Origin of the sequence: Pseudomonas sp. IT-196MI5, from assembly GCF_949767415.1 — a bacterium.
Classification (GTDB): Bacteria; Pseudomonadota; Gammaproteobacteria; order Pseudomonadales; family Pseudomonadaceae; genus Aquipseudomonas.
On the sequence record NZ_CATKPZ010000011.1, the window covers coordinates 513317 to 627137 of the forward strand.

108 protein-coding genes and 1 pseudogene (1 of these 109 only partly in view) are annotated in these 113821 nt (G+C 60.0%); 51 read left to right on the forward strand and 58 right to left on the reverse strand.

Translation table 11 applies throughout. The features are described from left to right. Window positions 1-522: 522 nt before the first annotated feature. Both ACM6IK_RS09865 and hmpA read right to left on the reverse strand, forming a co-directional pair. The gene (locus ACM6IK_RS09865; protein WP_414874152.1) at window positions 523-1032 is read right to left on the reverse strand and encodes a disulfide bond formation protein B; all 510 of its coding nucleotides are present in this window, start codon (window positions 1030-1032) and stop codon (window positions 523-525) included. Between the two features lie 296 nt (window positions 1033-1328). Continuing rightward, window positions 1329-2510, reverse strand: coding sequence for an NO-inducible flavohemoprotein (gene hmpA / locus ACM6IK_RS09870; protein WP_414874153.1), 1182 nt, complete (start codon window positions 2508-2510; stop codon window positions 1329-1331). Between the two features lie 156 nt (window positions 2511-2666). Between hmpA and norR the strand changes: the two genes are divergently transcribed. The 5 genes from norR (at window position 2667) to ACM6IK_RS09895 (ending at window position 7163) form a co-directional block, all read left to right on the forward strand. Continuing rightward, entirely contained in the window at window positions 2667-4217 is a 1551-nt protein-coding gene (norR, locus tag ACM6IK_RS09875) for a nitric oxide reductase transcriptional regulator NorR (protein ID WP_414874154.1), read from the forward strand. Window positions 4218-4427: 210 nt separating this feature from the next. Beyond that, a complete protein-coding gene (locus tag ACM6IK_RS09880; RefSeq protein WP_007970363.1) occupies window positions 4428-5330 on the forward strand; it encodes a chemotaxis protein CheV in 903 nt (300 codons plus the stop codon). A gap of 27 nt (window positions 5331-5357) precedes the next feature. Beyond that, window positions 5358-5816 carry a GNAT family N-acetyltransferase gene (locus ACM6IK_RS09885; protein ID WP_414874314.1) on the forward strand — a complete coding sequence of 153 codons (459 nt, stop codon included), beginning with the start codon at window positions 5358-5360 and terminating at the stop codon, window positions 5814-5816. A 187-nt stretch (window positions 5817-6003) separates the two neighbouring features. Then, window positions 6004-6330, forward strand: coding sequence for a hypothetical protein (locus ACM6IK_RS09890; RefSeq protein WP_414874155.1), 327 nt, complete (start codon window positions 6004-6006; stop codon window positions 6328-6330). Between the two features lie 83 nt (window positions 6331-6413). Further along, on the forward strand, window positions 6414-7163 hold the full coding sequence (locus ACM6IK_RS09895; protein WP_414874156.1) for a YkgJ family cysteine cluster protein: 750 nt from the start codon (window positions 6414-6416) through the stop codon (window positions 7161-7163). Between the two features lie 55 nt (window positions 7164-7218). Here the strand turns inward: ACM6IK_RS09895 and ACM6IK_RS09900 are convergent, their stop codons facing one another. Beyond that, complete coding sequence (locus ACM6IK_RS09900) at window positions 7219-8358, reverse strand: transporter substrate-binding domain-containing protein (protein WP_414874315.1); 1140 nt, start codon at window positions 8356-8358, stop codon at window positions 7219-7221. Between the two features lie 138 nt (window positions 8359-8496). Continuing rightward, window positions 8497-8754, reverse strand: coding sequence for a hypothetical protein (locus ACM6IK_RS09905; RefSeq protein ID WP_108218265.1), 258 nt, complete (start codon window positions 8752-8754; stop codon window positions 8497-8499). Between the two features lie 194 nt (window positions 8755-8948). On the opposite strand from ACM6IK_RS09905, the gene ACM6IK_RS09910 reads away from it, so the two are divergent. Both ACM6IK_RS09910 and ACM6IK_RS09915 read left to right on the forward strand, forming a co-directional pair. Continuing rightward, window positions 8949-9923 carry a 2-hydroxyacid dehydrogenase gene (locus ACM6IK_RS09910; protein ID WP_414874157.1) on the forward strand — a complete coding sequence of 325 codons (975 nt, stop codon included), beginning with the start codon at window positions 8949-8951 and terminating at the stop codon, window positions 9921-9923. A 181-nt stretch (window positions 9924-10104) separates the two neighbouring features. Further along, a complete protein-coding gene (locus ACM6IK_RS09915) occupies window positions 10105-10614 on the forward strand; it encodes a DUF2165 family protein (protein WP_414874158.1) in 510 nt (169 codons plus the stop codon). A gap of 20 nt (window positions 10615-10634) precedes the next feature. On the opposite strand, the gene ACM6IK_RS09920 is transcribed toward ACM6IK_RS09915, so the two are convergent. Further along, entirely contained in the window at window positions 10635-11537 is a 903-nt protein-coding gene (locus ACM6IK_RS09920; RefSeq protein ID WP_218429373.1) for a DMT family transporter, read from the reverse strand. A 151-nt stretch (window positions 11538-11688) separates the two neighbouring features. On the opposite strand from ACM6IK_RS09920, the gene ACM6IK_RS09925 reads away from it, so the two are divergent. Continuing rightward, complete coding sequence (locus tag ACM6IK_RS09925; protein WP_414874159.1) at window positions 11689-12564, forward strand: helix-turn-helix domain-containing protein; 876 nt, start codon at window positions 11689-11691, stop codon at window positions 12562-12564. Between the two features lie 151 nt (window positions 12565-12715). On the opposite strand, the gene ACM6IK_RS09930 is transcribed toward ACM6IK_RS09925, so the two are convergent. From ACM6IK_RS09930 to ACM6IK_RS09950, 5 genes are all read right to left on the reverse strand, one after another. After that, window positions 12716-15145, reverse strand: coding sequence for a TonB-dependent siderophore receptor (locus tag ACM6IK_RS09930; protein WP_414874160.1), 2430 nt, complete (start codon window positions 15143-15145; stop codon window positions 12716-12718). Window positions 15146-15383: 238 nt separating this feature from the next. After that, the gene (locus ACM6IK_RS09935; RefSeq protein ID WP_414874161.1) at window positions 15384-16373 is read right to left on the reverse strand and encodes a FecR family protein; all 990 of its coding nucleotides are present in this window, start codon (window positions 16371-16373) and stop codon (window positions 15384-15386) included. Continuing rightward, complete coding sequence (locus tag ACM6IK_RS09940; RefSeq protein WP_108218258.1) at window positions 16370-16942, reverse strand: RNA polymerase sigma factor; 573 nt, start codon at window positions 16940-16942, stop codon at window positions 16370-16372. Before ACM6IK_RS09940 ends, ACM6IK_RS09935 begins: the two co-directional genes overlap by 4 nt. 254 nt (window positions 16943-17196) lie before the next feature. After that, the gene (locus ACM6IK_RS09945; protein WP_223548981.1) at window positions 17197-17604 is read right to left on the reverse strand and encodes an HPF/RaiA family ribosome-associated protein; all 408 of its coding nucleotides are present in this window, start codon (window positions 17602-17604) and stop codon (window positions 17197-17199) included. 214 nt (window positions 17605-17818) lie between these two features. Further along, complete coding sequence (locus tag ACM6IK_RS09950) at window positions 17819-18766, reverse strand: LysR substrate-binding domain-containing protein (protein WP_108229093.1); 948 nt, start codon at window positions 18764-18766, stop codon at window positions 17819-17821. 135 nt (window positions 18767-18901) lie between these two features. Between ACM6IK_RS09950 and ACM6IK_RS09955 the strand changes: the two genes are divergently transcribed. Continuing rightward, complete coding sequence (locus ACM6IK_RS09955; RefSeq protein ID WP_414874162.1) at window positions 18902-20278, forward strand: L-serine ammonia-lyase; 1377 nt, start codon at window positions 18902-18904, stop codon at window positions 20276-20278. Window positions 20279-20587: 309 nt separating this feature from the next. Continuing rightward, entirely contained in the window at window positions 20588-20905 is a 318-nt protein-coding gene (locus tag ACM6IK_RS09960) for a DUF3509 domain-containing protein (RefSeq protein WP_414874163.1), read from the forward strand. On the opposite strand, the gene ACM6IK_RS09965 is transcribed toward ACM6IK_RS09960, so the two are convergent. Continuing rightward, complete coding sequence (locus ACM6IK_RS09965; protein ID WP_414874164.1) at window positions 20902-21402, reverse strand: phosphate-starvation-inducible protein PsiE; 501 nt, start codon at window positions 21400-21402, stop codon at window positions 20902-20904. The genes ACM6IK_RS09960 and ACM6IK_RS09965 overlap by 4 nt on opposite strands. 276 nt (window positions 21403-21678) lie before the next feature. Between ACM6IK_RS09965 and ACM6IK_RS09970 the strand changes: the two are divergent. Beyond that, window positions 21679-21918, forward strand: a pseudogene (locus ACM6IK_RS09970) (YebG family protein); the annotation flags it as partial. A 185-nt stretch (window positions 21919-22103) separates the two neighbouring features. Here the strand turns inward: ACM6IK_RS09970 and ACM6IK_RS09975 are convergent. Then, on the reverse strand, window positions 22104-23123 hold the full coding sequence (locus ACM6IK_RS09975; protein ID WP_414874165.1) for a Glu/Leu/Phe/Val dehydrogenase dimerization domain-containing protein: 1020 nt from the start codon (window positions 23121-23123) through the stop codon (window positions 22104-22106). Window positions 23124-23306: 183 nt separating this feature from the next. On the opposite strand from ACM6IK_RS09975, the gene ACM6IK_RS09980 reads away from it, so the two are divergent. Continuing rightward, window positions 23307-24110: a SirB1 family protein gene (locus ACM6IK_RS09980; RefSeq protein WP_414874166.1), complete on the forward strand. Its 804-nt coding sequence runs from the start codon at window positions 23307-23309 to the stop codon at window positions 24108-24110. 60 nt (window positions 24111-24170) lie between these two features. Here the strand turns inward: ACM6IK_RS09980 and maiA are convergent, their stop codons facing one another. The 3 genes from maiA to hmgA are packed head-to-tail and all read right to left on the reverse strand — an operon-like array spanning window position 24171 to window position 27431. Next, entirely contained in the window at window positions 24171-24806 is a 636-nt protein-coding gene (gene maiA, locus ACM6IK_RS09985; protein WP_414874167.1) for a maleylacetoacetate isomerase, read from the reverse strand. Window positions 24807-24818: 12 nt separating this feature from the next. Next, the gene (gene fahA, locus ACM6IK_RS09990; RefSeq protein ID WP_414874168.1) at window positions 24819-26123 is read right to left on the reverse strand and encodes a fumarylacetoacetase; all 1305 of its coding nucleotides are present in this window, start codon (window positions 26121-26123) and stop codon (window positions 24819-24821) included. A gap of 3 nt (window positions 26124-26126) precedes the next feature. After that, a complete protein-coding gene (gene hmgA, locus ACM6IK_RS09995; protein WP_414874169.1) occupies window positions 26127-27431 on the reverse strand; it encodes a homogentisate 1,2-dioxygenase in 1305 nt (434 codons plus the stop codon). A gap of 164 nt (window positions 27432-27595) precedes the next feature. On the opposite strand from hmgA, the gene ACM6IK_RS10000 reads away from it, so the two are divergent. Beyond that, window positions 27596-28396, forward strand: coding sequence for an IclR family transcriptional regulator (locus tag ACM6IK_RS10000; RefSeq protein ID WP_414874170.1), 801 nt, complete (start codon window positions 27596-27598; stop codon window positions 28394-28396). 15 nt (window positions 28397-28411) lie between these two features. Here ACM6IK_RS10000 and ACM6IK_RS10005 read toward each other — a convergent pair whose 3' ends face one another. The 3 genes from ACM6IK_RS10005 to ACM6IK_RS10015 form a co-directional block, all read right to left on the reverse strand. Next, on the reverse strand, window positions 28412-30955 hold the full coding sequence (locus tag ACM6IK_RS10005) for a LuxR C-terminal-related transcriptional regulator (protein WP_414874171.1): 2544 nt from the start codon (window positions 30953-30955) through the stop codon (window positions 28412-28414). Between the two features lie 141 nt (window positions 30956-31096). Further along, window positions 31097-32467, reverse strand: coding sequence for a DUF1329 domain-containing protein (locus tag ACM6IK_RS10010; RefSeq protein ID WP_414874172.1), 1371 nt, complete (start codon window positions 32465-32467; stop codon window positions 31097-31099). A 23-nt stretch (window positions 32468-32490) separates the two neighbouring features. Then, window positions 32491-34284, reverse strand: a complete 1794-nt coding sequence (locus tag ACM6IK_RS10015) for a DUF1302 domain-containing protein (protein ID WP_414874173.1) — start codon at window positions 34282-34284, stop codon at window positions 32491-32493. Between the two features lie 592 nt (window positions 34285-34876). Here ACM6IK_RS10015 and ACM6IK_RS10020 point away from each other — a divergent pair. Further along, window positions 34877-35647: an N-acetylmuramoyl-L-alanine amidase gene (locus ACM6IK_RS10020; RefSeq protein WP_414874174.1), complete on the forward strand. Its 771-nt coding sequence runs from the start codon at window positions 34877-34879 to the stop codon at window positions 35645-35647. A 73-nt stretch (window positions 35648-35720) separates the two neighbouring features. Here the strand turns inward: ACM6IK_RS10020 and ACM6IK_RS10025 are convergent, their stop codons facing one another. The 4 genes from ACM6IK_RS10025 to ACM6IK_RS10040 all read right to left on the reverse strand — a co-directional run bounded on the left by ACM6IK_RS10025 (window position 35721) and on the right by ACM6IK_RS10040 (window position 39193). Next, a complete protein-coding gene (locus ACM6IK_RS10025; protein ID WP_414874175.1) occupies window positions 35721-36632 on the reverse strand; it encodes an SDR family oxidoreductase in 912 nt (303 codons plus the stop codon). Between the two features lie 194 nt (window positions 36633-36826). Beyond that, the gene (locus tag ACM6IK_RS10030; RefSeq protein ID WP_414874176.1) at window positions 36827-37729 is read right to left on the reverse strand and encodes an alpha/beta fold hydrolase; all 903 of its coding nucleotides are present in this window, start codon (window positions 37727-37729) and stop codon (window positions 36827-36829) included. Then, window positions 37729-38511 (reverse strand): class II aldolase/adducin family protein, encoded by a 783-nt coding sequence (locus tag ACM6IK_RS10035; protein ID WP_414874177.1) that lies wholly within the window; start codon window positions 38509-38511, stop codon window positions 37729-37731. Before ACM6IK_RS10035 ends, ACM6IK_RS10030 begins: the two co-directional genes overlap by 1 nt. Before the next feature lie 226 nt (window positions 38512-38737). Further along, window positions 38738-39193, reverse strand: a complete 456-nt coding sequence (locus ACM6IK_RS10040; protein ID WP_414874178.1) for a flavodoxin — start codon at window positions 39191-39193, stop codon at window positions 38738-38740. Window positions 39194-39295: 102 nt separating this feature from the next. Between ACM6IK_RS10040 and ACM6IK_RS10045 the strand changes: the two genes are divergently transcribed. Beyond that, on the forward strand, window positions 39296-39772 hold the full coding sequence (locus ACM6IK_RS10045) for a PAS domain S-box protein (protein ID WP_414874179.1): 477 nt from the start codon (window positions 39296-39298) through the stop codon (window positions 39770-39772). Between the two features lie 54 nt (window positions 39773-39826). Continuing rightward, window positions 39827-40432, forward strand: coding sequence for a hypothetical protein (locus ACM6IK_RS10050; RefSeq protein ID WP_414874180.1), 606 nt, complete (start codon window positions 39827-39829; stop codon window positions 40430-40432). A 3-nt stretch (window positions 40433-40435) separates the two neighbouring features. Here ACM6IK_RS10050 and ACM6IK_RS10055 read toward each other — a convergent pair whose 3' ends face one another. Beyond that, complete coding sequence (locus ACM6IK_RS10055; protein WP_414874316.1) at window positions 40436-41395, reverse strand: MerR family transcriptional regulator; 960 nt, start codon at window positions 41393-41395, stop codon at window positions 40436-40438. A 212-nt stretch (window positions 41396-41607) separates the two neighbouring features. Between ACM6IK_RS10055 and ACM6IK_RS10060 the strand changes: the two genes are divergently transcribed. From ACM6IK_RS10060 to ACM6IK_RS10090, 7 genes are all read left to right on the forward strand, one after another. Then, on the forward strand, window positions 41608-42177 hold the full coding sequence (locus ACM6IK_RS10060; protein ID WP_414874181.1) for an antibiotic biosynthesis monooxygenase: 570 nt from the start codon (window positions 41608-41610) through the stop codon (window positions 42175-42177). A 171-nt stretch (window positions 42178-42348) separates the two neighbouring features. After that, entirely contained in the window at window positions 42349-43059 is a 711-nt protein-coding gene (folM, locus tag ACM6IK_RS10065; RefSeq protein ID WP_414874182.1) for a dihydromonapterin reductase, read from the forward strand. Window positions 43060-43079: 20 nt separating this feature from the next. Continuing rightward, window positions 43080-43640 (forward strand): GTP cyclohydrolase I FolE, encoded by a 561-nt coding sequence (folE, locus tag ACM6IK_RS10070; protein ID WP_223546463.1) that lies wholly within the window; start codon window positions 43080-43082, stop codon window positions 43638-43640. Between the two features lie 2 nt (window positions 43641-43642). Further along, window positions 43643-44014 carry a dihydroneopterin triphosphate 2'-epimerase gene (folX, locus tag ACM6IK_RS10075; protein WP_108218231.1) on the forward strand — a complete coding sequence of 124 codons (372 nt, stop codon included), beginning with the start codon at window positions 43643-43645 and terminating at the stop codon, window positions 44012-44014. A gap of 96 nt (window positions 44015-44110) precedes the next feature. Further along, the gene (locus ACM6IK_RS10080; protein ID WP_218429330.1) at window positions 44111-44407 is read left to right on the forward strand and encodes a DUF1244 domain-containing protein; all 297 of its coding nucleotides are present in this window, start codon (window positions 44111-44113) and stop codon (window positions 44405-44407) included. Then, window positions 44400-44738, forward strand: coding sequence for a HopJ type III effector protein (locus tag ACM6IK_RS10085; protein WP_414874183.1), 339 nt, complete (start codon window positions 44400-44402; stop codon window positions 44736-44738). The genes ACM6IK_RS10080 and ACM6IK_RS10085 overlap by 8 nt, the downstream gene beginning before the upstream one ends. A 110-nt stretch (window positions 44739-44848) precedes the next feature. After that, window positions 44849-46099, forward strand: coding sequence for an aspartate aminotransferase family protein (locus ACM6IK_RS10090; protein ID WP_414874184.1), 1251 nt, complete (start codon window positions 44849-44851; stop codon window positions 46097-46099). An 86-nt stretch (window positions 46100-46185) separates the two neighbouring features. Here the strand turns inward: ACM6IK_RS10090 and trxB are convergent, their stop codons facing one another. Continuing rightward, window positions 46186-47142, reverse strand: coding sequence for a thioredoxin-disulfide reductase (gene trxB, locus ACM6IK_RS10095; RefSeq protein ID WP_057716403.1), 957 nt, complete (start codon window positions 47140-47142; stop codon window positions 46186-46188). A 315-nt stretch (window positions 47143-47457) separates the two neighbouring features. On the opposite strand from trxB, the gene cysZ reads away from it, so the two are divergent. Together cysZ and ACM6IK_RS10105 are read left to right on the forward strand one after the other, a co-directional pair. Next, a complete protein-coding gene (gene cysZ, locus ACM6IK_RS10100; protein ID WP_414874185.1) occupies window positions 47458-48210 on the forward strand; it encodes a sulfate transporter CysZ in 753 nt (250 codons plus the stop codon). A gap of 57 nt (window positions 48211-48267) precedes the next feature. Next, complete coding sequence (locus ACM6IK_RS10105; RefSeq protein WP_414874186.1) at window positions 48268-49467, forward strand: glycosyltransferase family 4 protein; 1200 nt, start codon at window positions 48268-48270, stop codon at window positions 49465-49467. A 136-nt stretch (window positions 49468-49603) separates the two neighbouring features. On the opposite strand, the gene ACM6IK_RS10110 is transcribed toward ACM6IK_RS10105, so the two are convergent. From ACM6IK_RS10110 to ACM6IK_RS10120, 3 genes are all read right to left on the reverse strand, one after another. Continuing rightward, complete coding sequence (locus ACM6IK_RS10110) at window positions 49604-50707, reverse strand: NADH:flavin oxidoreductase (RefSeq protein WP_414874187.1); 1104 nt, start codon at window positions 50705-50707, stop codon at window positions 49604-49606. Window positions 50708-50936: 229 nt separating this feature from the next. Next, entirely contained in the window at window positions 50937-51419 is a 483-nt protein-coding gene (locus ACM6IK_RS10115) for a glutathione peroxidase (RefSeq protein ID WP_414874188.1), read from the reverse strand. Between the two features lie 122 nt (window positions 51420-51541). After that, the gene (locus ACM6IK_RS10120; protein WP_414874189.1) at window positions 51542-52027 is read right to left on the reverse strand and encodes an FKBP-type peptidyl-prolyl cis-trans isomerase; all 486 of its coding nucleotides are present in this window, start codon (window positions 52025-52027) and stop codon (window positions 51542-51544) included. On the opposite strand from ACM6IK_RS10120, the gene ACM6IK_RS10125 reads away from it, so the two are divergent. From ACM6IK_RS10125 to ACM6IK_RS10135, 3 genes are all read left to right on the forward strand, one after another. Next, entirely contained in the window at window positions 51996-52322 is a 327-nt protein-coding gene (locus ACM6IK_RS10125) for a DUF3565 domain-containing protein (RefSeq protein ID WP_414874190.1), read from the forward strand. The genes ACM6IK_RS10120 and ACM6IK_RS10125 overlap by 32 nt on opposite strands. Window positions 52323-52540: 218 nt before the next feature. Then, window positions 52541-54640, forward strand: coding sequence for a phosphate acetyltransferase (gene pta / locus ACM6IK_RS10130; RefSeq protein ID WP_414874191.1), 2100 nt, complete (start codon window positions 52541-52543; stop codon window positions 54638-54640). Then, window positions 54641-55546, forward strand: a complete 906-nt coding sequence (locus ACM6IK_RS10135) for an acyltransferase (protein WP_414874192.1) — start codon at window positions 54641-54643, stop codon at window positions 55544-55546. A 171-nt stretch (window positions 55547-55717) separates the two neighbouring features. Here ACM6IK_RS10135 and cysN read toward each other — a convergent pair whose 3' ends face one another. The 3 genes from cysN to ACM6IK_RS10150 form a co-directional block, all read right to left on the reverse strand. Continuing rightward, a complete protein-coding gene (gene cysN, locus ACM6IK_RS10140; protein WP_414874193.1) occupies window positions 55718-57616 on the reverse strand; it encodes a sulfate adenylyltransferase subunit CysN in 1899 nt (632 codons plus the stop codon). A gap of 9 nt (window positions 57617-57625) precedes the next feature. Continuing rightward, window positions 57626-58543: a sulfate adenylyltransferase subunit CysD gene (gene cysD / locus ACM6IK_RS10145; RefSeq protein WP_108218218.1), complete on the reverse strand. Its 918-nt coding sequence runs from the start codon at window positions 58541-58543 to the stop codon at window positions 57626-57628. 260 nt (window positions 58544-58803) lie between these two features. Continuing rightward, window positions 58804-59562: a Nif3-like dinuclear metal center hexameric protein gene (locus ACM6IK_RS10150; RefSeq protein ID WP_414874194.1), complete on the reverse strand. Its 759-nt coding sequence runs from the start codon at window positions 59560-59562 to the stop codon at window positions 58804-58806. Window positions 59563-59665: 103 nt separating this feature from the next. Here ACM6IK_RS10150 and algW point away from each other — a divergent pair, with 103 nt between their 5' ends. Then, a complete protein-coding gene (gene algW / locus ACM6IK_RS10155; RefSeq protein ID WP_414874195.1) occupies window positions 59666-60826 on the forward strand; it encodes a Do family serine endopeptidase AlgW in 1161 nt (386 codons plus the stop codon). A 116-nt stretch (window positions 60827-60942) separates the two neighbouring features. Here the strand turns inward: algW and hisC are convergent, their stop codons facing one another. The 10 genes from hisC to ACM6IK_RS10205 all read right to left on the reverse strand — a co-directional run bounded on the left by hisC (window position 60943) and on the right by ACM6IK_RS10205 (window position 68892). Beyond that, the gene (hisC, locus tag ACM6IK_RS10160) at window positions 60943-61995 is read right to left on the reverse strand and encodes a histidinol-phosphate transaminase (protein ID WP_414874196.1); all 1053 of its coding nucleotides are present in this window, start codon (window positions 61993-61995) and stop codon (window positions 60943-60945) included. Between the two features lie 2 nt (window positions 61996-61997). Continuing rightward, a complete protein-coding gene (gene hisD / locus ACM6IK_RS10165) occupies window positions 61998-63323 on the reverse strand; it encodes a histidinol dehydrogenase (protein ID WP_414874197.1) in 1326 nt (441 codons plus the stop codon). Window positions 63324-63448: 125 nt separating this feature from the next. Continuing rightward, window positions 63449-64084 carry an ATP phosphoribosyltransferase gene (gene hisG / locus ACM6IK_RS10170; protein ID WP_223546405.1) on the reverse strand — a complete coding sequence of 212 codons (636 nt, stop codon included), beginning with the start codon at window positions 64082-64084 and terminating at the stop codon, window positions 63449-63451. 125 nt (window positions 64085-64209) lie between these two features. Next, window positions 64210-65475, reverse strand: coding sequence for a UDP-N-acetylglucosamine 1-carboxyvinyltransferase (gene murA, locus ACM6IK_RS10175; RefSeq protein ID WP_218429300.1), 1266 nt, complete (start codon window positions 65473-65475; stop codon window positions 64210-64212). A gap of 22 nt (window positions 65476-65497) precedes the next feature. Then, complete coding sequence (locus ACM6IK_RS10180) at window positions 65498-65737, reverse strand: BolA family protein (RefSeq protein ID WP_414874198.1); 240 nt, start codon at window positions 65735-65737, stop codon at window positions 65498-65500. A gap of 114 nt (window positions 65738-65851) precedes the next feature. After that, window positions 65852-66157, reverse strand: coding sequence for an STAS domain-containing protein (locus ACM6IK_RS10185; RefSeq protein WP_414874199.1), 306 nt, complete (start codon window positions 66155-66157; stop codon window positions 65852-65854). Further along, a complete protein-coding gene (locus tag ACM6IK_RS10190; protein WP_414874200.1) occupies window positions 66154-66807 on the reverse strand; it encodes an MlaC/ttg2D family ABC transporter substrate-binding protein in 654 nt (217 codons plus the stop codon). The genes ACM6IK_RS10185 and ACM6IK_RS10190 overlap by 4 nt, the downstream gene beginning before the upstream one ends. 11 nt (window positions 66808-66818) lie before the next feature. Further along, window positions 66819-67286 (reverse strand): outer membrane lipid asymmetry maintenance protein MlaD, encoded by a 468-nt coding sequence (gene mlaD, locus ACM6IK_RS10195; protein WP_056728368.1) that lies wholly within the window; start codon window positions 67284-67286, stop codon window positions 66819-66821. Then, on the reverse strand, window positions 67286-68083 hold the full coding sequence (mlaE, locus tag ACM6IK_RS10200; RefSeq protein WP_223546373.1) for a lipid asymmetry maintenance ABC transporter permease subunit MlaE: 798 nt from the start codon (window positions 68081-68083) through the stop codon (window positions 67286-67288). Before mlaE ends, mlaD begins: the two co-directional genes overlap by 1 nt. Beyond that, complete coding sequence (locus ACM6IK_RS10205; RefSeq protein ID WP_108218207.1) at window positions 68083-68892, reverse strand: ATP-binding cassette domain-containing protein; 810 nt, start codon at window positions 68890-68892, stop codon at window positions 68083-68085. Before ACM6IK_RS10205 ends, mlaE begins: the two co-directional genes overlap by 1 nt. 276 nt (window positions 68893-69168) lie before the next feature. Between ACM6IK_RS10205 and ACM6IK_RS10210 the strand changes: the two genes are divergently transcribed. The 10 genes from ACM6IK_RS10210 to ACM6IK_RS10255 all read left to right on the forward strand — a co-directional run bounded on the left by ACM6IK_RS10210 (window position 69169) and on the right by ACM6IK_RS10255 (window position 76259). After that, the gene (locus tag ACM6IK_RS10210) at window positions 69169-70143 is read left to right on the forward strand and encodes a KpsF/GutQ family sugar-phosphate isomerase (protein ID WP_414874201.1); all 975 of its coding nucleotides are present in this window, start codon (window positions 69169-69171) and stop codon (window positions 70141-70143) included. Beyond that, a complete protein-coding gene (locus ACM6IK_RS10215; RefSeq protein ID WP_414874202.1) occupies window positions 70143-70667 on the forward strand; it encodes a KdsC family phosphatase in 525 nt (174 codons plus the stop codon). Before ACM6IK_RS10210 ends, ACM6IK_RS10215 begins: the two co-directional genes overlap by 1 nt. 7 nt (window positions 70668-70674) lie before the next feature. Further along, entirely contained in the window at window positions 70675-71247 is a 573-nt protein-coding gene (gene lptC / locus ACM6IK_RS10220; RefSeq protein ID WP_414874203.1) for an LPS export ABC transporter periplasmic protein LptC, read from the forward strand. Next, on the forward strand, window positions 71234-71782 hold the full coding sequence (gene lptA, locus ACM6IK_RS10225; protein ID WP_414874204.1) for a lipopolysaccharide transport periplasmic protein LptA: 549 nt from the start codon (window positions 71234-71236) through the stop codon (window positions 71780-71782). The genes lptC and lptA overlap by 14 nt, the downstream gene beginning before the upstream one ends. Continuing rightward, window positions 71782-72507, forward strand: a complete 726-nt coding sequence (gene lptB / locus ACM6IK_RS10230; RefSeq protein WP_008054366.1) for an LPS export ABC transporter ATP-binding protein — start codon at window positions 71782-71784, stop codon at window positions 72505-72507. Before lptA ends, lptB begins: the two co-directional genes overlap by 1 nt. A gap of 247 nt (window positions 72508-72754) precedes the next feature. Next, entirely contained in the window at window positions 72755-74248 is a 1494-nt protein-coding gene (locus ACM6IK_RS10235) for an RNA polymerase factor sigma-54 (RefSeq protein WP_414874205.1), read from the forward strand. A 74-nt stretch (window positions 74249-74322) separates the two neighbouring features. Further along, window positions 74323-74631 carry a ribosome hibernation-promoting factor, HPF/YfiA family gene (gene hpf / locus ACM6IK_RS10240; protein ID WP_007941242.1) on the forward strand — a complete coding sequence of 103 codons (309 nt, stop codon included), beginning with the start codon at window positions 74323-74325 and terminating at the stop codon, window positions 74629-74631. A gap of 12 nt (window positions 74632-74643) precedes the next feature. After that, window positions 74644-75108, forward strand: a complete 465-nt coding sequence (gene ptsN, locus ACM6IK_RS10245; RefSeq protein WP_414874206.1) for a PTS IIA-like nitrogen regulatory protein PtsN — start codon at window positions 74644-74646, stop codon at window positions 75106-75108. A gap of 2 nt (window positions 75109-75110) precedes the next feature. Then, window positions 75111-75968 carry an RNase adapter RapZ gene (gene rapZ / locus ACM6IK_RS10250; RefSeq protein ID WP_414874207.1) on the forward strand — a complete coding sequence of 286 codons (858 nt, stop codon included), beginning with the start codon at window positions 75111-75113 and terminating at the stop codon, window positions 75966-75968. Between the two features lie 15 nt (window positions 75969-75983). Further along, window positions 75984-76259 (forward strand): HPr family phosphocarrier protein, encoded by a 276-nt coding sequence (locus ACM6IK_RS10255; RefSeq protein WP_414874208.1) that lies wholly within the window; start codon window positions 75984-75986, stop codon window positions 76257-76259. A gap of 99 nt (window positions 76260-76358) precedes the next feature. On the opposite strand, the gene pmbA is transcribed toward ACM6IK_RS10255, so the two are convergent. Beyond that, window positions 76359-77705 (reverse strand): metalloprotease PmbA, encoded by a 1347-nt coding sequence (gene pmbA, locus ACM6IK_RS10260; RefSeq protein ID WP_150727438.1) that lies wholly within the window; start codon window positions 77703-77705, stop codon window positions 76359-76361. Between the two features lie 108 nt (window positions 77706-77813). Between pmbA and yjgA the strand changes: the two genes are divergently transcribed. Continuing rightward, window positions 77814-78338, forward strand: a complete 525-nt coding sequence (gene yjgA / locus ACM6IK_RS10265; protein WP_108218197.1) for a ribosome biogenesis factor YjgA — start codon at window positions 77814-77816, stop codon at window positions 78336-78338. 105 nt (window positions 78339-78443) lie between these two features. Here the strand turns inward: yjgA and tldD are convergent, their stop codons facing one another. From tldD to mreB, 8 genes are all read right to left on the reverse strand, one after another. Continuing rightward, a complete protein-coding gene (gene tldD / locus ACM6IK_RS10270) occupies window positions 78444-79886 on the reverse strand; it encodes a metalloprotease TldD (RefSeq protein ID WP_218429285.1) in 1443 nt (480 codons plus the stop codon). A gap of 12 nt (window positions 79887-79898) precedes the next feature. After that, window positions 79899-80753: a carbon-nitrogen hydrolase family protein gene (locus tag ACM6IK_RS10275; RefSeq protein WP_414874209.1), complete on the reverse strand. Its 855-nt coding sequence runs from the start codon at window positions 80751-80753 to the stop codon at window positions 79899-79901. Between the two features lie 70 nt (window positions 80754-80823). Further along, a complete protein-coding gene (locus ACM6IK_RS10280; protein ID WP_414874210.1) occupies window positions 80824-84627 on the reverse strand; it encodes a YhdP family protein in 3804 nt (1267 codons plus the stop codon). Between the two features lie 75 nt (window positions 84628-84702). Further along, window positions 84703-86160 carry a ribonuclease G gene (gene rng, locus ACM6IK_RS10285; protein WP_007970246.1) on the reverse strand — a complete coding sequence of 486 codons (1458 nt, stop codon included), beginning with the start codon at window positions 86158-86160 and terminating at the stop codon, window positions 84703-84705. A 57-nt stretch (window positions 86161-86217) separates the two neighbouring features. Continuing rightward, window positions 86218-86814: a Maf family protein gene (locus ACM6IK_RS10290; protein WP_218429279.1), complete on the reverse strand. Its 597-nt coding sequence runs from the start codon at window positions 86812-86814 to the stop codon at window positions 86218-86220. A gap of 32 nt (window positions 86815-86846) precedes the next feature. Beyond that, window positions 86847-87338 (reverse strand): rod shape-determining protein MreD, encoded by a 492-nt coding sequence (gene mreD, locus ACM6IK_RS10295; protein WP_007970244.1) that lies wholly within the window; start codon window positions 87336-87338, stop codon window positions 86847-86849. After that, the gene (gene mreC / locus ACM6IK_RS10300; protein WP_414874317.1) at window positions 87338-88411 is read right to left on the reverse strand and encodes a rod shape-determining protein MreC; all 1074 of its coding nucleotides are present in this window, start codon (window positions 88409-88411) and stop codon (window positions 87338-87340) included. Before mreC ends, mreD begins: the two co-directional genes overlap by 1 nt. Before the next feature lie 191 nt (window positions 88412-88602). Further along, the gene (mreB, locus tag ACM6IK_RS10305) at window positions 88603-89640 is read right to left on the reverse strand and encodes a rod shape-determining protein MreB (protein WP_002555108.1); all 1038 of its coding nucleotides are present in this window, start codon (window positions 89638-89640) and stop codon (window positions 88603-88605) included. A gap of 211 nt (window positions 89641-89851) precedes the next feature. On the opposite strand from mreB, the gene gatC reads away from it, so the two are divergent. The 7 genes from gatC (at window position 89852) to ACM6IK_RS10340 (ending at window position 96773) form a co-directional block, all read left to right on the forward strand. After that, complete coding sequence (gatC, locus tag ACM6IK_RS10310) at window positions 89852-90139, forward strand: Asp-tRNA(Asn)/Glu-tRNA(Gln) amidotransferase subunit GatC (RefSeq protein WP_007901429.1); 288 nt, start codon at window positions 89852-89854, stop codon at window positions 90137-90139. A gap of 16 nt (window positions 90140-90155) precedes the next feature. Next, window positions 90156-91607 (forward strand): Asp-tRNA(Asn)/Glu-tRNA(Gln) amidotransferase subunit GatA, encoded by a 1452-nt coding sequence (gatA, locus tag ACM6IK_RS10315; protein ID WP_414874211.1) that lies wholly within the window; start codon window positions 90156-90158, stop codon window positions 91605-91607. Window positions 91608-91617: 10 nt separating this feature from the next. Next, window positions 91618-93063 carry an Asp-tRNA(Asn)/Glu-tRNA(Gln) amidotransferase subunit GatB gene (gatB, locus tag ACM6IK_RS10320; RefSeq protein ID WP_414874212.1) on the forward strand — a complete coding sequence of 482 codons (1446 nt, stop codon included), beginning with the start codon at window positions 91618-91620 and terminating at the stop codon, window positions 93061-93063. A 150-nt stretch (window positions 93064-93213) separates the two neighbouring features. Beyond that, window positions 93214-93588 (forward strand): septal ring lytic transglycosylase RlpA family protein, encoded by a 375-nt coding sequence (locus ACM6IK_RS10325; RefSeq protein ID WP_218429275.1) that lies wholly within the window; start codon window positions 93214-93216, stop codon window positions 93586-93588. A 50-nt stretch (window positions 93589-93638) separates the two neighbouring features. Further along, window positions 93639-94700 carry a calcium/sodium antiporter gene (locus ACM6IK_RS10330; RefSeq protein WP_108218188.1) on the forward strand — a complete coding sequence of 354 codons (1062 nt, stop codon included), beginning with the start codon at window positions 93639-93641 and terminating at the stop codon, window positions 94698-94700. After that, the gene (locus ACM6IK_RS10335) at window positions 94697-95077 is read left to right on the forward strand and encodes a carboxymuconolactone decarboxylase family protein (protein ID WP_414874213.1); all 381 of its coding nucleotides are present in this window, start codon (window positions 94697-94699) and stop codon (window positions 95075-95077) included. The genes ACM6IK_RS10330 and ACM6IK_RS10335 overlap by 4 nt, the downstream gene beginning before the upstream one ends. A 214-nt stretch (window positions 95078-95291) precedes the next feature. Then, complete coding sequence (locus ACM6IK_RS10340; protein WP_414874214.1) at window positions 95292-96773, forward strand: PhoPQ-activated pathogenicity-related family protein; 1482 nt, start codon at window positions 95292-95294, stop codon at window positions 96771-96773. Here ACM6IK_RS10340 and ACM6IK_RS10345 read toward each other — a convergent pair. The 9 genes from ACM6IK_RS10345 to ACM6IK_RS10385 all read right to left on the reverse strand — a co-directional run bounded on the left by ACM6IK_RS10345 (window position 96770) and on the right by ACM6IK_RS10385 (window position 108427). Further along, window positions 96770-97711 (reverse strand): AEC family transporter, encoded by a 942-nt coding sequence (locus tag ACM6IK_RS10345; RefSeq protein ID WP_414874215.1) that lies wholly within the window; start codon window positions 97709-97711, stop codon window positions 96770-96772. The two genes, ACM6IK_RS10340 and ACM6IK_RS10345, sit on opposite strands and share 4 nt — an antisense overlap. A gap of 186 nt (window positions 97712-97897) precedes the next feature. Then, window positions 97898-99451: a galactarate dehydratase gene (gene garD / locus ACM6IK_RS10350; RefSeq protein ID WP_414874216.1), complete on the reverse strand. Its 1554-nt coding sequence runs from the start codon at window positions 99449-99451 to the stop codon at window positions 97898-97900. An 11-nt stretch (window positions 99452-99462) separates the two neighbouring features. Further along, a complete protein-coding gene (locus ACM6IK_RS10355) occupies window positions 99463-100833 on the reverse strand; it encodes an MFS transporter (protein ID WP_414874217.1) in 1371 nt (456 codons plus the stop codon). Window positions 100834-101000: 167 nt separating this feature from the next. Then, window positions 101001-102446 (reverse strand): aldehyde dehydrogenase family protein, encoded by a 1446-nt coding sequence (locus ACM6IK_RS10360; RefSeq protein WP_414874218.1) that lies wholly within the window; start codon window positions 102444-102446, stop codon window positions 101001-101003. Window positions 102447-102519: 73 nt separating this feature from the next. After that, window positions 102520-103431 (reverse strand): 5-dehydro-4-deoxyglucarate dehydratase, encoded by a 912-nt coding sequence (kdgD, locus tag ACM6IK_RS10365; RefSeq protein ID WP_414874219.1) that lies wholly within the window; start codon window positions 103429-103431, stop codon window positions 102520-102522. Between the two features lie 414 nt (window positions 103432-103845). Then, window positions 103846-104595, reverse strand: coding sequence for a FadR/GntR family transcriptional regulator (locus ACM6IK_RS10370; protein ID WP_414874220.1), 750 nt, complete (start codon window positions 104593-104595; stop codon window positions 103846-103848). 191 nt (window positions 104596-104786) lie between these two features. Then, complete coding sequence (locus ACM6IK_RS10375; protein ID WP_414874221.1) at window positions 104787-106514, reverse strand: ABC transporter ATP-binding protein/permease; 1728 nt, start codon at window positions 106512-106514, stop codon at window positions 104787-104789. A gap of 97 nt (window positions 106515-106611) precedes the next feature. Then, window positions 106612-107172, reverse strand: a complete 561-nt coding sequence (locus ACM6IK_RS10380) for a response regulator transcription factor (RefSeq protein ID WP_218429259.1) — start codon at window positions 107170-107172, stop codon at window positions 106612-106614. Beyond that, window positions 107165-108427: an ATP-binding protein gene (locus ACM6IK_RS10385; RefSeq protein ID WP_414874222.1), complete on the reverse strand. Its 1263-nt coding sequence runs from the start codon at window positions 108425-108427 to the stop codon at window positions 107165-107167. Before ACM6IK_RS10385 ends, ACM6IK_RS10380 begins: the two co-directional genes overlap by 8 nt. 327 nt (window positions 108428-108754) lie before the next feature. Between ACM6IK_RS10385 and ACM6IK_RS10390 the strand changes: the two genes are divergently transcribed. From ACM6IK_RS10390 to ACM6IK_RS10405, 4 genes are all read left to right on the forward strand, one after another. Continuing rightward, the gene (locus ACM6IK_RS10390; protein WP_414874223.1) at window positions 108755-109471 is read left to right on the forward strand and encodes an SIMPL domain-containing protein; all 717 of its coding nucleotides are present in this window, start codon (window positions 108755-108757) and stop codon (window positions 109469-109471) included. Window positions 109472-109946: 475 nt separating this feature from the next. Then, window positions 109947-111572 (forward strand): ABC transporter substrate-binding protein, encoded by a 1626-nt coding sequence (locus ACM6IK_RS10395; protein ID WP_414874224.1) that lies wholly within the window; start codon window positions 109947-109949, stop codon window positions 111570-111572. A gap of 303 nt (window positions 111573-111875) precedes the next feature. Further along, window positions 111876-113477, forward strand: a complete 1602-nt coding sequence (locus tag ACM6IK_RS10400) for an ABC transporter substrate-binding protein (protein ID WP_414874225.1) — start codon at window positions 111876-111878, stop codon at window positions 113475-113477. A gap of 172 nt (window positions 113478-113649) precedes the next feature. Further along, a protein-coding gene (locus tag ACM6IK_RS10405; protein WP_414874226.1) for an OprD family porin crosses the window boundary here: on the forward strand, window positions 113650-113821 show its 5' portion. It continues 1262 nt past the right edge of the window; the window shows 172 of its 1434 coding nt (coding positions 1-172); its start codon is at window positions 113650-113652; its stop codon lies beyond the right edge, outside the window.

A 113821-nucleotide genomic window follows, 5' to 3' on the forward strand; every position in this document is an offset into this window, starting at 1 on the left:
GGGCGATTGTAGATATGTAACGCCCTATAAACCATGTCTCATCCCGAAATAATTTTTATCCGAACCAGCAACAATCATTAACCGTTTTCGCAAAAGTAGCGCATCTTATCGAAATTGATTCTCAACAAAAACACCACAATAAGTAGGTCTTCCACCCACAGTTCAGACAGTATCGGCCCCCTCTTCACTGCCCTCTACCTTGCCCGAGGCCCGATATGACGGGGGCTCAGGCCGTTCGTCAGACCCTGTTAAAACTGCCTGCTTGCGTTCGGAATGGAAAAAACCGCAAGCCTGTAAAACAGCCCAATTTCATTACGTTTCCATGTACCAATCCGGCGTCCTCGAACGCCCTGCGACACCGACTCTGTGACAACATGTCGCACATGTGTCGCACCTTTGGCTGTCGCACATCAGGGTCTTTTTACCCGGCCTCTGAAATGCGCTCGGCAGGACAAAAAAAGCCCCGGCCCTCCTGCGAGGACCGGGGCTTTTTTGTCCGACAATGCGTGCCGACAGGTGACCTCAGCGCAGCGCTTTGCGGTTACGCGACGTTAGCAAAGGCACCAGCACCACGATCATCACGAAGGCGACCAGCGCCCACTGCGCCAGCGACAGACCAAGGATCGGCGGGTATGGCGTGGAGCAGAAACCGTCGACCTGGAACCCCAGCGGGAAGATCTTCGCCAGCGGCAAGTCGTCGACAATCGGTTGCAGCACATCGATGCCGCAGCTGACTGACGGATAGAACTGCGTGAAGACGTGATGCCCGGCGACGCCTGCACCGGCCAGCGCACAGATCACCACCAGGGTTTCGAACACCGTGATGCTGCGACGGCTGCGCATGGCCGCGCCGATGAAGGCAAAGATCGCGATCAGCAGCAATGCATAACGTTGCAGGATGCACAGCGGGCAAGGCGCCTCGCCCAGGACAATTTGCATGTACAGCGCGCCGCCGATCAACGCCAGGCAAATGATGCCCAACAACACCAGGTAGCGCCGTTCACGCCCCAACCGCATGGATTCATCGCTCATCGCGTTTCCCTTGAAGATTTCGAGTGCCCGCCAGTCTACACGCTGGCCCGGACCTTTGAGAGCCTGGAGCGTGACAGGGGGATTCGGGGGGAATAGACGATAAGGCGGTTAAGGAGGGATTAACTTTCTGGCTTTTTTTCAGTTCTGGACCGAGGTGAAGCCATCGCGGGCAAGCCACGCTCCCACAGGGATTTGTGTCGATCCAGATTGATGTGAACGACACAAAACCTGTGGGAGCGTGGCTTGCCCGCGATGAAGGCGACGCGGTGAGCCTGCTGCCCCACCGCGCCAACCCCTTACTCCAGCACCGCTGCCGGCCCGAAGAACTCATAACGGCTTTGCTTCTCCGGCACGCCAAGGGCCTTGAGGTGGCGCTTGACGGACGCCATGAAACCTTTCGGCCCCAGGAAGTAAGCATCCAGGTCACGCTGCTCCGGCAGCCACTCATGCAACTGCTGCTGGCTCAACAAGCCAACCGTGTGCGCCATCGGGCTCACGCCGTCATCCTCGGCGTAGCAGTAGAAGCGCTTGAGCTGCGGGTGACGTTCGGCCAAGCCATCGATCCAGTCGCGGAACGCATGGACGCTGCCGTTGCGCGCGCAGTGGATGAAATGCACCGGCCGCTGAGTCTCCAGCGCCGCTTCGAGCATCGCCAGGGTCGGGGTGATGCCGACGCCACCGCTGATCAGCACCAGTGGCTTGTCGCTGGCGGTAAGAACAAACTCGCCCGATGGCGGGAACAACTGGATGCTGGCGCCGACCTGCAACTGGTCGTGCAGGAAGTTGGAAGCGCGGCCACCGTCCTCGCGTTTGACGCTGATGCGGTACTGGCCATTGTTCGCCAGCGCCGACAGCGAGTAATTACGGCGGATCTCTTCGCCGTCGAGGATCAGTTTCATGCCGATGTACTGGCCGGGTTCCGCCACCAGGATCGGGCCTTTGTCCGCCGGCTCGAAGTAGAACGAGGTGATCTCGGCGCTCTCCTCGACCTTGCCCGCCACGATGAATTCCCGCGCCCCGCGCCAGCCGCCCGGAGCCTGTTCCTTCTGGTCATAGATGCTGGTTTCGGCACCGATCAGGATGTCCGCCAGTTGGCCATAAGCCGCGCCCCAGGCCGCGATCACTTCCGGGGTGGCGATCTCTTCGCCCAGCACTTCAGCGATGGCCCGCAGCAGGCAGCTGCCGACAATCGGATAGTGTTCCGGCAGGATCTGCAGGGCCACATGCTTGTTGATGATCTTGGCCACCAGGTCGCCCAACTGGTCGAGTTGGTCGATATGGCGCGCATACATCAATACGCCGTTGGCCAGGGCACGCGGCTGATCACCGCTGGTCTGGTGGGCCTGGTTGAACAGTGGGCGGACTTCCGAGTACTCGGAGAGCATCATGCGGTAGAAGTGGGTGATCAGCGCTTCACCACCGCTTTCGAGCAGTGGCACGGTGGATTTGACGATGGCACGATCTTGAACGCTCAGCATAAGGTGACTCCTGGTCTTCTTGGATTGCTAACGGATTACCCTATGTCTATCAGCTTCCGTGCCAACTATTTAGTCTTTATAAATCAATAAGTTAATAACTTAATAGTCATTTAGACCCTGCCTGACTTATAGTCATACCGACTACACGGAGTCACTATGACTGCAAAACCCCTGCTCACTGCCCTGCTGGCCCTGGTCTCCGACCTGTCCCGCGAACTGCCCGAGGGCGAGCGTTATCGTCGCCTGCTGGAAGCCATGCGCGCCCTGCTGCCATGCGACGCCGCCGCTCTGCTGCGTCTTGATGGTGAATGGCTGGTGCCGCTGGCCGTCGACGGCTTGAGTACCGATACCCTCGGTCGGCGCTTCAAGGTCAGCGAGCACCCGCGTTTCCAAGCGCTGCTCAGCGGCCCAGGCCCGACCCGTTTCGCTGCCGACAGCGACTTGCCTGACCCCTATGACGGCCTGGTCGATGGCCTGGATGATCATCTGGAAGTTCATGACTGCATGGGTTGCCCGTTATTCATCGACGAGCGCCCATGGGGTCTGCTGACCCTCGACGCCCTCGATCCGGAGCGCTTCGAGCCCATCGAGCTGGATGCCCTGCAAGCCTTCGCCAGCCTCGCGGCCGCCACGGTCAACGCCGCCGAGCGCATCGAGCGCTTGAACAACCGGGTCGAAGACGAGCATCAGCGCGCCGAGGTCTACCGCCAGGCCAGCGGCCAGCAGACTCGCGAGATGATCGGCCAGAGCAAAGCCCACAAGCGTCTGGTCGAAGAAATCAGTCTGGTGGGCGGCAGCGACCTGACCGTGTTGATCACCGGCGAAACCGGGGTCGGCAAGGAGTTGGTGGCCCAGGCCATCCATGCCGCCTCGCCCCGCGCCGACAAACCGATCATCAGCCTCAACTGCGCCGCGTTGCCCGACACATTGGTGGAAAGCGAGTTGTTCGGCCATGTCCGCGGCGCCTTCACCGGAGCGATGAACGACCGCCGCGGCAAGTTCGAACTGGCCAACGGCGGCACGCTGTTTCTCGATGAAGTCGGTGAGTTGTCGCTGACCGTGCAGGCCAAGTTGCTGCGCGTGTTGCAGAGCGGGCAACTGCAGCGACTGGGTTCGGACAAGGAGCATCAGGTCGACGTGCGCCTGATCGCGGCGACCAACCGCGACCTCGCCGAAGAAGTGCGCAGCGGCCGTTACCGCGCCGACTTCTACCATCGCCTCAGCGTATATCCGTTGCTGGTGCCGGCCCTGCGCGATCGTGGGCGCGATGTGCTGCTGCTCAGCGGTTACTTCCTGGAGCAGAACCGCTCGCGCATGGGCCTCAACAGCCTGCGCCTGAACAGCGACGCCCAGGCTGCGTTGCTGGCCTACGACTGGCCCGGCAACGTACGCGAGCTCGAACACTTGATCGGCCGCTGCGCCTTGAAAGCCCTGGGCAACTGCAAGGAGCGGCCGAAGATTCTCAGCCTGAGCGCCGCCGACCTGGACTTGCCCAACGCCAGCGTTGAAGCCGCTGCCGAACAACCGGCTGCCAGCGTCACGCAACTGGTGACCGGCGATTTGCGCGAAGCTACCGAGCGTTATCAGCGTCAATTGATCGGTGCCTGCCTGGAGCGGCACAACCACAACTGGGCAAGCGCGGCCCGTGAGCTGGGCCTGGATCGGGCGAACCTGGGGCGGATGGCCAAGCGGTTGGGGATGAAGTGATGACCCCATCGTCGGAACGCCGCCCGGAGCAAGCTCGCTCCCACAGGATGTGTGAACGACGACGATCTAATGTGGGAGCGAGCTTGCTCGCGATGGCGTCTTACTGTTCACCGCAATTGTTAAAGCCTGCCCCCGACAAGTCGATAACCCGGCATCGAAGTCATTGGCGATCCCGGGATTGCCCGTCACCTTTTTCCAGAGAAGGTTCCTATGTCCTCCACCAAAGCCCGCGCAGACTCACTTTCGCTTCTGCTGTTTACCTTGCGCAGCGGCAAGCTGATGGCGATCAACCTGCTCAAGGTCAGTGAAATCATTCCCTGCCCGCCGCTGACCCGGTTGCCGGAGTCGCACCCCCACGTCAAAGGCATCGCCACCCTGCGCGGTGCCTCACTATCGGTGATCGACCTCAGCCGTGCCATTGGCGAGCGCCCGCTGGAAGACCCGAACGGCGGCTGCCTGATCGTCACCGACGTCAGCCGCTCCAAGCAGGGCCTGCACGTGCAGGCCGTGAGCAAGATCGTCCATTGCCTGACCACCGACATCCGCCCGCCGCCCTTCGGCTCCGGTGGTTTGCGCGCCTACATCACCGGCGTGACATCGGTCGATGGCACCCTGGTTCAGGTGCTGGACATCGAAAAAGTCATCCACGGCATCGCCCCGGCCCAAATCGAAATGGCGCCGACCGAGCTGAGCATGGAAGACGCCGAACTGCTCGGCAACGCGCGCATCCTGGTGGTCGATGACAGCCAGGTCGCCTTGCAGCAATCGGTGCATACCCTGCGCAACCTCGGCCTGCAATGCCATACGGCCCGCAGCGCCAAGGAAGCCATCGACTGCCTGCTGGACCTGCAAGGCACCGCGCAGCAGATCAACCTGATCGTCTCGGACATCGAAATGTCGGAGATGGACGGCTACGCCTTCACCCGCACCCTGCGGGAAACTCCGGATTTCGCGCATCTTTATGTACTGCTGCACACCTCGCTGGACAGTGCGATGAACGCAGAGAAAGCTCGACTGGCGGGGGCGAACGCGGTGCTGACCAAGTTCTCTTCACCGGAATTGACCCAGTGCCTGATCACCGCGGCCAAGGCTGTCGCCGAACAGGGTTATTGAGTGTTGACCGAAGATTACTGCTGGCTGATGCGACGCGACCTCTCTGTCGTCGTACCGCCCCCCGCTTGGCCGGTCTGCCTGCAACTGAGCGAATACCGCCCCGAACTGGGCGCCGCCGTGCACCGGCTGATGGAGCTCGGTTATCTCGACGGCGGTGGGCGCGTCGCCACGCTGGACATGTGGCAACGGCAGTTCGAAACCGATCCGGAATATGACCCGGCCCTGTGCTTCATTGCCCAGGATGCCGAAGGTGTGGTGGGTGTATGTCAGTGCTGGACCAGTGCCTACATCAAGAACCTGGTGGTGCATCCGCGGTTTCAGGGGCGTGGATTGGGGCGTGCCTTGCTGTTGCAAGCGTTCAAGGCATTCCAGCAGCGGCGTGAAGGCTTCGTGGACCTGAAGGTACTGGAAGATAACCTTCGGGCGCGGCGCTTGTATGAAAGCGTCGGGATGCGTGCAGTCCGCCGGGAGCCCGTTCCGCTCTGACATGCCGCCTTCGCTGCGGTGCGGCGATCCGACAAGCCAGCTCCTGCAGGAATCGCGCCCTACACATGTTTTGTGATCGGCTCGGTCACCGTAGGAGCTGGCTTGCCAGCGAAGAGGCCGGCACAACCACCACAAAACCTTCAGGCATACTCCTGCCTTGGCCACTCAGCCCAAGGAAGCCTGAACCATGAAAGCTGCACCCCTGATTCTGCTCTGCCTCACCGCTCTTACCGTCCAAGCCCACGCCTCCAGCCCCAACGCCTGGGCAACCTACGACAAAGCCGTACTCGCCAGCTGCACCAAAGCCAGCGGCCTGAAGGACAGCAAACCGGTCGGCACCGCCGCGCAGTTCGATGACCGGGTCGGCTACACCGCGCTGCTGCTCCAGGGCCAGTACCCGCAAAAACACATGAAAGGCGCGCAAGGCACCGAACTGTGCCTGTACAACAAAAAGAGCAAAACCGCGGACGTCACCGAATGGGACTCCATCCGCCCGGCCAGCAAGGCCAACTGAGTGGCGCACAATTTGCTTCGATAGCGGCCTTTGCGGCGGCATTCTGTCGCCGTTTCATGCCCTGTGATGCGAACGAACGCTCGATGAATACAACGTTTTCCTGTGTAGGCTGCGGCAAATGCTGCAACGACCACCATGTGCCCCTGACCCTGAGCGAAGCCCGGATGTGGGCAGCCGACGGCGGTCAGGTGATCGTGCTGGTGGAAGCGTTTCTGGGCAACGGCCTGGGCCTGCCGGTGCAACAACGGGAGCACGCCGAACGCCGTTCGGCGGCGGTGCGCAGTGGTGAATCCGTTGCGTACGTGGCCATCACCTTCGCCGCCTGCAATGTCGGACCCTGCCGAAATCTTGACGAAGACAACCGCTGCCGCATCTACGAACGCCGGCCGTTGGTGTGTCGCATCTATCCGATGGAAATCAATCCGCACATACCACTGAACACTGTCGTGAAGGAATGTCCGCCTGAGTCGTGGGAAAAAGGACCGGACCTGATTGTCGGTGGTGAGTTGGTCGACCGGGAATTGTCGGAATTGATCCAGCGCTCCCGTCAGGCGGATCGTGATGACATTCTGATGAAGGATGCGATTTGTGCGTTGCTGGGGATTCGCACGACGGCCCTGAAGGGCGACGGATTTACCGCTTATCTTCCGGATATGGCGGAGTTCGCCAGGATCATCGACGAACTGACCGGGCAAATGTTGCCGCAGTGGGCCAGCGAGTGGCTGTTTCATGCATCGGGGGACGATATCGCCGAGCAGATTGTTGCGGCCGGGGCGCAAGTGGCGGTGGATGCGCCGACGAACTTTGCGTTCATTTCGTTGCGCACGGCTTGAGAGGTCAGGTGCGCAGCTTCGCGAGCTGCGCACGCGCCTTCAGACAGGTAAAGATTTAAAGCGTCGTGACCGCCAGACACTCCACTTCCACCCCTGCGTCCAGTACAAGCTTGCCAGCGAATGTCGTACGAGCGGGTAACCGATCCGCCGGAAAGTAGCGGCGATAAACAGCATTCATGTCAGCAAAGTCCTTCATGTCGGAAAGAATAACCGTGCATTTGGCCACCTGCGCCAGAGACGACCCATGATGCTGCAGTGCGTTGCGCAGATTGGCCATGGCCTGTTCCATTTGCGGCCCTATACCACCTTTCACCAACTCCCCTGCCTCCGTCATTCCGATTACGCCAGAGAGGTAAAGCGTCTGACCAACCTGAACCGCATTGGAAAATGGCATGCCTTCTTCGTTTGGAAAGTACCGAGGAACCTCGAGAGCCGGCGTCGGCAAGTAGCGCTGGGTAATTGCTTGCAACTGACCATTTTGTTTCAACCGCTCAAGAGCAGCATTCAGGTTATTGCGCAGCCGGGTGTCGTTTTTGCGAACCGCCATGGCCACGCCGCTGCCCAGCATGGAATCGCTGATCGCCGGGCCGGCGAAGTCAAAACCTTGCCCCTGCGGTTTACTCAATAGCGCGTAGGTAATCTCGATCGAGTCTTGCAAAGTCGCATCCAGCTCTCCCGCCAGCAGGCTGGCGACCAATTGGTCATTGAGGTTGAAGCTGCGTACTGTCACCCCCGCCTGCGCCCAACGCGCCTTGGCGAACGCCTCGCGACTGGTACCGGCCAGCACGCCGACACGCTTGCCCCGGAGCGATTGAGCATCGGGTTGCAGATTCGCCCCCTTGGGAGCCACCAGCCTGCTGCTCAGGGGATACAGGTTTTCGGTGAAATCGACACGCTCGCGACGCAACGATGTGGCTGTCATCGGCATGATTGCGTCGAAACGACCACCTTCGAGCGCATCGATGTTGGTGGCGTAATCCTGGTCAACCCAGACACAACGGGACTTGAGTTCGGCACACAGCGCATTGCCCAACTCGATGTTGAGCCCTTGCAGTTCGCCATTCTCGTTACGGAATTCAAACGGAGGTACAAGCGGCTCGACACCGAAACGGATCTGTGGATCGACGACAGCTGTCGTACAACCCGCGGCCAGAAGCACTATCAGGGGTGCAGAGAAAAACTTGAGCAGACGCATGAGAAAACCTTCATCAAGATTCATGGAAATGAATCCTCGACGAATGGCCTTCGACATTCCCAGAGGGCGAATCGCCAACCGGTGTAGGAACGCTCTGACTTACAGCAAGGAATACGGGCGACTGAAAATGCCTGAACCTTAACGCTTACCCATCGATCGACGAGTTCCCGGCGGCGCCATGCCCGGTGTCTTGGTGTGGCCGTTCTTGGCGCCGTTCTTGTACCACGGCTGGTTGGAGCCCTTGGCGGCCGCCAGTTCGCCCGGTTTGAACGGGAACTTGAAGGCCGGGATTTCGGCTTTGGTTTCGCTGTCGGCGTTGGAGTCGACGCTGTCTGGCAGCTCTGCCTGCACGTCGCTCAAGGCGTCGGCGACCGGCGGTTGTTTCGGGGAAGTCATGAAAGCTCCGGGTAGTGCATGAAGTGTCGGGCCCGGTAAGCGAGCCGCATGCCACAGTATAAGAAGTGCGGCAGTATAGCTGGATGAAGCACCGCAAGCTGCAAGCTTGCATTGACCGCCTGACGACTCGCACAAATCCCGCGAAGAATGTTAGCGTGCTCATCATTCTTCACCGCCCGACGAGCCCACCTCCCATGAAAAAGACTGTCCTGGCCTTCAGCCGCGTCACCCCGGAAATGGTCGAACGCCTGCAACAAGACTTCGATGTCATCGTGCCGAATCCGAAAAACGGCGACATCAACGCCCAATTCAACGAAGCCCTGCCCCACGCCCACGGCCTGATCGGCGTCGGTCGCAAACTCGGCCGCGCCCAGTTGGAAAACGCCGCCAGGCTGGAAGTGGTCTCCAGCGTCTCGGTGGGCTACGACAACTATGACCTGGCCTACTTCAACGAACGCGGGATCATGCTGACCAACACGCCGGATGTGCTCACCGAAAGCACCGCCGACCTGGCGTTTGCACTGTTGATGAGCAGTGCGCGCCGCGTCGCCGAACTGGATGCCTGGACCAAGGCCGGGCAATGGCAAGCCAGCGTCGGTGCGCCGTTGTTCGGTTGTGATGTGCATGGCAAGACATTGGGCATCGTCGGCATGGGCAACATCGGTGCCGCCATCGCCCGGCGTGGCCGCCTGGGGTTCAACATGCCGGTCATCTACAGCGGTAACAGCCGCAAGACCGAACTGGAACAGGAACTCGGCGCACAGTTGCGCAGCCTCGACCAATTGCTGGTCGAAGCTGATTTCGTCTGCCTGGTGGTGCCGCTCAGCGAGAAAACCAAACACTTGATCAGCCATCGTGAACTGGCGCTGATGAAGCCAAGTGCCATTCTGGTGAACATTTCCCGTGGTCCGGTGGTGGATGAACCGGCGCTGATCGAAGCGCTGCAAAACAACCGCATTCGGGGTGCAGGGCTGGACGTGTACGAAAAAGAACCGCTGGCCGAGTCGCCACTGTTCCAGCTGAAAAATGCCGTGACCTTGCCGCACATCGGCTCGGCCACCCATGAGACCCGCGATGCCATGGCCTACCGTGCCCTGGCCAACTTGCGCAGTGCCCTGCTGGGCGAGCGGCCGCAGGACCTGGTCAACCCGCAAGTCTGGAAGGGTTAACGCAAAACGGGCAGACGTGACAAGCGCCTGCCCGTTTGAAACAAAAAAGTCACTCTCAACTTATTAAACAACTCTCTGAATACACACCCTGCAATTCAGTCAACAACCAAACAATGATACCAAGCTATAGACTCTCTTACTTGCCCAGACACCACGGGGAACAATAAAGAGGATCACTAACTTGAACAGACTCACAACAAGTCAAGTCATTCGACTCAGCAAAGCCACACTAATGCTATTTATTAGCCTCTTTGGACTGCTGATGCTACACAACCACTTCACGGATTACTCGACCAACTATGAATACATTGGCCATATCCTGAGCATGGACACCACCAATGATCAACACAAATACAGACACAGGGCTATCACTTCAACCATACTGCACCACCGCATTTACTGGCTGATCATTACACTTGAAGTGGTCTACACCCTATGCTGTCTACTTGGAACCTATTACCTTTACAAAAACATCAACGCCAACCGCGAACAATTTCACGAAGCTAAAAAACCTGCACTTATAGGATTACTGATCGCCCTTTTTCTGTATTACGTTGGTTTTCAAGTGATCGGTGCCGAGTGGTTCAACATGGATGAGTCGAAAACCTGGAACTACCAGGAAAGGTCTCGATATATTATTGATTTCATCTTTCCGCTCTTGATATACATCGCGATGAAAATCGAGCGCTGAGTCACTCAGCACTCGCCCCCTCAAGCCAGCTTGCCGTTGCCCAGCACTTGCGGCGCCTTGGGTTTGCGAAACACCAGTACGTTCCCCGACATCACCAACACCAGCCCCAACAGCGCCGGCACCGTCCATTGATAGCCTTCGGCGAACGCTGACACGTTGAGCGCCACCACCGGAAATAGCACCGTGCAGTACGCAGCCCGCTCAGGCCCCATGCGGCCGACCAGCGTCAGGTAGGCGGTGAAACCGATCACCGACCCCGGAATCACCAGGTACAACAGTGACCCGATGTAACGCGCGCTCATTTCCATGTCGAAGGGAATGCCCTTGACCAGACACCACACCGAGAGCATCGCCGCCCCGTAAGCCATGCCCCAGGCATTGGTGGTCAGCGGTTTGAGCCCGGCCTTCTGTTGCAGGCTCGAGAGCATGTTGCCCGCCGAGAAACACAAAGTGCCGCACAGGGCCAGACCGAGACCGAGCAGGGTTTGCGGGCTGGCGGTATGCCCGGCCAATTCCGGCCAGAACAACAGGCCCAGCCCAAGCAGCCCCAGCGCGCCGCCCATCAGCACATTGCGGGCGATTTTCTGACCGAAGAACACCCGCGCGTTGAGGGCATTCCACAGGGTGGCGGTGGAAAACACCACAGCCACCAGGCCGCTGGGGATCCACTGGCTCGCGGTGAGGAAGCACATGAAGTTGACGCAGAACAGGCACAAGCCCTGAGCCAGGCAGATCAGGTGCCCGCGACGGTTCATCACTTGCAAGCGTCGGCTGAGCAGCAGGATCACGAACAGCATCAGCGCAGCGAGACCGAAGCGATAGACGATCGACACGGGAATGGCCACCACGCCGAGTTGCCATTTCAAGGCAATCCAGGTGGTGCCCCATATCAGCACAGTCAGCAAGTACAAAGAAAGGTTCATGACAAAGGCTCCTCGATAGGTGCCCAGTGTCCGGCGTCACGTCCAGGCGCACTTGCATAAACTTGCGCTTTTGTCTGGCGACAGGCTGGCAGGCACGCCTCTACGGAGTAGGATGCAGGGCGTTGGATGCAGGTGTTAGAGAGCAACGATCATGGCTGCACTGGATACCCTACAAGTCTTTCAAGCCCTCAACCGCTCGCCGAATGCTCGCCTCGAGCACAGCGCCGAGCTCGGTGACGGCTTGTCTGCAGCGTTGTGGAGCAATCACCACGACGCCCAGGAATACGAAGCGCCCAGCCACCACACGTTGTCCTGTTACATCGCCGGCGGCACCGGCACCTTTCGCCGCGACCAGCCCGGCAACAAGGGGGGGCCGGACAAACTGTGCATCCTGCCGGCCGACCACCAGTCAGGCTGGGTGATCAATGGCAATATTCGCCTGGCGCACCTGTATTTCAGCCCCGAACAATTTGCCCTCGGTTGCGTCACCCTGCTTGATCGCGAGCCACGGGAAATGCAACTTCGCGAGCAGACCTTTCTCGATGATCCGCAGCAGGCGCTGCGCTTTCGACAGTTGATCGCCCTGAACTGGGACGAGCCGGGCGAGCGCCTGCTCACCAGCAGCCTGGCCCACGAACTGCTCAGCCATGCCCTGCTCAGCCAGGTGAATGCCCGGCAAGGCCTGCGCCTTAAAGGTGGGTTGGCCGCGCATCAGCGCCGACATCTGGTGGAATTCATCGACAGCCATCTGGACGAGGCCATCAGTCTCGGTCAGTTGGCGGCATTGTGTGCGTTGTCCGAATACCATTTCGCGCGGATGTTCCGCGAAAGCTTCGGCTTGCCACCCCACCAGTATGTGCTGGCGCGGCGACTGAACCGGGCACGGGAGTTGCTGCGCACGACCTCGCAACCACTGGGGGAGATTGCACTGGCCTGTGGATTTTCCAGCGCCAGCCACTTCACCAACCGCTTTCGCCAGTCACTTGGCGGGAGGCCCGGTGAGTATCGGCAGGCGCTTTTGCGCTAGCCGGCATACTTCAGATTTTCGTTGCCTGTGATACCGCCTTCGCGGGCAAGCCACGCTCCCACAGGATCGCGGTTGCCCGCGGATTTTGCATCCGCCCACTGACCCTGTGGGAGCGTGGCTTGCCCGCGAAGAACGATGACTCGGTTTACCGTTAAAACTCCAAAGTGCTCGACAACGTCACCTGCCGCGAATCGCCCATCGACACAAAGAACCGACTCGCCGCCGAGGTGTAGTAAGTACGGTCAAACAAGTTCTTCACATTAAGCTGGAACTTGACCTTCTGCCCTTCGACTTTGGTGTCGTAGGTGGCGAACGCATCGGCCACGGTGTAGCCCGGCAGGTCGAAATCGTTCACCGCGTTGCCCGCGCGTTCCCCTACATAACGCGCCCCGGCGCCGACCCGCAGTTGGTCGCCGCCGACAATGGTGCCGAAGTCATAGACGGCCGACAGCGAGCCGCTGTTCTTTGCCACGTTTTGCAGTTGATTGCCCTTGTAAACAGGGTCTTCGGTGACTTCGGCATCGGTGTAGGCGTAGCTGCCGATCATGCTCCAGCGATCAGTCAGCTGACCGCTCAAGTCCACTTCCAGGCCACGGGAACGCACTTCGCCGGCAGCACTGTAAATCGTCGTCGGGCCTTCGGCGTTGGCCACCAGCACGTTGCGTTTCTTGATGTCGAACAGCGCAATGTCACCAGTGACACGGCCCGGCAGATCGAGCTTGGCACCCAGCTCCCAGGACTTGGCTTCTTCCGGCGCGATGCCGCCGTCAAGCACGGTGCTGCTGCCGCTCAACGGTGCAATGGTCGAGTTGGGTTTGAACGACTCGGTGTAGCTGCCGTAAAACGACAAGGCATCGGTGTATTTGTACACAAGACCCACGCGCGGCACCCACTTCTGCCCGTTGCTGTCGGTGTTGGCGTGGAACGGCACGCCTTTGCCGGCGTACTGGTCGTACGCCTGCAAGCGCGCGCCGGCCACCAGAATCCATTGGTCGTTGAGGTGGATGGAATCCTGCAGGAACACCGAATCGCTGCGCAGTTCATCGGTCTGCGCGCTGTCGGCGGCGCTGACAGTGGTGCCCGGCACTTCCTGGCCATAGATCGGGTTCACGTAGCTGAACGTGGTGCGGCTTTTCTGGCGGATCAGGTCTTCGCGGAAAATCTTGCGGTACTCGTCATCGACGCCGAACAGCAGGTCATGCTGCATGCCGAACACATCCACGTTGCCTTCGAGGCTGGCGGTGGTGAAGCGGTCGGTGCTGATCGCATTCCGGGTGCCGTCCATGCTGCGGGTCAGGGTGCCCTTATTGGGGTCGATGGCAGTCACGCGCACCTGGCTGGCGTCGTAGGTTTCGCGGTTCCAGCTGTAGCCGAAATGGGCCTTCCAGTTGTCGTTGAGCTCGTGATCGGCCTCGAAGTGATAGAGGTCCGAACGCCCTTGCATGTTGTTGAACGGCTCGTCGAGACGCTCATTGCGCGAGATGTCCAGCGGATGGTTGGTCCGCGGATCGATCAGCGTGCCGCGGTCGAACGGCGTGAGGAATTCGCGGTGCTCATAGGCGAACAACAGCTTGGTGCCTTCGCCGTACCAGGCCAGCGACGGTGCGATGAGGCTCTCGCGATGCACACCGAAGTTGCGCCAGTAATCTTCGTCTTCGTAGTCCAGTACCATGCGGTAGGCCAGCCCGGAATCGCCGAGGGCACCGGTGCTGTCGAGTCCGCCACCGCTGCCATTCTTGCCGTCGCCATAGCTGGAACCGCGCGCAGTCAGCGCGTTGTACTGCTCAAGCTCGGGCTTCTTGCTGACCATGTTGACCACGCCGCCCGGATCCTGGATGCCATAGAGCAACGAGGCAGGCCCCTTGAGCACTTCGACCCGGTCGACGCTGGCGTTGAGACCACGACCCTGCACGATCGGCATGCCGTCGCGCATGATCGAGCCGTTACGGTTGTCGCCAAAGCCGCGGACCATCACCGAGTCCTGGGTGCTGCCCAGGGTGTTGGCCTGGGTGATGCCGCTGACATTGGCCAGGGCGTCATCGAGATTGCGCGGCGCCTGGTCGCGAATGACCTGGGCCGGGACGACATTGATGGTCTGCGGGATTTCCTGAATCGGGGCCGAGGAGCGCATCACCGAAGAAGTCGGTGGCGGCTGGTAACTCATGGACTCATCCATCACCGAGGTAATGGTGGTCGCGCCCAGGTTCAACGCACCTTCGGTCGGCCGTGGTTCCAGTGCAATGGTGTGCCCATCGGTGCGGCGGAACGTCAATCCCGAACCGGTGAGCAGACGTTGCAGGGCCTGTTCGGCGCTCATCTGGCCATTGACCGCTGGCGCATTGAGGCCGTACGGCGCTTCATCGGTGTAGACGACGCTGATGCCGGTCACCCGGCTGAAATCACTCAGGGCCTGGGGCAGCGGTTTGGCGGCCAGTGCGAAATTGAATTGCCCACGCGACTGACTGCTGCCCGCCTCTGCGGCCAGCGCCACGCTCAGCGGCAACAACGCCAATGCCGAAAAGCTCAACGCAGACACACCCAACCATTGTTTGACCGACCCCGATTTTGCCCTGGACTTCATGACTCATGACCTGTGTAGAACCGCAACGGATGCGAATGACTCGCAGTTTCAGTCAGTACACGGATGGCAGTCGGGTTTACCTCACAACAATTTGAAAATATTTTTATTCAGGGTGATGGGGTGTTTGAACTGGCCCCATCGCGAGCAAGCTCGCTCCCACAGGGTTATGTGTTGCCCCAATACTGTGAACGACTCAATACCTGTGGGAGCGAGCTTGCTCGCGATGGGGCCGGCTGATTCAACGCAAAATTATCAGATGCCCCAACACCTGATGCTGCTCAAACCCCAACACGCCCTGCAACGAACTCAACACCGCCTGCGGGTTCCTGCTCGGAAAGCTGCCACTGACCCGCCGCGTCGCCAGCTCATCATTGAGCAGCACGATCCGCCCTGGGTAATAGCGCCCCAAATCCAGCACCACATCGGCCAACGTCGCTTTGTAGTAATTGAGCCAGCCCTGGCGCCATGCCAACTGCGCTTCGCTGTCCACGGCGTGGAGTTTTCCTGCTGTGCCTTCGCCGTAGGCCACTTGCTGGCCAGCGGTGAGAATTTGCTGTTCGGCGCTCTGGTCCGCCGTCACGCCAACCCGTCCCGACAGCACCGTGACCTGTGCACCGTGGGGCTGCAAACGGACCTCGAACTGCGTACCCAGGACCCGCGCCTGGCCCTTCTCGGCATCCACCACAAATGGCTCGCCGTTATGGGTGACGCTGAAAAATCCGGCGCCGCGGCGCAATTGCACATGCCGCTCACCGCGACTGAAATCCACGGCGATGGCGCTATCGGCATCCAGTGTCACCTGCGACTGATCCGCCAGGGTGACGGTGCGGATCTCTCCTGGCGCCGAGACGTAGTCCGCCCCCAGGTCATCAATCCAGCGCATCGGCTGCCAGCCTGTGCCGAGACTGATCATCAACAGCAGGCACGCGGCCATCGCCAGCACACCGGACCAGCGCCCGACCCTGCTGCGTCGTGACTTGTCCATGGCATTGAGATACCCCTGCAAGGCAAAGGCGTCTTCATCGGCGAGGGTGCGCGCCGGCACTTCGCTCAACTCCCACAGCACTTGCGCCTGGGCATACGCCTCGGCATGGGCGGGGTCGGCTTGCAACCACTGGCTGAACGTCGCCTGGTCACCACTGCTGGGCTGGTCATGCAACAGGCTCAGCCAGGCCAACGCGGCCTGCTCCTGAGCGGGCGTCGGAATGACGCGTTCGAAGTGGTTCACGGTGCTTTCCCTGGCGTACGCGATTCTGGTTCCCGAAGGCTGGCCTTGCAGGCTTCGAGGGCGCGCATCATATGTTTTTCCACGGCACTTTGGGACAAACCCATGGCCTTGGCGATCTCGGCATACTTGCGGCCGTGAATGCGATTGAGCAAAAAGATCTGCCGCGTGCGCTCCGGTAATGCGCGCAACGCCGCTTCAACGTGGCGCAAATCGTTGCCCGCCTCCAGCGCCGCTTGCGGTCCACTGCCGTGGCTGTCCGGTGGTTCCACCATCAAGCCTTCGCTGGCCCGGACCCGCGTGCCTTCACTGCGCAAATGGTCGATGGCGATATTGCCGGCGCAGCGCAGCAGATAAGTGCCGAGCTCCTCGACCTGCACCAGCGGCCGCCGCCAGAAACGCAGGAACAAGTCCTGCACCAGGTCAGCCGCCGTCGCCCGGCAACCGACGCGCCGACTCACCAGCGCTTCCATTTGAGAACGCCGGGAGAGAAACACCTGAAGAAAATGCGCACGGTCGACGCGCTGTTCGTCACGTTCGATATCGTGGGGGTCGGGGGGCAGAGTGATCATCGTTCATGTTTCGACCTGAAAACCGGGGGAGGCCACGACAGCGTCAGGGGGCCGGCAAGGTCGCAATATTAATGATAAATATTCTCATATGCAAAAAGATCGAGTGCAGCCCGCTATTACACCCGTTGGTTGCACCGCAAACCTGGCTGTCCCCACAGCCAGCCAATGGCCATGGAATCCAAAAGCCACCGAAAACAAAACGGGCCTGCAATGCAGGCCCGTTTTCATGGGAAGGTAAAAAAGTGAATCAGGTGTCAGCCGTTAAGCGCTGCCTGTTCGTTCTCAAGAAACTCTTCTTCCAGCAGATGGTCGGCATGGGCGGCACTCTCGATGGGCACCACATTGGCGCGTTTGCCGCGCAATTTGCCGAACATATGCTCCAGCGCATGTTCAAGTTTGACGGCTGCACCGTCAATAGCCTGCTCCATGGTGGAGGCTTTATGGGTGACGGAAACCGGTTGATGGCCTTTTGGCCGCGCCTCCAGTTGGCAGCGCATGTCGTGGGGACCCGGCTTGTCGCCGTTCTCGTCCCGCAGGTGAACCTCGACTCGTGTCAGGTCCTCTTCGTAGCGTTCGAGCGTGCTCTCAATGGTCGTACGTACCCACTCCTCCAGTCGTTTACTGCCTTGAATATGGTTATCGCTATTGACTTGGATTTGCATAGTTCATCCCTTATTTCAGCTAGCTCGCGAGAGGCCGGTCAGCTAAGCCCTTGGGCGTCATCACCGTGACCTCTTGCTTACACAATCGGTCTGTACGCTGAACAATTCAACCCCTGAAAAAAGATAAATATTCATACGCAAAAAAAACCGGACAACGAGCAATAGCGCTGTTAATGTCGGGAGTTGGGTCGCCCTGCTTACCGGTCAAAATTCCTTACATCTGCCGCTCTCCCAACGGGTGCAGGCTGCGAAAAATCCCCGCCTCTTCCACCAGCCAGTCATGTACCGCACGCACGCCGGGATGGCTCAACGCCCCTGGTGCGTAAAGCAGCATGTAGCGCTTGTGATTGGGCACCGCCAGGCCGAACGGCACGATCAACGCCCCACGCTCCAGCTCATCGTTGAGCAGTGTCCGTCGGGCAATCGCCACCCCCATCCCGGCGATGGCCGCTTCGATCGTCAGGTGATTGCGATTGAAGGTATGCCCGCGTCGCACATCCGCCCCCTCGAAGCCGATGGCGTTGAGGTAAAACTCCCATTCCGCGTACTCATAGCTGCCGCGCCAGGCGGTGATGTCGTGCAGCAAGGGAAAGTGCATCAGGTCTGCCGGACCGTGCAGCGGCGGACGACCGCGCAACAGGCTCGGCGCGCACACCGGAAAAATCTGCTCATCGAGCAAGGCTGTGGATAACAGACCGGGGTAGCTGCCGTCGTTCAGGTCGATCGCCAGGTCGAAGTCGCCTTCATGCAGCGGCACGCTGCTGTCCTCGGCTACCAGGCGCAACTGAATATCCGGAAAACGCTGCTGCAAACGCGGCAGGCGCGGCGTCAGCCATTTGCTCAGGAACGAAGGAATCGAACGCACCCGCAGAATCCCGCTGATCATGCCCGCATCCAGTCGCCGCAATTCCGCGTCGATGCTGCCAAAGGCCTCGTTGACGGTAATGGCCAGACGCTGGCCCTCGGCGCTCAGCTCGACTCCGCGGGCACGGCGGTGAAACAGGCGAAAACCCAGGCGTTCTTCCAGCTGACGGATCTGCTGGCTGACCGCCCCCGGTGTGATGTGCAGCTCTTCGGCGCAGCGGGTGAATGACAAGTGCCGCGCGGCACAGGCAAACACGTTCAGCCAGACATACGTCTGGGCGTGCAATTGACGGCTCATCGTTTAGTCCTGCTAAAGGATGTCTTAGGAATTTTCGTTGGTCACGTAGGACCTTGAAGGGCAGTATCGCCGACATTGCGCTTGTCCTACAAAAATGGCGGCGACTCCTCTTCCATTTCATGTACAGGCTTTAGCATGGCTATCAGTGTTTTCGATCTTTTCAAAGTCGGCATCGGCCCGTCCAGCTCCCATACCGTCGGTCCGATGCGCGCCGCCGCAACCTTTGCCCAGGCACTGGTCGATCAGGGTTTTCTGGCTGATGTGCGTCGCGTAGAAATTCGTCTCTACGGCTCTCTTTCAGCGACCGGCGTCGGCCACGCAACGGACCGCGCCTGTGTCATGGGCCTGATGGGCGAATGGCCCGACCGCATTGATCCCACCACCATCGACAGCCGCATTCACACCCTGCGCGAAACCGGCAAACTGTGCCTGGCTGGCGTTACGGACATTGCCTTCGACTGGCAACGCGATCTTGCGCTGCTCGACGAGAGCCTGCCCTACCACCCCAATGCCATGTCCCTGACAGCTTTCGGTGAAACCGGCCAATTGTTCGAGCAAACGTATTACTCGGTGGGCGGCGGTTTCATCATCGAAGCGGCCGAAGCCGAATCCGGGATCGCACCGGCCGGTGATGTGGTGCTGCCTTACGATTTCTCCAGCGCCGCCGAACTGCTCAAACTGTGCAACGAGCACGGGCTGCGGGTGAGCGAACTGATGATGGCCAACGAACGGGCATGGCGCAGTGACGCAGATATTCGCCAGGGCCTGTTGCATATCTGGTCGGTGATGCGCGAATGCGTCGAACAGGGCTTGCGCCACGAAGGGATCTTGCCCGGCGGTCTGAATGTCCCACGTCGAGCGGCGAAACTGCATCGCAGCCTGCAGGAAATCGGCAAGCCGAATGTCATCACATCGACCTTGTCGGCAATGGAATGGGTCAACCTGTATGCCCTTGCCGTGAACGAAGAAAACGCCGCCGGCGGGCGCATGGTCACGGCGCCGACCAACGGCGCGGCAGGAATCATTCCGGCGGTGCTGCACTACTACATGAAATTCAATGCCGATGCGTCTGACGACGACGTAGTCGCGTTCTTTCTGGGTTCGGCGGCCGTCGGCATCCTGTGCAAGAAAAATGCTTCGATCTCCGGGGCCGAAGTCGGCTGCCAGGGTGAAGTCGGCTCCGCCTGCGCCATGGCCGCCGCCGGCCTGGCAGAGGTGCTTGGCGCCACCCCGGAGCAGCTGGAAAACGCCGCCGAAATCGGTCTGGAACACAACCTCGGCCTCACCTGCGACCCGGTTGGCGGACTGGTGCAAGTGCCGTGCATCGAGCGCAACGCAATCGCCGCAGTGAAAGCCATCAACGCCACGCAAATGGCCCTGCGTGGCGACGGCCAGCACTTCATTTCCCTGGACCGGGTGATTCGCACCATGCGCGACACCGGCGCCGACATGCACGACAAGTACAAAGAGACGTCACGGGGCGGACTGGCGGTGAACTGGGTGGAATGTTGATCGCTTTGGAGGCACGTCGAGGTTTATTGCCCTGAAACGTGCAGAAAACGCGGTCCCCGTAGGAGCGAGCTTGCTCGCGATGATCGTGAACGATAACGCGCCAAACCAGATGGTTTGCGGCGCCTGAAGGTTATTCGCGAGCAAGCTCGCTCCTACAGAACGTGTTTTCTGTCCGACCATTTTGTCGGCATGCCCCTTGCTACACCCTTGCTGGAACAATGATGGCGAGATGGCCGGTGGTCAGGCATTGCGAACCAACCCGCTCACGGCCGGTCAACAACTGCACGTTCAATCAGGCGGTGACGCATCATGGACAACCCTTTCCAGCTCATTACCGATGCCTTTGCAGCGGATTACCAGATCAACCTGAGCATCCAGGGCCTGGACGGCAGCATCATGCTGACCCTTTCCAACAATGGCCGCGTGGTGGCCAAACGCATGATCAGCGCCGAACAACGCAATGACCCCCAGCGTCTCAAGCGTCTGGTTCAAAGCATTCAATTCGGCATTGCCATAGAACAAGGCCACAGTGCCGTGGCCATCCTCGAATCCATGACCGATGACGGCACGCGCAGCCTGCCGCCACCATCAGCCAATGGCCGTCCCCGACCCGCCATGGGGCTTTAAAGCTCGCCCTTTTCTACTTCGGGATGCTCACTGGAGCCCACACCTGTTTTGCGGTGTGGGTTCTCGATCTTCACCGAAGGAAATTGCGACGAAGCGTAACGCACCACCAGAATCGCAAACGCCAGCAGCAGAATCCCGCCGCACAGGTAGATGATCCCCAGGTCCGGCGGGTTGTGGTGCGAAACGTTGGAGATCAGCAACCGCGTCAGCGCGGTGATCGCCACGTAAATCAGGAAGCGCACCGGCATGTGATTGGTCTTGAAGTAAATCCCGACCATCGCTCCCAGTTCCAGATAGATGAACAGCAGCAAGATGTCATCGATCTTGATGTGCCCCTCTTCGATCATCCCGAGGAACTCCATCACCGCCGCCCACGCGGTCACCGCACCAATGGCGAACAGCGCCAGGTAGTGGAAGGTTTCGACGAACAGATTGCCCAGGGACTCGGCCAGTCCATGCACATTCTGCCGCAGTTTTTCGGCCCAGTTGATTTTCACGATGCTGCTTCCTTAGGTCGGCTCGACCGGATGATGCGGGTTGGACGTGACGGTTTTTCTGCATGCAGAAAAAAGGCCAGCCCATGATGGCCAGCCACTCGGGATTGTGCGCCGTGGCGTTTGGTCGCACCTGCACAGCGCCTCGCCTGACAAATCTCGAATCGGGTCTACATTAAAAAGCCACTATCCAAAAGACAGGGTTTCGCTTATGCTTTAGCTGTATATAGATACAGTAGTCGAAATCGACAACCAATGTGAAGGCATGTGAGGTGGTGAATGGCCGTCGAAGTGGTATACCGCAGCAGCCGAGATCTGGAGCGCTTGTTCATGGATAAAGCCGAAGCTGACCGTCATGACAAAATGCTCGAGCTGGCCGAATTGCTGGCTGAAGTATTGCAAAAAGCCGTTCCGTCCCTGACCGAGCAGCAAGTGGAAGAAGCCGGGATCTACATGGCGAAGAATCGCGACGTGTTCGCCAAGGCGTTCAAGAGCCAGCCGGACGCTCTGTCCGAATTGCTCAGCGCACCGGTTGAAGTCGCAGCGCCTGTCGCAGCGCTCGAGGTCGTTGAAGCCGCTGAGCCGACCGCCCCGGCCAAGCCTGCCAAGGCCCCCAAAGCCGCCAAGTAGACACAGTCCGAATTGAACAGGCCCTGAGTCGAATGACCCAGGGCCTTTTTCATGCCAGGCGATCTTTCAAGCTTCTATCGGTACAACACTTTCTCTGCCAACTCATCGGCCACCCGTGCGGGAGAGCGTTTTTCCGCCTGGGCGTGGGCGAACACTTCGGTCAGGCGCGAGCTGATTTTCGACAGGTGCGCGGTGATGGTCGACAGTTGTTCGCCGCGGTGCTTGAGCGACACGTAAATCAGCCCGCCAGCGTTGATCACGTAATCCGGCGCATACAGGATGCCACGGCGCTCCAGTTGGTCGGCGACGTCCAGATGCGTCAGCTGATTGTTTGCCGAACCGGCCACCGCCGAGCAGCGCAATTGCGTCACGGTATGGCTGTTGAGTACACCACCCAGGCCGCAGGGCGCGAGGATATCGCAAGGTGTGCTGAGCAGCGCTTCGTTGGCAATCGGGTGTGCACCGAGTTGCTCCATGGCCAATTGCACCTTGCCGTGATCGATATCGCTGACCAGCAGTTCGGCACCGGCGGCGTGCAACTGCTCCGCCAGTGCATAGCCGACATTACCCAAGCCTTGAATCGCTACACGCAAACCTTCGAGATTATCGCTACCCAACCGCGCCATGGCAGTGGCGCGAATGCCGGTGAATACGCCCATCGCCGCATGGGGCGCCGGATCTCCCGCTGACGTAGTGCTGGTGACATGCTGGGTCTGTTGGGCGATGCAATCCATGTCCGCTACCGAAGTGCCGCTGTCGATGGCGGTGATGTAGCGACCATCAAGTTGATTGATGCAGCGCCCGAAGGCTTCGAACAGCGCGCTGCGGTTTGCAACATGGGCCGGGCGGACAATGACCGCCACACCTCCACCCTGCGCCAGCCCGGCCAGCGCAGCCTTGTAGCTCATGCCCTGGGCCAGGCGCACAGCATCCTCGACCGCGGACTCGTCGCTGGGGTAGGCAAGGTAACGACAACCACCCAGGGCAGGCCCCAGCCGACTGTTATGAATGGCAATGACCGCCTTCAACCCGGTGACCGAGTCAACGCTCAGATGCAGCGATTCAAGGCGGGTGCTTTGCATGAGAGCGAACATCGTAAGGCTCCCGAATCACTTCTTGTAGTCGCCAGTATAGGCTTGCGCCCAAAAATTGCAGAAGCGCACCGGAATAAGCACGGCCACGATGCAAGCTTTAGGAAATAACCTGCATTCGACCTTGTACGGCACTGGACGAACGCCAGAGAGGGGGCTAAAACGAGGCATTGCCCGGAGATTTTGATGACCCCGCGCCAATCGTTCTTCGCCTGCCTGCAACGTTCACCGCCCGCGCTGTTCGAGGCGGCATTGTGGATTGCGGCCGAGCACGACAGCGAGGTGGAGCCGCAAGCACTGCTGGCCGATTTCCAGGCGTTGCTGCAACGGGTCAGTGGCGGCTTGCCGATGCTGCCGGTCAGTGAACTGGCCCAGCCGCTACTGCGACGCATGAACGACCTGGGTTTCGCTCAGGACGATTTCACACCTTTACGCCCGCAAGTGGCACTGCTGGATAAAGTACTGGAACGCCGAAGAGGCCAACCCCTGACGCTGGCGCTGATTGCGCTGGAGTTGGCCAGGGGCCTGGAGATTCCCATGGTCGGGGTCAACTTCCCCGGGCATTTCCTGCTGCGGGTGCCGGGCGCCGATCATTTGCTCGATCCCTGCGGCGGTCGTCGTCTTTATCCAAACGATTGTCGGGAGTTGTTGCAGCGCCAGTACGGCCCGAACATGAAGCTCAGCGCCGAGCACCTGGTAACCGCCGAGCCGGTGCAGATGCTGCAACGGCTGTCGCGCAACCTACGCCAGTTGTACCTGTCCCACGACGATTTCATCAATGCCTTGATCGACGCCGATCGCGTCCTGGAACTGGGCGACGCCAGTGCCTCCGACTATCTGGCCCGGGCCAGCCTCTACCAGCGGCTGGACTGCCCGAACGCCGAGCGTTTTGACCTGGAGCACGCACTGCTGCTCAGCGACGACCCGATCCAGCGGATTCGCCTGACGGAACGGTTGGGGCATTTGCCGCCGAACGCCATCGTCCATTAGAAGCAAAAGATCGCAGCCTGCGGCAGCTCGAGGCTGCGATCTTTTGATCCTGCTTCTGACTCAAGGCGTGTCTGGCTGGTTCGCCGGATGCGCCTTGATGAACGCCGGGTGCGTCGCCGCCAATGCCGCCACTCGCCGGATTCGCGGGTAAGCTTCAAGAGAAACATTGAAACGCTCGGCCGCGTACAGCTGCGGGATCAAGTAGGCGTCCGCCAACCCAGGCTCGGGGCCGAAGCAGTAACCGTCATCACCGATCAACTGCTCTACCGTGGCCAACCCTTGGCCGATCCAGTGGCCGATCCACTCCACCACCTGCGGTTCGTCGTGGCCCGACTGGCGCAGCCGATTGAGCACGCTGACGTTATGCAATGGGTGCACATCGCAACCGATCACTGCCGCCACGCCGCGCTCGTGAGCGCGGGCAGCCAGGTCCCGGGACAGCAGTGGCACCTGTGGATAACGCTCCTCCAGGTATTCGATGATTGCGGGAGACTGGATAAGCAATTCGCCTTCATCGGTACGCAAGGCCGGCACGCGGCCCTGCGGGTTGATACCCAGATAAGTTGGTTGCCGATGCTCGCCCCCCTGGGGTGCGATCAGATTGACCGGCAAGGATTGATAATCCAGGCCCTTGAGCGCCAAAGCGATACGTACCCGGTACGAAGAAGTCGAACGGTAGTAGGTATAGAGTTCCATGCCCCGCTCCTCTCAGCGTGCCGGCAGCACTTTGCCGCGGCATTCGCCAAAGCCGATGGACGCAAAACCGTCACGGCGGCAACGTCCGCGCAGGATGATTTCATCGCCGTCTTCGAGGAATTTACGCACCTCGCCCGACGCCAGCTCGATCGGTTTTTTACCACCCTCGGTAATTTCCAGCAGGCTGCCGAACTGACCGTTTTCAGGGCCCGACAACGTGCCCGAACCGAACAGATCACCGGCCTGCAGTTGGCAACCGTTGACGCTGTGGTGCGCGACCATTTGCGCCACGGTCCAGTACATGTGCTGCGTGTTGCTCAGGGTCAGGCGATGGGCCGGCAGGTTCTGCTCGCGCATGGCCTCGGTGAGCAGCAACACTTCCAGTTCGATGTCGAACGCGCCAGCGGCCTGATCGCGCTTGTCGAGCAGGTACGGCAGCGGCTGCGGATCGCCTTGCGGACGCGCAGGCTGGGCGCGACGGAATGGCTCCAGCGCTTCGGCGGTAACGACCCACGGCGAGATGCTGGTGATGAAGCTCTTCGACAGGAACGGGCCCAGCGGCTGGTATTCCCAGGCCTGGATGTCCCGTGCCGACCAGTCGTTGAGCAGACAGAAACCGGCGATGTGATCGGCAGCGTCACCAATGGCAATCGAGTCGCCCATGTCGTTGCCCTGACCGATCCAGATGCCCAGCTCCAGTTCGTAGTCCAGGCGTGCGCAAGGGCCAAAGGTTGGCTCGCTCTGACCGGCCGGCAATGTCTGGCCTTTCGGGCGGCGGACGTCAGTACCGGATGGGCGAATGGTCGACGCGCGACCGTGGTAGCCGATTGGCACGTACTTGTAGTTCGGCAGCAGCGGGTTGTCGGGACGGAACAGTTTGCCGACGTTCTGCGCGTGCTCGATGCCGACGTAGAAATCGGTGTAATCGTTGATTTTCGCCGGCAGGTGCATCTCGCAATCCACCGCCAGCGGCAGCAGTTTTGCGCCCTGGGCTTCGATCTTGCCGTGCAGGGTGCTGCCTTCGGCGAACAGTTCCAGCAAGCGTTCACGCAGGGCCACACGGGCCTCACGGCCCAGTTCGAAGAACGCATTCAATTGGCCGCCACCAGTAGCCTCGACCGCAGCCTTCGCGGCGCCATCGAACAACCCGACTTCAAGGGCCGCTTGCAGATCAAAGATATGCTCGCCGATGGCCACGCCACTGCGCGGTGCCGAGCCATTGAGGCTGAATACGCCGAGCGGCAGGTTTTGCAGCGGGAAATCAGCATGGCCGTTGGCGGATGCAACCCAGCTGCGAGTGATGGAAGTCTGCGTCATGGGTTATCTCCGGGTCGGGTCGAAAGTGGCGGGCAGCGTAGCCCAGCAGGCATCGTAAGTGTTTTGCAGTTGTGGGCAATCGAGGGCGAAACGGCTTGGGCGCAATACCTGGCTGGTCTCGAACATGAACGCCATGGTGTTGTCGATTTTCGCCGGCTTGAGGTCCGCGTCGATCGCTTTGGTGCAAGTCTCACCGTCAGGACCGTGGGCGCTCATGCAGCTGTGCAACGACGCGCCGCCGGGCACAAAGCCTTCGGCCTTGGCGTCGTATTCGCCCTGGATCAAACCCATGAATTCGTTCATCAGGTTGCGATGGAACCACGGCGGACGGAAGGTTTTCTCGGCCACCATCCAACGCGGCGGGAAGATCACGAAGTCGAGGTTGGCCAGGCCGTGGACGCTGGTTGGCGAGGTCAATACCGTGAAGATCGACGGATCAGGGTGATCGAAACTGACGGTGCCGATGGTGTTGAAACGGCGCAGGTCATATTTGTACGGCACGTTATTACCGTGCCAGGCGACCACGTTGAGCGGCGAATGATTGAGTTCGCACGCCCACAACTGGCCGAGGAACTTCTGCACCAGCGTGGTAGGTTGTTGCAGGTTTTCGTAGGCCGCCACCGGGGTCAGGAAGTCCCGCGGATTGGCCAGGCCATTGCTGCCAATCGGCCCCAGGTCCGGCAGTCGCAGCGGCGCGCCATGGTTTTCGGCGACGTAGCCGCGGGCTTGCGGGTCGAGCAGTTCGATGCGGAATTTAAGGCCGCGAGGCAGTACGGCAATTTCCAGCGGTTCCAGTTCCAGCACGCCGAGTTCGGTGGCAATCCGCAGGCGCCCCAGTTCAGGCACCAGCAACATCTCGCCGTCGGCGTTGAAGAACACGCGCTCCATGGAACGGTTGGCGCGGTAGTTGTAGATGCTGATCCCGGCCGGTTTTTCCGCGCCCGAGTTCGCCGCCATGCTCACCAGACCGTCGATGAAATCGGTCGGCTCTGCAGGAATGTCCAGCGGGTTCCAGCGCAGGCGGTTGGGGGTCACCTCACCCAGCGGGCCGCCCGCCAGTTGCCGGTCCAGTTTGACGAATGCCGGGTGATTGGCCGACGGCTGAATGCGGTACATCCAGGTGCGCCGCGCCTCGCTGCGCGGCATGGTGAACGCCGTGCCGGAGAACAGTTCGGTGTAGAGGCCGTACGGAGCTTTTTGCGGGGAGTTCTGGCCGACGGGCAGTGCGCCGGGCAACGCTTCGCTGCTGAATTCGTTGCCGAAGCCTGACAGGTAGGCCAGCGCTGGTGTCGTTGAATCGGAGTTCATGGAGCCTCCTGAACAGGGAGTCGGCAATGCCGGTCACCCTTTGGAAGAGTGACTGGCCTGCCTCGGTTATTTTTATCGTAATTCGATTACGCATAACGTAATTTGATTGGTATTGACCGTCAAGCTATAAAGACGCCCATTCGTTACAGGATCAAACCGCCACCATGGAAAAACCTACCAGCGACAGCAACGGCAAACAGAAAGTCCGCTCGGCCGAGGTTGGCACCGACATCCTCAAGGCTCTGGCCGAGTTGTCGCCCTCGACTTCGCTGTCGCGCCTGTCTGAACGCGTGCAGATGCCGGCGAGCAAGGTTCACCGCTATTTGCAGGCCCTGATCGCCAGCGGTTTTGCCGAACAGAACGCCGCCACCAACCATTACGGCCTGGGCCGCGAAGCCTTGCGCGTAGGGTTGGCGGCACTCAACAGTATGGACGTGCTGAAAGTCGCCGCCCTGCCCCTGGCTGAACTGCGCGACGACTTGAACGAAACCTGTTTTCTGGCGGTATGGGGCAACCAGGGCGCGACCGTGGTGCATATCGAACCGGCGGTGCGTGCGGTGACGGTAGTGACACAACTGGGCTCGGTGTTGCCATTGCTCAGTTCTTCGACAGGACTGGTATTTGGCGCCTACCTGCCCAGGCGTGAAACCGTGGACCTGCGCGACCAGGAATTGCAGGGCAGCGCCACCCACAGTTTGGCGGACGATCAGGCGTACACGACGATGTGCGAACAGATCCGCCAACGGGGCCTGCATCATGTGCATGGATTGTTGATGCCCGGTGTAGATGCCTTGTCGGCACCGGTATTCAACGCCATGGGCAAGATTGCGGCAGTACTGACCGTGGTCGGGCCGACCTCGCTGTTCCATGCCGATGAAAACGGTCCCGCGGCGCAGCGTTTGCTGTCGGCCACACGAGCAGTGAGTTGGCGCATGGGTTATCAGCCAGACGCATTGACAACCTGAACGCAACGGCGCTGATCAGACGGACAGGATCAGCCCCAGCTTCTTGCCCATCGCCACGGCTTGCGTGCGACGCTCAACCCCCAATTTGCTGTGGATTCTCCGTGCGTGGGTTTTCACCGTATGCAAGGAGATGAACAGTCGCTCGGCAATTTGCTGATTGGAACTGCCTTGGGCAATGAGACCCAGCACCTCAATCTCCCGGGTACTCAGCGGGCTGACATCGGCGAGCATGGCCGTCACCGACTCTTCCCTACGCAAACGGCTGAGCAAGTTCGGCTGGCGCAGCCCCAGTTCACGCAACGCCTGTTGCCCATTGCAACGCTCCACCAGCGCCAGGCCCGCCTCCAAAGCCGCCTTGGCCAGCCTGGGCTCAGCGGTCAGGTCCGCCACTTCGCTGATCACCAAATGCAATTCCGTTTCCAGCGCCAGCATGGCATGACGTTGCGCGTGATCGAGCAACGCCTGCAGCCGATCCAGCGGCTTTTGCGTCTGTTGCAAATGCATCTGCGCCAACGCCAATTGGTACTCGATACGGGCAATCAGTTGAAGCGTGGCCGGTGGCGCCTGGCGTGCACGAGGCCCGCGATAGTGACGCAAGACACGGGTCAGCGCTTCACAGGCCAACTCCGGTCGCCCTTGCTGCAACCAGAAATGGCTGCTGACTTGCAGCAGCACCCCGCGGTACACCGTATCGGGAATCTGCCGCTGCTGCATCACGCGTTCGGCTTCGCGCAAACGATCAAACGCAAGGGCGTAATCGCGCTGATTGGCGGCCATCTGCGCTTGCCCGAGAAAGCCATACAGCGCGTGCTTGTCCTGGCTTTGCAGGCAGTCCTCCAGGCCGGACTGGAAGAAACCGGCGGCCAACTCATCTTGTCCCTGACAGAGGGCCAACCGCCCTCGCCGCAGGGCAATTCGCCCCAATAGCGGCGTCGGTCGATCAGCCTGTCGGGACAACAGGGCAAAAACTTCAGCCAACAGGCTCTCGGCACGTCGGGGCGCTCCGCGCATCTCCAGCAACTGCGCGTGGTCGAGCTCAAGCAGCCCTTCGAACAATAGCGAGCCTTGGGCGCGCGCCAGACACAGCGCCTCACGATTGAACGTCTGCGCCGTATCGAGTTCGGCGTTGAGCAAGGCCTGCTGGGTCAGACCTGACAGGCACAACAATCGCACCGGCCAGGCATCGACGCTCAACTCGGCCAGCGCGTCGAGAAAGTGCGCGCGGGCCGCCTCCATGCGACCCTGCAAATGCAGCAACCAGCCCTGTTGCGCCTGCCAGCGTGCAAGCAGTTGCCGTTGCAGCGCCTGCGTAGGCTGTGGGGCAAATCGTGCCAGTTGCTTGATGCACGCGGCAGCATGATCGAAGCGCCCGGCAAACAACAACGCTGCACTAACCAGTCCCACCAATTGCGGTGTAACGAGGGTCAGCTCAGCTTGTTGACGCTCGTGGAGTTTCAACAACAGACAGACATTTTCACGCCGGAACAAATGTTCGAGGCTGAAGTGCTGCAACAGGCTGACCGCAACTTCGAACTCCTGCGCCAACAGAGCCTGCTCGAATGCACCTTGCCAGTCTTCTTCGGCGCTGAACCATTGGCACGCCCGGCGATGCCAGGATCGCCCGGCCGGGGTCGGTTCTTCACGCATCGCCCGGGCCAATGGCTCAAAGATCCGCAACCACTCGACGGAGTCTTCCCAGGGTTCAATGAAGCAGCCCATTTCCTGCAACGCATACAGCCACTGCGCGCCCTCACCCGTGCCGAAAAGATGCTCGCACAGGCTGGCGTTGAAGCGTGGCAGATGAACCAACACCTGCCAGACCTCAACCAACTCCGACGACAAGCTGTTGAACAACTCATGCTGCAGATAATCGAGCAATGTCGCTGAACGCCCTTGCTCCCCCGACCACGGGCAACCATTGAGTAACGCGATCCGCACACCAGCACACCAGCCACCGCTGCGCTCAACCACCTTTTTGGCAGTTTGTGCCGCGAGGGTCGGCTCGACATGACCGAGCAACTGCCCGACCTCGACCTCGTTAAACGCCAGCGTCCGGCCTTCGCACTCGTACAACTCATCATCCAGCAGCAGCCGCGGCCAGTTGCAGGCCGGTCGTCGACGGGAGCTCAACCACCAGGTCAGCGCCGGGCTGGCGACGGCCAACAGGCGATCGAGCATCCGGTCGAGTTCCGGGTTGGGTACGCGGCAGAAATCGTCGAGAAACAGCCAGGTGGGCGTCTGCAATCGCGCCAGATGCGCCAGCAGCCCTGGCTCATCCGCCGAGGGCAGCCCCAACGCTTGCGTCAGGCGCAACAGAAAATCGGCTGCACTCAACGACGCCCCCGCCAGCGGCAGCCAACAGACCCGATAGTTTTGGGGTGCACACCGCAGGCATTCGCTGAGCAGCGCGCTCTTGCCACTACCGGCCGGTGCGCAAAGCAACTTCACCCGTGCAGTCGAGGCCAGCATGGGCTCGATCAACCGCTTGCGGGACAGATGATGGGACGACAGTCGGGGCAGGAAACCGGGGCGGTCCAGACAGTGCGTCATTACAGTCATAGTGATGCGCCTTTTTTATTATTCTGGCGCCACCCTAGACCTCTCCCGAGCGCTTGTTGAAGAAGTATTCAACACACTGATCCCCCCCTATAAAAAAGGTGACCGTGAAGTCACCTTTTTGTGCAGGAGCCTGTAGGAAACTTACCGCACCCCTGTACTACGTAAGGCCGCTGGCGTGTAGTCCCCCGCTTTTGCATCGATGTTGAATTCGAAGCTGCGCTTTTCTTCGTTCTTCATTCCCAGGGCGATATAGCGACCGGCGATCAGGTCATACAGCGCTTCGACGGTGTAGGCCGGCACCTGGTGATCGTAATAGAACTGGGCATGCCCTTCGGCGACGCGCCAGAGCTGGCCACGCCCGTCGTAGTGATCGGCCAGCGCCACTTGCCAGCTGTCTTCGTCGATGTACATGTGGCGCTTGGCGTACACGTGCCGCTCGTTCGGCTTGACCGTGGCGACGACTTCCCAGACCCGGTGCAACTCATAGCGGGTCAGGTCCTGATTGATGTGCCCGGCCTTGATCACATCGGTGTACTTGAGATCTGGCGAGTCGAGCTTGTAGCTGTTGTAGGGGATGTACATCTCCTTCTTGCCGATCAGTTTCCAGTCGTAGCGATCCGGTGCGCCGGAAAACATGTCGAAGTTGTCGGTGGTGCGCAGGCCATCGGACGAGGTGCCGACGCCGTCATAGGCCACCTGCGGCGCACGCCGTACCCGCCGCTGGCCAGCGTTGTAGATCCAGGCCTTGCGCGGTTCACGGACCTGGTCGAGGGTCTCGTGAACCAGCAACACGTTACCCGCCAGCCGGGCCGGAGCGGTCACTTCCTGCTTGAAGTAGTTGAGGACGTTTTCGTCGGCACCCGGTTTCAGATCGCCGAGCAACGAAGGCACGGCGACTTCGTCCTTGAAGCGGATCACGGTGAAATCGCCATTGGACTGCGGTGTCGCCTGGGTGACGGTGCGCCGCAGATTGCCGCCGTGGTAACGAGTGACGTGGTTCCAGATCACCTCCACACCATTCTTCGGAATCGGGAACGCGTAGTAGCGATTGCCGGTGAAATTGGCCAGACCGTTACCGTCGTTGATCGGTGTTACGTTCAGAGCGCTGCGTTTGGCCGACTCATAGATTTCTGCCGGCAAGGCCACGGTACGATGACTCGGGTAGACCGGAATTTTGTAGGTGTCGGGATAGCGCTTGAACATCGCGATCTGGCCGTCGGAGAGTTTGTCCTTGTACTTGTCGACGGTCGCCGCGGTGATCACGAACAACGGCTTTTCGTCGGCAAACGGGTCGGCCAGGAAACCTTTGCTGTCCACCGCGCCAGCATTTTTCGGGATGCCGCCGGTCCAGGCCGGAATCGAGCCATCGGCATTGCCGGCCCTCTCGGCACCGAGCGGTGTAAGGCTTGTGTCGAGTTTGCCGGCTTCTTGCGGCGACACCGCAGCCATCACATTGGCAGCCAGCAGACTCAGAGCCAGAACGGCGCCCAATTGCAGAATCATCTTGCGCATTGAATTCATCCTTTTCAGCCAGATCAGAAGTTCACACCAAAGCTCAACGCCACGAAGTCACGATCAGTGAGGACGTTGTAGTTACCTCCGAAAAAGTCGGTGTAACTGAGGCTCGCGGTGTAGGTGTTGCGATAGTCCGCATCGACACCGAGGCTGATGGCCTTGGCGCCTTCGTTGAACAGACCGTTGGGGCCAAAGCCTGCGACGTCGTGGGACCACGAGAGGTTGGGTCTGAAATTGATCCCGGCGATCAGGTTGTTGTAGTCGAGGATGGCCCGGGCGCGATAACCCCAGGACGTCGAGGTCACGAAGCCATTGGTATCACCGCCGAAACCATACTGACCAAACACCGAGTCGCGGCCGTAGCGCAGTTTGGTGCGCGGCTCCAGGCCGCCGACCCGGACCACCGCCGCCTCGCCCACCAGGGTCAGGCGATCCGCACCCGCGACCTGATCGATGAAATGCGTCAGGGTGCTCTGGATTTGCGTCACCTCCTTGCGGCGGTAGCCTTTGTTGTCGGCCCCCGGTGAAGTGGCGATGGGCGATGCCGCACCACCTGCAATCGGATTGAGCATGGCCAGGGTCAGGTCATTGGTGTTGACCTGCACCGGGAGGTTGGGGCGGTAGCTGATTTCCCCGCTCCACGCGGTGCCGGTGGATAACGTGGTAGCGAAGCTCGCGCCGTAGAGGCGAATGTCCTCCGGGTATTCGAGGAAATACTGGCCGCGACCGAGCATCACACTTTGGGCCAGGCCTGAGCCGCTGCCGGGGGCGATGCGGTTGGCGGCGGCAACGATCCCCGGAAGGCTCGCCAGCGTACCGGGGCCGGCGGTGGTGGTCCCGACATTCGGGCTGCGGCTGTGGTAGTTCATGAAGTACAGGCCGTATTCGGTGTCGTCCCCCAGCCAGCGCAATGCCGTCCCCCACTGTCCGGAGTCCCGGGCATCGCGGTCGCCACCACGGGGAACGATCACCCCCTCCTTGCTGACTTCGAAGCCCTGACCAAAGGCAGCAGCAATCGGCTGCAGCGGTGCAATGGCCGGGCTGGCGACGGTGTAGCCCTTGTTGCAACCATCGGCCACTACATCGACGCCAAAGAAAGTGCCGCAGTTATCGACAACCGTCTGGTCCCACTCCAGTTGATAGAAGCCTTCGACCGTCAACTTGTCCGTCAGCCCCTGGGAGGCGAACAGCATGTTGACCGGAATCAGGCCTTCCTTGATCTCGGCCCCCGGTCGACGGAACGCGGACACGTCGACCGGGTTGATGCTGTTGATCGAGTTGCCGATGAAAGTACTTTCGCCCCAACTGACCACCTGCTTGCCGGCGCGCACAGTGCCCGGCAAATCGGCGAGGGAGTAGTTGTGATAGACGAAAGCGTCGAGGATTTGTCCGCCTGAAGACTTGGCGCCTTCTTTGCGATTGTGATCGCTGATGTCCTTGAACGGCCGGCTTTCATCCTTCAGTTCAAAGTCGTACCAGTACTTGCCACGCACAAACGCACCGGTGTCGCCGTACTTCAGTTCGAGGTCGTGAATCCCCTTGAAGATCTTCGAGAAGGTTTCGCCCTTCTTGAAATTCAATCGCCCGTCGTCGCCGGTCGAAGACTGGCCGGAACCGCCGTTGACGATGCCCACCAGGGCGTTATCCGCATCACGCACGCCCCAGCTCGCGCCGACCGACAGCGAGGAGTCGAACGTCCCCTCGATTTCCCCAATGTTGAACGAAATGGCCTGTGCCTGGGCACAGCAACCCAATGCAACCGCAGCCGCCAGCGCCTGTGGTGTGAAGATGGCGCGCATTGTTGTTTTTGTCATGCGTCTTCCCCGGTGAGTGACAGAAGGCCTCACCCTACTGCCGGGCACCGGGGTCGATAAGCGCACCAAGGAGGTATTCGTGGTGTACCTCTAAAGGATGACTGACACAGGGTCATCACCCAGAGGACGAGCAGCGCAATACTGACTGTTGCCGTGGTTGCAACAGTGCATGTCCGTAATTGGTATTTTTCCTACGACACCAAGGGCTTATTCTTACTTGGCTGTCACGGTAAACCACTGCAGGCACGATGTGTCGGCCTGCGTAGTGATGAAAGATTTCAGATGAATTGAGGATCCGGTTCATCGCCCCGTGTTCACTGACGTTGAGTTGTAGCTCCTGATCCAACGTCTTACCTTGGCCGCTGCGTTTGCAGCGGCCTTTTTTATGGGCGATGGTTTTTTGATGAGTAACAGCCGCCACTGGGTAACCCCTGACCATCCAGGCAAAACTTCGAATACCTACACTTCTTTCAGAAAGCGCCTACAAGCATAGGTAAACACCAAAAGCACTCGAGCCATTAAGTTTAACAGCAAGTCGACGCACGACTTTTATCTTCGTCCGGCTTCAAACTTACTTAATGCGAGTGCAACCATGAAACCCATCAACTACAACCAGTATCGCTCCACCCGAAGCTTCAACAGTCGAATACACTTTCTGATTCTTCACTACACGGCCGCTAACTTTTCAAGCTCTGTCAGTGCCCTGACCGGCCCGTATGTCAGCGCGCACTATCTGATTCCAGATATCACTGACCCCAGTTACCTGAGCGCCGGTCATACCGGGCAGGAGGTTTTCAACCTGGTGGATGAAACCCATCGCGCTTGGCACGCGGGCGTCAGTCAGTGGGGCAACCGCAGCAATCTGAATGACACGTCCATCGGCATTGAAGTCGTCAACCTGGCGACCGACAACAAAGGCGAATTCACCTTTCCGCCGTATCACCCCGAGCAAATTGCTGCGATTGAACAACTGGCGCTGAACATCCTCAAGCGCTACCCGGATATCACGCCGACGAAGGTTTTGGGCCACTCCGATGTTTCGATCGGCCGCAAGAGTGACCCGGGGCCGATGTTTCCCTGGAAGGCGCTGTACTTGAAAGGCGTCGGTGCCTGGTTCGATGAAAGCACTCGAAATGAGTATCTGCGCCAATACAACAAATGCGGCGTTCCAGTGCGAAGCGAATTGCTTGGGCTGTTCAAAACCTATGGATACGATGTTTCAGGCGCATCAACGGGAGGCGGTTTTCAACAGTTGGTGCGAGCATTCCAGATGCATTTCCGTCCGGAAAACCACGACGGAAAAATGGACGTGCAAACAGCCGCCAATCTGAAGGCACTGGTAGTCAAATACTTTCCCGGCTGATCGGTAACAAACGGCTCCCAGCCGACAAATGCAACAACCGGCAAGGTCAATCAATGTGACCTTGCCGACGGTATCAGAGTGTATACCTCTGTAAATTTCCCATCATTTCCTTCAACGCCTCAATGTTGTCCTTCGGATGCGCCGCGCCTTCGAAGTCGCAAATCTGCTGCCAGTGCGCCGCCACGTCTTCCGGGGAGAAACCCGTCCGTGGATCGAACCCGGCACCGAGGCTGCGCTCCCAGCGGACCTTGCCCATCCAGCCGCCGCCGACTTCAAACAGACCGGAGGTTTCCTGGCAGTTCTCGCTGGCCAGGTACACCACCAGCGGGCTGACCAGTTCCGGCTTGAGCTGTTCGAAGACTTGCGGCGGGATCAGGCCTTCGGTCATGCGTGTGCCGCCGGTGGGGGCGATGGCGTTGACCAGGATGTTGTTCTTGCGGCCTTCGATGGCCAGGGTGCGGGTCAGGCCGTAGAGACCGAGCTTGGCCATGCCGTAGTTGGACTGGCCGAAGTTGCCATAGATGCCCGAGGTCGACGCGGTGAAAATCACTCGGCCATAGTTTTGCTCGCGCATGTGCGGCCAGGCGGCGCGGGTGACTTTGTAGGCACCTTCGACGTGGATGCGGTAAACCAGGTCCCAGTCGGCGTCATCCATTTTGTGGAAGGTCTTGTCACGCAGGATCCCGGCGTTGTTGACCACCACATCGACGCGACCGAAGACGTCCAGGGCGTGCTGGACCAGTTTGTCACCGTCAGTGACCGAGTCGTGGTTGGCCTCGGCGATGCCGCCGGCCTCGCGGATCTCCGCGACCACGCGGTCGGCGGCCGAGGCGTTGGCGCCCTCACCCTGAGCCGAGCCGCCAAGATCGTTGACCAGTACCCTGGCGCCCTGTTTGGCGAACAGCAGTGCATGCGCCCGTCCCAGGCCGCCACCGGCTCCGGTGATGATCACGACTTTATCTTCGAAGCGCACAGACTCATTCATGGGGGACTCCAGCAGGCCAGGGGACAATGAGTCCGAGTTTCCGGCACTGCGCGGCAGGTCACAATGAACACGGGGGAGGCTGAATAGTGCGCGATAAGGCTGGGGGATGATTGATAGAGAAATGGACACGAAACCTGTGGTGAGGGGGCTTGCCCCTCAGCACAAAAAAAGCACAGCAGATTCAACGCAGCGAATCAGGAACACGCCACCTTGCGCGGCGGCAACAGCAGTTGATCGCGAAACGCCAGGTAGTGCTTGAGCACCTCGCAGGGCGCCTCGATCTGTGGGTAGTGGCCAATGTCGGGCAAAACCACCGTGTCCGCCTTTGGGATCAGCTCCCGGTAACGCTCGACCATGTGCACGCCGCAGACTGGATCGCCCCCGCCATCGATCACCCGCAGCGGCACTTCACCGCGTTGCATCGCGCTCACCCAGCGGTTGCGCCAGACGCGTCGCTCCGGGATGTAGGCGATCAATTTGTGCATGATCCGTGGCCCGCGATGGCTTTCGACCAGGCTCCAGAAATCATCCATCTGGCTTTCACTGGGGCGGGTTTGCGGACCGAAAATCTGCCGGAAGCTTCTCACCAGACCATCACGGCTGAAGGCACGACCAATCATCCAGCCCACAGGGCTGAGCAAGAGTTTTTGCATCAATACCGGGCGATGGGTTTCCGGAAACAACCCGCCGTTGAGAAACACGCAACTGGCCAGTTTTACCCGCGACTCGTAATGCCGGGCCAGCAGTTCCTGGGCCACGCTGTCGCCATAACCGTGGGCAAACAGGTGCACCGGCTGTTCGACATTCAGGTGTTCAAGCAATGCCTGTTGCAGATCCGCTTGCTCCAGCAGGCTGTATTCGTGATTCGCAGGTTTGGCCGAATCGCCGAAGCCCAGCATGTCGCAAGCGATCACGCGAAACCGCTGGCTCAAAGGCTGCCACAGGTAATGCCAGTCCCAACTGGCGGACGGGAAGCCGTGAATGAGCAACAGCGGCTCACCCTGCCCTGCTGTCCAGTAACGGATGCTTTGACCACGGAATACGAACGTCCGGCTGCGTTTGCGCCAGACACACAGGGGGATCTCGGCGAGTTCCATCAGAGTTTATAGCCCGGGTCCAGTTTATCGAGTTTGCGCAGCAGCGCCGGCCATGCCAGCGCTCCGCCCATGCCTTGAGCACTTCGGGTGACACCCGCGAGCATGGCTTTGGCGCCGGCCAGAATCTGCGGTTCGATGGCGATCAGCTCAGCGGCACCGTTCTGCGCCATGACCTGAATGTCGCAGGCACGCTGGAAGGTAAACATCATCAGGAACGTATCGGCGATGGTGCTGCCGCAGGTCAGCAGACCGTGGTTATGCAGCATCAGGAAATTGTTTTCACCGAGGTCGGCCTGCAACCGCACTTTCTCATCATGGTTGAGCGCCACGCCTTCGTAGGCGTGGTAGGCCAGGCTGGAAAGCACGAACAACGACTGTTGGCTGATCGGCAAAACGCCCTGCTTCTGTGCCGACACCGCCACCCCTGAAGCCGTGTGGGTGTGGAGCACGCAGACGACATCGTGACGCACTTCATGCACGGCGCTGTGGATGGTGTAACCCGCCGGATTGATCTCGTAAGGACTGTCCATCAGCTTGTTGCCGGCCTGATCAACCTTGACCAGGTTCGACGCGGTAATTTCGTGAAACATCAACCCGAACGGGTTGATCAGGAAATCTTCGGTGCCGGGCACCTTGGCGGAGATATGGGTGAAGATCAGGTCATCCCAACCGTGTTGAGCGACCAGGCGATAACAGGCCGCCAGGTCGACGCGGGTCTGCCACTCGGCAGCACTGACCTGGTGTTTGACACTGTGAGGCGATTGGACAGGATCGACAGTCACGGCAAGGAACCTCGGTGTTTTTATGATGGAGTGTTTCCTATGTTTACCGAGTCTAGTCACCCCTTGAGGTTCGTGTACTTGCATTCGCAGCCACCTTGGTGGCCCTGCGAGTCAGTCGCCCAGACACCCTGGATCCATGTCAAACGACCGGCGTCAGCGAGGGTCTGACAGGCCGTTTTTTACCGTACTGTCAGAACCCTGACTGGCATGGATGCCGGGGCAACGATCAGGTGCGCAGTGCGTTGATCAGGTCCGCCAGCCAAGGCTCGGCGTCCGTCTCGGGGGTCACGCTTTCACTGGCATCCAGGCGCAGCATTGGCAGTACTTCGCGAATGCCCAGCTCACCGAACAGTTCGCGCATCTGCTCGCCGCCGCCACAAAAAGTATCGCCATAGCTCGCATCGCCCAATCCGATCACCGCGCCTGGCAAACCGCGCCAGGCCGCTGGCAATTGATCGCGAATGGTCGAATACAGCGGTTGCAGGTTGTCCGGCAGCTCGCCCATGCCGGTGGTCGAGGTCACCACCAGAAAGGCTTGCGGGCCAAACGCCTGGATATCGGCGAGGGTCGCACGCCGGTTGTGCAAAGTTTCGAAACCGGCTGCGTTCAACAGGCTGGCGGCGTGGCGGGCAACTTCTTCGGCCGTGCCGTACACCGAGCCGGAAATGATGGCGACTTTCATCAATCTGATCCTGAATCCGAGTCAAAGACCCGGATATTAACAGCACGGTTGTGATTGTTCTTTTAGAATGCAATCGACAATCAATCAGGAAAGGATACTCCGATGATTAATGCACAACTGCTGCAAATGGCGATCAACACCTCCAACGACGGAATCGTGATTGCCGAAAAGGAAGGCGATCAGGACAAAATCCTCATTTACGTCAACCCCGCGTTCGAACGCCTGACGGGGTACTCCAGCGAAGAAATCCTCTATCAGGATTGCCGCTTCCTGCAGTCGGGAGACCGCGACCAGCAAGCCCTGCCGTTGATTCGCGACGCCTTGAACCGTGAAGGATCCTGCCGGGAAATACTGCGCAACTACCGCAAGGACGGCACACCGTTCTGGAACGAGCTGTCCCTTTCAACGGTGAAAAATCCAGCAGACGGGCAAACCTACTTTGTCGGCGTACAGAAAGATGTCACCGCGCAGGTCAAGGCACAACAGCGCGTGACACAGCTTGAAGCACAGTTGGCTGGACTCCAGGCCGAACTGGCGGCGCTCAAGGCGACGAACGGCAAAAACGAAATCCAGAATTAATGGTCAGTAACTTCAATCACCGCTGACTTTGTAATTATTTCTTTCGAGCTGGCCATGCAACGTGACGCACTCCTCACCCAGGATGAGCTGGATTTCATCCAGAGCATGCAACACAACCCGCAACTCAATGTGCGGGACGCGACGTCGAGCCTGCTCGTCAACGGGGGATCGCAAATTCGTGACCTGCTCACCCGCCTGGCGGCCCATGAGCAGGTGACCATTCAAGCCAGCTTCGAAAACCAGCAAATGACCTTCCCTCTGCACCTGGTGGAAGACGAGTTCCATGCGCTGCACCTGCGCCTCGGCGTGCCGAGCATCTATGAAGACGGACCGATGGTCCGGCCTTGGCGCCTGGTACTGGACGAACCGGTAGCACTGGAAAACGCCAAGGGTCAAACCGGCACCCTGTGGGTGCACGAAGTGTCGTGCAAAGGGGTTTTGCTGGAGGTTCGCAACAAGACCAAGCCGCCGAAGCATTTCGCCTTGTGGTTCAGTCCCTCAGGCTATGAGCGGATTGCCTTGCGTGGCACTTTCGAGAAAGAAAACGAACAGGGCTTCTATGCCTATCAACTGAGCCAGAGCGATGCGGACGAAACCGAGCGCCTGCACCAGTTCATTCTGCAACAGCATCGGTTGACTCATCCCGCGCTGCATCTCTGAATCTCAAGTATCCAGATTACCCGCCAGGAACTGCTTCAGACGCTGGCTCATGACCTCCCCTTCATTGCCCAGGCATCCGATCGATGACCCGGCCAGGCTCTCCTGCACCAGATCGCAAGCATCACCGGCCAACAACAATCGGCACTCCAGACTCATGGCCAGGCGATTCAAGCGCCGCGGCAACTCGGGAGCCGGCACATGATTGGAAAACAGCACCAGCGCCAAGGGCTTGAGCCTTTCACACGTCAGCACCAACTCATCGAACGGCTGACCAATGTTCAGCACGCGAAGGGCCGCTGGCCCGGCACTCAGGAACAGGGCGGCGACCAACAGTTCCAGCTCGCGGCAATGGCCAACCAAGGCACAGATGACCACCCGACGCGGCTGTTTGTCTCGCAGCAACAACAGACGCTGCACCACCCGGGAACGCAAAAAACCATCCAGGAACAGCCACTCGCTGGTCCCGCCGAACTGGTTCTGTCGTTGCGACAATTGCTTCCAGACAGGCATCAGAATGTCCTGAAACACCACTGGCAGGGCGTAACTGGAAAAGATTTGCCCGTAGACCTGCTCCAGCCGAATGTCGTCAAACCCGTTGACCGCAGTCAGAACCTGCTGCTGCCACTGTGCATAATCGGTTTCCACGAGGTGGTCAGGGATAATGTGCGACAACGCCTGGAGCGGCTGGGTTTTGGCCAGGATCCTGCCAATCTTGCTGACGACTACACCGCGCTCGACCCAGCCGAGGATATTGCGAACCCGTTCGATATCGGTCAGCGAATACAGGCGATGCCCACTTTCGGTGCGCATTGGAACAATCAGGCCATAACGTCGCTCCCAGGCTCGAAGCGTGATCGGATTGACGCCTGTCAGCCGCGCCACCTCGCGAATCGGATAGAGCTGTTCCTGTTCAAGGGAGGCAGCCCGCGGAACACCTGAAACTACGCCAGTAAGGACAGGCATCTGGGATTGTATGTCCATGTGCAGATGGGATCCCGATTTAACTCCCCTGCCCCATAACAATTCAAGTTCATAATCGAAAAAAAACACTCAAAGGCGAAACCGGCAGAATGAGGAATAATCCTTGCTTGTTTCCAGCCGCAGCCCACTACCCCGGCGCTGCGCCTGGCGAAGTTCCTATCCGGAGCGACGCAAATGCCTTACGGAGATGCACGATGTCTACCCCTCCCGTCACGCTGATGGTTGCGCGCCGCGTTGCCAATGGACGTTATCAAGACCTGATCGCCTGGCTGCGCGAAGGCGAACAACTGGCCACCGACTTTCCTGGCTACCTTGGCTCCGGCGTACTCGCACCGCCGCCCGGTGATGACGAATTCCAGATTATCTTCCGCTTCGCCGACGAGCTGACCCTGCATGCCTGGGAGCATTGCGCTTCACGCACCGCCTGGCTCGGACGCGGCAGCGAGTTGTTCGCCCACCCGACGGAACATCGGGTCAGCGGCATCGAGGGCTGGTTCGGTGCCGTCGGTCAACGCCCGCCGCGCTGGAAACAGGCCGTGGCAATCTGGTTGGCGTTCTTTCCGGTTTCCCTGCTGTTCAACTTTGCGCTGGGTTCGCTGCTGGGTGAGATGGCGCTGCTGCCCCGCGTGCTCGTCAGCACCCTGTGCCTGACGCCGCTGATGGTTTACCTGTTCATTCCGTTGTCGACGCGTTTGCTGGCAGGCTGGCTCAACAGCACGCCGACACGTCCATTGCGTGCCGAACCCTCCACTCAGAATCATTGATCTCTCCTGTGGGAGCGAGCTTGCTCGCGATGAGGGCGTGTCAGTCAACATATGTGTCGTCTGACAGTCCGCCATCGCGAGCAAGCTCGCTCCCACAGTTGTTTCCCCTGCAATAGGTAGAGCGCACCCGTCGCTGGTATAGTTTTGTTCTCACCGCGACGCGAGCCGTTCATGACTTCTTCCACAGCCCCCATCCTCATTACCGGCGCCGGCCAGCGTGTCGGCCTGCATTGCGCCCGGCGACTGCTGGAAGATGGCCAGCGCGTGATTTTCAGCTACCGCAGCGAGCGTCCCGGCGTACAAGCCCTGCGCGACCTGGGGGCCACCGCGGTGTTCGCCGACTTCGCCAGCGAGGCCGGGATCCTCGCCTTCATCAGCGAACTGAAAACCCACACCGACTGTTTGCGGGCGATTGTCCACAACGCCTCCGAATGGCTGGCCGAAACGCCGGACACCGACGCCGCGGCATTCACCCGCATGTTCAGTGTGCACATGCTGGCGCCTTACCTGATCAACCTGCATTGCGCCGACCTGCTGCAACGCTCAAGCCCCGCCGACATCGTGCACATCAGCGATGACGTGACCCGCAAGGGCAGCAGCAAGCACATCGGCTATTGCGCCAGCAAATCCGGGCTCGACAGCCTGACCCTGTCCTTCGCCGCCAGGTACGCGCCGGCCATCAAGGTCAACGGAATCGCCCCGGCCCTGCTACTGTTCAACCCTGAAGACGACGCGGCCTACCGCGCCAAGGTGCTGGCCAAGTCTGCGCTGGGCATCGAACCCGGCTGCGAAGTGATGTACCAGAGCCTGCGCTATCTGCTCGACAACCCTTATGTCACCGGCACCACCCTGACCGTCAACGGCGGACGGCACATCAAATAAGTGTCCCGCGAGGATTTTCCATGACGTTATCACTGCCCCAGAATTATCGAGAGATCCTCATCGGCCTCGGCGAAAACCCCGACCGCGAGGGTTTGCTCGATACGCCGATGCGCGCGGCCAAGGCCATGCAGTACCTTTGCCATGGTTACGAGCAAAGTGTCGAAGAGATCGTCAATGACGCGCTGTTCGCCTCCGACAACGATGAAATGGTGATCGTCGACAACATCGAGCTGTACTCGCTTTGCGAACACCACATGCTGCCCTTCATCGGCAAGGCGCATGTGGCTTATATTCCGACCGGCAAGGTGCTGGGCCTGTCGAAGATTGCGCGACTGGTGGACATGTTCGCCCGGCGCCTGCAGATCCAGGAAAACCTCACCCGGCAAATCGCCGACGCGGTGCAACAGGTGACCGGCGCGGCCGGTGTCGCAGTGGTCATCGAAGCGCAGCACATGTGCATGATGATGCGCGGCGTAGAGAAACAGAATTCGACCATGAACACCTCGGTGATGCTCGGCGCCTTCCGCGAGTCGAGCAACACCCGCCAGGAGTTCCTGCAATTGATTGGACGGAGCAAGTAGCAATGCCACAACTTCAGCCAGGTATGGCACGCATCCGGGTCAAAGACCTGTGCCTGCGTACCTACATCGGCATCAACGAGGATGAAATCCTCAACAAGCAGGATGTGCTGATCAACCTCACCATTCTGTACGCAGCCCAGGAAGCGGTACGGGACAACGACATCGATCACGCGTTGAACTACCGCACGATCACCAAGGCGATCATCGCCCATGTGGAAGGCAACCGCTTTGCGCTGCTCGAGCGCCTGACCCAGGAGATTCTCGACCTGGTGATGGCCAACGCATCGGTGCTCTACGCCGAGGTCGAGGTCGACAAGCCCCACGCGCTGCGATTCGCCGAGTCGGTGTCGATTACGCTGGCAGCGAGCCGCTAGCTTCAAGCTACAAGCGCCAAGCTGTAAACTTGCAGCCACCGCCATCCAACCTGCAGCTTCAAGCTTGCCGCTTGAAGCTGTCTCGCAGAGACCGCCATGACCGACCAACAACGCCTGGAACTCGAAGCCGCCGCCTTTCGCCGGCTGGTGGCCCATCTGGACAGCCGCAAGGATGTGCAGAACATCGACCTGATGAACCTCTCGGGCTTCTGCCGCAACTGCCTGTCCAAGTGGTACAAGGCGGCGGCTGACGAACGCCAGATCGAGGTCAGCCTCGACGAAGCCCGCGAAGTGGTTTACGGCATGCCGTACGCCGAGTGGAAAGCCCAATTTCAGCAAGAAGCCAACGCCGAACAACAGGCGGCGTTCGCCAAAGGAAAACCCAATGAGTGATTTGAACACCCTGCGCGCCAGCTTCAAGAGCGGCGAACACGCCTTCGCCGAGACTCTGGCGTTCATTACTGCCGGTTACGACTACCAGCCTCAGGCTTTCAACAATGGTGGCGTGGAAAACGCGGCCGGGCAGAACGAAGGCTCGTGCAAGACCCTGGGTCTTGCACTACTGGAAGGTCTGAGCGATGAAGAAGCACTGCTGGCTTTCGGCGAGCATTACCGTTCGGTTGTCGCCACACCTGAAGGCAGCGATCACGGCAATATCCGCGCGTTGATTGCTCATGGCCTGGCGGGTGTGAAGTTCGCTCAGCAGCCGCTGACCCGTCGTTGATTGCATAACCCGACTTTTAAGATTGACCCGGCAACTTTATTTCGTTTGCCGGGTACCACTGCGCACGGCTTAGATAAAAAGAAGCCTTCCTTCTTTCGAGCCGGTCATTTATGCGCAGCGAAACCATCAGCCAGTCGATCAACATCGTCCACCCTGTCACGCTCAGCCACGGCAAGAATGCCGAAGTCTGGGACACCGATGGCAAGCGCTACATCGACTTTGTCGGTGGCATCGGCGTACTCAACCTCGGACATTGCCATCCGCGCATCGTCGAAGCCATCCGCGAGCAGGCTACCCGGCTGACCCACTACGCATTCAACGCTGCGCCCCATGTGCCTTACCTCGAACTGATGGATCGCCTCAGCGCGTTCATGCCAGTGAGTTACCCGGTCAGCGGTATGCTGACCAACAGCGGCGCGGAAGCGGCGGAAAACGCCCTGAAGATCGTCCGTGGCGCCACTGGCCGTAGCGCGGTCATTGCCTTCGACGGCGCTTTCCACGGCCGCACACTGGCCACCCTCAACCTCAATGGCAAGGTCGCGCCCTACAAGCAGAAAGTCGGCGTGCTGCCGGGGCCGGTCTTTCACCTGCCCTTCCCCAGCCAGGACAACGACGTCACCCGTGCCGAGGCCCTCAAAGCCATGGAGCGCCTGTTCAGCGTCGAGATCGATGTCGAAGACGTCGCCTGCTTTATCGTTGAACCGGTGCAGGGCGAAGCGGGTTTCCTGGCCATGGAGGCCGAGTTCGCCCAGGCACTGCGCAAGTTCTGCGACGACAAGGGCATTGTGCTGATCGCCGATGAAATCCAGTCCGGTTTCGGCCGAACCGGCCAGCGCTTCGCGTTCTCGCGACTGGGCATCGAGCCAGACCTGATCCTGCTCGGCAAAAGCATCGCTGGCGGCGTGCCGCTGGGTGCGGTGGTCGGGCGCAAGTCGCTGCTCGACAACTTGCCCAAGGGCGGACTCGGTGGCACTTACTCCGGCAACCCCATCGCCTGCGCTGCGGCACTGGCAACCCTCGACGAAATGACCGATGCCAACCTGCACGCCTGGGGTACCCAACAGGAAGAAGCGATTGTCGGCCGCCATGCAACCTGGCGCGCGAATAACCTGACGCCGTATCTGGGCCGCCTGACCGGCGTCGGCGCCATGCGTGGCATCGAGTTGATCAACGCCGATGGCTCGCCCGCACCAGCGCAATTGACCCAACTGCTGGCGCTGGCGCGGGATGCGGGTCTGCTGTTGATGCCCAGTGGTAAATCGCGGCACATCATCCGGCTGCTGGCGCCGTTGACCATTGAGGCTGCGGTGCTGGAGGAAGGGCTGGATATTCTTGAGGCGTGCCTGGCAAAACTGACCTGAACACTGTCCCACAAGGGCTACACCACATTATTGGTGTGCAAAAAAAACCGGCCGAAGCCGGTTTTCTTATTTCGACGAAAGCAGAATCAAGCGTTCTGCAGGTTGTCGAGGTAACGCTCGGCATCCAGTGCAGCCATGCAACCGGCGCCAGCCGAGGTGATGGCCTGGCGGTACACGTGGTCAGCCACGTCACCGGCGGCGAAGATGCCTTCGAGGCTGGTGGCGGTGGCGTTGCCGTCACGGCCGCCCTGCACAACCAGGTAGCCGTCTTTGAGGGTCAACTGGCCTTCGAACAACGAGGTGTTCGGGGTGTGGCCGATGGCGATGAACACGCCGTCGACTTTCACTTCGTCGAAGCTGCCGTCGTTGTTCTTCAGGCGCGCACCGGTCACACCCATGTTGTCGCCCAGCACTTCGTCCAGGGTCGCGTTCAGCTTCAGCTCGATCTTGCCTTCGGCAACGCGGGCGTTCAGCTTGTCTATCAGGATCTTCTCGGCGCGGAAGGTTTCGCGACGGTGGATCAGGGTCACTTTGCTGGCGATGTTGGCCAGGTACAGGGCCTCTTCAACAGCGGTGTTGCCGCCGCCGACCACAGCAACCGGCTTGTTGCGGTAGAAGAAACCGTCGCAGGTCGCGCAGGCCGAAACGCCCTTGCCCATGAAGGTTTCTTCGGACGGCAGGCCCAGGTAACGAGCACTGGCGCCGGTGGCGATGATCAGGGCGTCGCAGGTGTAAGTCGCGCTGTCGCCGGTCAGGGTGTACGGCTTGGCAGCGAAGTCCACGGCATTGATGTGATCGAAAACGATCTCGGTTTCGAAACGCTCGGCGTGCTCGCGCATCCGCTCCATCAGCGCCGGGCCGGTCAGGCCGTGGACGTCGCCCGGCCAGTTGTCGACTTCGGTAGTGGTGGTCAGTTGACCGCCGGCCTGCATGCCGGTGATCAGCAGTGGCTTGAGGTTGGCACGGGCGGCATAGACCGCGGCGCTGTAACCGGCAGGGCCGGAACCGAGAATAATCACTCGCGAATGACGGACTTCAGACATGACCTGCTCCTGTTGACCGGCCCGGAACACCTGGCACGGAACGCCGGATTGCCGGCTGGAATAAAAAAGAACGGTTGAAAGCACTTGGGGAAGGCTTGAACCCGACCGTCCTGTAAAAAGATTGGGTGCAGCGTATCGAGGGGGCGAAGATTAAGGAAATACGGATTAACAATCCAGCTCATAGGTGGTCTCTATGCCATCTGACCGACGTTATCGACGTCTTTGTTACAGTGAATGTCGATACCACTGCCGCGCTTTCGCACATGAAGCAAAGCCGGTAAGGTCGGCGCGTTTTCCCTCTGCTCGGAGCACATCATGCCTGCCCCCGTTCTGTCCGGCCCGCAATACCTGCGCGAAGGCCTCAAGCTGGTGCTGAGCCCCAGCCTGCGTTTGTTCGTGTTGTTGCCACTGGCGATCAACCTGGTGCTGTTCGTCGGATTGATCTACCTGGCCGGCCATCAATTCAGCTTGTGGGTCGACACCCTGATGCCGTCCCTGCCCGACTGGCTGAGTTTTCTCAGCTACATCCTCTGGCCGCTGTTCGTGGTGCTCGTCGTGCTGATGGTGTTCTTCACCTTCACCATGCTCGCCAACGTCATTGCCGCGCCATTCAACGGCTTCCTCGCGGAAAAAGTCGAAGTGGTGGTGCGCGGCACCGATGATTTTCCAGCCTTCAGTTGGGGCGAACTGATTGCGATGATCCCGCGCACCCTGGCCCGGGAGATGCGCAAGCTCGGCTATTTCCTGCCAAGGGCGATCGGCCTCTTCATCCTGTCCTTCATCCCGGTGGTGAACATCATTGCCGCGCCGCTGTGGCTGCTGTTCGGGGTGTGGATGATGGCGATCCAGTACATCGACTACCCGGCGGACAACCACAAGCTGGGCTGGAACGAGATGCTCGCCTGGCTGCGACAGAAGCGCTGGCAGAGCATGAGCTTCGGCGGCAGCGTGTACCTGGTGCTGCTGATCCCGGTGGTCAACATCCTGATGATGCCGGCTGCCGTGGCCGGGGCGACGCTGTTCTGGGTGCGTGAACGCGGCGCGGAAAGCCTGGTGACGCAGCGCTGAGCCATCAGCGCCGGTACCGCAGTCACAAATCCATCATCCTGACGTCACACTGACGACATGGCCCCGGTCGACACTGGGGTCATGACGACAGCTCTGCATATCACTCTGATCACCGAAACCTTCCCTCCGGAAATCAACGGCGTGGCCAATACCCTGGGTCGCTTGTGCGACGGTTTGCGCGCGCGCGGGCATCAGGTGGAACTGGTGCGACCGCGTCAGGGCTGCGACCAGCAGTTGGGCAGCGACGATGAACTTCTGCTGTGTCGCGGCTGGCCGCTACCGGGCTATCCCGGCCTGCAATGGGGTCAGTCGTCGATGCACAAACTGCTGCGGCGCTGGACGCGTCATCGCCCGGATGTGCTCTACATCGCCACCGAAGGGCCGCTGGGTCTGTCGGCCTTGCGTGCGGCACGGCGACTGGGGATTTGCGTGGTAAGCGGTTTCCACACCAATTTCCAGCAGTACTCCAACCAGTACGGGTTTGGTTTGCTCACGCGCCTGCTGACTCACTACCTGCGCTGGTTCCACAACCGCTCGACCATGACCCTGGTGCCCAGCGTCAGCCAGCGCCTGGAACTGGAGCGACGTCATTTCGAACGACTGGCGTTGCTGTCCCGAGGCGTCGACAGCGAACTGTTCCACCCGGCCAAACGCCTGAATGCCCTGCGCGAGCAATGGGGACTGGCCGAGGCAGACATCGCCGTCATTCATGTCGGACGCCTGGCCCCGGAAAAAAACCTCGGCCTGCTCAAGCGTACCTTCAATACCCTCAAGACGAGTTATCCCAAGCGCATCCTGAAACTGATCGTGGTCGGCGATGGCCCACAGCGCCAGGAACTGGAAAACGAAATCCCCGAGGCGATTTTCTGTGGCACCCAACGGGGTGAAGCCCTGGCGTGTCACTACGCCTCGGGCGACGTGTTTCTGTTTCCGAGCCTGACCGAAACCTTTGGCAATGTAGTGCTTGAAGCACTTGCCTCGGGGCTCGGCGTGGTGGCCTACGACCAGGCGGCAGCCGCCCAGCATATTCGTCATGGCTACAACGGCGTGCTGGCGATGCCGGGGGATGAAGAAGCGTTCTGCGATGCAGCGGCATGGCTGCTGGAGGACAGGGAGGCCTTGCGCAATGTGCGGCTCAATGCGCGCCAGCATGCCAGTCGCCAGGGGTGGGCGTCGATAATCGAGCAGTTCGAAGGGCAGTTGCGCGGGGCTTGTGCCGGGGAGTTGGTGGTGCCGAATGCACCGACTGTTCCCTGAATCTTCCGTGATTTGAAGTCCGCCATCGCGAGCAAGCTCGCTCCTACAGTAGTTCTGCGGTGGTCACAGGATTTGTGGTCACCATCGATCAATGTGGGAGCGAGCTTGCTCGCGATGAGGCCTTCCCGGTTGCAGCTTAAACCAGCGTCATCAACGCCTCACGGCTGAACGGCAGAATGTCCTCTTCACGGCCGTCGCGCACTTTCTGTGCCCAGTCCGGGTCCACCAGCAACGCACGACCGACCGCCACCAGGTCGAACTCATCGTTGTTCAGGCGCTCCAGCAGTTTTTCCAGACTGGCCGGTTGTGCGACCTTGTCGGTGTTGACCATGAACTGCAGGAACTCGCCATCCAGGCCGACGCTGCCCACGGTGATGGTCGGCTTGCCGGTGAGTTGGCGGGTCCAGCCGGCCAGGTTCAACTCGGAACCGTCGAATTCCGGCTCCCAGAAACGGCGGGTCGAGCAGTGAAAAATATCCACGCCCGCTTCCGCCAGCGGCTTGAGGAACTCGCCCAAGGCTTCCGGGGTTTGCACCAGACGTGCGGTGTAGTCCTGCTGCTTCCACTGGGAGAAACGGAAAATGATCGGAAAACCTTCACCGACCGCGGCACGCACGGCCTGAATCAATTCAATGGCGAAGCGCGAACGGCTGGCCAGGCTGCCGCCGTATTCGTCAGTACGCCGGTTGCTGCCTTCCCAGAAGAACTGGTCGATCAGGTAACCGTGGGCACCGTGGATTTCCACGCCGTCCATGCCGATGCTCTGGGCATCCTTGGCGGCCTGGGCGAACGCGGCGATCACGTCCTGGATGTCCTGTTTGGTCATGCCGTGCACCACGACCTGACCTTCCTTCACTTTTTCCGACGGGCCATAACCCGGCACGCTGGCGTCCGGCTCGGTGCCGATACGGCGTACGCTGCCCACATGCCACAGCTGCGGAACGATCTTGCCGCCTTCGGCGTGAACGGCATCGACTACTTTCTTCCAGCCGGCCAGGGCCGCTTCACCGTAGAAATGCGGAACGTTCGGGTAGCCGTTGGACGCCTTGTGACCGACGGTAGTGCCTTCGGTGACGATCAGGCCGACGCCCGCAGCGGCGCGGCGACGGTAGTATTCGATCACTTTGGAGTTGGGCACGCCGCCCGGGGAAAAGGAGCGGGTCATCGGCGCCATGACGACGCGGGTCGGCAGTTCAAGGGTGCCGAGGTGGAACGGTTTGAACAGGGCTTTGACGGGCATGGGACGCTCCACGGAAGAATGACTTTATGACGGTGATAATATGGAGTGTCCAACGCATTGAACAGCATTATTGATTGCAGTGATTAAGGATCAAAAGATAGGGGATATTGTAGGAGCGAGCTCGCTCGCGATGGGCCTGAGAACGCCGCGCCGTATCAGGCTTGCAGCGTTATCGTTGGCGACCATCGCGAGCAATCGAGCGTCGACCGGCTGCTCCTACAGGGGGGGATCAGCTCAGCGCTTTTTCGATTGCGTGAACGATCGTCGGATCATCCGGCGCCGTACGTGGCGAGAACCGAGCCAGTACACGGCCGTCCTTGCCCAACAGGAACTTCTCGAAGTTCCAGGTGATGTCGCCGGGAAACTCCGCGCCCTCGCCTGCCAGCAAGCGGTACAACTGATGACGCTCATGCCCGTTGACTTCCAGCTTGCTGGACAACGGGAAGGTCACACCATAGTTGAGACTGCAGAAATCCTTGATCTGCTGCTCGGTCCCCGGTTCCTGCCCGGCAAACTGGTTGCACGGCAAGCCCAACACGCTGAAGCCTTTGGCCTTGTATTGCTGGTAGAGGTTTTCCAGCGCCCTGTACTGCGGGGTCAAGCCGCATTTGGAGGCGACGTTGACCACCAGCACGACTTGGCCTTTGAAAGGCGCCAAGGGTAGCTCCTGTCCATCCAGGGCTGTCAATTTAAGGTCGTGAAAAGCACTCATGGCGTACTCCAGATTCCCGTGTTCTCTTCGAAACAGCCACTTGGCGATGCCGTCAGGGACAGCCGCAGACTAAAAAGGCGCCCACAAGGCGCCTCTCCAGTTATCTGAGCTTAGCGCAGAAATCAGTGGTGATGGCCACCTTCGCCATGGACGTGACCATGAGCGATTTCTTCCTGGCTGGCGTCACGGATGTCGATGATCTTGACCTGGAAATTCAGGCGCTGACCGGCCAACGGGTGGTTGCCGTCGACGGTCACGTCGTCGCCGTCCAGATCACGGATGGTCACGATCTGCATCTGGCCGTCCGGAGCGGAAGCGTGGAACTGCATGCCCACTTCCAGTTCGTCGACACCTTCGAACATGCTGCGGCTCAGGGTGCTGACCAGTTCGGCAGCGTATTCGCCGTAAGCGTCTTCCGGTTCAACGGCTACGGTCAGCTCTTCGCCGACAGCCTTGCCTTCCAGAGCCTTTTCCAGGCCCGGGATGATGTTGCCCGCACCTTGCAGGTAGACCAGCGGCGCGCCGCCGGCGGAGCTGTCGATGACCTCACCAGCGTCGTTGGTCAGGGTATAGTCGATGGAGACAGCCTTATTGGCGGCGATCAGCATGGGGCGAGACCTTTTGCATAAGAAGATTGAAAGGCCAAGTTTAGCGAAGCAATCGTCCGAAAGCGAACACAACCCGGACAGACGGAATTCGACGGTCACAGGCTTCCATCAGGACGAGGACGGACACTGGGTGGCCGAGCTTTCCTGCGGCCACACCCAACACCTGCGGCACCAGCCACCCTGGCAATCGCGCGCCTGGGTCATGGACCCTGTGCAGCGTCAGGAAAAAATAGGCCAACCCTTTGATTGTGGTTGGTGCGCACAAGGCTCGGTTAGCGATAACCTTGGCGACTGATTTCGGTAGATCGCCAGATATAGGCTTTCACCTGGCAACCCGTACGGCCTTTGCGTCAGAGCAAATTCGGATGCCTGAAGTCCATAGCCAAGGCGCTGCGACGAGTCATAGCGCGCTATGGGGAGGAGCAGCAACGCAGGATTTGGATTTCAGGCGCCGAATTTGCTCTGACAGCAAAGGCCACACGGGCTGCCCACATGCTCCTTTAGAGAATCCGCATGCAAACTTTTTTTATCGCGCCCACCGATTTTGGTGTGGGTCTGACCTCCATCAGCCTCGGACTGGTGCGCACCCTTGAGCGCGCCGGCCTCAAGGTCGGTTTTTTCAAGCCGATCGCCCAGCCGCATCCGGGTGACACGGGCCCGGAACGTTCCACCGAGCTGGTGGCGCGCACGCATGGTCTGAAACCGCCACAACCGCTGGGTCTGGCGCACGTCGAGCGGATGCTCGGCGACGGCCAGCTTGATGAGTTGCTCGAAGAAATCATCACCTTGTACCAGCAAGCAGCCGTCGGCAAAGACGTGCTGGTGGTTGAAGGCATGGTGCCGACCCGCAGTGCCAGTTATGCCGCGCGGGTCAACCTGCATTTGGCCAAGAGCCTCGATGCCGAGGTGATCCTGGTTTCGGCTCCAGAAAACGAAGTGCTGGCCGAACTCTCCGGCCGCGTTGAATTGCAGGCGCAATTGTTCGGTGGTCCGAAGGATCCGAAAGTCCTCGGCGTGATCCTCAACAAGGTCAAGACTGACGAGAGCATGGACGCCTTCGCCGCCCGTCTTAAAGAGCATTCGCCGTTGCTGCGCAGCGGTGATTTCCGTCTGCTCGGCTGCATTCCGTTTCAGCCGGAACTCAATGCGCCGCGCACCCGCGACGTCGCCGACCTGATGGGTGCGCAAGTGCTCAATGCCGGTGATTACGAAACCCGGCGCATGACCAAAATCATCATTTGCGCCCGCACCATGCGCAACACCGTGGAGCTGCTCAAGCCCGGCGTGCTGGTGGTGACCCCCGGCGATCGCGACGACATCATCCTCGCCGTCAGCCTCGCGGCGATCAACGGCGTACCGCTGGCCGGCCTGCTGCTGACCAGCGACACCCTGCCGGATCCGCGCATCATGGATCTGTGCCGTGGCGCATTACAGGCCGGTTTGCCGGTGTTGTCCGTGAGCACCGGCTCCTACGACACCGCTAACCTGCTCAATGGCCTGAACAAGGAAATCCCGATCGACGACCGTGAGCGAGCGGAAATCATCACCGACTTCGTCGCCAGTCATCTCGACGCCAACTGGCTGCACCAGCGCTGCGGTACACCACGGGAGATGCGCCTGTCGCCAGCCGTTTTCCGCTATCAATTGATCCAGCGCGCCCAGGCGGCCAACAAGCGCATCGTGTTGCCCGAAGGCAGCGAGCCGCTGACCGTGCAGGCTGCCGCGATCTGCCAGGCCCGTGGCATTGCCCGTTGCGTATTGCTGGCGAAACCGGCGGATGTCGAAGCCGTCGCCCGCGCCCAGGGTATCGAGTTGCCGCCAGGGCTGGAAATCCTCGATCCAGACCTGATCCGCGAGCGTTACGTCGAGCCGATGGTCGCCCTGCGTAAAAGCAAAAGCCTCAACGCACCCATGGCCGAGCAACAACTGGAAGACACTGTGGTGATCGGCACCGTGATGCTGGCGCTGGATGAAGTCGACGGGCTCGTGTCCGGAGTCATTCACTCCACCGCCAACACCATCCGCCCGGCCCTGCAACTGATCAAGACCGCGCCGGGCTGCACGCTGGTGTCTTCGGTGTTCTTCATGCTGTTTCCGGAAGAGGTGCTGGTCTACGGCGACTGCGTGATGAACCCGCATCCGAGCGCCAGCGAACTGGCCGAGATTGCGTTGCAAAGCGCCGACTCGGCGGCGGCATTCGGCATCACCCCTCGGGTGGCGATGATCAGTTATTCCAGCGGCGAGTCGGCCACCGGCGAGGAAGTCGAAAAGGTTCGCGAAGCCACCCTGCTCGCCCACGAGCAACAGCATTCGCTGCTGATCGACGGCCCGTTGCAATACGACGCCGCCGCCAATGAAGACGTCGCCCGGCAACTGGCGCCGAACAGTCAGGTGGCCGGTCGTGCCACGGTGTTCGTGTTCCCCGACCTGAACACCGGCAACACCACCCACAAAGCCGTGCAGCGCAGCGCCGACTGCGTCAGCCTCGGGCCGATGCTGCAAGGCCTGCGCAAACCGGTGAACGATTTGCCGCGCGGCGCGCAGGTCGATGACATCGTCTACACCATCGCGTTGACCGCGATTCAGGCTGCCAACCGACCTATGGATGTGTAAATGCTGGATTTTCTACCTGCTGCGCTGCGAGGCGTGATCGCCTCGCTACTGTTGGCACTGAACACGATTTTGCTCTGCTCGTTCCTGTTCTGCGTGGCACTCGTCAAGGTATTGCCGTTCGCCTTCACCCAGCGCCTCTCGGGCTGGCTGATGAGCCATACCCACGAAGCCTGGATCAGCATCAACAAAGGCTGGATGAATCTGGTCCGTCGCACGCGCTGGCATATCAGCGGCCTGCAAGGCCTCGACTATCGGCACTCGTACCTGATCACCAGCAACCACCAGAGCTGGGTTGATATCCTGGTGCTGCAATACGTGCTCAACCGGCGCATTCAACCGCTGAAGTTCTTTCTCAAGCAGGCGCTGATCTGGGTTCCGGTGATCGGCCTGGCCTGGTGGGCACTGGGCTTCCCGTTCATGAAGCGCTACTCCAAGGCTTACCTGGAGAAGCATCCGGAAAAGAAAGGCAAGGACCTGGAAACCACCCGCAAGACCTGCGCGAAATTCCGCGACAACCCGGTGGGCATTTTCAATTTCGTCGAGGGCACGCGCTTCACCAAGGGTAAGCATGCCCAGCAGCAGTCACCCTTCAAGTACCTGCTCAAGCCCAAGGCCGGCGGCATTGCCTTCGTGCTGGATGCGATGGGCGAACAGCTTGAATCCCTGGTCAACGTGACCATCCACTACCCCGCCGGGCGCCCGGGTTTCTGGGACTTGCTGTGCGGGAACGTTGCGGATGTGGTGGTGCACTTTGAAGAGCTGAAGATTCCGCCGCAGTTCATTGGTAGGAACTATGACCAGGATGGTGAATACCGCCTGCAATTTCAGGGCTGGATCAATCAGTTGTGGCTGGACAAGGATGCGTTGCTTGCGCAGATGCATCGCGAGAATCCAGGCAAACACTAATCCCCTGTAGGAGCGAGCCTGCTCGCGATAGCGGTCGTACATTCAGAATTTATGTCGACTGATCCACCGCTATCGCGAGCAGGCTCACTCCTACAGTTGACCAAGTCGATCTGAAATAAAAAAAACCGCCGATGATCACTCATCGGCGGTTTTTTCATTTTCGGCCAAGGCTTAGATCGCACCACGCTCGCGCAGCAGACCCAGCACTTGCTTGACGCCTTCTTCCAGCGACACGGACTGGGTGTCGATCACCAGATCGGCATCCAGCGGCACGTCATACGGGAAGGATTCGCCCGGGATGTTATCCCCGGCCGCTGCGTACAGGCCTTGCGGATCACGCTCGGCGCAGACTGTCGGCGAAGCCTGGACGTAGACCGTCAGCAGACGCTCCTTGCCGATCAGTTCCCGGGCCTGTTCACGACCTTCGGCACTCGGCGCAACGAACGCTGCCAGGGTCAGCAGACCGGCTTCGTTGAACTGACGCGCAACGTGCGCGGCACGACGCCAGTTCTCGGTACGCCCGGCGCGATCCTGTGGCAGACCTTTGTTCAGGTCGTGACGCAGGTTCTGGCCGTCGAGCACAAACACTGCACGACCCATGTCGAACAGCTTGCGTTCAACCGCATACGCCAGAGTGCTCTTGCCCGCGCCCGACAGGCCACTGAACAACACGGTGGCCGGTTGCTGGCCGAAGCGCTGTGCGCGTTCTTCGGTGGCGACGTGGGCGAGTTTGCCGTGATGCGTGCTACTGCCGTGCGCCACTGGTTGAGCGACGATCATGCCGGCAGCGACGGTGCCATTGGTCAAACGATCGATGACGATGAACGAACCGGTGGTGCGGTTGCTCGCGTAACCGTCCAGCGCAATGGCTGCATCGAGGCTGATCTTGACCCGACCGATCTCGTTCAACTGCAAGGCACTGGCAGGGCCTTCTTCCAGGGTGTTCACGTCAACGCGGTTGACAATGCTGGTGATCGAACCCGGCACGTACGTCGTAGCGCGCTTGATGTCGTATTTCTTGCCCGGCAACATCGGCTCTTCGGCCATCCACACCAGCATGGCGTCGAAGCCGTCAGTCACTTGCGGCAGGTTGTCGGCGTGTACCAGCAAGTCGCCGCGGGAGATATCGATCTCGTCTTCCATGGTCAGCGTCACCGCTTGACCAGGACCTGCATGCTCCAGCTCACCTTCGAAGGTGACGATGGATTTCACGCGACTGCTCTTGCCCGACGGCAGCACCACGACTTCGTCGCCCTTGTGCACGACGCCACTGGCCAGGGTGCCGGCGAAACCACGGAAGTTCAGGTTCGGACGGTTGACGTACTGCACCGGGAAACGCAGGTCGGTGTAGTTGCGATCGCTGGCGATCTCGACGGTTTCCAGAATTTCCATCAACGACTGGCCGGTGTACCACGGCGAGCGCTCGGACTTGTTCACCACGTTGTCGCCCTTGAGCGCCGACATCGGCACGAAGGCCATGGTGGTCGGCTTGAAGGCGATGCCTTCGGCGAACTTCAGGTAATCGGCCTTGATCGACTCGAAGACGCTTTCGTCGAAGCCGTTTAGGTCCATCTTGTTGATGGCGACCACGATGTGCTTGATGCCCAGCAACGAAGCAATAAAGCTGTGGCGACGGGTCTGGGTCTGCACGCCATAACGGGCGTCGACCAGAATGATCGCCAGGTCACAGGTGGACGCACCGGTGGCCATGTTGCGGGTGTACTGCTCATGACCGGGGGTGTCGGCGATGATGAATTTGCGCTTGGCGGTGGAGAAGTAGCGGTAAGCGACATCGATGGTGATGCCCTGTTCCCGTTCGGCCTGCAGGCCGTCGACCAGCAACGCCAGGTCGATATCATCACCGGTGGTGCCGACTTTTTTCGAGTCGCGGGTAATGGCTTCCAGGTGATCTTCGTAGATCATTTTGGAGTCGTGCAGCAGGCGCCCGATCAGGGTGCTCTTGCCGTCGTCGACGTTGCCACAGGTCAGAAAGCGCAGCATTTCCTTGCGTTCGTGCTGGCCCAGGTAGGCGAGGATGTCCTCGCTGATCAAATCAGATGCGTGCGACATGACAACCCCTTAGAAATAACCCTGACGTTTCTTTTCTTCCATCGAGCCTGCGCCATCGTGATCGATGACCCGGCCCTGGCGTTCGGAAGTTCGCGTCAGGAGCATTTCCTGAATGATGTCGGTCAGGCTGGTAGCTTCGGACTCGACCGCACCGGTCAACGGGTAGTCGCCGAGTGTGCGGAAGCGGACCTTCTTCTTGACGATGCGTGCCTTGTCTTCATCGCTCAGGTGATTGAGCAGGCGTTCATCGTCGATCATGATCCAGGTGCCATTCATCTCGATAACGTCGCGCTCGGCGGCGAAATACAGCGGCACGATCGGGATGCCTTCAAGGTAGATGTACTGCCAGATGTCCAGTTCGGTCCAGTTCGACAACGGGAAAACGCGGATCGACTCGCCCTTGTTGACCTTGCCGTTGTAGACGTTCCACAGCTCGGGACGCTGGTTTTTCGGGTCCCAGCGGTGCTTGGTATCGCGGAAGGAATACACGCGCTCTTTGGCACGGGACTTCTCTTCGTCACGACGGGCACCACCGAAAGCAGCATCGAAACCGTACTTGTCGAGGGCCTGCTTGAGGCCTTCGGTTTTCATGATATCGGTGTGCTTGGCACTGCCGTGGGTGAGCGGGTTGATGCCCTGCGCGACGCCATCGGGGTTGACGTGCACCAGCAGGTCAAGACCGAGTTCTTCGACCATGCGGTCGCGGAACGCGTACATTTCCTTGAACTTCCACTGGGTGTCGACGTGCATCACCGGGAATGGCAGTTTGCCCGGGAAGAAGGCCTTGCGCGCAAGGTGCAGCATCACGGCGGAATCTTTACCGACGGAGTACAGCATCACCGGGTTATCGAACTCGGCGGCCACCTCGCGGATGATGTGGATGCTTTCCGCCTCCAGCTGTTTCAGATGCGTCAGTTTGTCGACCATGGCTACTCACGAAAGCTTTCTTATGAACGGCCAGCGGGCCGTGTTCGAGCGGGGATCCTAGCACAGCGACCTCTTCTAATCAGGACACCAACTAGATCGAAAGAGCATATGAATATGCCCCCGCGTTTGGGCCAAACGCGTTCCCCTGTAGGAGCGAGCCTGCTCGCGATGGTCGTCAACGATAACGCTGGGAGCCTGACACCCCGCGGTGTTCTCAGGTTCATCGCGAGCAGGCTCGCTCCTACAGGGATGGCGTTTCGTCAGATCGGATTCGGGCAATCGATGAAGATGTGTTCCAGCGCAAAGCGCCGCGCCAGGTAATCCCCCAGCGCCTGGACGCCGTAGCGCTCGGTGGCATGGTGACCGGCGGCGATGAAGCTGACGTCGTTTTCCCGGGCACTGTGGAAGGTTTGCTCGGAAGCCTCGCCGCTGAGGTACAGGTCGACGCCTGCCAGAATGGCCTGATCGATGTAACCCTGGCCACCACCGGTGCACCAGCCAACACGGCGGATCATGGTGCTGCCTTCGATCAACAGCGGCTCACGGCCCATGACTTCCTGGACGCGGCGGGCGAAATCCCGGGGCATCATCGGCTCATTCAGCGAGCCGACCAGGCCGACAATCTTCAGATCATCCGGGTCCAGCGGACCTTCGACGGTGATGTCGAGCTGCCGCGCGAGCTGCACGTTATTGCCGACGTCCGGGTGCAGATCCAGCGGCAGATGATAGGACAGCAGGCTGATATCGTGCTTGAGCAGAATCTTCAAGCGACGCTGTTTCATGCCGGTGATGCACGGGTTCTCACCCTTCCAGAAGTAGCCATGGTGCACCAGCACCAGGTCGGCATTGGCCTCCACGGCAGCCTCAAGCAAAGCCTGGCTGGCAGTGACGCCACTGACAATGCGCATCACTTGCGGACGGCCTTCGACCTGCAGGCCATTGGGGCAGTAATCGGCGATTTTAGCGCTGTTGAGGTAACGGTCGGCTTCTTCGACCAGGGTGCTCAGGGCGACGGCCATGAAAGACTCCTAAATATCCCGTTCAGAGGCGCGTGCGGCCTCGTATAATGCGCATCATTATGAGCGGTCTCATACCGCCTGCAACTCTCTCAGGAAGTGCTTAATGCTCAAGGCGCTGCGTTTTTCCGGCTGGCCGCTGTTGGCCGGCGTGCTTGTCGCTCTGTTGATAATCCAGCGTTACCCGCAGTGGGTCGGGCTCCCGAGCCTCGACGTCAATCTGCAACAAGCGCCGCAAACCACCAGTATGCAGCTGGGCCCGGTGTCTTATGCCGACGCGGTAACCACCGCGGCGCCGTCGGTGGTGAACCTGTACACCACCAAAGTCATCAACAAACCCAACCATCCGCTGTTCGAAGATCCGCAGTTCCGGCGCTTCTTCGGTGATAACTCGCCCAAGCAGAAACGCATGGAATCGAGCCTCGGTTCCGGTGTGATCATGAGCCCGGAAGGCTACATCCTGACCAACAACCACGTGACCAGCGGCGCCGACCAGATCGTGGTAGCACTCAAGGACGGCCGGGAAACCCTGGCGCGGGTGATTGGCAGCGACCCGGAGACTGACCTCGCGGTGCTGAAAATCGACCTGAAAAACCTGCCGTCTATCACCGTGGGGCGTTCCGACAACATCCGCATCGGCGACGTCGCGCTGGCCATCGGCAACCCGTTCGGCGTCGGCCAGACCGTGACAATGGGCATCATCAGCGCCACCGGTCGTAACCAATTGGGCCTGAACAACTACGAAGACTTCATCCAGACCGACGCGGCGATCAACCCCGGCAACTCCGGCGGTGCACTGGTGGATGCCGTCGGTAACCTGACCGGCATCAACACGGCGATCTTCTCCAAGTCCGGCGGCTCCCAGGGCATTGGTTTCGCGATCCCGGTGAAGCTGGCGATGGAAGTGATGAAGTCGATTATCGAGCACGGCCAGGTGATTCGTGGCTGGCTGGGTATCGAAGTGCAGCCGCTGACCCAGGAATTGGCCGAATCGTTCGGCTTGTCCGGGCGTCCGGGCATTGTCGTGGCGGGAATTTTCCGCGACGGTCCGGCACAGAAGGCCGGCCTGCAACTGGGTGATGTGATTCTTGCCATCGATGGCGAACCGGCCGGTGATGGCCGTCGCTCGATGAATCAGGTGGCGCGGATCAAACCGACCGACAAGGTCGCGATCGAGGTGATGCGCAACGGCAAGGAGCTCAAGCTGATGGCGGAAGTCGGCTTGCGTCCGCCACCGGCACCGGTCAAAGAGAAAGAAGAAGAGTAAGCGGCTCACACCGCCTTTTGTAGGAGCGAGCCTGCTCGCGATGGTGTGTCAGTCACCGTTGATTTATCTGACACACCATCGCGAGCAGGCTCGCTCCTACAGGGGGAAGTGACGTATTACAGGTCGCCGAGGCCGTCGATCAACGCCTGATTCTGCTCTGGCGTGCCGATGGAGATCCGCAGGAACTGGGCAATCCGCTCCTGCTTGAAGTGCCGGACAATCACGCCTTGCTCACGCAACTTCGCCGCAAGCCCCGCTGCATCGTGCCGGGGGTGACGGGCAAAAATGAAGTTTGCCGCCGATGGCAGCACTTCAAAACCCTTCTCTTCTAGCTGTGCAACGACCTTCTCGCGATTCTCGATCACCAACCGGCAGGTCTTGTCGAAATACTCGCGATCATCGAACGCCGCGGCAGCGCCAACGTTCGCCATGCGATCCAGTGGATAGGAGTTGAAGCTGTTCTTGATCCGCTCCAGCGCCTCGATCAGGTTCGGATGCCCGACCGCCAGGCCAACCCGCAGACCGGCCAGGGAACGGGACTTGGACAGGGTCTGGGTCACCAGCAGGTTCGGATAACGATCGACCAGCGTGATTGCCGTCTCGCCGCCGAAGTCGATGTAAGCCTCGTCCACCACGACCACAGAATCCGGGCTGGCCTTGAGAATCCGCTCCACCGCCTCCAGCGCCAACAGGCAACCTGTAGGTGCGTTCGGGTTGGGGAAGATAATCCCGCCGTTCGGCCTGGCGTAGTCCGCCGGGTTGATCCGGAACTGCTCGTCCAGCGGCACCGCGTCGAACTTGATGCCGTACAACCCGCAGTAGACCGGGTAGAAGCTGTAGCTGATGTCCGGGAACAGCAGCGGCTGATCGTGCTGTAACAAACCGTGGAAGATGTGCGCCAGCACTTCATCGGAACCGTTGCCGAGGAACACCTGATTGCCTTGCACGCCGTAGTACCTGGCGACGGCCTGCTTGAGCAGGTCGCTGTTCGGGTCCGGGTACAGACGCAGGTTGTCATTGAGTTCGGTTTGCATCGCCGCAAGGGCTTTTGGCGATGGGCCGTACGGGTTTTCGTTGGTGTTGAGCTTCACCAGTTTTGCCAGCTTCGGCTGCTCACCCGGCACGTAAGGCACCAGATTCTTGACGAATGGGCTCCAGAATTTACTCATGCTCAGTTCCCCTGCTTGTCGTCAACGATGCGATATTCGGCACTGCGAGCGTGCGCGGTCAGCGACTCCCCACGGGCCAGCACGGAAGCGGTTTTGCCCAACTCGGACGCGCCCTGCTCGGAGCAGAAGATGATCGACGAACGTTTCTGGAAGTCGTACACACCCAGCGGCGAGGAGAAACGCGCAGTGCCGGAGGTCGGCAACACGTGGTTCGGGCCTGCGCAGTAATCACCCAGGGCTTCGCTGGTGTGACGACCCATGAAGATTGCACCGGCGTGGCGGATTTGCGGCAGCCAGGCTTGTGGATCGGCAACGGACAATTCGAGGTGCTCCGGCGCGATGCGGTTGGCCACTTCGATGGCCTGTTCCATGTCGCGCACCTTGATCAGTGCACCGCGGCCATTGATCGAGGTTTCAATGATCGCGGCGCGCTCCATGGTCGGCATCAGCTTGGCGATGCTGGCGGCGACCTTGTCGAGGAACTCGGCGTCGGGGCTGACCAGAATGGCCTGGGCGTCTTCGTCGTGCTCGGCCTGGGAGAAAAGATCCATGGCGATCCAGTCCGGATCGGTCTGGCCGTCGCACACCACGAGGATCTCGGAGGGACCGGCGATCATGTCGATACCGACCTGGCCAAACACATGGCGCTTGGCGGTGGCGACATAGATGTTGCCCGGACCGACGACCTTGTCGACCTTCGGCACGCTTTCGGTGCCGTAAGCCAATGCCGCAACGGCCTGAGCGCCACCGATGGTGAACACACGGTCGACGCCGGCGATGCAGGCAGCGGCCAGCACCAGTTCGTTGATTTCACCGCGCGGGGTCGGCACCACCATGACCACTTCGGTCACGCCGGCGACCTTGGCCGGAATCGCGTTCATCAACACCGACGACGGGTACGACGCCTTGCCGCCCGGCACGTACAGACCGGCGCGGTCCAGCGGCGTGACTTTCTGGCCCAGCACGGTACCGTCGGCCTCGGTGTAGCTCCAGGAGTCCTGCTTCTGTTTTTCGTGGTAGCTGCGCACACGAGCCGCGGCGACTTCCAGGGCTTCGCGCTGAGGCACGGAAATGCGGGTGAGCGCCAGTTCCAGACGCTCACGCGGCAGGATCAGGTCGGCCATGGACTTCACGTCCAGGCCGTCGAACTGCCGGGTGAAGTCCACCAGTGCCGCGTCGCCACGCTCACGCACAGCCTTGATGATGTCCAGCACTCGCTGATTGACCGAGTCGTCAGACACACTTTCCCAGCTCAGCAGATGATCCAGATGATGCGCGAAATCCGGGTCAGCAGCGTTGAGTCGGCGAATTGCAGTCAGTGCGGTCATAGCGAGAGCCTCATAGGAATGGCAAAAACTCAGGCGCCCGAAGCTAGCACTCCATCCGCTTGGGCACCTGAGAATTCTGGCTATGAGGCGGATAGACGGGCGCGACTTAACGTCGCGCAGGTGAATCAGCCGCGGTGTCGAGACTCCACTGCCTTGCGCAGGGTGTCGATCAACGCCTGGATACGGGCGTGCTGCATCTTCATCGATGCCTTGTTGACGATCAGTCGGGAGCTGATGGCGGCGATGAAATCTTGTGGTTCCAGGCCATTGGCCCGCAGCGTGTTGCCGGTGTCGACCACGTCGATGATCTTGTCCGCCAGACCGATCAGCGGCGCCAGCTCCATCGAACCATAGAGCTTGATGATGTCGACCTGACGGCCCTGTTCGGCGTAGTAGCGCTTGGCGACGTTGACGAACTTGGTGGCGATGCGCAGACGGCCCTTGGGCTCGACCGCGCCGACTTTGCCGGCGGTCATCAGCTTGCACTGGGCGATTTGCAGGTCCAAAGGCTCATACAGGCCTTGGCCGCCATACTCCATCAGCACATCTTTACCGGCGACACCGAGGTCCGCGGCACCATGTTCGACATAGGTCGGCACGTCGGTGGCGCGCACGATCAGCAGACGTACGTCAGGCTGAGTCGTGGGAATGATCAGCTTGCGGCTCTTGTCCGGATTCTCGGTCGGCACGATGCCCGCTTCAGCCAGAAGCGGCAGGGTGTCGTCAAGGATGCGGCCCTTGGACAGTGCGATGGTCAACATGGGAAACGTCAGTCCTTATCAAGGTACTCATGCCCGGTCGCAAATGGCGCCGGACACACATCGAGCCGGAAACCGGCTCGACTTCAACAATTCAACGGCATGTCCTTATGCCCATGCAGCAGGAACTAGCCCGGAACGCGACGGATCTTGGCGCCCAGCATCTGCAGTTTCTCTTCGATGCACTCGTAACCACGGTCGATGTGGTAGATGCGGTCGATGAGGGTGTCGCCTTCGGCGATCAGTGCCGAAATGACCAGGCTGGCCGAAGCACGCAGGTCAGTCGCCATCACTGGCGCACCCTTGAGTTTTTCGGTGCCGGTGACAATGGCCGTGTTGCCTTCGACCTGGATCTTGGCGCCCATGCGGTGCAGCTCATAGACGTGCATGAAGCGGTTTTCGAAGATCGTCTCGATCACAGCACCGGTGCCTTCGGCAATGGCGTTAAGGGAGATGAACTGCGCCTGCATGTCGGTCGGGAACGCCGGGTACGGGGCGGTCCGCACGTTGACGGCTTTCGGCCGCTTGCCATGCATGTTCAGCTCGATCCAGTCTTCGCCGGTGTTGATTTCGGCACCGGACTCCCGGAGTTTTTCCAGAACGGCTTCGAGGATGGTCGGATCCGTATCCTTGACCTTCACGCGGCCACCGGTCACAGCTGCCGCCACCAGGTAGGTGCCGGTTTCGATACGGTCGGGCATCACTTTATAGGTGGTGGTGTGCAGACGCTCGACGCCATCGATGGTGATGGTATCGGTACCGGCGCCGGAAACCTTGGCGCCCATGGCGTTCAGGAAGTTCGCCAGGTCGACCACTTCAGGCTCGCGTGCGGCGTTTGCCAGTACGCTGCGGCCCTTGGCCAATGCTGCGGCCATCATGATGTTTTCGGTACCGGTCACGCTGACGGTATCGAAGAAGAAGTGCGCACCGCGCAGGCCGCCTTCAGGAGCCTTGGCCTTGATGTAGCCGCCTTCGACGTCAATGACCGCGCCCATGGCTTCCAGGCCACGGATGTGCAGATCAACCGGACGCGAACCGATGGCGCAACCGCCAGGCAAGGCGACTTCGGCTTCACCGAAACGGGCAACCATCGGGCCCAGCACGAGGATCGAGGCACGCATGGTTTTCACCAGTTCGTACGGCGCGACCAGGGTTTTGATGGTGCGCGGGTCGATTTCGACGCTGAGCTTCTCGTCGATCACCGGCTCGATGCCCATGCGACCGAACAGTTCGATCATGGTGGTGATGTCGTGCAGGTGCGGCAGGTTGGCCACGGTCACCGGGCCATCGCACAGCAAGGTGGCCGCCAGGATCGGCAGGGCAGAGTTCTTTGCCCCGGAGATGCGGATTTCGCCATCAAGACGAACGCCACCGGTAATAATCAATTTATCCATAAGAATCTCGACGCCCTTGGGCTCAGGTGCGCTCGGCCCAGGCCGCGCTGCTGAAAAATTTCATAGTGACCGCGTGGATGCTGCCATCGGCGATCCATGGGTTCAAATGGGCATAGACGCTCTGCTGACGCTTGACCGGGCTCAATGCCGCCAGTTCATCGCTAATCACGTTCAGCTGGAAATTGCAGCCTTCGCCCTCGACTTCTACTTTCGTTCCGGGCAGCTTTCCTTCAAGAAAGCTCTTAACTTCGTTGGCCTGCATGCTCAACCTCATTCGGCGCCCTGTGCGCGCGGGTCGGACATCATACAAAAAAGCCCCGCGCCTGCGAACCCCGCCAAGCAGGACTCGGACGGGGGGCTTCTTTATAGATGCGTGTCAGGGGTGCGCCAACAGCTCGGTCATTTCGCTGACCTGAGCGATTTCACGCATGTCTTCCGGCATCCCACGGATGCTCAGGGCCTTGCCGGCCGCCTGCGCATCGCGGATAAAGCACAGCAGCAACGACAAACCGATACTGCTGGACTTGGTCACTGCCGAGCAATCGACCACCAGTGCCGCGGCCTTGCTGGCCTTGATCAGCGCCTTGCCCTGCTCGCGCAGGCCAGGACCGGTGCGGTAATCCAGCACGCCACTGAGTCGCAACTCGCCCGCTTCGTCCATCTGGACTGCCGACTCACTCATTGGGTTGACTGCTCTGGTTTCTTGTCGGTGGCTTCCTTGGCCTTGGCGACTTCCCCGGCCCAACCATTGATGGTCTTGTCCAGGTCGTTGCCATTGCGCTGCATCGCATCGGCGAACTGATCGCGGAACAGCTTGCCGATGTTGATGCCGTTGATGATGACGTTACGCAGTTTCCACTCGCCGTTGATCTTCTCCAGCGTGTAGGACACCGGATAGATCGCGCCGCTGCTGCCCTTGACGGTCATGCCAACGCTGGTACGGTCGCCCGACTCGTCCTTGGCCGGATCAACGGTGATGCCCTGGTTGTTGTACTCCAGCAAGGCATTACCATAGAACTGGAACAGACCCTTCTTGAAGTTTTCTTCGAAGGTCTTCATCTGCGCCGGGGATGCTTTCTTCGAGTATTTGACCGTCATGATGCTCTTTGAAATACCCTCGGCATCCACGACCGGGCCGACGATGGTGTTCAGCGCCGCATAAAAGTCTTGCGGATCCTGCTTGTACTTTTCTTTGTTGGCCGCCAGATCGGCCAGCATCCGATTAGTGGTGTCCTGTACCAGATCGTGCGCCGAAGGCGCCGCCACGGCATTGGCTACCAGCGGCAGTGCCGCGAGCAGTACCAACAGGCCACGTCGCAAGGTAGAGATCATTTAACAGTTCCTCATTTAGCTTCTTTGCTAACGGTATTGAGCAGGAATTTACCGATCAGGTCTTCGAGCACCAGCGATGACTGCGTGTCATGGATGGTTCCACCATCCTTGAGCAGGGTGTCTTCCCCGCCCACGCTGATACCGATGTACTTCTCGCCCAACAGGCCAGCGGTCAGGATAGATGCAGTAGAGTCCGCCGGAAGATTATCGATGCGTTTTTCCAGCTGCATGGTCACCCGACCGGTAAAACTGTCGCGATCCAGATCGATGGCCGTGACCTTGCCGATGGTCACACCGGCCATGGTCACTTTAGCTCTGACCGTCAAACCGGCGATATTGTCGAAGTAGGCGTAAAGTTTATACGTATCGGTGCTCGGACTCGGGGACAGGCCACTGACCCGTAACGCCAACAAGAGCAAAGCCAGGATGCCAGCCAGCAAGAAAAGGCCGACACCGATTTCCAGGGTGCGGTTTTGCATCAGAAATCTCCAAACATCAAGGCGGTCAGAATAAAGTCCAGACCGAGCACTGCCAACGAGGCATATACAACGGTCTTGGTAGTGGCACGACTGATCCCCTCGGAAGTGGGTTCGCAGTCATAGCCTTGGAATACGGCGATCCAGGTCACGACAAAGGCAAAGACGATACTTTTGATGATCCCGTTGAGCACATCGTCGGTGAACGTCACGCTGTTCTGCATATTCGACCAGTAGGAGCCTTCATAGACTCCCAGCCAGTCGACAGCTACCCACGAGCCGCCCCAGATACCCACCACGCTGAAAATCATCGCCAGCACCGGCAGGGAAATGAAACCGGCCCACAAACGTGGCGCGATGATGTACTTGAGCGGGTCAACCCCGATCATTTCCAGGCTGGACAGCTGCTCGGTGGATTTCATGTTGCCGATTTCGGCGGTCAACGCCGAACCCGCGCGCCCGGCGAACAGCAGGGCAGTCACCACCGGCCCCAGTTCACGCAGCAGCGTCAGCGCCACCATCTGCCCGACAGCCTGCTCCGAACCATAGCTGGAAAGAATGTTGAAGCCCTGCAGCGCCAGCACCATGCCGATGAACACCCCGGAGACCACGATGATCACCAGGGACATCACGCCCACCGAATGCAGCTGCTTGACCAGCAGCCCGAAGGCGCCACCGATGCCGCCCCGGCCGAGCAAGGCATGGAACAGGAACAGGCTCGAACGCCCGAACACCGCCAGCGCATCGATGCCGGCCTGGCCGAAACGGCGCACGCGTTCTATCAATGAAATTCTGCGCATCAGCGCTTCCCCAGAAGATCTGCGCGGTAATCCGTCGCTGGAAAGTGGTACGGGACCGGGCCGTCGGGTTCGCCGGTCATGAATTGACGAATGCGCGGCTCATCCGAATTCATCAACTCGTCCGGCGTCCCCTGCCCCAACACCTGGCCATCGCCCACCACATAAATGTAATCGGCAATGCTCGCGGTCTCGGCCAGGTCGTGGGACACCACGATGCTGGTGATGCCCAGCGCATCGTTGAGCAAACGAATCAGGCGCACCAGAACGCCCATTGCGATGGGGTCCTGGCCGACAAAGGGCTCGTCGTACATGAGGATCTGCGGGTCAAGCGCAATCGCCCGGGCCAGCGCAACCCGGCGTTTCATGCCGCCGGAAAGCTCGTCGGGCATCAGGTCGATGGCACCGCGCAAGCCCACAGCCTGCAGCTTGAGCAAGACAATGTCGCGGATCATTTCATCCGGCAGTTGCGTATGGACCCGCAACGGAAAGGCGACATTCTCGAAGACATCGAGGTCAGTGAACAGTGCGCCGCTCTGAAACAGCACGCCCATATGCTTGCGCGCATCGAACAGGTCGCTGCGCGACAGTTTTGGCAGATTCTGACCGTTGACCCAGACTTCGCCCCTGGTAGGCCGCAACTGGGCGCCCATCAGACGCAAAAGCGTGGTCTTGCCACACCCGGAAGGCCCCATGATGCCGGTGACCTTGCCGCGCGGGATACGGATATCGACATTATTGAAAATGCTGCGCGCACCGCGCTTGAAGGACAGTCCCTTCAGCTCGACCGCGTAGGCGTTATCGGCACTCATCTAAACTCCTTGCGATGCAGCCTCTCACTCGGACGCCTGTCTTCCTGACGAAAGCACATACCTCCCGGGCAGGCCGAACTGGCGGCGAACTATATCACTGCAAAGGGTGCGCGCCCAAGGCCAAAGCCGGGGCATGTTCAACTGAATGACCGGTTGAAAGCCCCATTTAGAAGGTTTCCCGTAACAGGTAATGACAATGCGCGACGAACTTGCGTGAGGGATTCCATCATTACCGTTATAATCGCCGACTTTTCATCAGGCTATACGATTTCTGACATGAGCCAATCCAGCGACCTGATTCGATCAGCACAACGCACCATCCGCCTCGAGGTAGAAGCCGTGCAAGGCCTGCTGCCCCATATCGATGCTGATTTCGTACGCGCTTGCGAGATGATTCTGGCCAGCAAAGGCCGCGTAGTCGTGGTCGGCATGGGCAAGTCGGGGCACATCGGCAACAAGATTGCCGCGACCCTGGCCAGCACCGGCACCACGGCATTTTTTGTGCACCCGGCTGAAGCCAGCCACGGCGACATGGGCATGATTACCCGCGACGACATCATTCTGGCGCTCTCGAACTCCGGCTCCACCAATGAAATCGTGACCCTGCTGCCGCTGATCAAGCGCCTGGGCATTCAATTGATCAGCGTGACCGGCAATCCTGACTCCGCGCTGGCCAAGGCCGCCGAGGTCAACCTGAATGTTCACGTCGAGCACGAAGCCTGCCCGCTGAACCTGGCACCGACCTCGTCGACCACCGCCGCCCTGGTCATGGGCGACGCCCTGGCAGTCGCATTGCTGGAAGCCCGTGGCTTTACCGCTGAAGACTTCGCCTTTTCCCATCCAGGCGGCGCCCTCGGCCGACGCCTGCTGCTGAAAGTGGAAAATGTCATGCACGCAGGCCAGGAACTGCCGCAGGTCCAGCGCGGCACCCTGCTCAAGGATGCCCTGATGGAAATGACCCGCAAGGGCCTGGGCATGACCGTCATTCTGGAAGCCGACGGCAAACTGGCCGGAATCTTCACCGACGGCGATTTGCGCCGCACGCTGGACCACAGTATCGATATCCACAACGCCATCATCGACCAGGTCATGACGGCCCATGGCAAGACCGCGCGCGCCGAAATGCTCGCCGCCGAAGCGCTGAAAATCATGGAAGATCATAAAATCAACGCATTGGTCGTGGTCGACAGCGAAGACCGCCCGGTTGGCGCCCTGAACATGCACGACTTGCTGCGTGCAGGAGTAATGTAATGAGTGCGGACCTGTTGCAACGCGGCAAACAGATCAAACTGGCGGTGTTCGATGTCGATGGCGTGTTGACCGATGGCCGCCTGTACTTCCTCGAAGACGGCAGCGAATTCAAGACGTTCAACACACTCGACGGCCAGGGCATCAAGATGCTGATGGCCGCTGGCGTGCAGACCGCCATCATCAGCGGCCGCAAGACCCCGGTGGTGGAACGGCGAGCCAGGAACCTCGGCATCCCGCATCTGTACCAGGGACGCGAGGACAAACTGGTGGTACTCGACGAACTGCTGGCCCAACTCAACCTGAGCTACGAACAGGTGGCCTACCTCGGCGACGACCTGCCGGACCTGCCGGTGATTCGCCGCGTCGGCTTGGGCATGGCAGTGGCCAATGCCGCCAGCTTCGTGCGTGAACACGCTCACGGCATCACCCTCGCCCGTGGTGGTGAAGGTGCCGCTCGCGAATTCTGCGAACTGATCCTGCGTGCCCAGGACCGCCTCGATGCGGCCAATTCTGCGTACCTGTGAGCCCAATATGCTGAGCAAAAAGTTTCGTAACACCCTGATGTTCAGTTTCATCGCGGCGATATTCGCCGCGGTAGGCTACTGGAACATCAGCCCTGAACGCTTCCTCGACAAGCCGGTAACGCCGATCGATGAAAGCACGATCGACTATTACGCCATCAACGCCCACAGCGTGCAGTACCTGCCGGACGGCAAGCTGCAATATGATCTGGTGTCGGACAAGGTCGAGCACCTGAAAGCCACCGAGGTGACATTACTGACCAACCCCGACCTGAACGTATTCCGCGGCACTGAATTCCCGTGGCACGTCCAGAGCCTGCACGGCGAGGTCAACCCTGACGGCACGCAGGTCGAACTGATCGATGACGTGCGTATCACGCGCTTCGACGAGAAAAACCGTAAAACCCTGATCACCAGCACCCGCATGACCGTGTTCCCGCAGCAGCAATATGCGCAGACCGAGCAAGACGTTAGAATCGACGGCGCTGGCGGTGTATCGACTGGCAAGGGAATGAAGGCGTATTTGAAAGAAAGCAGGATACACCTGCTATCGAACGTAAGAGGACAGTATGAGGCTCGTTAAAACCCTCCCGATTTTGCTCAGTCTGGGCGCAGCACTGGGAAGCGTGAGCGCCTGGGCTCTGCCGGAAGATCAACAGCAGCCTATCCGCATTCAGGCCGACGATGCCCAACTGGACGACAAGCAAGGTATTGCCACCTATACCGGTGACGTGATCATTACCCAAGGTACGATGAAGGTTACCGGCAACAAGGTGACCATGACCCGCACCCCGAATGGCGACATCGACGTGGTTACCTCGGTGGGCAACCTGGCCTACTTCGAGCAATTGCAAACGGCGGGCGACACCAAACCCGTCCAGGGCTGGGGTGTGACCATCCAGTACCACGCAACGCAAAATCGCGTTGTGCTGATCGACAAGGCAAAAGTCATCGACAAGGACAACAACACCACCCAAGGTGAGAAAATCGTCTACGACACCGAGAAGAAGCTGGCCAGCGCCGGTCGCGCCACCGGCAGCAAGGTGACCGAGTCGCGTCCGCGTATCGACATGGTGATCCAGCCGAAGAAGAAAACCGACGAGAAAAAGGCCCAGTAATGGCAACTCTGAAAGCTCAGCATCTGGCCAAGAGCTACAAGAGCCGCCAGGTCGTGCGCGACGTCAGCCTGTCCATCGACAGCGGTCAGATCGTCGGCCTGCTTGGCCCGAACGGCGCAGGCAAGACCACCTGCTTCTACATGATCGTCGGCCTGGTGCAAGCCGACCAGGGCCGCGTCCTGATCGATGACCTGGACGTCAGCCACCAGCCGATGCACGGTCGCGCAAAGGCCGGTATCGGCTACCTGCCGCAAGAAGCATCGATTTTCCGCAAACTGTCGGTGGCCGACAACATCATGGCCATCCTCGAGACCCGCAAGGAACTCGACAAGGCCGGTCGTCGCAAGGAACTGGAAAGCCTGCTGCAGGAATTCCACATCAGCCACATCCGCGACAACCTCGGCATGAGCCTGTCTGGTGGTGAGCGCCGTCGCGTAGAAATCGCCCGGGCCCTGGCCACCAACCCGAAATTCATCCTCCTCGACGAACCCTTCGCCGGCGTGGACCCGATTTCGGTCGGGGACATCAAGCAGATCATTCACCACCTCAAGGCCAAAGGCATTGGCGTGCTGATCACTGACCACAACGTTCGTGAAACCCTGGATATCTGTGAAACCGCCTATATCGTCAACGACGGCCAACTGATCGCCGAAGGCGACGCAGAGACCATCCTGGCCAATGACCTGGTCAAGGAAGTGTATCTGGGCCATGAGTTCCGCCTGTAAGCGCTGAGCCGTGCCCAGGCAGTTGCCCGGGCACCTGACCGGCCACTCACCAGCACCTGCGTGCCGACAACCAGGTCAGCCTTTCAACAAAACACAGCGCGGCAACACAGCTTTATAGTTTTTTATTGTTACAGCGCTCTAGGCAAACCCTTCGGTTTCAGGCATATAATTTGCTTAAGTTTGGCGCCCCGGCGCCCTGTAGTGGATGGCGCGTGTGCGCCGGCGAATAAGGTGTTAAGCCCCTGCCATGAAACCATCGCTAGTCTTGAGAATGGGCCAGCAGCTGACGATGACACCGCAGCTGCAACAGGCTATCCGCCTGCTCCAATTGTCGACCCTGGACCTGCAACAGGAAATCCAGGAGGCCCTGGAGTCCAATCCGATGCTCGAACGCCAGGAAGAAGGCGACGACTTCGATAACACCGACCCCTTGGCCGACAACGCCGAACAGAAGCCCAACACCGACATCCAGGAACCTTCCTACCAGGAAAGCGCCCCGACGGTTGATAACCTCGACGAGGGTGACTGGAACGAGCGCATCCCCAACGAACTCCCCGTCGACACCGCGTGGGAAGACGTTTACCAAACCAGCGCCAGCAGTCTGCCCAGCAATGACGACGACGAGTGGGACTTCACCACCCGCACCTCGGCCGGCGAAAGCCTGCAAAGCCACTTGCTGTGGCAACTGAACCTGGCCCCGATGTCCGACACCGATCGCCTGATCGCCGTGACCCTGATCGACTGCATCAACAACCAGGGCTACCTGGACGAAACCCTCGAGGAAATCCTCGACGCCTTCGATCCGGAACTGGACATCGAACTGGACGAAATCGAAGCGGTCCTGCACCGCATCCAGCAATTCGAGCCCGCCGGCATCGGCGCCCGCAACCTGGGCGAATGCCTGCTGCTGCAATTGCGCCAGCTACCTGCCAAGACCCCTTGGCTGGCCGAGGCCAAGCGCCTGGTCACCGATTACATCGACTTGCTTGGCAGCCGCGACTATAGCCAGCTGATGCGCCGCATGAAGCTCAAGGAAGATGAACTACGCCAGGTCATCGAGCTGGTCCAGAGCCTCAATCCGCGCCCGGGTTCACAGATCGAGTCCACCGAAGCCGAGTATGTCGTTCCTGACGTTATCGTGCGCAAGGACAACGAGCGCTGGCTGGTGGAGCTGAATCAGGAGTCGGTGCCACGGCTGCGGGTCAACGCCCAGTACGCCGGCTTCGTGCGTCGCGCCGACACCAGCGCCGACAACACGTTCATGCGCAATCAGTTGCAGGAGGCCCGCTGGTTCATCAAGAGCCTGCAAAGCCGCAATGAAACCCTGATGAAGGTTGCCACCCAGATCGTCGAGCATCAGCGTGGTTTCCTCGAATATGGCGACGAAGCCATGAAGCCGCTGGTCCTGCATGACATCGCCGAAGCGGTCGGCATGCATGAGTCGACGATTTCACGGGTGACCACCCAGAAGTTCATGCACACCCCCCGGGGCATTTACGAACTGAAGTACTTTTTCTCCAGTCACGTCAGCACCTCCGAAGGCGGCGAATGCTCGTCCACGGCAATCCGCGCGATCATCAAAAAACTGGTTGCCGCGGAAAATCAGAAAAAGCCATTGAGTGACAGCAAGATCGCTGGTTTACTGGAGGCACAAGGCATTCAGGTGGCTCGCCGCACCGTCGCCAAGTACCGCGAATCCCTCGGGATCGCGCCTTCGAGCGAACGCAAGCGGTTGATGTAGGGCCACGCCACAGCGTTCCAGTGGCAGATCATCTGATCTGCCGCTTTATGCACTGGCAACGAAGGAGAAGCTGTATGCAAGTCAACATCAGTGGACACCAACTGGAAGTGACCGAACCTCTTCGCACCTACATCGGCGAAAAACTCGAACGATTGGAGCGACATTTCGACAAGATCACTAATGTGCAGGTCACGATGACCGTCGAAAAACTGAAGCAGAAAATCGAAGCCACGCTGCATATTCCCGGGAATGAAGTGGTCGCCAACGCGGAACATACCGACATGTACGCCGCGATCGACGCACTCACCGACAAGCTGGATAAACAACTCAAAAAGCATAAGGAAAAGACCCAGAGCCTCCTTCAGGGCGCAACCGGTCGTTAACACTCCCAACCCATGATCCGACTTGAAAGTATCCTGACCCCCGGCCGTTCCCTGGTGAACGTGCCGGGAGGCAGTAAAAAGAAAGCCCTCGAACAAATTGCCAATCTGATCGCCCGCGAAGTGCCGGCCCTGGAGATGCAAGATGTCTTCGAGGCGCTGATTGCCCGTGAAAAACTCGGCTCCACCGGTTTTGGCAACGGCATCGCTATTCCGCACTGCCGTCTCAAGGGCTGTGTTTCGCCCATCAGTGCATTGATGCACCTGGACGCCCCTATCGACTTCGACGCCATCGACGGCGCGCCGGTTGACCTGCTGTTCGTATTGCTGGTCCCGGAGGCTGCCACCGATGCGCACCTTGAGCTGCTGCGACAGATCGCCAGCATGCTCGACCGCAAGGAAGTTCGCGATAAACTGCGTCATGCTGCAAGCAACGAAGCCCTGTATCAGGTTGTCCTGGACGAGCAAAACGGTCAGTAATCATGCGCTTGATCATCGTCAGTGGCCGCTCCGGCTCAGGTAAAAGTACCGCCCTCGACGTTCTTGAGGACAACGGCTACTACTGCATCGACAATCTGCCTGCCGGTCTGCTGCCGGAACTGGCCGAACGGGCCTTGATTCATACCGAGCTGCTACAGCCGCTGGTCGCCGTTTCCATTGACGCGCGCAACCTGCCCAGCCACCTGTCACGCTTCCCCGAGCTGCTCGAAGAAGTCCGCAACCGCCACATCCAGTGCGATGTGCTGTACCTGGATGCCGACGAAGAAACCTTGCTCAAGCGCTTCTCGGAAACCCGCCGACGTCACCCCCTGACCAACGCCAACCGCTCGCTGGCCGAAGCCATCAGCGTCGAGAGCGACCTGCTCGGGCCGATTGCCGACCTCGCCGATCTCAAGATCAACACCACCAGCCTGAACCTGTACCAGCTGCGCGACGCCATCAAACTGCGTCTGTTGAATCAGCCCGAGCCGGGCACCGCGTTCCTGGTGGAATCCTTCGGGTTCAAGCGTGGCATGCCGGTGGACGCCGACCTGGTATTCGATGTGCGTTGCCTGCCCAACCCTTACTGGAAACCGGAATTGCGCGAGCAGTCCGGGCTCGATCAACCGGTTGCCGAATACCTGGCGGCACAGCCGGATGTCGAAGAGATGTTCCAGGACATTTCCACATACCTGCTAAAGTGGCTGCCTCGTTTTGCCGCCAGCAACCGCGCCTACGTCACCATTGCCATTGGCTGCACTGGCGGACATCATCGTTCCGTCTACCTGACCGAGCGTCTGGGGCAGGCGCTGCAAAAATCCCTGAAGAACGTCCAGGTTCGCCACCGCGACCTCAGCTAAAGGATTCACATCGCGATGCCTGCTCTGGAAATCGAAATCATCAACAAGCTGGGCCTGCATGCCCGTGCTTCTGCAAAATTCGTCGGGGTCGCCGGCCAGTTCAAGGACTGCACGATCAGGGTAGGACGCACACCTGAATCCGCAGTAGATGGCAAAAGCATCATGGCCATGATGATGCTCGCTGCCGGTAAGGGCACCAAAATCCATCTGAGCACGGAAGGCGAGCAGGAACAGGAAGCGATGGACGCGCTGGTAGCCCTGATCAATAACTACTTCGACGAAGGCGAATAAACATCAAAAGATCGTTGCCGAAGGCTGCGATCTTTTGATCCACAAAAAAAGCCGCGCCACCCATTGGATGGCGCGCCTTTTTTATGCAACGGTCTGAGCTTAGCTACCCGCCACCGTCATCCGCTCGATCAGCACGGAACCTGTGCGAATGTTGCTGCGCAGTTCCAGATCGTTACCCACGGCAACGATCTGCTTGAACATGTCGCGCATGTTGCCGGCGATGGTCACTTCCTGGACCGCGAACTGGATTTCCCCGTTCTCGACCCAGTAACCCGCCGCGCCCCGGGAATAATCGCCGGTGACCATGTTCAGCCCCTGGCCCATCAACTCGGTGACCAACAGTCCGCGCCCCATGCGCCGCAGCAAGGCCGCCTGGTCTTCATCACCATGGGTGACGAACAGGTTGTGCACACCGCCGGCGTTGGCCGTACTTGGCATGCCAAGTTTGCGGCCGGAGTAGGTGCCGAGGATGTACGACACCAACTCGCCTTTTTCGACGAACGGTTTAGCGTAGGTTGCCAGGCCATCGCCATCGAACGCCGCGCTGCCCAAGGCTCGCATCAGGTGCGGACGCTCGTCGATGGTCAGCCATTCCGGGAACAGCTTCTGGCCCAGTGTGCCTTCAAGGAACGACGACTTGCGATACAGGCTGCCGCCGGAAATCGCCGACAGGAAACTGCCGAACAGCCCCCCGGCCAACTCGGCGGAAAACAGCACCGGCACCTCGCAAGTCGGCACCGGCCGCGCGCCCAGACGGCTCGCCGCCCGTTGTGCGGCACGCTGACCGATGCTGACCGGGTCGGCGAGCAGATTGCCCTGGCGGTTCACGTCGTACCAGTAATCGCGCTGCATCTGGCCGTCCGCTTCGGCGATCATCACGCAGCTCAAGCTGTGACGAGTCGATGCGTAACCGCCGATAAACCCGTGGCTGTTGCCATAAACGCGGCAACCCTGATGGGTACTGAGGGTAGTGCCGTCAGCGTTCTTGATCCGGCTGTCGGCGGCAAACGCCGCGGCTTCGCAGGCCAGGGCCTGCTCGATGGCCTGCTCAGGCGTGATGTCCCATTGGTGGAACAGGTCGAAATCCTGAATATCCCGGGCCATCAGTGCGGCATCCGCCAGGCCCGAGGCTTCGTCTTCCGAAGTGTGCTTGGCGATGGCCAGTGCAGCGGCGACGGTTTCGCGAATCGCTTCCGGACCGCTGGCCGACGTGCTGGCCGAGCCTTTGCGCTGACCGACGTACAAGGTGATGCCAAAACCCTGATCGCGGTTGAATTCTACCGTTTCGACTTCACGCTGGCGCACCGTGGTCGACAAGCCCTGCTCCAGTGACACCGCCACTTCACAGGCGCTGGCCCCCTGGCGTTTGGCTTCAGCGATGATCTGCTCGACTTGTTCCTGCAGTGCCGGCAACGCTTGTGGGCCGACGCTTTCAACTGCACTCATGCTGTTCTCCACTCAAATTCTGCTTTCGGTAACGGTCATCGAGCGACCGGGCCGGACAAGCGGCCCCCGACTGGTTATCATGGCGGCGTTTCTTTGCGGACGGCCACCATGGTTGATTCTTACGACGACTCCCTCGATACGGGAGAAAAAAGCAAATCCCAGGTCAAACGCGAGCTGCATGCTCTGGTTGACCTTGGCGAGCGCCTTACAACACTCAAGCCTGACTTGCTGGCAAAACTGCCCTTGACCGACGGAATGCGTCGGGCTCTGGCCGATGCGCCCAAGCACACCGCGAACATCGCGCGTAAACGGCACCTTCAGTTCATCGGCAAACTGATGCGCGATCAGGACACTGCCGCCATTCTGGTTTTGCTCGATCAACTCGATGCCTCCACCCGTCAATACAACGAACGCTTCCATAACCTGGAGCGCTGGCGCGATCGTCTGATCGCCGGCGACGATGCCGTTCTGGAAAAATTCGTCGTCGACTACCCGGACGCGGACCGCCAGCAATTGCGTTCCCTGATCCGTCAGGCCCAGCATGAGGTGGCGCAAAACAAGCCTCCTGCTGCCAGCCGTAAAATCTTCAAGTACATCCGTGAGCTGGACGAGACTCAACGCGGTCTGCGTTAATTCTCCGAAGCTCTTGCAGGAGCTGCCGAAGGCTGCGATCTTTTGATCTTGAAAAAAGGCAAAGATCGCAGCCTGCGGCAGCTCCTACAGGGGATGCTCCCATCCTTATGCGCCCGTACCACCCACGGTGATCGCATCAATCTTCAGCGTTGGCTGGCCGACACCCACCGGCACCGACTGCCCATCCTTGCCACACGTGCCCACACCGCTGTCCAGCGACAGATCATTACCAACCATCGACACTTTGCTCATGGCTTCCGGCCCGTTGCCGATCAGGGTCGCGCCTTTGACCGGCGCAGTGATCTTGCCGTCTTCGATCAGGTACGCCTCGCTGGTGGAGAACACGAACTTGCCGCTGGTGATGTCCACCTGACCACCACCCAGGTTGGCACAGTAGATGCCGCGCTTCACCGAGGCGATGATTTCCGCAGGGTCGCTTTCGCCGGCGAGCATGTAGGTGTTGGTCATGCGCGGCATCGGCAGGTGCGCGTAGGATTCGCGACGGCCGTTACCGGTACGCGCCACGCCCATCAGGCGCGCGTTGAGCTTGTCCTGCATGTAGCCCTTGAGCACGCCGTTTTCGATCAGCGTGGTGCATTCGGTCGGCGTGCCTTCGTCATCGACACTCAATGAACCACGGCGACCGGCCAGGGTGCCGTCATCGACAATAGTGCAAAGCTTCGACGCAACCATCTCACCCATGCGCCCGCTGTAAGCCGAGCTGCCTTTGCGGTTGAAGTCGCCTTCCAGGCCGTGACCGACCGCTTCGTGCAACAGCACGCCCGACCAACCGGAACCAAGCACCACCGGCAAGGTACCGGCCGGCGCCGGAATGGCTTCAAGGTTGACCAGTGCCTGACGTAACGCTTCACGGGCATAGCCCATGGCGCGGTCTTCGCCGAGGAAGTAACGGTAATCGGTCCGCCCGCCGCCGCCATGGCCACCGCGCTCGCGGCGACCGTTCTGCTCGACGATCACGCTGACATTGAAACGCACCAGTGGCCGCACATCCGCCGCCAGACCGCCGTCGGTGGAAGCCACCAGAATCCGCTCCCAGACACCGGCCATGCTCACGGTGACTTGCTGGATGCGTGGGTCGAGGGCGCGGGTCGCGGCGTCGACTCGCTTGAGCAAATCGACTTTCTCGGCGCGGGTCAGCACTTCCAGCGGATTGTCCGGCGCATACAACTGCGCGACGTCCTGGCTGGTGAACGCCTGCACGGTGCCATGCTGCCCGGCCCGGGAAATCGAACGGGCGGCACGCGCCGCCGCGCCCAGGGCTTCAAGAGTAATGGCATTGCTGTAGGCAAAACCGGTTTTTTCGCCCGATTGCGCACGCACGCCGACACCCTGGTCAAGGTTGAAGCTGCCTTCCTTGACGATGCCGTCTTCCAGCGCCCAGGACTCGGAGATCTGCCCCTGGAAATACAGGTCGGCCGCATCGATGCCCGGCCCGGCCAAGTCGCCGAGCACGCCTTGCAGGCTCTCGATCGTGACGCCACCGGGCGCCAGCAGGTGTTCACTGACTGAGGACAACAACTCGCTCATATGCTTTACGCCTTAAATTCGTCGTTCTGATGCAGGTCGCTGGGCGCCCTGCGAGAAAAAGCGCCGGTGACTGGACACCGGCATCCGCGCCCGGATGGACGCCTGTTCGCTGCTGTCGCGTTCGGCCAGCAGTACGGCCTCACCCTGATCCTGTTGTGCCAGCACACGCCCCCAAGGGTCGACGATGGCCGCATGGCCAAAGGTTTCCCGCGGCCCCGGATGCGTCCCGCCCTGGGCGGCCGCGAGCACATAACATTGCGTCTCGATGGCCCGCGCACGTATCAGCACATCCCAATGCGCCGCGCCGGTCACCGCGGTGAAAGCCGAAGGCGCGGTAATCAGTTCCGCGCCGGCCGCGCGCAATTCGCTGTACAGCTCGGGAAAGCGCAGGTCATAGCAGACCGTCAGGCCAACCCGGCCGACGGGCGTGTCCGCCACGACCACTGCGTTGCCATAAGCATAGTCATCGGATTCACGATAACGGCCACGATTGTCCGCCACGTCCACATCGAACAGGTGCAGCTTATCGTAGCGCGCCACCGTTTCGCCCTGGTCATCGACCAGCAACGAACAGGCATGGGCTTTCGCCGTCGGCTGATCCACCGGCGGCAACGGCAACGTGCCGGCCACTATCCATAACTTGAGGTCGCGTGCGGTCTGTTTCAACCAGGGCAGGATCGGCCCTTCGCCCAAGGCTTCGGCGCGCCCGATGTCGGCAACGTCGCGCCGGCCCATGGCGGCGAAGTTTTCCGGCAATACCGCGAGCTTCGCGCCACCGGCGGCCGCTTGCTCGAGCAGTCGACGGGCCTGGGCCAGATTAGCCGGCACATCGCTCTGGCTGACCATTTGAATCACCGCTACAGACATGGCGCACTCCTGGAATCGTATGCGGCCATGCTACTCCATCGACTTGCCGAGTGCCTTTTGAAAAAGGACCTCAAAACGCCTTGTCGAAGGTGATTTTCGGTTCTTTCCATGGCCCTTGAACCGTGTACTTCACACTGGCGAAACGCGAGACGCGGTCGCCGATCAGCTTGTCGATCAGGAACAGTGCTCCGCCGACCGCGGGCGCACCGACGATCAGTGCGGCAATCGGCAGGTTATTGGTCACCGGCAAGGTCACCAGCAGCTTCGCATCGATCTGATCGGCCACCATGTTCAGGGTGCCGTCGAGTTCGATGGTGCTCGACGGGCCGGTCAGCCGGATCGGCTCACGGGTGACATATACGCCATTGGTCCCAACCAGCAGCCCCTTGACCCGGTCATAACTCAGACCTTTGCCGAACAGGTCGGAGAAGTCCAGGCGCAGGCGCCGGCCGATGGAGTTGAAGTTGAGCAAACCAAATACCCGCAACGCCTGGGCACTGCCTTCGACCTCGACGAACTGGCCCTGATTGAGCGTCGCATCGAGCGAGCCGGAGAAGCGTTTAGTCGCTACCCAGGCCGGCGAGCCGGGCCAGCGGCCATCGACATCCATATAAAAGTCCTGGCTGGTGACACTCGGCGCAAACCCCCAGCCCTTGAGCACATCGGCCAGGTTCTTGCCGCTGATGCGTCCCTTGTACCAGCTGTTGCTGGCGCCGGGCACGCCCTCCCAACCACCGCTGCCCACCAACAGTAGGCCCTTGAGGCCCAGGTCCAGCGAGTTGAACACAATGCCCTTGGGCGTAGGACGAATCTTCAGCGACCAGCCCCCTACCAGATCCTGTCCCTGGAATAACTGATTGATGGTGATGTCCATCGCGGGGATTTTCGTCGGGTCCACCGACGCCAGCGGATCCGGCGAGTTTTCATCGGCCAGCACGGCCGGGTCCGGTGCCGGCAGGCGCACGGTTTGCAGATTGATCGTGATCGGCGTGGCTTTCGCATCGGGCAGATTGGCACTGCCCTTGATCTGCTGGCTGTCGAGTTGCAGCGCCCAGGCGGAAGGCTTGCGCGCCAGCTGAATCGAGGCCTGGTCGAGCGTGGTGCCGATACCGCTAAGCTTGTCCACCTTGAAGTCCGCGCCGCTGAGCAACTGCCTGGCGCTGCCGCCGGGGTCCTCTCCTGCGTATTTATCCGCCAGATCCTTCCACGGGCCAACGTCCAGCTCCGACAGTACGCCCCGTATCCGCAGGCCTTTGGCGCCAGGCAACACGGCTTCGCCGGAACCGAGGAACAATTCCCCGCGACCGTCAGCGAAATTGCTGGCCGGGGCCGCAAACGTGAAACCCGCCAGGTCCCCGTAGTTGACCCAATAACGCCGTTCGTCGCCCTGCAAGGTCATGCGGAACGTTGTGTCGCGCCCGGCATCGGCGGCCATGCCGAACGGCGCAGGCAAATCGACGGCTACGCCCTTGAGGTTGGAATTGACCAGCAATTGGCTGTCGGCGTCATTGAGGGTCAGTTGCAGTTGATAAGGGATCACGCCACTCACCGGCAGAGGCTGGGTCACCTTCAGCCAGTCGGTCAGTTTCCTGACCTCGACCTGGCCCGACGCGGTCACCCGGGTATTGAGCTTACCCGGGCTGCCGTCGGCAAAAATCCGTGCGGTGACCGGCTTGTCGAACGCCCGTGCGCTGATGTTCTGCCCGCTCAGGCCCCTGGCACTGTCGAAACGGAAATCACCTTTGAGTTGGGTCAGCTCCAGCACAGGTTCAGCCAGTTTCAAGCGTGCCTTGGCGGTCTTGAAATCGACGAGAATCTTCGGCTCCTCGCCTTTGGCCAGCGGAATATCCAGCTTCAACTTGCCTTGCAGATCACCCTCGCCTTCCCACCCGGCAAAGGTTGCCCCGGTACCGATTGGCGCTTCCTGGAGGATTTTCAGGCCATCGCCCAAACCGCCGGAAAATCCGCCATCGAGGAACAAATGAACGTTCTGCCCGGCAGGCACATGGGGAATGTTGACGTAAACATCGTTGACCTGGGTATCGAGCAACTGGCCCTTGCTGGCCAGAATCCGCACGCCGCTGTCTTCGACAAACACATCGCCGCTGACCTTGCTGACATGGGGCCAGCCCGGCTGGAAGGCCAGTTCGGCATCGTGAACCTTGAAGAACAGGCTGATACTACGATCCTCGTCTGCGGCACCATGGTTGAGCGACCCTTGATACTGGAAGAAGCCTTGGTCCACCGCGCCCTTGAGAATCGCCGTGCGCAGCCATTCGTCCAGCGCCGGGCTGAGGACTGTCGGCAAGTACTTGGCGGTGTAGCGACCGTCTCCGTCCACCATGCCAACCCGCAGGTCCATGTAGTCTTCCTGGGTGTGATCGAAATGCAGGCGAATCAGGAAGTCGCCGGCGATCTTGCCTTCCTCGCCCAGCACCTTCAGGTACGGCGCGATCAGGGTGAAACCTTCTTTATCGAGCTTCCAGGTCAGCCGCGCATTGGCCTGAATGTACTGCCATGGCTTGGCGAAAATCGGGTCCAGGTGCAGCATGAAATCCTTGCTGTCCATGCGCAATTCGCCGCGCCCCAGGTCACCACTGATGCTGCCGCTGACATTTCGCGCCGCCGGCGCACCGTGATAGGCATCGAAGCCTACCTGGTCGAGATTGGCGGCAAAGCCGAACTTGCTGTCGTCTGTAGCATTGGGGCGGAAATCGACCAGCACGTTACGCAGGCTGCCCGTGACTTTGAGCCGCTCGACGACCGTGGCCAAACCTTCTGGCAACGGCGCCAGAGCGTTGAGCAGCGGGGTCAGCGGAGTGAGATCGACCCGGTCGGCTTGCAAGTGCCAGAGCTCTTCGGTTTTATCAGTGGCCGCGTTTTGCTTGAGTTGCAAATGCGTTTCCCAGCGGGTCTCACCGAGGTTCATCGCCAGGGAATCGAGAATCACTGACGCGCCTTCAGCACTGCGCTGGAAGTAGCCGTTCAGGGCCAGATTGTTGATCTGGATCTGCTTGCGCTCAGAGTAGGCACCCTTGAGTTGTGGTGCATTCAAACGGACCGCAGCACTTTGCAGGGCACCTTTGCCCCAGGTCAGCCAAAACTCGCCGCCGGCTTTGATCTCAGAGAAACTCCACTCTTGGGTCACTCGCTCGGGCAACCATTTCGACCAGTCGCTTTGCGGCAGGCTCAGGTAGACCTCGGCTTCACTGTCCTGCCATTGACTGGCTCGAATGCGGGTGCGCAGACTCATCGCCACCGGCTGCCCGTCAGGCAGTGTCAGCCGCGCGTCGAGCCGCTGCCGTGACGCCCCGGTTTTCAGATTGAGGCCGACGTAGTTCAGGGTCAGCGGCGACTGTGCAAACGGCTGCAAGGTCACCTGGCTGTCGAGTACCGACAGTTGCTGGATCATCTGCATACGATTGAGCAACTGTTCCGGATCGGTTGGTTGATCCTGTTGCACTGGCAAACCTTCCAGTGCCCATTGACCGTCGTTACCCTCCTTGACGCTGATCTTCAGGCCACTGAGTTCCAGATGAGCGATGCGTACCTGTCGCGCCAGAAGACTGGCCCAAAGGTCCGGCACCGCACGCACCTGTTCCAGGTGCAAGGCATTGGCGCCCTCGCCGACCGTCACGTCGTGCGCCATCAGTATGGGGGCGAATCCACTCCAGTTGCCTTCGAGTTCACCGATCTGCAACGGCATGCCCAAGACATCGCTGGCTTTGGTTTCGATGTCGGCACGGTACTCGGCGACTAACGGCGTCAGCTCCCGGCCGAGGCTGACGTAGAGCGCCATCAACACCAAAATCAACGCGCACAGGCCCAGACCCCAGCGGGTCAGTGCGGCCAAAATGCGTGTCAGACGGTCCATGTCAGGTGGCCCCCATGGCAAAAGTTTTGCAAAAAGCTGAGGCCAGCCATTCTCGAACAATCAAAACGATAGGCTTCAGAGCAGCACCACGTCGTATTGTTCCTGGGAATACATGGTTTCGACCTGAAAGCGGATGGTGCGCCCGATAAACCCTTCCAGCTCGGCGACGTTGCCCGACTCTTCGTCGAGCAGGCGGTCCACCACTTTCTGGTTTGCCAATACACGATAGCCTTCCGCCTGATAGGCGCGTGCTTCCCGCAGGATTTCGCGGAAGATTTCGTAGCAAACGGTTTCCGGAGTCTTGAGCTTGCCGCGTCCCTGACAGGCGTTGCACGGCTCGCACAACACTTGTTCAAGGCTTTCGCGGGTGCGCTTGCGGGTCATCTGCACCAGGCCCAGTTCGGTAATACCGATGATGTTGGTCTTGGCGTGATCACGCTCCAGTTGCTTTTCGAGCGTGCGCAACACCTGGCGCTGGTGTTCTTCATCTTCCATGTCGATGAAGTCGATGATGATGATTCCGCCGAGGTTGCGCAGGCGCAATTGACGAGCGATGGCTGTCGCGGCTTCGAGGTTGGTCTTGAAGATGGTTTCTTCGAGGTTGCGATGGCCGACGAACGCCCCGGTGTTGACGTCGATGGTGCTCATGGCTTCAGCCGGGTCGACCACCAGATAACCGCCGGACTTGAGCGGGACCTTGCGCTCGAGAGCCTTCTGGATTTCGTCTTCCACGCCGTACAGGTCAAAAATCGGCCGCTCGCCCGGGTAGTGCTCCAGACGGTCGGCAATCTCGGGCATCAGTTCGGCGACGAATTGCGTGGTTTTCTGGAAGGTTTCCCGGGAATCGATGCGGATCTTCTCGATTTTCGGGCTCACCAGATCACGCAGGGTGCGTAGCGCCAAACCGAGGTCTTCGTAGATCACGCTGGGCGCGCTGATGGTTTTGATCTGGGCGCTGATCTGATCCCAGAGCCTTCGCAGGTAGCGGATGTCCATGAGGATTTCATCGGCGCCAGCACCTTCGGCTGCCGTGCGCAGAATGAAACCGCCGGCTTCCTTGATCCCTTCCTTGGCCACGCAATCAGTGACCACTTGCTTGAGTCGCTCGCGCTCGGCCTCGTCTTCGATCTTCAGGGAAATGCCGACATGGGCCGTGCGTGGCATGTACACCAGGTAACGCGAAGGAATCGACAGCTGAGTGGTCAGGCGTGCGCCCTTGGAGCCGATCGGGTCCTTGGTCACTTGCACCACCAGGCTCTGGCCTTCGTGCACCAGTGCACTGATGCTCTCGACCGCCGGGCCTTCGCGCAGGGAAATTTCCGACGCATGAATGAATGCGGCACGATCCAGGCCGATATCGACGAATGCCGCCTGCATCCCCGGCAATACCCGCACGACTTTGCCTTTATAGATGTTGCCGACGATCCCGCGCTTTTGTGTGCGCTCGACATGGACCTCTTGCAGGACACCGTTTTCGACCACCGCCACGCGCGATTCCATCGGCGTGATGTTGATCAGGATCTCTTCACTCATGGCAGGGTCTCGTTCAGGCATGTTCACGATAATGGCCGCATCTGTTCAGGACGACGCTTAAAGCGCGTTCCGGGGTTGCCAACAGGGTATGCCGAAATGGCCGAGCAGTTCCGCGGTTTCGCAAAGCGGTAGTCCGACTACCGCTGAATAACTTCCATTGAGTCCGGCGACAAACACCGCACCCAGTCCTTGAATGCCATAACCGCCCGCCTTGTCCCGTGGTTCGCCGCTGGCCCAGTAGGCCGCGGCTTCATCGCGACTGATAGCACGAAATCGCACCCGACTGGTGACAATCCGGGACTCGCAACGTTCGCCATCGAGCACGGCAATCGCAGTCAGGACCTCATGCTCACACCCTGACAGCATCATCAGCATGGCGCACGCATCCGCTTGATCAACCGGTTTGCCGAGAATTTTTCCGCCCTGTACCACGGCGGTATCGGCGCCGAGCACGCAGAACGGTTCGTCAGACACGACGACGCCGCGCCCGGCCTCGGCCTTGTCGCGCGCCAGGCGCTCGACATAGGCCGATGGGGATTCTTGAGCTAAAGGAGTTTCATCGATGTCCGCACTGACGGCGGAGAACGGAACGCCGATCTGCGTGAGCAGTTCACGCCGACGCGGCGAGCCAGAGGCGAGGTACAACCGTTTCATCAAGACCTCTCCCTGTCTAATGCCTGAGCGAATTAATTGATTTTGTAGCGTCGACGCAATCCGCGCAAACCGAAACTGATCCAGGGCCAGAGCAACGCGCTGACCAGTGCTGGCAGTACCAGCGCCAGCGTCGGCTGACGATTGCCGGTCAAGGCACTGAGCCATAGTTGTACAAGCTGGGCGAGGCCGAAGATCACCAGGATCACCAGGCTCTGCTGCCACATCGGGAACATCCGCAGGCGCTGTTGCAGTGCCAGCACCAGATAGGTGATGAGCGTCAGGATCAAGGCATTCTGACCCAGCAAGGTACCGTAGAGCACGTCCTCGGCCAGCCCCAGGCAAAACGCCGTCACCATCCCGACGGTCTGCGGCAGGTTCAAGGCCCAGAATGCCAGCAGCAAGGCCAGCCACAGCGGGCGCAGGATTTCCATGAATTGCGGCAACGGCGAAACGCTGAGGAGCAGGCCGACGGCAAATGTCAGCCAGACTATCCAGCCGTTTCGGGACGCTTTGACTCCGCCCATTATTCTCTTCCCACAGGAGTGGCCGGCGCAGAGGCCGGCGGCTTAGCGGCAGGCTTCGCAGCAACGGGCTTGGTGGCCGGCGGTTTAGCGGCCGCCGGTTTGGCTGGCGTGGTGGCCGGTTTTGCCGGCGCAGCGGTTGTCGGGGTCGCCGTGGCAGGCGCCGCGGGTGCAGCGGCCGGCACAGCCGGGGCTACCGGGTTGACCAGTTTCGGCACCGTCGCCGGAATGGTCGGGCCACCGCCCTGTGCATCCAGGCTTTCCTGAGCCTGGGCGGCATCGTTGGCGCGCTCTTCGGCCGTACGGTTGTCGCTGAACACCAGCAGCAGGTAACGGCTGCGGTTCAAGGCAGCGGTCGGAATGGCACGGACAATGGCAAACGGCTGGCCGGAATCGTGAATCACTTCCTTGACCGTCGCCACCGGATAACCGGCCGGGAAACGTTGGCCGAGACCGGAGCTGACCAGCAAGTCGCCTTCCTTGATGTCGGCGGTATCGGCCACATGCCGCAATTCGAGACGTTCCGGGTTACCGGTGCCGCTGGCAATCGCCCGCAAACCGTTACGGTTCACCTGCACCGGAATACTGTGGGTGGTATCGGTCAGCAGCAAGACGCGGGAGGTGTAGGGCATCAACTCGACCACCTGGCCCATCAGGCCACGGGCATCGAGCACTGGTTGGCCGAGGACCACGCCGTCACGCTCACCTTTGTTGATGATGATGCGATGGGTGAAGGGGTTGGGGTCCATGCCGATCAACTCGGCCACTTCGACCTTTTCATTGACCAGTGCCGACGAGTTGAGCAACTCGCGCAGCCGAACATTCTGCTCAGTCAGGGAGGCAAGCTTCTGCATGCGCCCCTGCAACAGCAGGTTTTCGCTTTTGAGTTTTTCGTTTTCGGCGACGAGCTCGGTCCGGCTGCCAAACTGACTGGCAATACCTTCCCACAGTCGTCCAGGCAGGTCAGTGATCCAGTAGGCGTCCATCAGCACCAGCGACATCTGGCTGCGTGCAGGCTTGAGCAGACTGAAACGGGCATCGACCACCATCAGCGCGACCGATAGCACGACCAGCACCAACAGGCGCACGCCCAGTGAAGGGCCCTTGGTGAAAAGCGGTTTAATAAGCCGCTCCTCCCAGGCAAATGTTCTGTTTATTCATGTGGCAGCAATCCGGCCAGGATGCAGACTGACAGAAGATAAACGCGAACAGGCAGCACTGCAAAGTGCCGCCTGCGCGCTCAACAGCATAGAGGCGATCCGGCGACTTATTCGCTGGAAAGCAGGTCCATGGTGTGTTTATCCATCATTTCCAATGCACGGCCACCGCCGCGAGCAACGCAGGTCAGCGGGTCTTCGGCAACGATCACCGGCAGACCGGTTTCCTGGGCCAGCAATTTGTCCAGGTCACGCAGCAAGGCGCCACCACCGGTCAGTACCAGGCCACGCTCGGCGATGTCGGAAGCCAATTCCGGCGGCGATTGCTCCAGGGCGCTTTTCACGGCCTGAACGATGGTCGCCAGGGACTCTTGCAGAGCTTCCAGCACTTCGTTGGAGTTCAGGGTGAATGCGCGCGGAACGCCTTCGGCCAGGTTACGGCCGCGAACATCGACTTCGCGAACTTCGCCGCCCGGGTAGGCCGTACCGATTTCCTGCTTGATGCGCTCGGCGGTGGATTCGCCGATCAGGCTGCCGTAGTTGCGACGTACGTAGGTGATGATCGCTTCGTCGAAACGGTCGCCGCCAACGCGTACGGATTCGGCGTAAACCACGCCGTTCAGGGAGATCAGCGCGATTTCAGTGGTACCGCCACCGATATCCACGACCATCGAACCGCGAGCTTCTTCAACCGGCAGGCCGGCACCGATCGCAGCGGCCATCGGCTCCTCGATCAGGAACACTTCACGGGCACCGGCGCCAAGGGCCGATTCACGGATGGCACGACGCTCAACCTGGGTGGATTTGCATGGAACGCAGATCAACACGCGAGGGCTAGGCTGCAGGAAGCTGTTTTCGTGAACTTTGTTGATAAAGTACTGCAGCATTTTTTCGCACACGCTGAAGTCGGCGATCACGCCGTCCTTCATCGGACGAATGGCAGCAATGTTGCCCGGCGTACGGCCGAGCATGCGCTTGGCCTCGGTGCCGACGGCAACGACACTTTTCTGGTTACCGTGTGTCCGAATGGCCACAACGGAGGGCTCATTCAGGACGATACCGCGCTCGCGCACGTAAATAAGGGTGTTGGCAGTGCCCAGGTCAATGGAAAGATCGCTGGAAAACATGCCACGCAGTTTCTTGAACATGGGGAAAGGACCCTAGGCAACGCGTGGGTAAAAAAGTGCGGCAAACTCTAACAACGACAGGGATTTTGGGCAAGGCGCCAATATGTTAAATTGGCCGCTTTTCTGTGCACCAAGCCCCACAATCGCGGCCTTATGACCGTAGAAGTGCGGTAGTGTTCCGACAATCTAACACACGGACGCGGTCCGTTTTGTTTTCCACTGGAGAATCCCAATGGCGCTTGAACGCTCCGACGTGGAAAAAATCGCTCATCTGGCCTGCCTTGGCCTCAATGATGCCGATCTTCCACACATCACTTCGGCCCTCAACAGCATTCTCGGGCTGGTCGACGAAATGCAGGCGGTCAATACCGACGGTATCGAACCGCTGGCCCACCCACTGGAAGCCAGCCAGCGCCTGCGTGCAGACGTCGTGACCGAGACCAATCACCGCGAGGCCTACCAGTCCATCGCACCAGCGGTCGAAAACGGCCTGTACCTGGTTCCGAAAGTCATCGACTAAAGGGAAAGAGCCTGCAATGCATCAATTGACTCTGGCCGAGATCGCCCGCGGACTCGCCGATAAAAAGTTTTCCTCCGAAGAGCTGACCAAAGTCCTGCTGGCGCGCATCGCCCAGCTCGATCCGCAGCTCAACAGTTTCATCAGCCTCACCGAGGACCTGGCGCTGACGCAGGCGAAAGCCGCTGACGCCCGTCGGGCCAATGGTGAGAGCGGCGCCCTGCTCGGCGCGCCGATCGCCCACAAGGACCTGTTCTGCACCCAGGGCATTCGCACCAGCTGCGGCTCGAAGATGCTCGACAACTTCAAGGCACCGTACGACGCCACCGTCGTCGCCAAACTGGCCGCTGCCGGCGCCGTGACCCTGGGCAAGACCAACATGGACGAATTCGCCATGGGGTCGGCCAACGAGTCGAGCTACTACGGCGCGGTGAAAAACCCGTGGAACCTGGAATACGTTCCGGGCGGCTCGTCCGGCGGTTCGGCTGCTGCGGTTGCCGCTCGTCTGCTGCCTGCGGCGACCGGCACCGACACTGGCGGTTCGATTCGTCAGCCTGCCGCGCTGACCAACCTCACCGGTCTGAAACCGACGTACGGTCGCGTTTCGCGCTGGGGTATGATCGCTTACGCGTCCAGTCTCGATCAGGGCGGTCCATTGGCGCGCACTGCCGAAGACTGCGCGATTCTGTTGCAAGGTATGGCAGGCTTCGATCCGAACGACTCCACCAGCATCGATGAGCCCGTGCCGGACTACAGCGCCAGCCTCAACGGCTCGCTGCAAGGCCTGCGCATCGGCGTACCTAAAGAGTATTTCAGCACCGGTCTCGACCCACGCATCGCCGACCTGGTCATGGCCAGCGTTGAAGAGCTGAAAAAGCTCGGCGCCGTGGTCAAGGAAATCAGCCTGCCGAACATGCAGCACGCGATTCCTGCGTACTACGTGATCGCCCCGGCGGAAGCCTCTTCCAACCTGTCGCGTTTCGACGGCGTACGTTTCGGCTATCGCTGCGAAGACCCGAAAAATCTGGAAGACCTGTACAAGCGCTCCCGCGGCGAAGGTTTCGGCCCGGAAGTGCAGCGCCGGATCATGGTCGGTGCCTATGCGCTGTCGGCCGGTTACTACGACGCCTATTATCTGAAAGCGCAGAAGATTCGTCGCTTGATCAAGAACGACTTCATGGCGGCCTTCAATGAGGTCGACATCATCCTCGGCCCAACCACGCCAAACCCGGCCTGGAAGCTTGGCGCCAAGAACAGCGACCCGGTCGCTGCGTACCTGGAAGACGTCTACACCATCACCGCCAACCTCGCCGGTTTGCCGGGCTTGTCCATGCCTGCAGGCTTTGTCGATGGTCTGCCGGTCGGCGTGCAATTGCTCGCCCCGTATTTCCAGGAAGGCCGTTTGCTCAATGTTGCCCATCAGTACCAGCTGAACACTGACTGGCACACCCGCACCCCAACCGGCTTCTGAGGAGACACACATGCAATGGGAAGTCGTGATCGGGCTGGAGATTCACACCCAGCTCACCACCCGGTCGAAAATCTTTTCCGGTAGTTCCACCACCTTCGGTTCCGAGCCGAACACCCAGGCCAGCCTGGTTGACCTCGGCATGCCTGGCGTACTGCCGGTGCTGAACCAGGAAGCGGTGCGCATGGCGGTGATGTTCGGTCTGGCGATTGACGCCGAAATCGGCCAGCACAACGTGTTCGCCCGTAAAAACTATTTCTACCCGGATCTGCCGAAGGGCTATCAGATCAGCCAGATGGAATTGCCGATCGTCGGCAAGGGCCACCTGGACATCGCCCTCGAAGACGGCACGGTCAAACGTGTCGGCATCACCCGCGCGCACCTGGAAGAAGACGCCGGCAAGAGCCTGCACGAAGAATTCAACGGCGCCAGCGGCATCGACCTGAACCGTGCCGGCACGCCGTTGCTGGAAATCGTCTCCGAGCCGGACATGCGCAGCGCCAAGGAAGCCGTGGCTTACGTCAAGGCGATCCATGCGCTGGTGCGCTACCTGGGCATCTGCGACGGCAACATGGCCGAAGGCTCGCTACGTTGCGACTGCAACGTGTCGATCCGTCCGAAAGGCCAGGTCGAATTCGGCACCCGCTGCGAGATCAAGAACGTCAACTCGTTCCGTTTCATCGAGAAGGCGATCAACTCCGAGATTCAGCGTCAGATCGAGCTGATCGAAGACGGCGGAAAAGTGATCCAGCAGACCCGCCTGTACGATCCGAACAAGGACGAAACCCGTCCGATGCGCAGTAAAGAGGAAGCCAACGACTACCGTTACTTCCCCGATCCGGACCTGCTGCCGGTAGTCATCGAGAACTCGTTCCTCGACGACGTGCGCGCCACCCTGCCGGAACTGCCACCGCAGAAACGCGAGCGCTTCCAGGAGCAATTCGGTCTGTCGGTCTACGACGCCAGCGTCCTGGCCACCAGCCGTGAGCAAGCCGACTACTTCGAACAAGTCGCGAGCATCGGCGGCGACGCCAAACTGGCGGCCAACTGGGTGATGGTTGAACTGGGCAGCCTGTTGAACAAGCAAGGCCTGGACATCGACCAGTCGCCGGTTTCGGCCGAGCAACTGGGCGGCATGCTGCTGCGCATCAAGGACAACACCATCTCCGGCAAGATCGCCAAGGTGGTGTTTGAAGCAATGGCCAACGGCGAAGGCAGCGCGGACGAGATCATCGACAAGCGCGGCCTCAAGCAAGTGACCGACACCGGCGCCATCTCGGCGGTGCTGGACGAAATGCTCGCGGCCAACGCCGAGCAGGTCGAGCAATACCGTGCGGCAGACGAAGCCAAGCGCGGCAAGATGTTCGGCTTCTTCGTCGGCCAGGCCATGAAAGCCTCCAAAGGCAAGGCCAACCCGCAACAAGTGAACGAATTGCTGAAAAGCAAGCTCGAAGGCTGACCGGAATGGAGCCAGTTTTGAAGTCTGGCTCTACCCCTGTGGGAGCGAGCCTGCTCGCGAAAGCGGTATGACAGTCAACAAAGATGTTGAATGTAGCGCCCTCTTCGCGAGCAGGCTCGCTCCCACATTTGTTTTTTGGGAGCCTTTGAAATGAAACGTCTACTCAGCGCCTGCGCCCTCCTCTCCCTCCTGGCCGGCTGCGCCAGCACCGACACCGTCGATCCGCACGGCTACGACAAAACCGGCGTGGCTTCGTATTACGGCGCCAAACACCAAGGCAAACGCACCGCCAACGGCGAGCGTTTCGACAAGAATTCCATGACCGCCGCCCATCGCCAGCTACCCTTCGGTACACGGGTGAAGGTGACCAATCTGAATAACGACAAATCCTGCGTGGTGCGCATCAATGATCGCGGACCACACACGCGCGGCCGCCTGATCGACCTGTCCCATGAAGCCGCCGCGCGCCTGGGCATGCTTAAAAGCGGCACCGCACGGGTTCGCGTCCAGGCCCTCGACGACTGACCGATGGAGCCCCGACCATTTTCGGATTAGCCGATTTACCCCTGATCAGCGTGATCGAATTGCTCAGCGGATTGCTCCTGCTGATTGTCGGCGCCGAATTGATGGTGCGCGCCGCCGTACGCATTGCCGCACGATTGCACATACGCCCGCTGATCATCGGCCTGACCATCGTCGCCCTCGGCAGCAGCGCCCCGCAGATGGCAGTCAGCCTGCAAGCCACCCTGGCGCACAACGCCGACATCGCGGTCGGCAGCGTGATCGGCAGCAGCATTTTCAACATCCTTGTCACCCTCGGGTTGTCCGCGCTGATCATCCCGTTGAGGGTTTCCCGACAACTGGTGCGTCTGGATATTCCGTTGATGATCGGCGCCAGCCTGTTGGTGTTCGTACTCGCCTGGAATGAAGAACTGACCCGGGCCGACGGCGTGATGCTGATTGCGGCTCTGGCGATTTACCTGGGCTTGTTGCTGCGCCAGTCACGGCACTCGGCACGGCCGGTATCGAGCCATGACCACCACCCGCAAGCGCCATGGCTGAGCAGCCTGCTGATGATCGTCGCCGGACTGGCGATGCTGGTGTACGCCGGGCACTTGTTGCTGGGTGCAGCGGTTGCGGTCGCCACCGATTTGGGGTTGTCGGAGCGGATCATCGGCCTGACCATCGTCGCTGTCAGCACGTCACTGCCTGAGCTCGCCACTTCGTTGATCGCCGCAATGCGCGGCGAGCGCGAGATTGCCGTGGGCAACGTGATCGGCAGCAACCTGTTCAACCTCCTGGGCGTGCTCGGCTTTACCGCACTGGTGGCGCCGTCGCCGCTGTCGGTGTCGCCCAACGCCCTGGATTTCGACCTGCCGGTGATGCTCGGCGTCGCGGCGCTGTGCCTGCCGGTGTTTTACTCCGGTTACCGGGTGACCCGCGCCGAAGGCCTGCTGTTTCTGGGTTTGTACCTGGCCTATGGACTGCACGTGGTGTCGTTCACCACCGGCATGCCACTGGCCGGCAAGCTGGAACACTTGATGCTGTTTTTCGTCCTGCCGGCGTTGGTGGCGTTTTTGCTGTTCACGTCGCTACGCGCATGGCGTCGCCAACACCATAAGAGGGAAGTCCCATGACCGAGAATAAAAAACCCGGCGTTGAAGTCCGCCGCCAAGTGATGGGCGACGCCTTCGTCGACCGCGCACTGGCCAACGCCACCGAGTTCACCCAGCCGCTGCAGGATTTCGTCAATGAACACGCCTGGGGCGGGGTGTGGAATCGCGAAGGTCTGCCGCTGAAAACCCGCAGCCTGATCACCCTCGCGGCCCTGACCGCACTCAAATGCCCGCAGGAGTTGAAAGGCCACGTGCGCGGTGCGCTGAACAACGGCTGCACTGTGGATGAGATTCGCGAGGCGCTGCTGCATTGCGCGGTGTATGCCGGTGTGCCGGCGGCGATCGATGCGTTCAGGGCAGCGCAGGAAGTGATCGACAGCTATCAGAAGCCGGAGTGATCAGCATCGCCAGAGTAGTTCGCCGCCCTCGGTAACCCTTGTGGTTGAAGGGTTCAACCACATATTTCGACAATAAAAGACGCCCCGCCAAACCTGTTCGCCCACACCTCTTTTCGACACACTGCGCCGACAATAATCCACTTGGGGGATGGTCGGTGCAGCATTGCAGCAATCAGGACCCGGACCTCTCCCCCGCTTTACAAGGAAGGTTCTCATGGGATTGAACGCCAGGTTCGTATTGTCGAAATTGATCTTGACCAGCCTGCTCGTCAGCAGCTCGATACATGCCTCTGCCCAGGCGTGTTTCGAGGCCAGCAATCAAGACTTCAGCGAAGTGCTTGCCTGCTACACGAAAGCCGAAGGCGCCAGGCCACTGGTTTACACCGCCAAAGGCAACACGTCATTTCCAGGTGTGGAAAAGCGCAGTTTCGACCTGTCCTCCCAGCAATGGTCGCCACAAGGATTGGTCAGCCCCGCACAGTGGATACACACCGTGGACATCTACATCCCGGACAATGCCGTGCGCGGCCAGTCGCTGCTGGTGGCCAATAACGGAACCCCTAACGCAGGGCAAAACAACGCCGACGAGCCGACGGACTTTACCGAAGCCATGGCACTTGAAGTGGCGCGTAAAACACGCACGATTGTCATTTCAGTCAGCAACGTTCCGAACCAGTACCTGACCTATACCGACGACGGCATTGCGCGCACTGAAGATGCCAGCGTCGCCCACAGCTGGAAGCTCTTTCTCGATGACCCGCATCAGCGCCCGTACATGTCGGTGCGCCTACCCATGGTGGTGTCGATGATCAAGGCCATGGACCTCGCGCAAAAGGAGCTGCAACCCTGGGGAATAGACCGTTTCATTGCCAGCGGCGCATCAAAACGTGGCTGGGCCACCTGGCTGGCAGCGATTGCCGATGAGCGGATCAAGGCCATCGTGCCGTTTGTGATCGACGTACTGGGCACCGACAGTGTGCTTGAACATACCTGGCAGGCCTACGGAAAGAACTGGCCACTGGCATTTTTTGACTACCATCACGAGGGTATTACCCAACGAATCAAGACTGAAAACTTCGCACACCTGATGAAAATCGAAGATCCGCTAAGCTACTTGCAAACCCGCTATGCCGATCGCCTGACGATCCCGAAATACATCGTCAATGCCAGCAGCGACGATTTTTTCCTGCCAGACAATTCACAGTTTTTCTTCGATCAGCTACCCGGCCCGAAAGCCTTGCGAATCGCGCCCAATGCCAGCCACTACGGCATCAATCGTTTCGTCGAGAACTCGCTGATACCGGTCATCAATCGCTGGCAACAGGACAAGCCTTTGCCGGTCATTTCCATGCGCTCGACTCCGCACGCTTCAACACGAAGGGTGGGGCTGCACTTTTCCGAGGCACCGGTGCGAGTCGTTCAATGGACGGCGATAAATCCGGTCGCCCGGGACTTTCGTCACCCCTGTGGCGTCCAGTACGTGCCTGAAGACGTAAAGCTCACAGACCCGCTCAATGCCGACATGCAGATCGACACACCGGAAAATGGCTGGAAAGCGACCTTTGTCGAAACGACCTTTGCCGATGGCTTCGTCGCGACAACCCCGGTGCAGGTCATGCCCACGCACTATCCGACCCAGGCGCCTCCGGTTATCGAACCGGTGTGCAAAACCCTGGCCGACGAACAGGGGCGCTAAATCCAGCCACCCCACTGCAAGAAGAAGATCCCGATGTTGGTGGTGACAGCCGCCATCAACGTAGTGATCACGATAATCGCCGCCGCCAACTCGTGATTGCCGTCCGCCGCCCGGGCCATGACGAAACTGGCAGCGGCGGTCGGGCTGCCGAAGTACAGGAACAGAATCCCCAGTTCCGCCCCACGAAAGCCCCACAGCCATGCCCCCAGCGTCGCCAGCACCGGCAGGCCGATCATCTTCAACAGGCTTGAACTCAGCGCCATGTGGCCGCTTTTGCGCAGCGCTGCCAGCGACAGCGTGCCGCCAATGCAGATCAGCGCCAGCGGCAGCGTGGTTTGCGCCAGGTACTGGCCGGAGGTCTCCAGCCAGCCGGGCAAGCCGATCTTGAAATAGGCGAACGGCGCCGCCGCAATCACGCTGATGATCAGCGGATTGCTGAACACGCTTTTGCAGATACTCCAAGGATCGGACTTGATCACCGGGCTGTAGACCGCCAGCACGATAGTCGAGAGCGTGTTGTAAAACAGGATCACCAGCGCCGCGAGTATCGCCCCGAGGGAAATTCCGTAGGCACCGTACATGCTCGCCGCCAGCGCCAGGCCGATGACCCCGTTGTTACCGCGAAAGGCGCCCTGGGTGTAGATCCCGCGATCCTCCCGCGGACACTTCCAGATCGCCCAGCCCCAGGCAATGGCAAAACACAAAAGCGTCGCCACGGAGAAATAGATCAGCAGCGCCGGCTGCAATGCCGCGTGCAGGTCGGCATGCAGGATGCCCAGAAACAGCAGCGCCGGCATGGTGACGTTGAACACCAGTGCCGACGCGGTGTGGATGAAGTTGTCGTTGATCCAGTCGATGCGTTTGAGCAGCACCCCCAGAAACAGCATGGCAAACACCGGCGCGGTGATGTTCAGGGTTTCGAGGAAAATTGCCAGCATGCCGGGAGGACCTTGGGGTGGGCGTCGTTAGGGGGCTAATGATAAGCCACTGAAGACGTTGGCGTCTGGTAGATCGCCATCGCGAGCAAGCCCGCTCCCACATTTGATCAGTGTCGAACACAAAATTTGTGCGCGACGACAATCCAGTGTGGGAGCGGGCTTGCTCGCGAAGCAGGCGACTCGGTCTTAAGTGATCGGCGCCGGATTGAACAGGGTGATGTCGTTATGCAGCTTGTGCTGCTCGGCCCAGGTCTGTTTCTTGCCGCTGGCCACATCCAGGTAGTAGTGGAACAGCTCCCAGCCCAATTCCTCGATCGATGCGCGGCCGGTGGCAATACGCCCGGCGTCGATGTCGATCAGGTCCGGCCAGCGTTGCGCCAGTTCGGTCCGGGTCGAGACCTTGACGACCGGGGCCATGGCCAACCCGTAAGGCGTACCACGACCGGTGGTGAATACATGCAGGTTCATCCCCGCCGCCAGCTGCAAGGTCCCACAGACAAAGTCGCTGGCCGGGGTCGCGCAGAAGATCAGGCCTTTGCGTTTGAAACGCTCGCCAGGGCCAAGCACGCCATTGATCGCGCTGCTGCCGGACTTGACGATCGAGCCCAAGGACTTCTCGACAATGTTCGACAACCCGCCCTTCTTGTTGCCTGGCGTGGTGTTGGCGCTACGATCTGCTTCACCCTTGGCCAGGTAGCGGTCGTACCAGTCCATTTCCCGCACCAGTTCCTGGGCGACGTCCTGGTTTTCCGCGCGGGAGGTCAGCAGATAAATGGCATCGCGCACTTCAGTGACTTCGGAAAACATCACCGTCGCACCGGCCCGCAGCAGCAGGTCCGAGGCATAACCGAGCGCCGGGTTGGCGGTGATGCCGGAGAACGCATCACTGCCGCCACATTGCATGCCGAGAATCAGCTCGGACGCCGGCACGGTTTCCCGGCGACGTTGATCGAGTTTCTTCAAACGGGTTTCGGCCAGCTCCATGATCTGCTCGATCATCTCGGTGAAGCCGTGGCTGGAGTCCTGCAAGCGGTACAACCAAGGCTCGCTCAAATCCACCGAGCTGTCGTTGTCGTGCATCACCTGCCCAGCCTGCAATTTCTCGCAGCCCAGGCTGATCACCAAGGCCTCGCCACCCAGGTTCGGGTTGCGCGCCAGGTTGCGCACGGTGCGGATCGGGATGTAGGCGTCGGTGGCGGTGATCGCCACGCCACAGCCGTAGCTGTGGGTCAGCGCCACCACGTCATCGACGTGCGGGTACTTTGGCAGCAACTCATCCTTGATGCGCTTGACCGCATGATCCAGCACCCCGGTCACGCACTGCACGGTGGTAGTGATGCCGAGAATGTTGCGCGTGCCGACGGTGCCGTCGGCATTGCGATAACCCTCGAAAGTGAAGCCTTCCAGCGGCTCCTGCGCGGCCGGCACTTCGGTGGACAGCGGCAGGCTGTCCAGCGGTGGCGCGGTCGGCATGCGCAGTTGATCTTCCTTGACCCAACTGCCGCGGGGAATCGGCTGCAAAGCATAGCCAATGACCTGGCCGTAACGAATCACCTGGCCACCTTCAGGAATGTCTTCCAGGGTGACCTTGTGGCTCTGCGGCACGAAGTCCACGGTGACCAGGCCATCGGCAAACTCGGTGCCGGCTGGTACGCCCTGATCATTGACCACGATGACCACGTTATCCCGCTCGTGCAGGCGGATGTAGCGCGGCGAGTCGGAATGTTCAATCAACTGCATGACGCCGCTCCTCAGGAATGCGCTTGAGACAATTTGCCAGGGGCTTCAGAACCGTTCGCTGGTGGCTCTTTGAGCACCACACGCTTGATCGGGCCCACGATCACCAGATAGCTGAACACTGCGACCAAAGCGTTGCAGCCGACAAACACCAGTGCCCACTTGAACGAACCGGTGGAGCTGATGATGTAGCCGATGACGATCGGGGTGGTGATGGAAGCGAGGTTACCGAAGGTGTTGAACAGGCCACCGCTCAGGCCGGCGATCTGCTTCGGCGAGGTGTCGGACACCACGGCCCAGCCCAGTGCGCCAACGCCTTTGCCGAAGAATGCCAGGGCCATGAAACCGACCACCATCCATTCAACATCCACGTAGTTGCAGGCCACGATGCTGCTGGAAACCAGCAGGCCGGCAATGATCGGCGCCTTGCGGGCGAAAGTCAGGGAATGGCCTTTGCGCAGCAGGTAATCGGAAATCACCCCGCCGAGCACACCACCGATGAAGCCGCAGATCGCCGGCAAGGACGCGATGAAACCGGCCTTGAGAATGGTCATGCCGCGTTCCTGCACCAGGTACACCGGGAACCAGGTCAGGAAGAAGTAGGTGATGCCGTTGATGCAGTATTGGCCCAGGTATACGCCGAGCATCATGCGGTTGGTCAGCAACTGACGGATGTAGTCCCACTTCGGACCATCGGTCTTCTTGCCTTTACCCTTGTCCTGATCCATGTCGACCATGCCGCCGTTGTCGGCGATGTGCTTGAATTCGGCATCGTTGATCATCGGGTGCTGACGCGGGCTGTGGATAACCTTCAGCCAGACCCCGGAGAAGATGATACCGATCACGCCCATGACGATGAACACGTGCTGCCAGCCGAAGCTGTAGACGATCCAGCCCATCAGCGGTGCGAACAGTACCGTGGCGAAGTATTGCGCCGAGTTGAAAATCGCCGAGGCAGTGCCGCGCTCGGCGGTCGGGAACCAGGCCGCCACGATACGTGCGTTGCCGGGGAAGGATGGCGCTTCAGCCAGGCCCACCAGGAAGCGCAGCATGAACAGCGCAACCACTGCCGTGGACATGCCGAACTCGCCGACATATCCCTGCAGCACGGTGAACAGCGACCAGGTGAAGATACTCAACGCGTAGATTTTTTTCGAACCGAAACGGTCCAGCAGCCAGCCACCGGGGATTTGCCCGGCCACGTAGGCCCAACCGAATGCGGAGAAGATGTAGCCGAGGGTAACGGCGTCGATGCCGAGGTCTTTCTGCAGGCTGGAGCCGGCGATTGCGATGGTAGCGCGGTCGGCGTAGTTGATCGTGGTCACCAGAAACAGCATGAGCAGGATCAAATAGCGGACGTGAGTCGGCTTTTGGGTCGATTGCATGTAGATGTACTCCCACTGATTATTTTTATGCGGGGTGAATCTTTGGTGGTTCCCTGTAGGAGCGAGCTCTGCTCGCGATGGTGGTCAACGATGACGCGGGGCATCAGGTTTACCGCCGCGACCTCAAGACCATCGCGAGCAAAGCTCGCTCCTGCAGGGATGGTGCGTTACGAGCCGATGTAGGCAGTCTTCACAACGGTGTAAAACTCTTGCGCATAGCGACCTTGCTCACGTGATCCATAGGATGAACCTTTACGCCCACCGAACGGAACGTGGTAATCCACACCGGCGGTCGGCAGGTTGACCATCACCATCCCGGCCTGGGAATGGCGTTTGAAGTGGTTGGCGTATTTCAACGACGTGGTGGCAATGCCCGCCGACAGCCCGAACTCGGTGTCGTTGGCCATGGCCAGGGCTGCTTCGTAATCGGCGACGCGGACGATGTTGGCCACCGGTCCGAAGATCTCTTCCTGGCTGATACGCATCGAGGCTTCGCTGTCGGCAAACAAGGTTGGCGCCAGGAAGTAACCCTCGGTGTCGCACGTCACCAGACCACCGCCGCTGACCAGACGCGCACCTTCGGACTGGCCGATGTCAATGTACTTCATGTCCTGTTCAAGCTGAGCCTGGGAAACCACCGGACCGATGTCGGTACCGGCTTTCAAGGCGTGACCGACCTTGATCGACTTCATGCGCTCAGCCATGGCTTCGACGAACTGGTCGTGGATGCCGGCGGTGACGATAAAGCGGCTGGAAGCGGTGCAACGCTGGCCGGTGGAGTAGAACGCGCTCTGTACCGACAATTCGACCGCTTGCTTGAGGTCGGCGTCGTCGAGAATGATCTGCGGGTTCTTGCCACCCATTTCCAGCTGTACCTTGGCCTGGCGCGATACGCAGCTGACGGCGATCTGACGACCCACGCCCACGGAACCGGTGAAGCTGATGCCATCGACTTTCGGGCTGTTGACCAGTGCGTCTCCCACCACGCGACCGCTGCCCATCACCAGGTTGAACACACCGGCCGGGAAGCCTGCGCGGGAGATGATTTCAGCCAGGGCCCAGGCGCAACCCGGAACCAGGTCCGCCGGCTTGAGCACGACGCAGTTGCCATAGGCCAGGGCCGGAGCGATTTTCCATGCAGGAATGGCAATCGGGAAGTTCCACGGGGTGATCAGACCGACCACGCCCAAGGCTTCGCGAGTGACTTCAACGTTGACGCCCGGACGCACCGACGGCAGGTAGTCGCCGGACAGGCGCAGGCATTCACCGGCGAAGAATTTGAAGATGTTGCCGGCGCGGGTCACTTCACCGATGGCTTCAGGCAGGGTCTTGCCCTCTTCCCGGGCCAGCAGGGTGCCGAGCTCTTCGCGACGGGAGAGGATCTCGGTACCGACTTTGTCCAGGGAATCGTGACGCGCCTGAATGCCGGAAGTGGACCAGGCCGGAAACGCGGCACGGGCGGCGTCGATGGCGGCGTGGACCTGAGCCAGATCAGCCTTGGCGTAGTCGCCGATGGCGTCGGTCAGTTCGGACGGGTTGATGTTGGTCGAATAGTCGCCGCCGGCAACCCATTCGCCGTTGATGTAGTTATCGAAACGCTTTGAATCAGTCACAGGACTGCCCCTTGATAAAAAGACCTCACGCAAAAAGCCGCCGATTGCTCAGCGGCCCTGGTTTTATCGGGTGTTACTGCGCGCCCTGCTTGTCGATCAGCGCGGCGAGCATTTCGTACTCTTCACCGGTCAGATCGGTCAGCGGTGCGCGCACAGGACCTGCGTCGTAGCCAGCAATTTTTGCCCCGGCCTTGACGATGCTCACGGCATAACCGGCCTTGCGGTTGCGGATGTCCAGGTACGGCAGGAAGAAGTCGTCGATGATCTTGCCGACGGTGGCGTGATCTTCACGAGCGATCGCGTGGTAGAAGTCCATCGCGGTTTTCGGGATGAAGTTAAACACCGCCGAGGAGTAGACCGGTACACCCAGGGCCTTGTAGGCAGCGGCGTAGACTTCGGCGGTCGGCAAGCCACCCAGGTAACTGAAGCGATCACCGAGGCGGCGACGGATCGACACCATCAACTCGATATCACCCAGGCCATCCTTGTAGCCGATCAGGTTCGGGCAGCGCTCGGCCAGACGTTCCAGCAGCGGCGCGGTCAGGCGGCAGACGTTACGGTTGTAGACCACCACGCCGATGTTGACCGATTTGCACACCGCTTCAACGTGGTCGGCAACGCCGTCCTGGCTGGCTTCGGTCAGGTAGTGCGGCAGCAACAACAGACCTTTGGCGCCCAGACGCTCGGCTTCCTGAGCGTATTCGATGGCTTGACGGGTCGAACCGCCGACGCCAGCCAGAATCGGCACGCTGGTGGCGCAGGTATCGACGGCGGTCTTGATGATTTCCGAATATTCGCTGGCCGCCAGAGAGAAGAACTCACCGGTGCCGCCCGCGGCGAACAGCGCCGAGGCGCCGTATGGGGCCAGCCATTCGAGACGCTTGATGTAACCCGCGCGATTGAAGTCGCCCTGAGCATTGAAATCGGTAACCGGGAAAGACAGCAGACCGGAAGAGAGGATGGACTTCAGTTCTTGTGGATTCATTATTCGAACACCCTGAGTAGCGACGTTATGTGTGAGAAAACCGTTCAGCCTGCGCCGAAGTTGTAGGTCATCGTACAACTTAAAAAATAACCGTCAACTGCATTTCATCGCCGTGGGTGAAAATTGTTCGACAAGAAGAACGGCGAGCCCGTGTTTTATTGGCTTTTAGCGCAGGCAAGCAGGATGGAAGCGCCTGGATAAACTAGCGCTTCAGAGATACGTTGTCGGAAGATGCGGGATAACTGCTGGTTTGTTTTATGGCTTATGGCGCTATCGTCGGAACGCCGCCCGGAGCAAGCTCGCTCCCACAGGGATCGGATGCATGATCTCAATGTTGTGATCGGCACAAGACGCTGTGGGAGCGAGCTTGCTCGCGATAGCGGTAGTTCAGACGATGGGGGACAAGCAAATTGCTTAACCCCGCTGCGCCTGCGCCTCTTCATGCGCATGACGCAACCGCTCACGGCTGTTGGTCAGGTGCAAACGCATGGCGGCCCGGGCCGCATCGGAATCCTGACGGGCAATGGCGTCGTAGATTTCCTCGTGCTCACGGCTCAGGCGACTCATGTAGTGCTGCTGGTCGTCATGGGCCAGGCGCGCGGAATTCAGCCGTGTGCGCGGAATGATGCTAGTGCCCAGGTGAGTCATGATGTCGGTGAAGTAGCGGTTGCCGGTGGACAGCGCGATTTCGAGGTGGAAGGCGAAATCCGACGCCACGGCATCACTGGCGTGAGCGGCGCTTTCGTTCAACGCATCGAGGGCGGCGCGCATGTTGGCCAGTTGTTCCGGACTGCGGCGTTGCGCCGCCAACCCGGCAGACTCTACTTCCAGACTGATGCGCAACTCCAGGATCGCCAGCACATCTCGCAAGGTCACCACGGTCGCAGGGTCGATACGGAAACCGCTCGGGCTCGGCGTGTCGAGCACGAAGGTGCCGATACCGTGGCGGGTTTCCACTTGCCCTGCCGCCTGCAAACGGGATATCGCCTCGCGCACCACCGTGCGGCTGACACCATGGGCATCCATGATGGCCGACTCGGTGGGCAACTTGTCGCCACGCTTGAGATGGCCGTCGCGGATCTGCTCGGACAGCACCGTCACCAGTTCCTGAGCGAGGCTGCGGCGCTTGCGTGGGAGGCGTGGTGCGTCGTTCAGGTTTTCCATGGTGAACATCTGTCTCGAAAAGTTCGGCTGCTGAAAGCACATCATAACGCAACGCGGTTGTACGATCACCTTGCCCTTGTAGGAGCGAGCTTGCTCGCGATGGACTTGAACGCACCGCGTTTATTCAGAATGCACGCGTTATCGTTAGCCTCCATCGCGAGCAAGCTCGCTCCTACAAGGAACCGGGGTGTTTATGCGGTCACGGTCTGGTCCACCAGATGGCCATTCTCGATACGAATGTGCCGTGGGTGGAAGCGCTTCAAGCTGCTGCGATGGCCGACGCTGACAATGCTCAGCCCCGGCAACTCATCGATCAGCGCCTGATACAGCGTGGCCTCGTCCTCTTCGTCCATCGCCGAGGTCGCTTCGTCCATGTACAGCCATTGCGGTGCATAAAGCAGCGCACGGGCAAAGGCCAGGCGCTGCTGCTCACCCGGCGACAACATGCGCTGCCAGTGGTTGGCTTCGTCGAGACGGGCAGTCAGGTGCGACAAGCGACAGGTTTCCAAGACCTTCACGTAGCGTTCGTTCGGATAGATATCGCCAGCCTGTGGATAACTGAGAACATCACGCAGGGTGCCAATCGGCAAATACGGTTTTTGCGGCAGGAACAGGTAACGCGCCGCTGGCAGGCGAATACTGCCGTGGCCGGCCGGCCACAGATGGCCCATCGCCCGCAGCAGGGTCGACTTGCCGCTGCCGGAACGACCGCTGAGCATCACACGATCGCCCTCCTCCACGGTCATGTCGGCGTTGGTCAGCAGGTGACGACCTTCCGCCAGATCGAGGCCGAGGTTGTGCACCTTAAGCACCGAACCCGAATTCTGTACGTCGATGGCCGGCGCACGCTCTTCGTTGTCACGCATGGCCTGGTGGAAGCTCAGCAGACGATCACAGGTGGCGCGCCAGGAAGCGAGGTTCTGGTACGCACTGATGAACCAGCTGAAGCTCTCCTGCACATTGCCGAATGCCGAGCTGATTTGCATCAGTTCGCCCAGTTCGATCTTGCCGGAAAGATAACGCGGGGCGGCAACCATGAAGGGGAAGATGATGGCGGCCTGGCTGTAACCGGCAGTGAAGAACGTCAGGCGCTTGGACACTTTCATGATGTCCCAGAAGTTGTGCCAGACCATCCCGAAGCGGCCGCTCAACCGACGGTTTTCGTTCGGCTCGCCGTTGTACAACGCGATGCTTTCGGCATTCTCGCGAATCCGCACCATGGAGAAACGCAGGTCGGCTTCGAAGCGTTGTTGTTGGTTGTTCAGGCCGATCAGGCGACGACCGATCAAATGCGTCAACCAACTGCCCACCACGGCGTAAACCAGAACGCACCAGAACATGTAGCCGGGAATGGTGATGCCGAATACTTCAATGCTGCCCGACACGCCCCACAGAATGATCGAGAACGACACCAGGCTGACGATATTGCGCAGCAACCCGACCCCCAACTCAAGGGTGTTGGAGGTGAAGTTGTTGAGGTCTTCGGAAATCCGCTGGTCCGGGTTATCGGTGTAACCGCCCTGCTCCAGCTGGTAGTAGTTTTTATCGGCCAACCAGCGGGCGAAATGCTTTTCGGTGAGCCATGCCCGCCAGCGGATCGTCAGCATCTGCGTCAGGTAGAGCCGATACACCGCACCGACGATCGCCACCGCCGCAATCGCGCAGAAGTACAGGATCAGTTGCCAGAACGCCGCTTCGTCCTTCTTTTGCAGGGCGTTGTAGAAATCCTTGTACCAGGTGTTGAACCACACCGAGATCCCCACGCTGATCAGCGACAATGCAATCACCGCGATCAGCAGTGTCCAGGCCTTGACCTTCTCTTCACTGCGCCAGTAAGGCGTGATCATCGCCCACACTTTGCGAAAAAACTGCCCGCGCACAGCGTCGTTGACCGCGGAGTACTCAGCGTTCTGATTCATGGATAAGGCTCGATAGAGAAAAGAACACAAACGAACCGATCATAGATGATCGGTTCGATTTGTCGCGAGAGATGGCCCGCATTCGTTCAGCTCAGGTTCAGCGGCGAACGGGACGCTTCTGCAGTTTGCGCTGCAGGGTGCGGCGGTGCATGCCCAGCGCACGGGCGGTGGCCGAGATGTTGCCTTCGTGCTCGGTCAGCACGCGCTGGATGTGCTCCCACTGCAGGCGGTCCACGGACATCGGGTTTTCCGGCACCAGGCTGTCGAGGTCAGCGTGTTCGGACAGCAGCGCCGCCAGCACGTCGTCGGCGTCCGCCGGCTTGCACAGGTAGTTGCAGGCACCGCGCTTGATCGCCTCGACGGCGGTGGCAATGCTCGAATAGCCGGTGAGGATCACCACCCGCATTTCCGGGTCCATTTCCAGCAACTTGGGCAGCAGCACCAGGCCGGAATCGCCGTCCATCTTCAGGTCCAGAGCGGCGTAATCCGGCGGGTCGGCCTTGGCCAGCTCCAGGCCTTCTTCGGCGGAACCGGCAGTGCTGACACGAAAACCGCGGCGAGCCATGGCGCGGGCCATGACGCGGGTGAACGTGGCGTCGTCATCGACCAGCAGCAAATGCGGCAGTTCTTCGCCTTCGACTTGGATCTCTTCACTCATGTTCGTCTCCTCGGGCGACACGGGGCAGGCGCAGCTCGGTGAGCGTGCCGCCTTCCTCATGGCTGTAGAGTTTCACTGAGCCGCCGGCGCGTGTCACGCTGGCCTTGCTCAAAAACAGGCCCAGGCCGAAGCCTTTGCCCTTGGTGGTAAAAAACGGTTTGCCGATTTGCTCGGCGATAGCCAGCGGCACACCGGCACCATGATCACGAATGCTGATGGTGAGGTTTTCCCAATCCCAGTCCAGCGTCACTTGCAGCCCTTCGGGGCAGGCATCGGCGGCGTTGTTCAACAGATTCAGCAAAGCCTGGGTCAGGTCTGGCGGCGGCGCCAAGCGTGGGACCGGACCCTGGCCGAGGCGCTGGAAGCGATAACTGGCTTCCGGGCGCATCAGGTGCCAGCGATTGAGGGCTTCATCAAGCCAATCGGTGACGTCCTGCATCTCCACCGCCAACCGACGATTGGCCTCGGCGGCGCGCACCAGATGCTGCAAGGTCTCTTTACACAACTTTACCTGATCCTGCAGCACGCTCAGGTCATCCTGCAACATCGGGTCATGGTGGTCCTGACGCATTTCCTTGAGTAGCACACTCATAGTCGCCAGCGGCGTGCCCAGTTCATGGGCCGCACCGGCGGCCTGGGTGGCGACGGCCAGCAATTGCTGATCGCGCAGGCCTTCTTCGCGACGAATGGCGCGCAGCTCTTCCTGACGGCGCAGCTCTTCGGCCATGCGCGCGGCGAAGAACGTGATCACGGCGGCGGCGAGGGCGAAGCTCAACCACATCCCGTACACCTGCAGGTTTTCCCGAGCGATCGGGAAGGTTTGCAGTGGGTAGAACTGTGCCAGCAACAGCGTGTACATCGTCAGCGCGATGCCCGACAGGATCACCGAATAACGCCATGGCAACGTCACCGCGGCAATGGTCAGCGGCACCAGGTAATAGGAGACGAAGGGGTTGGTCGAGCCACCGGAGAAATACAGCAAGGCGCTGTGGATAAACAGGTCGCAGGCCAGTTGCACGGCGTATTCGAGCTCGGTCACCGGCCATGAGGTACGCAGGCGAATCGCCGTGAACACGCACAACAGCATCGAACAACCGAGGGTCGCAGCCAGTTGAAACCAGGGCAGCGGCAACAATTCGAGCCAGTAGGCCAGGCCCACGGAACCGGCCTGTGCGGCCAGCACCAAGGTGCGGATGAACGTCAGCCGCCAGAGGTTCTGGCGAGTGGCGGAAGTGATTTGAACGGGGGCGAGCATGAGCTCTCCTGATGAGCGCTCCAGGCGGATCGCAGGGAGTATAACCAAGCGCGAGGGCTGACAGGCAAAAGTGCGGCAAACGGCCACACGCATGGAATGCTTCAAGACGCCTCCTGTAGGAGCTGGCCTGCCAGCGAAGGCGGTGTGTCAGCCAAGATAATTACAGGTCGTGATGCCCTCTTCGCTGGCAAGCCAGCTCCTACAAGGATTACAGGTGCCTCGATCTGTATAGAAGTTGTAACTGTGCGAACCGGAGCATAAAAGCTAGAGTCTGATGGTTTCACGCAGGCCCGGACCGTACCCCTGCGCACCTTTCAAGGAGCCTTCATGCACACATTCCGCCGCAGCGCCGCCCTCCTCGCCCTGAGTGTCGGCACCGTCGCCAGCCTCCCGGCCCTGGCCGCCGACGAGCTGCATTACAACCAGATTTCCCTGCGCGCCGAAGTCAGTCAGGAAGTGGCCCGCGACCTGATGATCGTGACCCTCTACACCGAAGAACAGAACAGCGACCCGGCCAAACTCGCCGCCGACGTCAGCACTGCAATGAACAAGGCGCTGGCCCAGGCCAGGAAAGTCAAGGACATCACCCTGCGTCAGGGCAGTCGCAACAGCTACCCGATCTACGATACCAAAGGCCAGAAAATCACCGGCTGGCGCGAGCGCGCCGAATTACGCCTGGAAAGTTCGGACTTCGCCGCGCTGTCGAAGCTGACCGGCGAACTGCTCACCGACCTGAAAATGGGCGGCATGGACTTCGCCATCGCCACCCCGACCCGCAAAGCCAGCGAAGACGCCCTGCTCAAGGACGCCGTGACCGCCTTCAAGGCCCGCGCCCAACTGGCCACCGACGCCCTCGGCGGCAAGAGCTACAAAATCGTCAACCTGAACCTCAACAGCAACGGTTATCCACAGCCTTACCTGCGCGCGCCGATGATGATGAAAGCCGCCGCCATGGACGCCGCACCGGTGATGCCAGATGTTGAAGCCGGCACCAGCCAGGTCAGTATGACCGCCGATGGATCGATTGAAGTGCTGATGCCTTGAATCGATAGCCTCTGAATAAAAAACGGCGATCACTCACATGATCGCCGTTTTTTATTCAGAGGCTATTTTCAGGCATGAGCTATAACTGAAGAGCCCACTGAGAAAAGCCGACAGTTGCACCGGGTGCAACTGAGATTGATTGGCCACTATCGGTGCAACAATAACCACTCTTATTTACGCCATACCCACCTCACAAAACGGGGTATAAATAAGTAACACCTCGCCCTGATCGGGAGCACCCTGCGCTCAGGACGCACCGTGAAAGTGCGTCGTTTGCACCGTAAAAATGCCGCGCAAACGGTTAAATGCGGCAGATTTTATACAAATGCGACATTAAGGTACGTTCGTACCACCGTTTCAGGCTTGTAGTCACTCTGGATCTTGCATTGGGTATGGCCCCTGCATAAGTATCCGCAGGCACGACTCACGAGGTCGTCCTCTAATTCCAAAAATGACAACAAATCATGAGGCCACCATGCTTAAACACGCGGTCATTCCGTTTTTAGTCGGCGCCAGCTTGTTAGCCAGCGCACCGTTCGCCCAAGCTGCGACTAACCTGGTGTTCTGCTCCGAAGGGAGCCCGGCCGGTTTCGATCCAGGTCAATACACCACCGGAACCGACTTCGACGCCTCTGCAGAAACCATGTTCAACCGCCTGACTCAGTTCGAGCGCGGCGGCACCGCCGTTATTCCTGGCCTGGCAACCAGCTGGGACGTCTCAGATGACGGCCTGACCTACACCTTCCACTTGCGTGAAGGCGTCAAGTTCCACACCACCCCGTATTTCAAGCCGACTCGTGAGTTCAACGCCGACGACGTGCTGTTCACCTTTAATCGCATGATTAACAAGGATGATCCGTTCCGCAAAGCCTACCCGACCGAATTCCCGTACTTCACCGACATGGGGATGGATACCAACATCACCAAGATCGATAAAGTCGACGACAAAACTGTCAAGTTCACCCTCAAAGACGTTGATGCCGCGTTCATCCAGAACATGGCCATGAGCTTCGCCTCGATCCAGTCCGCCGAGTACGCTGCCCAGCTGCTCAAGGAAGGCAAGGCTGCCGACATCAACCAGAAGCCGGTCGGTACCGGTCCGTTCGTGTTCAAGAGCTACCAGAAAGACTCCAACATCCGCTACACCGGGAACAAGGACTACTGGAAGCCTGACGACGTGAAGATCGACAACCTGATCTTCGCCATCACGACCGACCCGTCGGTACGTATCCAGAAGCTGAAGAAGAACGAGTGCCAGGTCACCCTGTTCCCTCGTCCGGCCGACCTGAAGGCGCTGCGTGAAGACAAATCCCTGAAGCTGCCTGACCAGGCTGGTTTCAACCTGGGCTACATCGCCTACAACGTGATGCCCAAGGTCAAGGGACAAACCGAAGCGAACCCGCTGGCCGAGCTGAAGGTGCGCCAGGCACTGGACATGGCGGTCAACAAGCAACAGATCATCGACTCCGTGTACCAGGGCGCAGGCCAACTGGCCGTCAACGCCATGCCGCCAACCCAGTGGTCCTACGACACCACCATCAAGGATGCGCCGTACAACCCTGAGAAAGCCAAAGAGCTGCTCAAGGAAGCTGGCGTGAAAGAGGGCACCGAAATCGTTCTCTGGGCGATGCCGGTGCAGCGTCCATACAACCCGAACGCCAAACTGATGGCAGAAATGCTGCAGTCCGACTGGTCCAAGATCGGCCTCAAGGTCAAGATCCAGAGCTACGAGTGGGGCGAGTACATCAAGCGCTCCAAAGGTGGCGAGAACCAGGCGATGCTGATTGGCTGGAGCGGTGACAATGGTGATCCGGACAACTGGCTGAACGTGCTGTTCGGCTGCGACTCGCTGGAAGGCAACAACTTCTCCAAATGGTGCGACAAGAAGTTTGACGACATCGTCAAGCAAGCCAAGCGCACCTCAGACCAAGGCAAGCGCACCGAGCTCTACAAACAAGCGCAACACGTGCTCAAAGATGCTGTGCCTATGACACCTATCGCTCACTCGACGGTGTTCCAACCCATGCGCGCCAACGTGCAGGATTTCAAGATCAGCCCATTTGGCTTGAACTCCTTCTACGGCGTCAGCGTCAGCAAGTAAGACATTGCTACGGCGCCGTTTCTGACGTCGCCGTAGCTTTATCTACCGAGAAAGCAGGAATTTGCCTACATCCAAATCCGCAGCTGACTACAGCATCGGGGGAGGACGCGTCGCCATTTCCTACGAGCCTTTAGGACTTTACGCATTTACTGCCGGACCCGTGGCTCATACCGTCGGGATCCGACCAGTGCATGCGTGGGTCATCGGTTACTGCTGCGTGCATGGCTTGAAATCAATGATGCCTCTACGTCCGCGGACGGGACGGCGGCTCATTGACAACACTTTGAGAGAAAAGGAAGCGTTATGCGCCATACCTTGGTTTTATCCGCATTGCTGGGCACCGGCCTGTTGGCCGCCACTTCCATCAGCCAGGCCGCCAACAACAGCCTGGTGTTCTGCTCCGAAGGCAGCCCCGCCGGTTTCGACACGGCGCAGTACACCACTGCGACCGACAACGACGCCGCCGAACCGCTGTACAACCGGTTGGCAGAGTTTGAAAAAGGCGCGACCAACGTCGTACCGGGCCTGGCCACGAGCTGGGATATTTCCGAGGACGGCCTCAAATACACCTTTCACCTGCGCGAAGGGGTGAAGTTTCATACCACCAAGTACTTCACGCCGACCCGCGATTTTAATGCCGATGACGTGCTGTTCACGTTCAATCGCATGCTCGATCCGCAACAGCCTTTCCGTAAGGCTTATCCGACAGAGTTTCCGTACTTCAACGGCATGAGCCTGAACAAGAACATCGCCAAGGTCGAAAAGACCGGGCCGCTGACCGTGGTCATGACGCTCAACAGCGTGGACGCCGCGTTCATCCAGAACATCGCCATGAGCTTCGCCGCGATCCTCTCCGCCGAGTACGCCGACAGGCTGCTGGCCGAAGGCAAGCCGAGCGACATCAACCAGAAGCCGATCGGCACCGGGCCGTTCGTGTTCAAGAGCTACCAGAAAGACTCGAACATCCGTTACACCGGCAACAAGCATTACTGGGACCCGAGCCGGGTCAAGCTCGACAACCTGATTTTCGCCATCAACACCGACGCCTCGGTGCGCGTGCAGAAACTCAAGGCCGGCGAGTGCCAGATCACCCTGCACCCGCGCCCTGCCGATGTGACCGCGCTGAAGAACGACCCGGCCCTGCAACTGATCGAAAAGCCTGGTTTCAACCTCGGCTACATCGCCTACAACGTGCGCCACAAGCCGTTCGACCAGCTCGAAGTGCGCCAGGCGCTGGACATGGCGGTGAACAAGCAAGGCATTCTCAATGCCGTTTATCAGGGTGCGGGGCAACTGGCGGTCAACGCCATGCCGCCGACCCAATGGTCCTACGACGACACGATCAAGGACGTCGCCTACAACCCGGAAAAAGCCAAGGAGCTGCTCAAGGCTGCCGGCGTCAAGGAAGGCACTGAAATCACCCTCTGGGCCATGCCGGTCCAGCGTCCGTACAACCCCAACGCCAAGTTGATGGCCGAAATGCTCCAGGCTGACTGGGCGAAGATCGGTCTCAAGGTCAAGATCGTCAGCTATGAGTGGGGCGAGTACATCAAGCGCACCAAGAACGGCGAACACGACATCAGCCTGATCGGCTGGACCGGTGACAACGGTGATCCGGACAACTGGCTGGGCACGCTCTACAGCTGCGACGCCATTGGCGGCAACAACTACTCGATGTGGTGTGATCCGGCTTACGACAAGCTGATCAAGCAGGCCAAGGTCGTCACCGACCGTGACCAGCGCACCTTGCTCTACAAACAGGCGCAGCAGTTGCTCAAGCAGCAAGTGCCGATCACGCCAGTCGCCCACTCAACGGTCAACCAGCCGCTGAGCGCCAAAATCGAAGGGTTCAAGGTGAGCCCGTTCGGCCGCAATGTTTTCTCGGGTGTCAGCATAGAAAAATAACCGATTAGCCAGAAATGCCGGGGGGCGGAATTTCCGCCCTCACGCAGACGCTTTGCCGTCTTTCGCCAATTTGGCCAACAGCAAACGTTTGCGATGCCGTGAACGAGTTCTAAACCAATAGCCGGATCACAAAAAAAGACCGGCATAAAAAAGAAAGTAAGGAGCTTTACCCATGAAACTGAGCAGCACCGCGCTATTGGCCCTGGCCATCAGCAGCGTAACCGCCACGGCTTACGCAGAAACCCAAAGCCAGGCTTTCACCCCGGTTACCGTGAACGAAAAAAACGCCCAGAGCGAAGCCACCGGTTTCGTCGAAGGCCAGTCGATCACCGGCACCACGCGTA

Excerpts from the sequence above, each read along its gene's own strand:
- ACM6IK_RS09865 (WP_414874152.1), bottom strand. The coding sequence starts at position 1,032 with ATGAGCGATGAATCCATGCGGTTGGGGCGTGAACGGCGCTACCTGGTG.
- hmpA (WP_414874153.1), bottom strand. The coding sequence starts at position 2,510 with ATGCTGAGCGTTCAAGATCGTGCCATCGTCAAATCCACCGTGCCACTG.
- norR (WP_414874154.1), top strand. The coding sequence starts at position 2,667 with ATGACTGCAAAACCCCTGCTCACTGCCCTGCTGGCCCTGGTCTCCGAC.
- ACM6IK_RS09880 (WP_007970363.1), top strand. The coding sequence starts at position 4,428 with ATGTCCTCCACCAAAGCCCGCGCAGACTCACTTTCGCTTCTGCTGTTT.
- ACM6IK_RS09885 (WP_414874314.1), top strand. The coding sequence starts at position 5,358 with ATGCGACGCGACCTCTCTGTCGTCGTACCGCCCCCCGCTTGGCCGGTC.
- ACM6IK_RS09890 (WP_414874155.1), top strand. The coding sequence starts at position 6,004 with ATGAAAGCTGCACCCCTGATTCTGCTCTGCCTCACCGCTCTTACCGTC.
- ACM6IK_RS09895 (WP_414874156.1), top strand. The coding sequence starts at position 6,414 with ATGAATACAACGTTTTCCTGTGTAGGCTGCGGCAAATGCTGCAACGAC.
- ACM6IK_RS09900 (WP_414874315.1), bottom strand. The coding sequence starts at position 8,358 with ATGCGTCTGCTCAAGTTTTTCTCTGCACCCCTGATAGTGCTTCTGGCC.
- ACM6IK_RS09905 (WP_108218265.1), bottom strand. The coding sequence starts at position 8,754 with ATGACTTCCCCGAAACAACCGCCGGTCGCCGACGCCTTGAGCGACGTG.
- ACM6IK_RS09910 (WP_414874157.1), top strand. The coding sequence starts at position 8,949 with ATGAAAAAGACTGTCCTGGCCTTCAGCCGCGTCACCCCGGAAATGGTC.
- ACM6IK_RS09920 (WP_218429373.1), bottom strand. The coding sequence starts at position 11,537 with ATGAACCTTTCTTTGTACTTGCTGACTGTGCTGATATGGGGCACCACC.
- ACM6IK_RS09925 (WP_414874159.1), top strand. The coding sequence starts at position 11,689 with ATGGCTGCACTGGATACCCTACAAGTCTTTCAAGCCCTCAACCGCTCG.
- ACM6IK_RS09930 (WP_414874160.1), bottom strand. The coding sequence starts at position 15,145 with ATGAAGTCCAGGGCAAAATCGGGGTCGGTCAAACAATGGTTGGGTGTG.
- ACM6IK_RS09940 (WP_108218258.1), bottom strand. The coding sequence starts at position 16,942 with ATGATCACTCTGCCCCCCGACCCCCACGATATCGAACGTGACGAACAG.
- ACM6IK_RS09945 (WP_223548981.1), bottom strand. The coding sequence starts at position 17,604 with ATGCAAATCCAAGTCAATAGCGATAACCATATTCAAGGCAGTAAACGA.
- ACM6IK_RS09950 (WP_108229093.1), bottom strand. The coding sequence starts at position 18,766 with ATGAGCCGTCAATTGCACGCCCAGACGTATGTCTGGCTGAACGTGTTT.
- ACM6IK_RS09955 (WP_414874162.1), top strand. The coding sequence starts at position 18,902 with ATGGCTATCAGTGTTTTCGATCTTTTCAAAGTCGGCATCGGCCCGTCC.
- ACM6IK_RS09960 (WP_414874163.1), top strand. The coding sequence starts at position 20,588 with ATGGACAACCCTTTCCAGCTCATTACCGATGCCTTTGCAGCGGATTAC.
- ACM6IK_RS09975 (WP_414874165.1), bottom strand. The coding sequence starts at position 23,123 with ATGTTCGCTCTCATGCAAAGCACCCGCCTTGAATCGCTGCATCTGAGC.
- ACM6IK_RS09980 (WP_414874166.1), top strand. The coding sequence starts at position 23,307 with ATGACCCCGCGCCAATCGTTCTTCGCCTGCCTGCAACGTTCACCGCCC.
- maiA (WP_414874167.1), bottom strand. The coding sequence starts at position 24,806 with ATGGAACTCTATACCTACTACCGTTCGACTTCTTCGTACCGGGTACGT.
- fahA (WP_414874168.1), bottom strand. The coding sequence starts at position 26,123 with ATGACGCAGACTTCCATCACTCGCAGCTGGGTTGCATCCGCCAACGGC.
- hmgA (WP_414874169.1), bottom strand. The coding sequence starts at position 27,431 with ATGAACTCCGATTCAACGACACCAGCGCTGGCCTACCTGTCAGGCTTC.
- ACM6IK_RS10000 (WP_414874170.1), top strand. The coding sequence starts at position 27,596 with ATGGAAAAACCTACCAGCGACAGCAACGGCAAACAGAAAGTCCGCTCG.
- ACM6IK_RS10005 (WP_414874171.1), bottom strand. The coding sequence starts at position 30,955 with ATGACTGTAATGACGCACTGTCTGGACCGCCCCGGTTTCCTGCCCCGA.
- ACM6IK_RS10010 (WP_414874172.1), bottom strand. The coding sequence starts at position 32,467 with ATGCGCAAGATGATTCTGCAATTGGGCGCCGTTCTGGCTCTGAGTCTG.
- ACM6IK_RS10015 (WP_414874173.1), bottom strand. The coding sequence starts at position 34,284 with ATGACAAAAACAACAATGCGCGCCATCTTCACACCACAGGCGCTGGCG.
- ACM6IK_RS10020 (WP_414874174.1), top strand. The coding sequence starts at position 34,877 with ATGAAACCCATCAACTACAACCAGTATCGCTCCACCCGAAGCTTCAAC.
- ACM6IK_RS10025 (WP_414874175.1), bottom strand. The coding sequence starts at position 36,632 with ATGAATGAGTCTGTGCGCTTCGAAGATAAAGTCGTGATCATCACCGGA.
- ACM6IK_RS10030 (WP_414874176.1), bottom strand. The coding sequence starts at position 37,729 with ATGGAACTCGCCGAGATCCCCCTGTGTGTCTGGCGCAAACGCAGCCGG.
- ACM6IK_RS10040 (WP_414874178.1), bottom strand. The coding sequence starts at position 39,193 with ATGAAAGTCGCCATCATTTCCGGCTCGGTGTACGGCACGGCCGAAGAA.
- ACM6IK_RS10045 (WP_414874179.1), top strand. The coding sequence starts at position 39,296 with ATGATTAATGCACAACTGCTGCAAATGGCGATCAACACCTCCAACGAC.
- ACM6IK_RS10050 (WP_414874180.1), top strand. The coding sequence starts at position 39,827 with ATGCAACGTGACGCACTCCTCACCCAGGATGAGCTGGATTTCATCCAG.
- ACM6IK_RS10055 (WP_414874316.1), bottom strand. The coding sequence starts at position 41,395 with ATGCCTGTCCTTACTGGCGTAGTTTCAGGTGTTCCGCGGGCTGCCTCC.
- ACM6IK_RS10060 (WP_414874181.1), top strand. The coding sequence starts at position 41,608 with ATGTCTACCCCTCCCGTCACGCTGATGGTTGCGCGCCGCGTTGCCAAT.
- folM (WP_414874182.1), top strand. The coding sequence starts at position 42,349 with ATGACTTCTTCCACAGCCCCCATCCTCATTACCGGCGCCGGCCAGCGT.
- folE (WP_223546463.1), top strand. The coding sequence starts at position 43,080 with ATGACGTTATCACTGCCCCAGAATTATCGAGAGATCCTCATCGGCCTC.
- folX (WP_108218231.1), top strand. The coding sequence starts at position 43,643 with ATGCCACAACTTCAGCCAGGTATGGCACGCATCCGGGTCAAAGACCTG.
- ACM6IK_RS10080 (WP_218429330.1), top strand. The coding sequence starts at position 44,111 with ATGACCGACCAACAACGCCTGGAACTCGAAGCCGCCGCCTTTCGCCGG.
- ACM6IK_RS10085 (WP_414874183.1), top strand. The coding sequence starts at position 44,400 with ATGAGTGATTTGAACACCCTGCGCGCCAGCTTCAAGAGCGGCGAACAC.
- ACM6IK_RS10090 (WP_414874184.1), top strand. The coding sequence starts at position 44,849 with ATGCGCAGCGAAACCATCAGCCAGTCGATCAACATCGTCCACCCTGTC.
- trxB (WP_057716403.1), bottom strand. The coding sequence starts at position 47,142 with ATGTCTGAAGTCCGTCATTCGCGAGTGATTATTCTCGGTTCCGGCCCT.
- cysZ (WP_414874185.1), top strand. The coding sequence starts at position 47,458 with ATGCCTGCCCCCGTTCTGTCCGGCCCGCAATACCTGCGCGAAGGCCTC.
- ACM6IK_RS10105 (WP_414874186.1), top strand. The coding sequence starts at position 48,268 with ATGGCCCCGGTCGACACTGGGGTCATGACGACAGCTCTGCATATCACT.
- ACM6IK_RS10110 (WP_414874187.1), bottom strand. The coding sequence starts at position 50,707 with ATGCCCGTCAAAGCCCTGTTCAAACCGTTCCACCTCGGCACCCTTGAA.
- ACM6IK_RS10115 (WP_414874188.1), bottom strand. The coding sequence starts at position 51,419 with ATGAGTGCTTTTCACGACCTTAAATTGACAGCCCTGGATGGACAGGAG.
- ACM6IK_RS10125 (WP_414874190.1), top strand. The coding sequence starts at position 51,996 with ATGGAGACAGCCTTATTGGCGGCGATCAGCATGGGGCGAGACCTTTTG.
- ACM6IK_RS10120 (WP_414874189.1), bottom strand. The coding sequence starts at position 52,027 with ATGCTGATCGCCGCCAATAAGGCTGTCTCCATCGACTATACCCTGACC.
- pta (WP_414874191.1), top strand. The coding sequence starts at position 52,541 with ATGCAAACTTTTTTTATCGCGCCCACCGATTTTGGTGTGGGTCTGACC.
- ACM6IK_RS10135 (WP_414874192.1), top strand. The coding sequence starts at position 54,641 with ATGCTGGATTTTCTACCTGCTGCGCTGCGAGGCGTGATCGCCTCGCTA.
- cysN (WP_414874193.1), bottom strand. The coding sequence starts at position 57,616 with ATGTCGCACGCATCTGATTTGATCAGCGAGGACATCCTCGCCTACCTG.
- cysD (WP_108218218.1), bottom strand. The coding sequence starts at position 58,543 with ATGGTCGACAAACTGACGCATCTGAAACAGCTGGAGGCGGAAAGCATC.
- ACM6IK_RS10150 (WP_414874194.1), bottom strand. The coding sequence starts at position 59,562 with ATGGCCGTCGCCCTGAGCACCCTGGTCGAAGAAGCCGACCGTTACCTC.
- algW (WP_414874195.1), top strand. The coding sequence starts at position 59,666 with ATGCTCAAGGCGCTGCGTTTTTCCGGCTGGCCGCTGTTGGCCGGCGTG.
- hisC (WP_414874196.1), bottom strand. The coding sequence starts at position 61,995 with ATGAGTAAATTCTGGAGCCCATTCGTCAAGAATCTGGTGCCTTACGTG.
- hisD (WP_414874197.1), bottom strand. The coding sequence starts at position 63,323 with ATGACCGCACTGACTGCAATTCGCCGACTCAACGCTGCTGACCCGGAT.
- hisG (WP_223546405.1), bottom strand. The coding sequence starts at position 64,084 with ATGTTGACCATCGCACTGTCCAAGGGCCGCATCCTTGACGACACCCTG.
- murA (WP_218429300.1), bottom strand. The coding sequence starts at position 65,475 with ATGGATAAATTGATTATTACCGGTGGCGTTCGTCTTGATGGCGAAATC.
- ACM6IK_RS10180 (WP_414874198.1), bottom strand. The coding sequence starts at position 65,737 with ATGCAGGCCAACGAAGTTAAGAGCTTTCTTGAAGGAAAGCTGCCCGGA.
- ACM6IK_RS10185 (WP_414874199.1), bottom strand. The coding sequence starts at position 66,157 with ATGAGTGAGTCGGCAGTCCAGATGGACGAAGCGGGCGAGTTGCGACTC.
- ACM6IK_RS10190 (WP_414874200.1), bottom strand. The coding sequence starts at position 66,807 with ATGATCTCTACCTTGCGACGTGGCCTGTTGGTACTGCTCGCGGCACTG.
- mlaD (WP_056728368.1), bottom strand. The coding sequence starts at position 67,286 with ATGCAAAACCGCACCCTGGAAATCGGTGTCGGCCTTTTCTTGCTGGCT.
- mlaE (WP_223546373.1), bottom strand. The coding sequence starts at position 68,083 with ATGCGCAGAATTTCATTGATAGAACGCGTGCGCCGTTTCGGCCAGGCC.
- ACM6IK_RS10205 (WP_108218207.1), bottom strand. The coding sequence starts at position 68,892 with ATGAGTGCCGATAACGCCTACGCGGTCGAGCTGAAGGGACTGTCCTTC.
- ACM6IK_RS10210 (WP_414874201.1), top strand. The coding sequence starts at position 69,169 with ATGAGCCAATCCAGCGACCTGATTCGATCAGCACAACGCACCATCCGC.
- ACM6IK_RS10215 (WP_414874202.1), top strand. The coding sequence starts at position 70,143 with ATGAGTGCGGACCTGTTGCAACGCGGCAAACAGATCAAACTGGCGGTG.
- lptC (WP_414874203.1), top strand. The coding sequence starts at position 70,675 with ATGCTGAGCAAAAAGTTTCGTAACACCCTGATGTTCAGTTTCATCGCG.
- lptA (WP_414874204.1), top strand. The coding sequence starts at position 71,234 with ATGAGGCTCGTTAAAACCCTCCCGATTTTGCTCAGTCTGGGCGCAGCA.
- lptB (WP_008054366.1), top strand. The coding sequence starts at position 71,782 with ATGGCAACTCTGAAAGCTCAGCATCTGGCCAAGAGCTACAAGAGCCGC.
- ACM6IK_RS10235 (WP_414874205.1), top strand. The coding sequence starts at position 72,755 with ATGAAACCATCGCTAGTCTTGAGAATGGGCCAGCAGCTGACGATGACA.
- hpf (WP_007941242.1), top strand. The coding sequence starts at position 74,323 with ATGCAAGTCAACATCAGTGGACACCAACTGGAAGTGACCGAACCTCTT.
- ptsN (WP_414874206.1), top strand. The coding sequence starts at position 74,644 with ATGATCCGACTTGAAAGTATCCTGACCCCCGGCCGTTCCCTGGTGAAC.
- rapZ (WP_414874207.1), top strand. The coding sequence starts at position 75,111 with ATGCGCTTGATCATCGTCAGTGGCCGCTCCGGCTCAGGTAAAAGTACC.
- ACM6IK_RS10255 (WP_414874208.1), top strand. The coding sequence starts at position 75,984 with ATGCCTGCTCTGGAAATCGAAATCATCAACAAGCTGGGCCTGCATGCC.
- pmbA (WP_150727438.1), bottom strand. The coding sequence starts at position 77,705 with ATGAGTGCAGTTGAAAGCGTCGGCCCACAAGCGTTGCCGGCACTGCAG.
- yjgA (WP_108218197.1), top strand. The coding sequence starts at position 77,814 with ATGGTTGATTCTTACGACGACTCCCTCGATACGGGAGAAAAAAGCAAA.
- tldD (WP_218429285.1), bottom strand. The coding sequence starts at position 79,886 with ATGAGCGAGTTGTTGTCCTCAGTCAGTGAACACCTGCTGGCGCCCGGT.
- ACM6IK_RS10275 (WP_414874209.1), bottom strand. The coding sequence starts at position 80,753 with ATGTCTGTAGCGGTGATTCAAATGGTCAGCCAGAGCGATGTGCCGGCT.
- ACM6IK_RS10280 (WP_414874210.1), bottom strand. The coding sequence starts at position 84,627 with ATGGACCGTCTGACACGCATTTTGGCCGCACTGACCCGCTGGGGTCTG.
- rng (WP_007970246.1), bottom strand. The coding sequence starts at position 86,160 with ATGAGTGAAGAGATCCTGATCAACATCACGCCGATGGAATCGCGCGTG.
- ACM6IK_RS10290 (WP_218429279.1), bottom strand. The coding sequence starts at position 86,814 with ATGAAACGGTTGTACCTCGCCTCTGGCTCGCCGCGTCGGCGTGAACTG.
- mreD (WP_007970244.1), bottom strand. The coding sequence starts at position 87,338 with ATGGGCGGAGTCAAAGCGTCCCGAAACGGCTGGATAGTCTGGCTGACA.
- mreB (WP_002555108.1), bottom strand. The coding sequence starts at position 89,640 with ATGTTCAAGAAACTGCGTGGCATGTTTTCCAGCGATCTTTCCATTGAC.
- gatC (WP_007901429.1), top strand. The coding sequence starts at position 89,852 with ATGGCGCTTGAACGCTCCGACGTGGAAAAAATCGCTCATCTGGCCTGC.
- gatA (WP_414874211.1), top strand. The coding sequence starts at position 90,156 with ATGCATCAATTGACTCTGGCCGAGATCGCCCGCGGACTCGCCGATAAA.
- gatB (WP_414874212.1), top strand. The coding sequence starts at position 91,618 with ATGCAATGGGAAGTCGTGATCGGGCTGGAGATTCACACCCAGCTCACC.
- ACM6IK_RS10325 (WP_218429275.1), top strand. The coding sequence starts at position 93,214 with ATGAAACGTCTACTCAGCGCCTGCGCCCTCCTCTCCCTCCTGGCCGGC.
- ACM6IK_RS10335 (WP_414874213.1), top strand. The coding sequence starts at position 94,697 with ATGACCGAGAATAAAAAACCCGGCGTTGAAGTCCGCCGCCAAGTGATG.
- ACM6IK_RS10340 (WP_414874214.1), top strand. The coding sequence starts at position 95,292 with ATGGGATTGAACGCCAGGTTCGTATTGTCGAAATTGATCTTGACCAGC.
- ACM6IK_RS10345 (WP_414874215.1), bottom strand. The coding sequence starts at position 97,711 with ATGCTGGCAATTTTCCTCGAAACCCTGAACATCACCGCGCCGGTGTTT.
- garD (WP_414874216.1), bottom strand. The coding sequence starts at position 99,451 with ATGCAGTTGATTGAACATTCCGACTCGCCGCGCTACATCCGCCTGCAC.
- ACM6IK_RS10355 (WP_414874217.1), bottom strand. The coding sequence starts at position 100,833 with ATGCAATCGACCCAAAAGCCGACTCACGTCCGCTATTTGATCCTGCTC.
- kdgD (WP_414874219.1), bottom strand. The coding sequence starts at position 103,431 with ATGAATCCACAAGAACTGAAGTCCATCCTCTCTTCCGGTCTGCTGTCT.
- ACM6IK_RS10370 (WP_414874220.1), bottom strand. The coding sequence starts at position 104,595 with ATGGAAAACCTGAACGACGCACCACGCCTCCCACGCAAGCGCCGCAGC.
- ACM6IK_RS10375 (WP_414874221.1), bottom strand. The coding sequence starts at position 106,514 with ATGAATCAGAACGCTGAGTACTCCGCGGTCAACGACGCTGTGCGCGGG.
- ACM6IK_RS10380 (WP_218429259.1), bottom strand. The coding sequence starts at position 107,172 with ATGAGTGAAGAGATCCAAGTCGAAGGCGAAGAACTGCCGCATTTGCTG.
- ACM6IK_RS10385 (WP_414874222.1), bottom strand. The coding sequence starts at position 108,427 with ATGCTCGCCCCCGTTCAAATCACTTCCGCCACTCGCCAGAACCTCTGG.
- ACM6IK_RS10390 (WP_414874223.1), top strand. The coding sequence starts at position 108,755 with ATGCACACATTCCGCCGCAGCGCCGCCCTCCTCGCCCTGAGTGTCGGC.
- ACM6IK_RS10395 (WP_414874224.1), top strand. The coding sequence starts at position 109,947 with ATGCTTAAACACGCGGTCATTCCGTTTTTAGTCGGCGCCAGCTTGTTA.
- ACM6IK_RS10400 (WP_414874225.1), top strand. The coding sequence starts at position 111,876 with ATGCGCCATACCTTGGTTTTATCCGCATTGCTGGGCACCGGCCTGTTG.